The organism is Portibacter lacus, from assembly GCF_021533215.1.
Lineage (GTDB): Bacteria > Bacteroidota > Bacteroidia > Chitinophagales > Saprospiraceae > Portibacter > Portibacter lacus.
Map to the genome: position 1 here is coordinate 346,029 of NZ_JAJNKA010000003.1, position 115,343 is coordinate 461,371.

The 115,343-nt window shown below is 36.1% G+C and carries 89 protein-coding genes (1 of these 89 only partly in view); 44 read left to right on the forward strand and 45 right to left on the reverse strand.

Annotated features, from left to right (window positions below; all coding sequences use genetic code 11):
- Nucleotides 1-19 precede the first annotated feature (19 nt).
- From L2586_RS06600 to L2586_RS06610, 3 genes are read left to right on the forward strand one after another with little or no spacing between them, the layout of a single operon-like run.
- Nucleotides 20-1,000 (forward strand): chorismate synthase, encoded by a 981-nt coding sequence (locus L2586_RS06600; protein WP_235292008.1) that lies wholly within the window; start codon nucleotides 20-22, stop codon nucleotides 998-1,000.
- A gap of 3 nt (nucleotides 1,001-1,003) precedes the next feature.
- On the forward strand, nucleotides 1,004-1,420 hold the full coding sequence (locus tag L2586_RS06605; protein ID WP_235292009.1) for a hypothetical protein: 417 nt from the start codon (nucleotides 1,004-1,006) through the stop codon (nucleotides 1,418-1,420).
- A complete protein-coding gene (locus L2586_RS06610; RefSeq protein ID WP_235292010.1) occupies nucleotides 1,417-1,971 on the forward strand; it encodes an NADPH-dependent FMN reductase in 555 nt (184 codons plus the stop codon). Before L2586_RS06605 ends, L2586_RS06610 begins: the two co-directional genes overlap by 4 nt.
- Before the next feature lie 17 nt (nucleotides 1,972-1,988).
- Here the strand turns inward: L2586_RS06610 and L2586_RS06615 are convergent, their stop codons facing one another.
- Together L2586_RS06615 and L2586_RS06620 are read right to left on the reverse strand one after the other, a co-directional pair.
- Entirely contained in the window at nucleotides 1,989-3,596 is a 1,608-nt protein-coding gene (locus tag L2586_RS06615) for a CotH kinase family protein (RefSeq protein WP_235292011.1), read from the reverse strand.
- 95 nt (nucleotides 3,597-3,691) lie between these two features.
- On the reverse strand, nucleotides 3,692-4,255 hold the full coding sequence (locus L2586_RS06620) for an RNA polymerase sigma factor (RefSeq protein ID WP_235292012.1): 564 nt from the start codon (nucleotides 4,253-4,255) through the stop codon (nucleotides 3,692-3,694).
- Between the two features lie 203 nt (nucleotides 4,256-4,458).
- Between L2586_RS06620 and L2586_RS06625 the strand changes: the two genes are divergently transcribed.
- The 5 genes from L2586_RS06625 (at nucleotide 4,459) to L2586_RS06645 (ending at nucleotide 13,734) form a co-directional block, all read left to right on the forward strand.
- On the forward strand, nucleotides 4,459-5,334 hold the full coding sequence (locus tag L2586_RS06625; RefSeq protein WP_235292013.1) for a FecR family protein: 876 nt from the start codon (nucleotides 4,459-4,461) through the stop codon (nucleotides 5,332-5,334).
- A gap of 107 nt (nucleotides 5,335-5,441) precedes the next feature.
- Nucleotides 5,442-9,005 carry a SusC/RagA family TonB-linked outer membrane protein gene (locus tag L2586_RS06630; RefSeq protein ID WP_235292014.1) on the forward strand — a complete coding sequence of 1,188 codons (3,564 nt, stop codon included), beginning with the start codon at nucleotides 5,442-5,444 and terminating at the stop codon, nucleotides 9,003-9,005.
- Between the two features lie 43 nt (nucleotides 9,006-9,048).
- Nucleotides 9,049-10,926, forward strand: a complete 1,878-nt coding sequence (locus L2586_RS06635; protein WP_235292015.1) for a RagB/SusD family nutrient uptake outer membrane protein — start codon at nucleotides 9,049-9,051, stop codon at nucleotides 10,924-10,926.
- 25 nt (nucleotides 10,927-10,951) lie between these two features.
- Nucleotides 10,952-12,097, forward strand: coding sequence for a DUF5000 domain-containing lipoprotein (locus L2586_RS06640; RefSeq protein ID WP_235292016.1), 1,146 nt, complete (start codon nucleotides 10,952-10,954; stop codon nucleotides 12,095-12,097).
- Between the two features lie 41 nt (nucleotides 12,098-12,138).
- Nucleotides 12,139-13,734: a DUF4998 domain-containing protein gene (locus tag L2586_RS06645; RefSeq protein WP_235292017.1), complete on the forward strand. Its 1,596-nt coding sequence runs from the start codon at nucleotides 12,139-12,141 to the stop codon at nucleotides 13,732-13,734.
- Between the two features lie 61 nt (nucleotides 13,735-13,795).
- On the opposite strand, the gene L2586_RS06650 is transcribed toward L2586_RS06645, so the two are convergent.
- Nucleotides 13,796-15,706 (reverse strand): tetratricopeptide repeat-containing sensor histidine kinase, encoded by a 1,911-nt coding sequence (locus L2586_RS06650; protein WP_235292018.1) that lies wholly within the window; start codon nucleotides 15,704-15,706, stop codon nucleotides 13,796-13,798.
- 399 nt (nucleotides 15,707-16,105) lie between these two features.
- On the opposite strand from L2586_RS06650, the gene L2586_RS06655 reads away from it, so the two are divergent.
- The 3 genes from L2586_RS06655 to L2586_RS06665 all read left to right on the forward strand — a co-directional run bounded on the left by L2586_RS06655 (nucleotide 16,106) and on the right by L2586_RS06665 (nucleotide 18,760).
- Complete coding sequence (locus L2586_RS06655) at nucleotides 16,106-16,582, forward strand: RNA polymerase sigma factor (protein WP_235292019.1); 477 nt, start codon at nucleotides 16,106-16,108, stop codon at nucleotides 16,580-16,582.
- A 34-nt stretch (nucleotides 16,583-16,616) separates the two neighbouring features.
- A complete protein-coding gene (locus tag L2586_RS06660) occupies nucleotides 16,617-17,930 on the forward strand; it encodes an outer membrane beta-barrel protein (RefSeq protein ID WP_235292020.1) in 1,314 nt (437 codons plus the stop codon).
- 86 nt (nucleotides 17,931-18,016) lie between these two features.
- Nucleotides 18,017-18,760, forward strand: coding sequence for a head GIN domain-containing protein (locus L2586_RS06665; RefSeq protein ID WP_235292021.1), 744 nt, complete (start codon nucleotides 18,017-18,019; stop codon nucleotides 18,758-18,760).
- A 348-nt stretch (nucleotides 18,761-19,108) separates the two neighbouring features.
- Here L2586_RS06665 and L2586_RS06670 read toward each other — a convergent pair whose 3' ends face one another.
- The 3 genes from L2586_RS06670 to L2586_RS06680 all read right to left on the reverse strand — a co-directional run bounded on the left by L2586_RS06670 (nucleotide 19,109) and on the right by L2586_RS06680 (nucleotide 23,683).
- Nucleotides 19,109-20,425 carry an MFS transporter gene (locus L2586_RS06670; protein WP_235292022.1) on the reverse strand — a complete coding sequence of 439 codons (1,317 nt, stop codon included), beginning with the start codon at nucleotides 20,423-20,425 and terminating at the stop codon, nucleotides 19,109-19,111.
- Between the two features lie 105 nt (nucleotides 20,426-20,530).
- Nucleotides 20,531-21,934 (reverse strand): AAA family ATPase, encoded by a 1,404-nt coding sequence (locus L2586_RS06675; protein WP_235292023.1) that lies wholly within the window; start codon nucleotides 21,932-21,934, stop codon nucleotides 20,531-20,533.
- 438 nt (nucleotides 21,935-22,372) lie between these two features.
- The gene (locus L2586_RS06680; protein ID WP_235292024.1) at nucleotides 22,373-23,683 is read right to left on the reverse strand and encodes an NAD(P)H-hydrate epimerase; all 1,311 of its coding nucleotides are present in this window, start codon (nucleotides 23,681-23,683) and stop codon (nucleotides 22,373-22,375) included.
- Nucleotides 23,684-23,744: 61 nt separating this feature from the next.
- On the opposite strand from L2586_RS06680, the gene L2586_RS06685 reads away from it, so the two are divergent.
- Nucleotides 23,745-24,221, forward strand: a complete 477-nt coding sequence (locus L2586_RS06685; protein WP_235292025.1) for a hypothetical protein — start codon at nucleotides 23,745-23,747, stop codon at nucleotides 24,219-24,221.
- Here L2586_RS06685 and L2586_RS06690 read toward each other — a convergent pair.
- Nucleotides 24,218-25,654: an aldehyde dehydrogenase family protein gene (locus L2586_RS06690; RefSeq protein ID WP_235292026.1), complete on the reverse strand. Its 1,437-nt coding sequence runs from the start codon at nucleotides 25,652-25,654 to the stop codon at nucleotides 24,218-24,220. The genes L2586_RS06685 and L2586_RS06690 overlap by 4 nt on opposite strands.
- A 409-nt stretch (nucleotides 25,655-26,063) precedes the next feature.
- Between L2586_RS06690 and L2586_RS06695 the strand changes: the two genes are divergently transcribed.
- The 9 genes from L2586_RS06695 (at nucleotide 26,064) to L2586_RS06735 (ending at nucleotide 36,827) form a co-directional block, all read left to right on the forward strand.
- Nucleotides 26,064-26,918, forward strand: coding sequence for a prephenate dehydratase (locus L2586_RS06695; protein WP_235292027.1), 855 nt, complete (start codon nucleotides 26,064-26,066; stop codon nucleotides 26,916-26,918).
- Nucleotides 26,890-28,077: a pyridoxal phosphate-dependent aminotransferase gene (locus tag L2586_RS06700; protein WP_348535585.1), complete on the forward strand. Its 1,188-nt coding sequence runs from the start codon at nucleotides 26,890-26,892 to the stop codon at nucleotides 28,075-28,077. Before L2586_RS06695 ends, L2586_RS06700 begins: the two co-directional genes overlap by 29 nt.
- Nucleotides 28,074-28,913 (forward strand): prephenate dehydrogenase, encoded by an 840-nt coding sequence (locus L2586_RS06705; RefSeq protein WP_235292029.1) that lies wholly within the window; start codon nucleotides 28,074-28,076, stop codon nucleotides 28,911-28,913. The genes L2586_RS06700 and L2586_RS06705 overlap by 4 nt, the downstream gene beginning before the upstream one ends.
- Before the next feature lie 8 nt (nucleotides 28,914-28,921).
- Nucleotides 28,922-29,989, forward strand: a complete 1,068-nt coding sequence (locus L2586_RS06710) for a bifunctional 3-deoxy-7-phosphoheptulonate synthase/chorismate mutase type II (protein ID WP_235292030.1) — start codon at nucleotides 28,922-28,924, stop codon at nucleotides 29,987-29,989.
- Between the two features lie 438 nt (nucleotides 29,990-30,427).
- Nucleotides 30,428-30,961, forward strand: coding sequence for a Crp/Fnr family transcriptional regulator (locus tag L2586_RS06715; RefSeq protein WP_284284628.1), 534 nt, complete (start codon nucleotides 30,428-30,430; stop codon nucleotides 30,959-30,961).
- A 445-nt stretch (nucleotides 30,962-31,406) separates the two neighbouring features.
- Nucleotides 31,407-31,793, forward strand: a complete 387-nt coding sequence (locus L2586_RS06720; protein WP_235292032.1) for a hypothetical protein — start codon at nucleotides 31,407-31,409, stop codon at nucleotides 31,791-31,793.
- A 3-nt stretch (nucleotides 31,794-31,796) separates the two neighbouring features.
- The gene (locus L2586_RS06725; RefSeq protein ID WP_235292033.1) at nucleotides 31,797-34,847 is read left to right on the forward strand and encodes a M4 family metallopeptidase; all 3,051 of its coding nucleotides are present in this window, start codon (nucleotides 31,797-31,799) and stop codon (nucleotides 34,845-34,847) included.
- 12 nt (nucleotides 34,848-34,859) lie between these two features.
- Complete coding sequence (locus L2586_RS06730) at nucleotides 34,860-35,795, forward strand: glycosyltransferase family 9 protein (RefSeq protein WP_235292034.1); 936 nt, start codon at nucleotides 34,860-34,862, stop codon at nucleotides 35,793-35,795.
- 183 nt (nucleotides 35,796-35,978) lie between these two features.
- Nucleotides 35,979-36,827 (forward strand): prohibitin family protein, encoded by an 849-nt coding sequence (locus L2586_RS06735; RefSeq protein WP_235292035.1) that lies wholly within the window; start codon nucleotides 35,979-35,981, stop codon nucleotides 36,825-36,827.
- Between the two features lie 488 nt (nucleotides 36,828-37,315).
- On the opposite strand, the gene L2586_RS06740 is transcribed toward L2586_RS06735, so the two are convergent.
- On the reverse strand, nucleotides 37,316-37,747 hold the full coding sequence (locus L2586_RS06740) for a hypothetical protein (RefSeq protein WP_235292036.1): 432 nt from the start codon (nucleotides 37,745-37,747) through the stop codon (nucleotides 37,316-37,318).
- 220 nt (nucleotides 37,748-37,967) lie between these two features.
- Between L2586_RS06740 and L2586_RS06745 the strand changes: the two genes are divergently transcribed.
- Together L2586_RS06745 and L2586_RS06750 are read left to right on the forward strand one after the other, a co-directional pair.
- Entirely contained in the window at nucleotides 37,968-39,206 is a 1,239-nt protein-coding gene (locus L2586_RS06745) for a M16 family metallopeptidase (RefSeq protein ID WP_235292037.1), read from the forward strand.
- Entirely contained in the window at nucleotides 39,203-40,795 is a 1,593-nt protein-coding gene (locus L2586_RS06750) for an ArnT family glycosyltransferase (RefSeq protein WP_235292038.1), read from the forward strand. The genes L2586_RS06745 and L2586_RS06750 overlap by 4 nt, the downstream gene beginning before the upstream one ends.
- A 182-nt stretch (nucleotides 40,796-40,977) precedes the next feature.
- Here the strand turns inward: L2586_RS06750 and L2586_RS06755 are convergent, their stop codons facing one another.
- The 6 genes from L2586_RS06755 to L2586_RS06780 all read right to left on the reverse strand — a co-directional run bounded on the left by L2586_RS06755 (nucleotide 40,978) and on the right by L2586_RS06780 (nucleotide 47,718).
- Nucleotides 40,978-41,442 (reverse strand): CBS domain-containing protein, encoded by a 465-nt coding sequence (locus tag L2586_RS06755; protein ID WP_235292039.1) that lies wholly within the window; start codon nucleotides 41,440-41,442, stop codon nucleotides 40,978-40,980.
- Nucleotides 41,443-41,823: 381 nt separating this feature from the next.
- Nucleotides 41,824-42,369, reverse strand: coding sequence for a dihydrofolate reductase family protein (locus L2586_RS06760; protein WP_235292040.1), 546 nt, complete (start codon nucleotides 42,367-42,369; stop codon nucleotides 41,824-41,826).
- Nucleotides 42,370-42,435: 66 nt separating this feature from the next.
- Entirely contained in the window at nucleotides 42,436-42,897 is a 462-nt protein-coding gene (locus L2586_RS06765; protein ID WP_235292041.1) for a hemerythrin domain-containing protein, read from the reverse strand.
- A 35-nt stretch (nucleotides 42,898-42,932) separates the two neighbouring features.
- Nucleotides 42,933-43,259 (reverse strand): DMT family transporter, encoded by a 327-nt coding sequence (locus L2586_RS06770; protein WP_235292042.1) that lies wholly within the window; start codon nucleotides 43,257-43,259, stop codon nucleotides 42,933-42,935.
- 23 nt (nucleotides 43,260-43,282) lie between these two features.
- Nucleotides 43,283-44,518, reverse strand: coding sequence for a pyridoxal phosphate-dependent decarboxylase family protein (locus tag L2586_RS06775; RefSeq protein ID WP_235292043.1), 1,236 nt, complete (start codon nucleotides 44,516-44,518; stop codon nucleotides 43,283-43,285).
- Nucleotides 44,519-44,688: 170 nt separating this feature from the next.
- Nucleotides 44,689-47,718 (reverse strand): M1 family metallopeptidase, encoded by a 3,030-nt coding sequence (locus tag L2586_RS06780; RefSeq protein ID WP_235292044.1) that lies wholly within the window; start codon nucleotides 47,716-47,718, stop codon nucleotides 44,689-44,691.
- A gap of 19 nt (nucleotides 47,719-47,737) precedes the next feature.
- Between L2586_RS06780 and L2586_RS06785 the strand changes: the two genes are divergently transcribed.
- A complete protein-coding gene (locus L2586_RS06785; RefSeq protein ID WP_235292045.1) occupies nucleotides 47,738-48,367 on the forward strand; it encodes a hypothetical protein in 630 nt (209 codons plus the stop codon).
- Nucleotides 48,368-48,376: 9 nt separating this feature from the next.
- Here L2586_RS06785 and L2586_RS24640 read toward each other — a convergent pair whose 3' ends face one another.
- Both L2586_RS24640 and galE read right to left on the reverse strand, forming a co-directional pair.
- Nucleotides 48,377-53,296: a gliding motility-associated C-terminal domain-containing protein gene (locus L2586_RS24640; RefSeq protein WP_235292046.1), complete on the reverse strand. Its 4,920-nt coding sequence runs from the start codon at nucleotides 53,294-53,296 to the stop codon at nucleotides 48,377-48,379.
- A 132-nt stretch (nucleotides 53,297-53,428) separates the two neighbouring features.
- The gene (gene galE, locus L2586_RS06795) at nucleotides 53,429-54,436 is read right to left on the reverse strand and encodes a UDP-glucose 4-epimerase GalE (RefSeq protein WP_235292047.1); all 1,008 of its coding nucleotides are present in this window, start codon (nucleotides 54,434-54,436) and stop codon (nucleotides 53,429-53,431) included.
- Between the two features lie 46 nt (nucleotides 54,437-54,482).
- Between galE and cysQ the strand changes: the two genes are divergently transcribed.
- The 3 genes from cysQ to L2586_RS06810 all read left to right on the forward strand — a co-directional run bounded on the left by cysQ (nucleotide 54,483) and on the right by L2586_RS06810 (nucleotide 56,546).
- The gene (gene cysQ, locus L2586_RS06800; protein ID WP_235292048.1) at nucleotides 54,483-55,262 is read left to right on the forward strand and encodes a 3'(2'),5'-bisphosphate nucleotidase CysQ; all 780 of its coding nucleotides are present in this window, start codon (nucleotides 54,483-54,485) and stop codon (nucleotides 55,260-55,262) included.
- Nucleotides 55,243-56,004: a glycosyltransferase family 2 protein gene (locus tag L2586_RS06805; protein WP_235292049.1), complete on the forward strand. Its 762-nt coding sequence runs from the start codon at nucleotides 55,243-55,245 to the stop codon at nucleotides 56,002-56,004. Before cysQ ends, L2586_RS06805 begins: the two co-directional genes overlap by 20 nt.
- Before the next feature lie 65 nt (nucleotides 56,005-56,069).
- Nucleotides 56,070-56,546: a thioredoxin family protein gene (locus L2586_RS06810; protein WP_235292050.1), complete on the forward strand. Its 477-nt coding sequence runs from the start codon at nucleotides 56,070-56,072 to the stop codon at nucleotides 56,544-56,546.
- Here the strand turns inward: L2586_RS06810 and L2586_RS06815 are convergent.
- Nucleotides 56,541-58,037 carry a hypothetical protein gene (locus L2586_RS06815; protein ID WP_235292051.1) on the reverse strand — a complete coding sequence of 499 codons (1,497 nt, stop codon included), beginning with the start codon at nucleotides 58,035-58,037 and terminating at the stop codon, nucleotides 56,541-56,543. The genes L2586_RS06810 and L2586_RS06815 overlap by 6 nt on opposite strands.
- 127 nt (nucleotides 58,038-58,164) lie before the next feature.
- On the opposite strand from L2586_RS06815, the gene L2586_RS06820 reads away from it, so the two are divergent.
- The 3 genes from L2586_RS06820 to L2586_RS06830 all read left to right on the forward strand — a co-directional run bounded on the left by L2586_RS06820 (nucleotide 58,165) and on the right by L2586_RS06830 (nucleotide 61,606).
- Complete coding sequence (locus L2586_RS06820; RefSeq protein ID WP_235292052.1) at nucleotides 58,165-58,860, forward strand: glycosyltransferase family 2 protein; 696 nt, start codon at nucleotides 58,165-58,167, stop codon at nucleotides 58,858-58,860.
- A gap of 77 nt (nucleotides 58,861-58,937) precedes the next feature.
- Nucleotides 58,938-60,347: a cellulose synthase family protein gene (locus L2586_RS06825; RefSeq protein ID WP_235292053.1), complete on the forward strand. Its 1,410-nt coding sequence runs from the start codon at nucleotides 58,938-58,940 to the stop codon at nucleotides 60,345-60,347.
- Complete coding sequence (locus tag L2586_RS06830; protein WP_235292054.1) at nucleotides 60,344-61,606, forward strand: hypothetical protein; 1,263 nt, start codon at nucleotides 60,344-60,346, stop codon at nucleotides 61,604-61,606. Before L2586_RS06825 ends, L2586_RS06830 begins: the two co-directional genes overlap by 4 nt.
- A gap of 378 nt (nucleotides 61,607-61,984) precedes the next feature.
- On the opposite strand, the gene porN is transcribed toward L2586_RS06830, so the two are convergent.
- The 7 genes from porN to L2586_RS06865 form a co-directional block, all read right to left on the reverse strand.
- The gene (gene porN, locus L2586_RS06835) at nucleotides 61,985-62,869 is read right to left on the reverse strand and encodes a type IX secretion system ring subunit PorN/GldN (protein WP_235292055.1); all 885 of its coding nucleotides are present in this window, start codon (nucleotides 62,867-62,869) and stop codon (nucleotides 61,985-61,987) included.
- Between the two features lie 65 nt (nucleotides 62,870-62,934).
- Nucleotides 62,935-64,503, reverse strand: coding sequence for a type IX secretion system motor protein PorM/GldM (gene porM, locus L2586_RS06840; RefSeq protein ID WP_235292056.1), 1,569 nt, complete (start codon nucleotides 64,501-64,503; stop codon nucleotides 62,935-62,937).
- 35 nt (nucleotides 64,504-64,538) lie between these two features.
- The gene (locus L2586_RS06845) at nucleotides 64,539-65,135 is read right to left on the reverse strand and encodes a GldL-related protein (RefSeq protein WP_235292057.1); all 597 of its coding nucleotides are present in this window, start codon (nucleotides 65,133-65,135) and stop codon (nucleotides 64,539-64,541) included.
- Between the two features lie 166 nt (nucleotides 65,136-65,301).
- Nucleotides 65,302-66,540: a T9SS ring complex lipoprotein PorK/GldK gene (gene porK / locus L2586_RS06850; RefSeq protein ID WP_235292058.1), complete on the reverse strand. Its 1,239-nt coding sequence runs from the start codon at nucleotides 66,538-66,540 to the stop codon at nucleotides 65,302-65,304.
- A gap of 177 nt (nucleotides 66,541-66,717) precedes the next feature.
- Nucleotides 66,718-67,674 carry a PorP/SprF family type IX secretion system membrane protein gene (locus L2586_RS06855; protein ID WP_235292060.1) on the reverse strand — a complete coding sequence of 319 codons (957 nt, stop codon included), beginning with the start codon at nucleotides 67,672-67,674 and terminating at the stop codon, nucleotides 66,718-66,720.
- Between the two features lie 247 nt (nucleotides 67,675-67,921).
- Nucleotides 67,922-68,686, reverse strand: a complete 765-nt coding sequence (locus L2586_RS06860; RefSeq protein ID WP_235292062.1) for an MBL fold metallo-hydrolase — start codon at nucleotides 68,684-68,686, stop codon at nucleotides 67,922-67,924.
- The gene (locus L2586_RS06865; protein WP_235292063.1) at nucleotides 68,683-68,880 is read right to left on the reverse strand and encodes a hypothetical protein; all 198 of its coding nucleotides are present in this window, start codon (nucleotides 68,878-68,880) and stop codon (nucleotides 68,683-68,685) included. Before L2586_RS06865 ends, L2586_RS06860 begins: the two co-directional genes overlap by 4 nt.
- Nucleotides 68,881-68,943: 63 nt before the next feature.
- Here L2586_RS06865 and L2586_RS06870 point away from each other — a divergent pair, with 63 nt between their 5' ends.
- The 6 genes from L2586_RS06870 to recG all read left to right on the forward strand — a co-directional run bounded on the left by L2586_RS06870 (nucleotide 68,944) and on the right by recG (nucleotide 75,521).
- Nucleotides 68,944-69,555 carry a porin family protein gene (locus L2586_RS06870; protein ID WP_235292064.1) on the forward strand — a complete coding sequence of 204 codons (612 nt, stop codon included), beginning with the start codon at nucleotides 68,944-68,946 and terminating at the stop codon, nucleotides 69,553-69,555.
- 9 nt (nucleotides 69,556-69,564) lie between these two features.
- Nucleotides 69,565-70,050: a hypothetical protein gene (locus L2586_RS06875; RefSeq protein WP_235292065.1), complete on the forward strand. Its 486-nt coding sequence runs from the start codon at nucleotides 69,565-69,567 to the stop codon at nucleotides 70,048-70,050.
- A complete protein-coding gene (locus L2586_RS06880; protein ID WP_235292066.1) occupies nucleotides 70,043-70,954 on the forward strand; it encodes a Ppx/GppA phosphatase family protein in 912 nt (303 codons plus the stop codon). Before L2586_RS06875 ends, L2586_RS06880 begins: the two co-directional genes overlap by 8 nt.
- A gap of 155 nt (nucleotides 70,955-71,109) precedes the next feature.
- Nucleotides 71,110-72,597, forward strand: a complete 1,488-nt coding sequence (locus L2586_RS06885; protein ID WP_235292067.1) for an iron chelate uptake ABC transporter family permease subunit — start codon at nucleotides 71,110-71,112, stop codon at nucleotides 72,595-72,597.
- Nucleotides 72,598-72,701: 104 nt separating this feature from the next.
- A complete protein-coding gene (rbfA, locus tag L2586_RS06890; RefSeq protein WP_235292069.1) occupies nucleotides 72,702-73,058 on the forward strand; it encodes a 30S ribosome-binding factor RbfA in 357 nt (118 codons plus the stop codon).
- Nucleotides 73,059-73,406: 348 nt separating this feature from the next.
- Nucleotides 73,407-75,521 carry an ATP-dependent DNA helicase RecG gene (gene recG / locus L2586_RS06895; protein WP_235292072.1) on the forward strand — a complete coding sequence of 705 codons (2,115 nt, stop codon included), beginning with the start codon at nucleotides 73,407-73,409 and terminating at the stop codon, nucleotides 75,519-75,521.
- 39 nt (nucleotides 75,522-75,560) lie between these two features.
- On the opposite strand, the gene L2586_RS06900 is transcribed toward recG, so the two are convergent.
- From L2586_RS06900 to L2586_RS06925, 6 genes are all read right to left on the reverse strand, one after another.
- Nucleotides 75,561-77,138 carry a sulfatase family protein gene (locus L2586_RS06900; protein WP_235292073.1) on the reverse strand — a complete coding sequence of 526 codons (1,578 nt, stop codon included), beginning with the start codon at nucleotides 77,136-77,138 and terminating at the stop codon, nucleotides 75,561-75,563.
- Between the two features lie 107 nt (nucleotides 77,139-77,245).
- Entirely contained in the window at nucleotides 77,246-77,962 is a 717-nt protein-coding gene (locus L2586_RS06905) for a hypothetical protein (protein WP_235292074.1), read from the reverse strand.
- 104 nt (nucleotides 77,963-78,066) lie between these two features.
- Nucleotides 78,067-78,909 (reverse strand): hypothetical protein, encoded by an 843-nt coding sequence (locus tag L2586_RS06910; protein ID WP_235292075.1) that lies wholly within the window; start codon nucleotides 78,907-78,909, stop codon nucleotides 78,067-78,069.
- Between the two features lie 22 nt (nucleotides 78,910-78,931).
- Nucleotides 78,932-80,362: a RagB/SusD family nutrient uptake outer membrane protein gene (locus L2586_RS06915; RefSeq protein WP_235292076.1), complete on the reverse strand. Its 1,431-nt coding sequence runs from the start codon at nucleotides 80,360-80,362 to the stop codon at nucleotides 78,932-78,934.
- A gap of 19 nt (nucleotides 80,363-80,381) precedes the next feature.
- Complete coding sequence (locus tag L2586_RS06920; RefSeq protein WP_235292078.1) at nucleotides 80,382-83,369, reverse strand: SusC/RagA family TonB-linked outer membrane protein; 2,988 nt, start codon at nucleotides 83,367-83,369, stop codon at nucleotides 80,382-80,384.
- 190 nt (nucleotides 83,370-83,559) lie between these two features.
- Nucleotides 83,560-84,930 (reverse strand): c-type cytochrome, encoded by a 1,371-nt coding sequence (locus L2586_RS06925; RefSeq protein ID WP_235292080.1) that lies wholly within the window; start codon nucleotides 84,928-84,930, stop codon nucleotides 83,560-83,562.
- A gap of 122 nt (nucleotides 84,931-85,052) precedes the next feature.
- Between L2586_RS06925 and L2586_RS06930 the strand changes: the two genes are divergently transcribed.
- Complete coding sequence (locus tag L2586_RS06930) at nucleotides 85,053-85,409, forward strand: hypothetical protein (RefSeq protein WP_235292082.1); 357 nt, start codon at nucleotides 85,053-85,055, stop codon at nucleotides 85,407-85,409.
- Nucleotides 85,410-85,475: 66 nt separating this feature from the next.
- A complete protein-coding gene (locus tag L2586_RS06935; RefSeq protein ID WP_235292084.1) occupies nucleotides 85,476-86,417 on the forward strand; it encodes a D-2-hydroxyacid dehydrogenase in 942 nt (313 codons plus the stop codon).
- 158 nt (nucleotides 86,418-86,575) lie between these two features.
- On the opposite strand, the gene lnt is transcribed toward L2586_RS06935, so the two are convergent.
- Entirely contained in the window at nucleotides 86,576-88,354 is a 1,779-nt protein-coding gene (lnt, locus tag L2586_RS06940; RefSeq protein WP_235292085.1) for an apolipoprotein N-acyltransferase, read from the reverse strand.
- Complete coding sequence (metG, locus tag L2586_RS06945) at nucleotides 88,335-90,470, reverse strand: methionine--tRNA ligase (RefSeq protein ID WP_235292087.1); 2,136 nt, start codon at nucleotides 90,468-90,470, stop codon at nucleotides 88,335-88,337. The genes lnt and metG overlap by 20 nt, the downstream gene beginning before the upstream one ends.
- Before the next feature lie 45 nt (nucleotides 90,471-90,515).
- On the opposite strand from metG, the gene L2586_RS06950 reads away from it, so the two are divergent.
- The 4 genes from L2586_RS06950 to L2586_RS06965 all read left to right on the forward strand — a co-directional run bounded on the left by L2586_RS06950 (nucleotide 90,516) and on the right by L2586_RS06965 (nucleotide 96,251).
- Nucleotides 90,516-91,061, forward strand: a complete 546-nt coding sequence (locus L2586_RS06950) for a hypothetical protein (RefSeq protein WP_235292089.1) — start codon at nucleotides 90,516-90,518, stop codon at nucleotides 91,059-91,061.
- 287 nt (nucleotides 91,062-91,348) lie between these two features.
- The gene (locus tag L2586_RS06955; RefSeq protein WP_235292091.1) at nucleotides 91,349-92,950 is read left to right on the forward strand and encodes a T9SS type A sorting domain-containing protein; all 1,602 of its coding nucleotides are present in this window, start codon (nucleotides 91,349-91,351) and stop codon (nucleotides 92,948-92,950) included.
- Between the two features lie 77 nt (nucleotides 92,951-93,027).
- Complete coding sequence (locus L2586_RS06960) at nucleotides 93,028-94,626, forward strand: T9SS type A sorting domain-containing protein (protein WP_235292092.1); 1,599 nt, start codon at nucleotides 93,028-93,030, stop codon at nucleotides 94,624-94,626.
- An 11-nt stretch (nucleotides 94,627-94,637) separates the two neighbouring features.
- Complete coding sequence (locus tag L2586_RS06965) at nucleotides 94,638-96,251, forward strand: T9SS type A sorting domain-containing protein (protein ID WP_235292093.1); 1,614 nt, start codon at nucleotides 94,638-94,640, stop codon at nucleotides 96,249-96,251.
- 465 nt (nucleotides 96,252-96,716) lie between these two features.
- On the opposite strand, the gene nqrF is transcribed toward L2586_RS06965, so the two are convergent.
- From nqrF to L2586_RS07010, 9 genes are all read right to left on the reverse strand, one after another.
- Nucleotides 96,717-98,036 carry an NADH:ubiquinone reductase (Na(+)-transporting) subunit F gene (gene nqrF, locus L2586_RS06970; protein WP_235292094.1) on the reverse strand — a complete coding sequence of 440 codons (1,320 nt, stop codon included), beginning with the start codon at nucleotides 98,034-98,036 and terminating at the stop codon, nucleotides 96,717-96,719.
- Between the two features lie 19 nt (nucleotides 98,037-98,055).
- Nucleotides 98,056-98,661, reverse strand: a complete 606-nt coding sequence (gene nqrE, locus L2586_RS06975; RefSeq protein WP_235292095.1) for an NADH:ubiquinone reductase (Na(+)-transporting) subunit E — start codon at nucleotides 98,659-98,661, stop codon at nucleotides 98,056-98,058.
- An 18-nt stretch (nucleotides 98,662-98,679) separates the two neighbouring features.
- Nucleotides 98,680-99,375 (reverse strand): NADH:ubiquinone reductase (Na(+)-transporting) subunit D, encoded by a 696-nt coding sequence (locus tag L2586_RS06980; protein ID WP_235292096.1) that lies wholly within the window; start codon nucleotides 99,373-99,375, stop codon nucleotides 98,680-98,682.
- Between the two features lie 5 nt (nucleotides 99,376-99,380).
- Entirely contained in the window at nucleotides 99,381-100,127 is a 747-nt protein-coding gene (gene nqrC, locus L2586_RS06985; protein WP_235292098.1) for an NADH:ubiquinone reductase (Na(+)-transporting) subunit C, read from the reverse strand.
- Nucleotides 100,120-101,373 (reverse strand): NADH:ubiquinone reductase (Na(+)-transporting) subunit B, encoded by a 1,254-nt coding sequence (locus L2586_RS06990; RefSeq protein WP_235292099.1) that lies wholly within the window; start codon nucleotides 101,371-101,373, stop codon nucleotides 100,120-100,122. Before L2586_RS06990 ends, nqrC begins: the two co-directional genes overlap by 8 nt.
- A 10-nt stretch (nucleotides 101,374-101,383) precedes the next feature.
- Nucleotides 101,384-103,009: a Na(+)-translocating NADH-quinone reductase subunit A gene (locus tag L2586_RS06995; RefSeq protein WP_235292101.1), complete on the reverse strand. Its 1,626-nt coding sequence runs from the start codon at nucleotides 103,007-103,009 to the stop codon at nucleotides 101,384-101,386.
- Between the two features lie 105 nt (nucleotides 103,010-103,114).
- Nucleotides 103,115-103,693 carry a nicotinamide riboside transporter PnuC gene (pnuC, locus tag L2586_RS07000; protein ID WP_235292102.1) on the reverse strand — a complete coding sequence of 193 codons (579 nt, stop codon included), beginning with the start codon at nucleotides 103,691-103,693 and terminating at the stop codon, nucleotides 103,115-103,117.
- Nucleotides 103,694-103,706: 13 nt separating this feature from the next.
- Nucleotides 103,707-106,073 carry a DUF1573 domain-containing protein gene (locus L2586_RS07005; protein ID WP_235292103.1) on the reverse strand — a complete coding sequence of 789 codons (2,367 nt, stop codon included), beginning with the start codon at nucleotides 106,071-106,073 and terminating at the stop codon, nucleotides 103,707-103,709.
- A gap of 19 nt (nucleotides 106,074-106,092) precedes the next feature.
- The gene (locus tag L2586_RS07010; RefSeq protein ID WP_235292104.1) at nucleotides 106,093-107,139 is read right to left on the reverse strand and encodes a PorP/SprF family type IX secretion system membrane protein; all 1,047 of its coding nucleotides are present in this window, start codon (nucleotides 107,137-107,139) and stop codon (nucleotides 106,093-106,095) included.
- Nucleotides 107,140-107,252: 113 nt separating this feature from the next.
- Between L2586_RS07010 and L2586_RS07015 the strand changes: the two genes are divergently transcribed.
- On the forward strand, nucleotides 107,253-108,245 hold the full coding sequence (locus L2586_RS07015) for a DUF2279 domain-containing protein (RefSeq protein ID WP_235292106.1): 993 nt from the start codon (nucleotides 107,253-107,255) through the stop codon (nucleotides 108,243-108,245).
- On the opposite strand, the gene L2586_RS07020 is transcribed toward L2586_RS07015, so the two are convergent.
- The 3 genes from L2586_RS07020 to L2586_RS07030 form a co-directional block, all read right to left on the reverse strand.
- Nucleotides 108,242-110,761 carry a M14 family metallopeptidase gene (locus L2586_RS07020; RefSeq protein WP_235292107.1) on the reverse strand — a complete coding sequence of 840 codons (2,520 nt, stop codon included), beginning with the start codon at nucleotides 110,759-110,761 and terminating at the stop codon, nucleotides 108,242-108,244. The two genes, L2586_RS07015 and L2586_RS07020, sit on opposite strands and share 4 nt — an antisense overlap.
- Nucleotides 110,762-110,840: 79 nt before the next feature.
- Nucleotides 110,841-111,794, reverse strand: coding sequence for a methylenetetrahydrofolate reductase [NAD(P)H] (metF, locus tag L2586_RS07025; RefSeq protein ID WP_235292109.1), 954 nt, complete (start codon nucleotides 111,792-111,794; stop codon nucleotides 110,841-110,843).
- A gap of 554 nt (nucleotides 111,795-112,348) precedes the next feature.
- A complete protein-coding gene (locus L2586_RS07030) occupies nucleotides 112,349-113,014 on the reverse strand; it encodes a carboxypeptidase-like regulatory domain-containing protein (RefSeq protein WP_235292111.1) in 666 nt (221 codons plus the stop codon).
- 444 nt (nucleotides 113,015-113,458) lie between these two features.
- On the opposite strand from L2586_RS07030, the gene L2586_RS07035 reads away from it, so the two are divergent.
- Nucleotides 113,459-114,442: a hypothetical protein gene (locus tag L2586_RS07035; protein ID WP_235292113.1), complete on the forward strand. Its 984-nt coding sequence runs from the start codon at nucleotides 113,459-113,461 to the stop codon at nucleotides 114,440-114,442.
- Between the two features lie 87 nt (nucleotides 114,443-114,529).
- On the opposite strand, the gene lon is transcribed toward L2586_RS07035, so the two are convergent.
- On the reverse strand, nucleotides 114,530-115,343 hold the final stretch of the coding sequence (gene lon, locus L2586_RS07040) for an endopeptidase La (RefSeq protein WP_235292115.1). Its footprint extends 1,595 nt past the window's final position; 814 of the gene's 2,409 nt are visible here — the last part of the coding sequence; the start codon falls outside the window, past its right edge; it ends in the stop codon at nucleotides 114,530-114,532.

Consider the following 115,343-nt stretch of genomic DNA (forward strand, 5'->3'; position numbering starts at 1 on the left):
AACTATAAACATTTTTTGAATGAACAGTTTCGGAAGAATATTTAGAATGGAAATTTTTGGAGAATCACATGGCGAAGGTTGTGGGGTTTTATTAGATGGTGTACCTCCTGGAATTCCAATAACCGTAGAAGATTTTCTGCCTGATTTAAAAAGAAGACAAGCAGGCGCTAAGGGAACTACACCACGTGTAGAGAAGGATATCCCACACCTCAAAAGTGGTGTTTTCAATGGTTTCACAACTGGGGCTCCATTGTTGATCTTCTTCGAAAACAACAATACGCGATCGAAAGACTATTCTAACTTAGTAAGACAACCTAGACCAGGCCATTCAGACTTTGTCGCTCATAAAAAATATAAAGGCTTCCAAGATTATAGAGGAGGTGGCCATTTTTCGGGTAGATTAACCCTTGCACTCGTTGCAGCTGGTGTAATCGCTAAGAAAATCACTCCTGAAATCACCTATGGTGCTCAGCTTATAGAAGCTGGTGGAAATTCGAATATTGAAGAAGCCATTAACGGAGCCATCGAAAGTAAAAATTCTATCGGAGGTATCATTGAAAGTCGTGCGAGTAACATTCCTATTGGGATCGGTGAGCCATTTTTTGATTCTGTAGAATCTATTGTTGCACATTTGGTTTTCGCTATACCAGCAACTAAAGGAGTAGAATTCGGTTCTGGATTTCAGGCAGCAAAGATGACTGGAATCGAACACAACGATAATTTTATCGATGAAAAAGGGACGACTGAAACTAATAATGCAGCTGGAATAAATGGCGGAATAACCAATGGGAACGATTTCTTCTTCAGGGTCGCGATTAAGCCTACAAGCAGTGTCCACCAGACACAAAAAACGATGAATCTCGCTTCAGGTGAAGTGGAAGATCTTATGATCGTAGGTCGACATGATGTTTGTATTGCTTTAAGAGCGCCTGTTGTTGTAGAAGCTATTACCGCAATTGCTTTCGCAGAATTGAGTTTGATTAGAGAAATTAACAAGTAAACCATGAAGTACTTAGGTCTATTTTTAATATGCACATTTTTTCTAATTGCCGCATGTAAGAATACGGCTTCTGAGCCAAAGCTCGTGCAGCCTGATCACACAATAATCAATCCCGCAAATTCTGAAACGCTAGCGTTGCTACAAGGTAGGTGGAAGAACGTTTCTGATCCGAAAAACACAATGGTGATCGAAGGTAATTCTAAGAAAGAAGAATATGAAGGAATGGAAGTGACGAATCTGAGCTACTTTGAATTAGATAATCGCTGTATTAATCTTAACATGCCTGACCAGACACCGGAAACTGATCGATACATCATTATAGAAAACGTGTGTCTGTATATTAAGGAAATAAGCGAAGAAAACTTGGTAATAGCGAATGCGGAGAGCGGTAATTTCTTGGTTTATCAACGCGTAAAATGAAACCACTAGTTTTTGCGATTTCTGGGAGTACGAAGACTAATTCTACCAGCCAACGGCTAATCAATTATATCCAAGTGAAATATGCAGGAGTATTCGACTTGCGGATATTTGATGGAATTGCAAAATTACCGCATTTTAATCCAGAATTAGAAGCAGAACTACCAAATCAAGTCGCGGAATTCAGAGCTCTTATCGAAAGTGCTGATGGTTTACTTTTCGTTTCTCCAGAATATGTCTTTAGTCTTCCTGGAAGTCTCAAGAATGCAATAGAGTGGCTTGTATCTACTGTGCTATTATCTAGAAAGCCGACCGCAACCATTATCGCCGCCGCATCGGGACTTAAAGCGCAGGAATCTCTGAATTTAATTCTAAGAACGCTCGAAACCATTCTCCCTGAAAACTCCACAGGTTTAATCCAAGGCGCAAAAGGTAAAATTCCATCAGATGGAAATATTTCTGATCAGGAGAGTATCGAAACGATTGATACTTTGATCAAATCGCTACTAGAATGTATTTCGAATGATCATAAGACACCAAGTAAATACCAGTAGCAACAGCTTCGCTTAACCTATTTACAAATAATCTTAGCACTCATTATTTCTCCATTTTCTAGTTCTGTTCTCACGAAAAATATTCCTTGTAATCCACGGATATCTACACTCAATTCCGATCGACCCACATCAGAAATATTCCTAACGAGTTTGCCACTTAGATCGTAAATACTGACATTCTTTATTTCCACGCTCGCAGAAAGACTAATATCATCAGCCGCTGGAGATGGAAATACGTTCACACTTATAGGTTGCTTTTCCTCCGCCCATAAACCTGAAGTTACTGAAGGCATATTTCCATCTAACCACTCTAATCTAGTCTTAAGCCATGACTTGAAATTAGCCACTTCCCCTTCATAAGTATCCGGTGGATTACCATACTCAGGAGTTCCAACTTTTATACCCAAGATCGGCCATCTTGTATAATGCCTTTCCTGCGCTCCTTCTACTTGAACAGCCATCGAATCTATGAAGGAATTAAGATAGGCTTCAGATAGTATATTCTCACGCAATTCGAAATACCTCGCTCTGAATTGTTCTACGAATGCATTGTCTTTCATCATCCGTATATACCAACCAGGAGGCGAAACATCCACTCCTCCCTCAAATTTATACATCCATCCCGCGCCATTCGAATAATAGTGATTCTTGAAAGCCCAATCAAAATCCCATATCGGCCCAGCCTTGATCAATGGATCTTTGCTATCCTTGTCTTTATGAAAAAACCTACTTTTCTTAAATCCATCTACATTTCTAGCAACCTCATTAACAATGAGATAATCTATAAAAGAATTTAGGTCAATGTATTTTTTATAGCCTTGTACCGAATCCGCAAATTCTTGGCTCCATAAAACATCTTCATATGCTGAAACATGATCCATCAAATAAGCTTTCTGCGGATCTGTAATTTCGTCATAGTCAGGTGTATCATAAACATAATGAACCGACTTATTCGGATACAATGGATTAGTATAGTCCGACTGCCAGCTATCTTCATTATTCCAATAGTCAATTTTGAAAATATATCCGCCTGTTAGATCATCACCCTCATTCTCATCTTCCTTTAGATTATTAATATCTACTCGTCCTTTGTCTCTTTTTATTTTCTCTGTAAAAACATAAATGCCTTCGTATTTATCATTTAAGATGACCTCACACAATTGTGTTCTCGGTGCATAATGCCCCATTTTATTGAAAATATGAAAGGCTAGAATATTTCGAAAAAATACTTTGTCATTATAATTAGCTAGTAGAATCCAATCATTCTCCTCCGGAAATCCGAAAAGGGAAACATCATTATTTTCACCGTCTTCTAATCTAGTTTCCAGTCCGTAAGGTTTCTGAGGCAGTGTTGCAGAGTAATTCCCTCTGTATTCAATCCCACCGATTCCATCATATTCATTTCCTTCATCCGTAATCTCATTTAATTTATCACCATAGTGATGAATGATCTTCAGTTTACAATTGATTTTGGGTTCATCTTGAATTTCTTGCCCTTCTGTATCGATAATGATAATTGGCAATTTGCTAGACGCTAGATTTACTTGAGCAAATGCAGAAAAATTAAATATAAAAATAGAAAAGCCTCCTAGAAGCAATACATTTCGAATATTCTTTAAAGTCATTTCGTGGATTTGATTGATAGTTAAATTTCTGAGGCAGTTAATCAAAAATTTAATAACATATGATGCGAATATATTATGGTCTCTAGCTGGTTAGACTATTTCTCGATTAAAAATTCCTTGTCATTATAAATCTTATTTCTGACAAATTTATTAGCGCGAGACAGATGCACTCTTACAGTGGATTCTGTTATTTCTAATTCTTTAGCTATTTCATTAATCTCAAGATGCGCGTCATGGCGAAGCATGAAGATCGACTGTTGCTGTTGTGGCAGATTTAATACAAACCTATCTACTATCTTTTTATAATCTTGAAAAATCAATTCTGCTAGTGGACTTGGAGCTTCTAGTTGGGTAGTTTGTGAGTATTCCGAACTTTTCAAAATTGAATTAGCTACTTTTTTTTTGTAGTTGATACTTAGGTCTCTACTTATTTTAAATAACAACGACCCTACAGATTTATCAAGGTCAATTTTATTTCTTTTCTGCCATAATTTCAAAAACACATCTGAAGTAACTTCTTCCGCATTCTCTTTACTTCCTAAAATTTTCAAACAGAAATAATAAACCTGCGAATTGTACTTATCAAATAGCAATTCAAAAGCTTCATGACTCCCATCAATCAGCATTTTCAGTAAATTATTTTCGTTCAAATCATTCATGACTTGACTATTTAAAAGTTGTTTCCATGTGATAATGATACCCTTTTTTATTCATCCATTTTACCAAAGTAAAAAAAAAAAAGTTACTTGAGTAAATAAATTCGAAACTAGTTTTGGATTATAGGTATAAAGACAATTAATTATATTGAAATCAATTAAAGCAAAAATGTCAGGTAATTTTTTTCAGAGCGTAAATACGGAAAATGGATAATAATGACTCTTCAGAGTTTGAGAAAATGTGGGAAGAAGCTGGTGAAAGAAAATTACCTCAGCGAAAATCAGATGAGATTTTTGCACAAGTTAAGAAGAGTATAAATCAAGAAAAAACGAAAAACAATAGAAGGATTCTGTTCAAAAGATCTACGCTGGGAATTGCTGCGTCGATTATTTTAATGGTTAGCGCATTCTTCGTTATAGACTACTATAAAGCATGTGAAGTTGAAAAACATTCCACTGCTTATGGCGAACAGAAAGTACTAGATTTACCAGATGGCTCGAAGGTGAAATTGAATGCTAATTCAGATATCGTTTATAGTGTTGATTGGAATAAAAAAGATATTCGGAAAATATGGCTAAAGGGTGAAGCCTTTTTCGAGGTGGAAAAGAAGCTTGAAACAAAGCAAAAATTCCAAGTAGTCGTTGATGAACTCGTTGTTGAAGTTCTAGGAACTTCATTCAACATTAACAATTTAGTAGAGAACACTGAAATATATTTAGAAGAAGGAAGTATCAAGCTATTATTTGGAGGAGAGTTCTTAAGAATGGATCCTGGTGATTTAGTGATATGGTCTCCTTCTAAACAAGCCATTATAAGCCATGAAAAAGTTCGAAATCAAAGTGTATACACCTCTTGGAAAGATGGCGTTTTACAATTTGACAATTTAAAAGTTGCTGAAGTCTTAGAAAAGATACAAACCATTTATGGTCTGACTTTTCATGTAGAAGATCAGGAACAATTAAATAGGAAGATTTCGGCAGGATTACCCATGAAGAAAATTGAAATACTTATTCCAATTTTAAAAGACGTCCTAAAACTTGAAATTATTAAGTTGGATGAAGAGAATTATAAGGTCATTTAATTAAAGAGATTAGTGCCATTTTTCTTCATAAATTTTTATTGAATAAATAAGGATAACATAATCCTTTGTGCTATATAATTTAAGGAAATACACAAATTAACATACGTATGGGAATTATTACTAAATTGTCAAGACATTGTCTTTTACTGACTTTCTGTTGCCTACTTGTTTCTGTAAATACATCTACAGCCGAGAAGGAATTAAACATTGACTATGACATAGAAAAAGAAATTGTAAAAGTTCTTAAAGAGATCGAAGAGCGATACGAAGTTTTCTTTACTTATGAAGAATCACTGCTCAGTGGTTTAAAAGTAGACTTTGAATTTAAGGAAAACGAAACAGTCGAAAGTGCCATCTCTAGATTATTAGCTAAGACTGGATTTCAGTTCAATACATATGGCGAGCGATTCATGGTCATCTATGACAACACGAAAAAAAGTAAGCGCACCGCACGTAAGATTGGCAGAAAAATCAGACAAATAGAAAAGTTAGAAGAGGAAGGTGGTATTAAGATGGAATTAACCTCTAGCAATCCCAATAGGAAGTTTGAAAAAGTTTCCAAATCTATTAAATCCTTAACAGAGCATAAAATCAAACAAATATACAGTGACACCCTAATTAAAATTTCTGGAATCGTAGTAGATGAAGGAGGTGAAGGGTTACCTGGGGTTGTAATCCAGGAGAAAAATTCAGTAGGTGGAATCATTTCCTCTTTTGATGGGACTTTTGAAATAGGAGTAAAAGAAAATACAATCGTCACTTTCGATTTTCTTGGAAAACAAATGAAGGAAATATTGGTCGATGGTTCGACCACACAGTTTACCATTACTCTTATTGATCAAGCAGAATTATTAGAAGGAGTAACAGTCGTAGCCTACGGAAAACAAAAGAAGGAAAGTGTTATTGCTTCAGTTACCACCGTAAGACCTGACGAACTTAGAACGCCAACTAGTAATCTTACATCCGCGCTCGCTGGAAGACTTTCAGGAGTAATTTCCTATCAGAGGAGTGGAGAACCTGGACAAGATAATGCACAGTTTTTCATACGTGGAGCGACTACTTTTGGTTTTAATACCCAACCATTAATATTAATCGATGGAATAGAATTATCAACTTCAGATTTATCGAGGTTACATCCCGATGATATAGCAAGTTTTTCTGTAATGAAAGATGCAACCGCAACCGCACTATATGGAGCAAGAGGGGCCAATGGTGTTATATTAGTTACCACTAAAGAAGGTGTGGAAGGAGAAGTTAGAGTCAGCGCTAGATATGAAACATCTGTTTCAAGTGCTACTCAAAACATTAATTTTGCCGACCCATTAACATACATGAGATTACACAATGAAGCGGTCAGAACTAGAGATCCTCTAGGATTTCTTCCTTATTCAAAGCAGAAAATTGCCGGTACTGAAGCTGGTCTCAATGGTGACGTTTATCCTGCGACTGATTGGCAACAGAGTTTATTAAAAGACCAGACCATCAATCAAAGGATAAATGTCAACCTTAATGGTGGAGGAAAAATCGCACAGTATTACCTATCAGGTGGTTACGTAAGAGACAATGGGATTCTTAATGTCGACCCAAGAAGTGACTTCAATTCTAATATTAAGCTGAACCGAGCACTTATTAGATCCAATGTTAATATCAATTTATCTAAAACGACGAAGGCAGTAATCAGAATGCACGGTACTTTCGATGATTATCGAGGTCCTATCAATGGAGGTGCGGCGATGTATCAGGCCATAGTCAGATCGAATCCAGTTCTTTTCCCAGCATCTTATACTCCAGACGAAGCAAACAAGCACGCTCAGCATATTCTTTTCGGAAATGCTGAAAGCGGAAATTATATCAATCCTTATGCTGAACTGCTAAGAGGTTACAAAGAGTACAGCGAAGCTTTGTTCTTAACACAAATTGAAATACAACAAGATCTAGCGGCTATTACTAAAGGGCTATCCTTTAGAATGCTAGGAAATACTACTAGAAAATCTTACTTTGATTTGATAAGAGGTTATACTCCATTTTATTACAATGTAGAAAATTTCAATGCAAGAGAAGGCATCTATACACTGGGAGCAATTAACCCTAACGAAGGAGAAACGACTCTCGATTTCCAGTCAGGAAACAAGTTTGTTTCTTCTACGTTCTATACAGAAGCAGCGCTGCAATACAACAGAACAATTAGCTCGAATCATACCGTTAACGGACTTGTCGTCGGTATTTTACGACAGTTTCTTGATGGAAATACGACTACATTACAGTCTTCATTACCTACCAGAAACCTAGGTGTGTCTGGACGATTCACTTATTCCTATTCTAATAAGTATTTCGGAGAATTCAACTTTGGCTATAATGGTTCAGAGCGTTTCTCACAAAAAGAAAGATTCGGTTTCTTTCCATCTGCAGGAATTGGTTGGTACGTATCTAATGAAAGGTTTTGGAAACCAATCAGCAAAATTGTTAACAAGCTTAAATTCAAATTCACCTATGGTTTAGTAGGAAACGATAACATCGGATCTAGCGATGATCGATTCTTCTACTTGTCTAATGTCAATCTAAATGGAGAAGGATATAGATTCGGAAGTGACGGAACTTACTTCGTGCCAGGTGTTAATATCACTAGGTATGCCAATGATAAAATCACTTGGGAGACGGCAACTAAAACCAACTTTGGAATTGAACTTGGATTATTTGAATCTTTAGATTTCCAGATAGATTTCTTTAAAGAGTACCGATCTAGAATTCTAATGAATAGAGTGGAGTTTGCCACTTTCGGTTTGCAATCACAGACAAAGGCAAATCTAGGTGAAGCTTCGAGTGGTGGTGTTGATCTATCAGTAGACTACCAACTAAACAGACAGAATTTCTGGATGCTTTTCAGAGGTAACTTCACTTATGCAAGAGGTGTGTTTGAAAAAATAGAAGAACCTAATTATACCGATTATCCATGGCTTTCTAGAGTGGGCAAGCCTCTGACACAAGAATGGGGATATGTAGCAGAAAGGCTATTCGTAGATGACGCAGAAGTTTTAAACTCTCCAGAACAACAGATAGGTGGACAAGTCCTAGGTGGAGATATTAAGTATAAAGACATCAATAAAGACGGCAAAATCAATGACTTAGATCGAGTTCCAATCGGCTACCCTACTGTCCCAGAAATCATATACGGTTTCGGAGCCTCTATCGGAATTAACAGATTCGATGTTTCTATTTTCTTCCAAGGCTCTGCAAGATCATCTTTCTGGATTGACTCTAGAGCTACAGCACCATTTATTGATTATCATTTTGACAATGATCCATTTGCTGGGAAAATTGCAAACAATGCATTGCTAGAAGCTTACGCACAGGATCATTGGTCGGAAGATCAAGGAAATGTTTACGCTTTATGGCCGAGACTTTCACCATATGAAGTACCTAATAATACAACTAGAAGTACATGGTTTATGCAGAATGGAATGTTTCTAAGACTTAAGTCTGTAGAAATCGGTTATAATCTACCACTAAAAGTCTTAAGTAAAATCAATTCAGACGAGGTAAGATTCTACTTGAGTGGAACGAACTTAATGCATTTCAGCAAATTCAAAATATGGGACCCAGAGATGGGTGGGAATGGACTTGGATATCCAGTTCAGAGAGTGATCAATATTGGGACAAAGGTTTCTTTTTAGACCTTTTCATCTGTAGTTTTTTAAAAAAATGAATACAATTTTTATGAAGAAATCATTATATATAAAATCAATATGGATTCTTTCTATCCTAATGCTGAGCAATTGCAGTTACCTAGATGTTGTGCCAGATGATGTTGCCACATTAGATGATGCATTTGCTAACAGATCTGCAGCGGAAGGATTCCTTGCTTCTTGTTACGCATATCTACCTCAATATGGTGATCCTTGGATTAATCCTGGATTACTAGCCGGTGATGAAGTTTGGTTAAATGAAGAACAGACAAATGTGGAAGGCCAACTCATCGCAAAAGGATTTCAGAGTTCTAACGCTCCTTACCTTAGTTTCTGGGATGGACATTTCCGAGGGAAGAACATGTATGTGGGCATTAGAAATTGTAATATTTTTCTTGAAAGAATCGATCAAGTGCAAGATATAGGCAACACTGAAAAGCAACGATGGATTTCCGAAGTACTCTTTTTAAAAGCATACTACCATTTCTGGTTGTTCAAGTCTTATGGCCCGATACCTGTGATAAAGGAAAACTTAGACATTTACGCAGATACGAAAGAAGCACAAGTTTTCAGAGAACCAGTAGATGATGTTGTTAACTATATCGTAGAATTAATTGATGAAGCAGTCGATAATCTACCTTTAATACTAAATTCTGAAATTATAGAACTAGGCCATATTACAAAACCTATAGCGCTGGCCATAAAAGCCAGAGTTCTTGCTACAGCCGCTAGTCCATTGTTTAATGGTAACACCAATTATGCTAATATCGTAGATGCTAGAGGAGTGAGTTTATTCCCAGCAACTGAAGACCCAAGCAAGTGGGTTAAAGCTGCGGAAGCGGCTAAAGAAGCTATCGAAGTGGCGGAAATGGCTAACATCAGTTTAATTAATAAATATGAAAGTAAATCAGACATTGACAGTATTCAAGAATTTGAATTAATAACAAGATCTGTTTGCACTGAAAGAAACAACCAAGAAGTGATATGGGCTTCTACGCACTTCACTTTTAGTCAAACATACCAAAGAATGCTGGTTCCCTTATTGATTCCAGTAACTGCTTCTAATCCTACTTCACAATTTTATGCACCATCTATGAGGATGGCAGAATTATTCTATTCAGCGAACGGAGTGCCTATAGAAGAAGATCTAAGTTTCGATTTTAATAATCGATTCAAATTAAGAACCGCAGAAGGAAAGGATAGCAGATTTATTCAAGCGGGACAGCAAACGGCTGCCCTCCATTTCGATAGAGAACCTAGATTTTATGGAAACATTGCATTCGATAGAGGCACGTACTTTTTAGATCCTAACAATTATACGGTACAGATAAGAGCCGGGGAATTAGCTTCGAAAAGAAACAGAGGAGAATTTTCAGCAACTGGATACTTAGTGAAAAAATTAATCCATCCGAAGAGTGCACTGAACGAGTCCTCATTTAACGTGTATTATAATTTTCCATTTCCGATCATGAGACTTGCCGACTTGTACCTATTGTATGCGGAAGCACTTAATGAATCCAAAGGGGCACCAGATGATGAAGTGTACGAATATATAGACCGTATAAGAGAACGATCAGGGCTAGAAGGTGTCGTTACCAGCTGGGAAAACCACTCAACTTCTCCAGACAAGCCGAAAACCAAGGAAGGAATGAGAGAGATTATTCACCAAGAACGACTAATAGAATTGGCTTTCGAGGGGCAAAGATTTTGGGATTTAAGAAGGTGGAAAAAATCTATCAAATATATGAATGAGCCTATAAGAGGGTGGAATATCGGTGGATCAGGCTTGTCATTTTACAATGTGAATACTTTGTTCACACCTACATTTACATCGAAAGATTACCTATGGCCAATTCCACTTCAAGAAATTATTAATAATCCTAACCTAGTTCAGAATGTTGGTTGGTAGTACTATTAAAGAAATATCGAATATTATGAAAAAATTAATTTATTGGACGCTTGCAATCATTATCATATGCTCATGTTCTGAGGATATTAAAGGGCCGACATCTTCTGAAGGCACGCCGCCCGGAAAAGTTGTGTTGAATAATGTAGAAAATTCAGCTGGTAAATCGATTATAGACTTTACATCACCACAAGATGAGGACTTACTTTACGTGAAAGCTACTTATGTAGTCAAAGGAGTTACGAAACAAGTTCAGGTTTCCAAATTTGAAAGTAAAATAACCGTAGAAGGATTTCCGAGTGCTGGAGAATACGATGTCGAATTAATTGCTGTGGATTTAAGTGGAAATTCTTCAGAAACAACAGCAGTTAAGGTGAATCCTACAGAGCCCGAATTTTTATTGGTTGCGAAGACTATAACTATGATTCCTACTTTCGGGGGAATCATTATGAGATGGGAAAATCTGAATAATGCACCATTAGAATTCTTGATTTATAGCACTGGAGATGATGGTTTAGAATATATAGAATCACATTTCTCTGGAGTGACCAATGGGGAATTCGGATTGAGAGGTTTTGATAATACAGAAAAAGACTTTGGGGTTATTGTGAGAGATCGATGGAACAATGAGTCAGAGCTTGTAAGAAATACACTTACTCCTTTAAAAGAAGCGAGATTAGACAAAGCACTATTTGAAAAAATTATTCTTGATGATGATAATGACATGGATGCTTGGGAAGGTTTATATGAGTATGCTTATGATGACAACATCACTACTTTCAACCATACATGGGCAGGAAGTGGATGGCCTCAGAAGTTTACCATTGACCTAGGTGTAACCAAGAAATTAAGTCGATTTATCTTGACGCAACGACAATCATTTCCATACTCACATGGGAATCCAAGATTGTTTGAAATATGGGGAACCAATGAAACTCCAGCTCAAGATGGAAGCATGGACAACTGGGTAAAACTAAAAGACTGCGTCGCATCGAAACCATCATTAGAAGGTGGTACAGCAGATGAAGACCAACAACATCTCATAGATGGCGACGAATACAACTTCGCTTTAGATGTTCCAGCAGTTAAATATGTACGATTAATAGTCAATGAAACTTGGGGCCAAACAGGGTTCATTCACGTCGGTGAATTAACATTTTTCGGTCAAGAATAACCCTAGAATATTATTAGAAAAATCTCTAAATGAGTATAAAAATGAAATATATATTAAATCTGATTATCGTTTTCTTTGTTTTGATCTCATGTTCAAAAATGGATGATGTCTATTCCGAATATGTTACTGAAGGTGAAGATATCTATGCTTCTGTGCCATATGACATCATGGATTTTTCAGGAAATAAAAGAATCAAATTATCATATATACTTAGAAATGCAGGCAATGTAAATAAGTGCATGGTCGAATGGGATAATGGAAATGGAAAGCAAGTATTCGATGTTAGCCCCAAATTACCAATTGACACCATTTCAATGATCATAGACAATCTTGAAGAAAGGGACTACACTTTTATTCTAAAAATGGAAGATAGTTTTGGAAACGTTTCGGTAAAAAAAGAAATTGTTGCAACAGTATTCGGTGAAAAATTTCAAGCCTCCTTATCACCAAGAATAATCGGTTCTATGGTTGGTGGAAATACCGTTGATTCAATTGTAATCGACTGGATTCCAAGTAACGAGAAGCATGTCGGTGTATTGATAAACTACGAAAACACAGCAGGTGTACCGATGCAGAAGGAAGTAGGCCGATTCGATAGCAGAACGGTTATCCGTGACTGGAAGCCACTTTCTACATTAACATATACGTCTTATTACATTCCTAAACCTAGAGCAATAGATACTTTCGAAGTTGCAGCTGAATTAGAATTACCAGATAGAATAGATTTTACGGGTGAAATGCTCGATAATTCTGAATGGGAAATCGTAGACTTTTCATCGGAAGAAAATGCGGAAGCACAGTGGAGTGATTATGATTATCAAGGGAAAGCAGAAGCTGCAATCGATGGAATTCTAGAAACTTTCTGGCACACACAATGGGATGCTGCTCAGCCTGATTACCCACATTATTTTACGTTTGACCTGAAAAAAACCGCAGCAATTAATAAGATAGCGTGCTATAGAAGACAAGGTGACGATAGAGGACAGATCAGATTTAAAATATCTTCTAGTCTTAATGGAGTTGATTTTACGGAAATTGGAACCTATAACTACGATAACACCATTGACAATCAGAATTATGATATTCCAATCACTACCGCTCGATATATTAAATATGAAGCGCTAGAAGGTGGTGAGTTTTTTGCCTTCCTTGCTGAAATAGAACTCCAAGGAAATTACTTATCAAGTAACTTAGTCCCAACTTCTGACATCTCGATTCTTGATTTATCTTCAGAAGAAAATGCGGAAGCTCAATGGAGTGATTATGACTACCAAGGTAAAGTAGAAGCAGCATTCGACGGATTATTAGAAACATTCTGGCATACACAATGGGATGCTGACCAGCCTAACTATCCGCATTATTTCACCTTAGAGCTAGCGAATGAAATACAACTATCTGCAATCGAAAGCTTCCGTCGCCAAGGTGACGATAGAGGACAAACGAAGTTTAGAATTGAAACCAGCACAGATAATGTTACGTGGGAATCCCAAGGAGAGTTTGATTTAAATGCTTCTTCAGACGAAGGACAACTCTATTACTTCACATTCCAGCCAAGTGCAAAATATATCAGATACACCGCACTTGAAGGTCCTGAATTCTTTGCGTTCATGGCAGAAATGAATATCTATGGTGAATAAAAAAGAAGTAATAACGAGACTGTGAATTAATGGATCGATAAATAATATAAGAAATTGACCATTATAGAACTAATTCATGTTGTGGAATTTCTATTTCTATCATGGTTCCGTGCTCATTGCGAATACTGATTTTAGCCCCCAGTTTCTTAGTAAATGACTTAATCAATTCCATACCTAATGTCTTAGACTTCACGGGTATTACTGTAAATGGAATGCCGAGTCCATTATCTGAAACTTTCAAGTACAGTTTCTCATCTAGTTTTTTCAATGTTACCGCAATCTCTCCATCTTGCTTGTTTTCGAAAGCATATTTAAGTGCATTACTTATTAACTCATTCGTAATTAAACCTAATGGCATAACGGTATCCACGTCTAGTTCAAGATCTTCGATATCCATTAAGATCTTTATATTCTTATCATTAATGTGATAAGTTGTGATCAAGTTTTCTATTAAATCTTCAAAGTAATTCTTAACGCTAATATTCTTCAGGTTCTCTTTTTGATAAAGGCTTTTGTGCAATATAGACATCGACTCTACCCTAGTTTTTCCCGTGTGTATGGCCGCAAGCGCACTCTCATCAACGATGTACTTAGACTGTAATGTCAATAACGAAGAGACGACCTGAAGATTATTTTTTACTCGATGGTGAATTTCTTTAAGCAGAACATCTTTGTCTTTATTTGCCAATGAAATTTCTTCTTTCTGTTGCTTTGTTTTCTGGTACAACTTGAAAAGCCACAGTAATAAGCCACTGAATGCAAGCAACCCAATGCCTAATCCTATATTTCTATATCGTGCATTTTTCAGCTTAATTTCTGTCAGTTCATTCTGAGTATTAAGCAATGCAATTTCAGATTCCTTTTCTACCGTTAGGTATTTGGTTTCCATTTCTTGTCGATACATGGTCTTGTCCTCTTCCGCAATATGATCTTGCAATTCTTTCAGTTCGGACAGATTATCGAAAGCAGCCTCGAAATCGCCTTTTTCTTTGTTCATCTTCGCACTTAACTCATAGAATAGGATTTTTTGTTCCGCTAGATCTGATAGAAAAACATCCTCAGATATTTTATTAAGATACTTTTCTACCTGATTTAAATCACCTCTGCTAAAGGCCACTAATGCTAATCCATTGTAGAGATTGATATTAAATGGGCTCTCTAATTGTTCGTATGGAAATTCAGATGCTCTGAGATAATATTTACCTGCTTCTTCCATGTTATCTAATTCAGCATATGCATTACCCTTAGCAATGATAGTATGAATGAGATCTGTTTCACTATTAGCTTCTCTATAGATGGATTCTGCCTCATCCAATTTTTCTAAGGCCTTATCCAGTTCTGACATTTTGTAATAGGCCGTTGCCATATTAAAAGCAAGATTTCCCATTCCTAAGACATCACCAGACGCCTTTCTTAGCTCATAAGATTGTTCATAAATCTTTATAGACTCATCATACCTTCCTAAGTTTCTATAAAAAATGCCTAGGTTATTAAGTAATCTACTTCGCCGCTTATCTAATCCATTTTCACGACAGATATTAACTGCTTCGATATAAGGTTCGATGGCCTTCCCGATGAAACCCATCGTATAATGTGCGACCCCTATATTCGTCAGAAAATCAACTTTGTTTTCAAGAGGAAGCTGTAAGGAATCTATTAATATTAATCCCTTATCTAGCCAGAATAAACCCTCCTCGTATTTTCCTATTCTAGGAGCAATACCACCTATAGATCTATAGGTAACGAGTTTACCATTAGTATAATCTAATTGATCAGCAAGTAAAGCAGCCTGAACTAATACCAAGTAGGAAGTGTCCAAATTGATAGAAACCATTGCCTTCCCTAACTCATATCCCGCAAGAACAGCACTAGTATCTTGACGAGTATCGATAACTCTTTTTAGACTGTCAATGTTGGAAAAAGATGTGCAAGGAATAACACAAATTAGCAATAGTGTATAGATTAGTTTCATTTGTGAAATTTTCAAAAAAATACAACTCGTGAGTATAATTAGTGTAAAATCGCAATTTTGTCGGTATTCAAGTGTTAAAACCCAGGATAAAAGAGAAAATAATATCATTTATAGGTTTCCACAGTCATTGACAACACCTTTTCTGCAAGGGGCTCTCATAATCATATCCATTTGATTACTACTGATAAGACCTTACTTCACATTGACATAAAAAAAGGTAGCCATTAATCCTATATTCACAATAGTCTTCATAGGTCAATTTAATTTTCTATCAAAAAAATGACTGGTCATGCAACAAAAGTGATTAATTGCACACCATATAATTAAACAAGAGACAAATTGATAAAAAACCAAATCATAAACCAAAAGCTCATTAAGGCTTGCATTGCGCAAAATCGGATGGCGCAACGTAAGCTGTATGAAGCTTATAAGGTTTATTTATTTGGTGTTGCGATGCGATATGCTAAAAATAAATTGGAAGCAGAGGACATCTTACAAGAAGGTTTTTTGAAAATATTGAAAGATATTAAATCTTGGACGCAGGCTGGACCATTAGAAGCATGGATGAGGAAAATCATCGTCAATACGGCTTTGATGCATATCAGGAAATATCGAAAATTGGTTTTTCTCGATCTAGAAGAGCAACAATTTGATATACCTGATGTGACTTTCGAAGAAAATGAAAGAGCAGAAGTCATCATCAAAATGATTCAATCCCTGCCGGATCCATACCAGACCATTTTCAATTTAAAAGCCTTGGATGGATATTCCTATGCAGAGATTTCAGAAAAACTAAATATTAAGGAAGCAACATTGAGATCTCATTATTTAAGAGCAAGAAATAAGCTACAAGACGTACTTCAAAAAGAATTTTAAGAAAGAGAATGGAGGACTAAATAAATAAGTAAATATGAAGGACAACAATAATATAGAAGATTTTTTCAAGCATTCGTTAGAAGGATTTAACGATGTACCTTCTGATCAAGTTTGGAAAAATATCGATGGTGAACTTGGCAATTCTAGTAATATCTGGAAACGGAATTTACTCGGCTTCCTCTCAGTAAGTCTAGGTATAGCCTTGCTATGCTTAGCTTGTTATTCGTACAACTTGAAACAAGAATTAAATACTAAAATAGACCAACTAAATAGCTCGCAGCATACCATTAATACTTACCACTCTGAGAATTTATCTTTAAATAAGGAGGTCAAATTACTCAATCAGGAAATTAATGAAATCAAGGTATCTGACGAAAATGCCAATATCAAGAAAATAGTTCCTGCATCTACTGAACAGTATACTTCGTCACAAAATACTCGCAGTCATAACAAAACCATTTATGATATAAATCAGAGCCGTAACTTCAACGAAAATATAAATTTACATGCAATAAATGATTCCGTAGATTCTAATTTCACTGATGCTAGCATCCTCACGGATGAAGCCAATAGTAGACAAAATTATGCTGAATCTCTAGACAGAGAAAATTCAAAATTAGCAATCTCTGAATTAAGAAAAACTCGTACTCAAATTACAATTCCTGAAAAATCAGCTTCTCAGCTAACCAAAGATAAAAAATTGAAATTTCTCAATCCCAACCTTACATTTAATGGGATCGAAAGTGCTAATTACTCAACTGGAAATATCAAATATGGGTTGACTGGTTCCATTCTAGGAACTGGAACAGAAGTAACCTCAGGCCTAAATCCTGGCTTCAGCGCAGGACTAGAAATGGAAATGAAATTGTACAAGCAATTATGGTTTACGACGGATCTGAGGTTTAATCGCAATAATTATGTAATGGAATTTATGGGCGTTAATCCACAGCAAGAAAGCGACTTCCCTACCCCACGTACACTGAGTGCTACTTTTAACAATGTGGATGTCCAAAATAGTTACTTTGATTTTCCTGTTGGCTTAAGTTATAATATAGCACTTGGCAAAAACAACGTATTCTTTGTTAATCCAGGTTTTTCTTGGCAATTCTACTTACCTCAAAAATTCATCTACAATACGGTTGAAAACGATCGAGTGCTCTATTCAGAAGAGAGATATTTTGTGTACTTCGGATCAGCATTTTTAAATATTGGAGTAGAAAGAAAGATCTCGAAAAATAATATTTTCCAATTAGGGTTATGGGCTGAAAAAGGGCTCGAAGATTATGGAATAGAGAATAGAAATATAATGAATTATGGTTTAAAGGTGTCTTTGCTATTTACTAATTAATAGTAATTGCTCGAAGTACAAGAGCTTTTACACTCGTTTTGACAAAGTTGTCAAAGCATAATTATTTACACTAAAAAATAGAAAAAATGAAAAAAATAAATATCGCATTCATAGCAGCGATTATAGGTATAGTTTCCTTCACTAGCTGCGAAAAAGAATTATTCGGCTGTATTTCCGGGAAAGGTGAAAAAGAAACGCGGATTGTTTCTTTCGAAAAAATTGAAGGATTTGATGTCGATGGATCTAATAATGTAATCATCATGGAAGGTGATGAGCAGTTAATAGAAATTACATCTTATCCAAATATAATTGATCGATGGATAGAAGATTCTTCTGTAGAAGATGGAATTCTTAGGGCCGGAATAAGAAGGTGTGTAACGGGGTTCAAGAAAAATGATATTGAAATACGTGCAACCATTTCATCTTTGAAATTAGTCGCTATCTCTGGAAGTGGAGACGTAGAAACTGTTGGCACATTCGAAAATGTTGATGATCTAGAAATTGATATTTCGGGATCCGGAGAGATGGATTTAGATTTAGGTGACAATATGGACTTTATAGATATCAAAGTTTCAGGTTCTGGCAATATTAAAATTTCAGGGGCTAATAATGAAACTGAAATCCGAGTCAGTGGTAGTGGTAAAATCCGAAATTTTGATTTAGTATCTCAGTCATGTTCCGTAAGAGTATCTGGATCTGGTGATGCAGAAGTCAATGTAGTGAATGACTTAGAAGTCAAAATTACAGGATCTGGTGATGTATGCTATAAAGGTCAACCTATTGTTAATTCCAATATTACAGGCTCTGGAAATATAAAAAATTGCAACTAGAATCATTTTTCAAATAGTCTTAGTGAGAAAAAGAAAGGAGCTTTTGCTTCCTTTCTTTTCTTGCGCTATCTATTAATTTATAAAATTCTAATTAATCAATATTTGAGGAGAGATATACAAGATATTAATTTAAAAAAGAAGAGTTATTTAGTTAAAGTTCAAGTTTCTTAGCAAGGTTTTAATTTGTTAATTACTTCTAAGATCAAACTAAAGCCATTTTTTTATCAATCGAAATATTGCCACCAAGCTTATTAGCTTTCATTTTCAATTTATTAGTTCTTGGATGTCCATACATGTCGCCCTCTATCGGAAGAGCAATTAAACTCTTATCAGAATACACGCCTTAAATCATCCGCGATTTGGGTTATTAGCTTTAATAGAGCCTATAGCGATAAAAAGTAAATAACTTAATCCTAGATAGCCCAAAAAATGATACGATCCGAAACTTGTATAGCAAAGGCTAAAGATACTTGGTGCCAATGCACTTGCTAAAATCAAGAACGACATCACTCGACCAGAAATAGCTCCTAGATGTTCACGCCCAAAAAATCTAGGCCATGCAATGGTATTCAGCACACCATAAAACCCTGAAAGTATACCAAATCCAGTTATGAGTAATGGTATACCGTAAATCGTAGGTAGACTTAAAAACCCCACCGATGCAACAATTCCTCCTAAGATCATAAGATACAAGAATAGCTTCAGAGGCAGGTAATCACTTAGGTAATTGAAAATGATGGAAACAATCACTGCCACAACTGATGCCGGTAAAAAGATAGCGATCGCATCTGACTTCGGAAATCCTTGACTTTCGAATATACTGACGATATGAAAAGTTAGTCCTGTTACAAAGAAACTATTAAAGGCTAAAATTAAGGCATACATCCAGAAAGCCCGTTGAGACTTGGCTTCCTTAAGCGTGAACTGCTTAGAAACAGTATTTGAAGCTTTTGGGTTACGGTTTTGGATTATTTTTCCATCTGGAATTAAACCATAGTCTTCAGGTTTGTTTTTGTACAATAAAAAAATCAAAATGCTAAATAAGAGCAGGGCTGCACCTAACCACTTCCATGCACCTTGCCATCCATTGCTTTCAATCAATGCATCCACCCAAAGTGGCGAAGCTGAAAACCCAAAGGAAATAGCTATACTTGTAAAGGCATTCACCTTGCCCCGGTTCTTGTCGAACCAAATCATAATCATATTTCTAGAAGCCATGGTTAAGACGCCTTGTCCAGCGAATCGCAATAAAAAGAAAAGGAAAGTGATGATCACAAATGGGATCATCCAGCTATCTACTTCTAAAATACTTTTCACAAAGTTACTCATGTGCAGAGACCATGATGAAAGAAATAAGGCGATTCCTAGTGTGAGGGCAGCGAAGAAAGCAACCAGCCTAGCTCCGTATTTATCGAACCACACTCCTGCCCTACCAATAATTAACGCGCTTGCAATTGTTCCTATCAAATAAGCGTTGCTGAATTGGTTTCGACTTAGACCTAAAGCATCTTTTACCGGATCGGTAAATACTGAGACACCTATCGTTTGCCCAGGAATACTACAGAATACACCTATCGAACCGATAACGAGCACTATATATCCATAAAAAATTGGACTCTTGGCTGGATCGATAGATAGGAAGTGTTTTTTGTTCTTTTTCAACATAGCTGCTCGCAATAAGAGCACGAAAGTAAAAGATAAAGCTTATAAAATAGGAATTTCATACAAGTCTCGACATGAAAGCAGTAAGAAATGACATCTCAAGACATCTTATTCGTTAAACAAATCTTTCATTTCTATGACTCGCTGCACATTCCCAGAATACATATTATCCTTTAGGCCATAAGTGGTAAGCATCGTAGTCCATAGGGCTTTCCGAGTTTTAGTTGCCTGCTGAAACATGGAAACCTTATTTCTCAATTTTGCATCGTATTCTTTAGTGATAACATATTCATCAACTGAAAATTTGATCTCTATTAAATTGATAACTTGGTCTTTTCTATCGATAACAAGGTCGACTTGCGCTCCATCTCCCCACCAAGTAGAAGTAGAAGTCTGTACCCCTGAGATTCCCAGCGCTCTTTTAATAGGCCCGATGTGAAGAAGGCAGATCACTTCGAATGCATTTCCTTGCCAAGCATTGATCGCTGGCGTATTAATTTGATTAATCCAATAATTCGAGTCGTGTTGAAAGTTCCTCAAGAATCGGTGATGAAAAAGTGTGAATGGATCGGTCAACTGATAAATTGAATCTCTAGTCTTATTGCCAAACTTATTGTATTCACGAATAAAGTCACTTTGCTCAAGTTCTAAGAGAGCGCGTGTCAGGCCGCCACCATCTTTTATGTCAATGTTTTTAAGAATTTCCTTTCTGCTTAACCCTGTTTTCTTCAGTGTAAGTGCTTTGATAATTTGCTTATGGGTATCAGAATCATCGAATAAGGATCGAACTAATATATCATATTCAAGCTGGAGAGGTGCATCGGGCTGGAAAAATAGTTGCTGGATATTCTGTGCGATACTGAGTGTAGGATCTATTAAATCCAGGTAAAATGGAATTCCACCTAGTGCCATGTATAATTGAGCAATTTGATAATGGTCAATTTTATACTTTCTAGATAGAAGGAATTTTTCGGTTTCGAGTAAGCTAAAGGGTGACAACTTCATTCTTCTTGTTACTCTATTATAGAGTCCTCCTCTGTTTCTGATCAACTTATTAATCATCCAGGATGCTGCTGAGCCGCAGCCAATCAAGAGGATATCCTCACGAGCACTTGCCCAACTATTCCAAAAATACTCCAAACCCATCATGAATTTCGAACGAGGTGTGTCCATCCATGCTAGCTCGTCGATGAATACAACCTTCTTTTCGCAACTAGACTTTTCTAGAAGTTGAGTCAGCATTGTGAATGCTTCGTACCAACTCCCAGGAACTTTGGTTGATTCTTCTTGGCCAAAATTATGGAGTGCTTGGGAAAAGTTTATTAATTGAGAATGCATATCTCCATTTGCAAGGCCAGTCACATAAAAGTCAAAAGAATTCTGGAAGTGTTGCCTAATCAAATAGGTTTTTCCAACACGTCTTCTGCCATAGATTGCAATGAAATGAGAGCGGTGATCTGCTAGACATTGGTTTAAGATCTTCTTTTCTTCTACTCTACCTACAAGTTTCATAACATTTATATTTGGCGGTAAGTAATTATAATTTAATACTTAACGCCAAATATAAAGATTTCTTTAGAAAAAATCATAAAGCATTATGCAATTGTCGCGAAGTATAATTGGCGGTATCATTACATAAAAGATAACTTATCGCCAATTATAGGAAAAATCACCAGCATCTTATTATAGGAGGAACTTGGTAGAATGATCCAAGCCCTAGCATTGGAAAATCAAGAACTCAAAGTCCGCATTAAGCGTCCAGAAGTAGAACAAAGTAAACTTATTGCGCTCGAACAAAAGGTTCAAAGCTAGAATCGGAACAGCAATTAAAGTTAATTACGCTTCACTATAAAATTGACATATACCCCCTTTTCCCAAAATTCATACCTAAATATAATCTATAAGGAGTAACAATACACTTTCAGCTTCTAAGCTCTTTCTATTTCATAATTATAGATTACTTAGGTCAATGTCGAACGGAGCTTCGTGAGGATGCGCACTACTTTCATACAATGCCATGAAGTCAAACTGTCCTCCGTAAACAGGAATTTTCACTGTAGGATCTGCACCATAAGAAATTAATAAAGCAATTATATCTGATAAGTTTACTGGAACTACTTGTCTATAAATTTCTACGGCATTTGATGCACAATAATGAATCAATTGTCCTTTGTGACCAAATTGGGAATGCTGGTGAACTAGGTGCGGCGATTCTTCAAGCATCACTTTCAAATCATAATATTCTCCTGCCAATAATAAATCAACTGCCTTTTCAAATTTTATATCAATTAATTCAGTCGGAATCTTATCTGATGAATCATATCCATGAACATTCGCAGCGATTATTAGAAAGTCTGAATCTTCCAATGATTCCTTAAAAATTTCTTCCTGAGTTCTCCCCATTAATGGTTTGTAATAATTTAGGATATCAATAGCAACTGCCTTGTTTTTAGCCTCAAATCCCGCCTTCAGACGGTCAGCATATTCTTTAATAAATTCTAAAATTGTAACAGAAGATTCACCCTTCGATAGCATTCCTCGATGAAGTTCAATCACTGACGTAACTCCATCAGGCATATAAATTTCCTTCTTTAACTTGATAATGTTCCCATCTTGAAAAGGTAGAATCTTAGCATTGAACTTTTCATAAATTGCTCCTGGAATTCCGAGATCAGCAACATAGATGTCTGCACGAGAAAGGCCATAAAGAATCTTCTTTGGCGCTGCCAATGTTAGCACTTTATCTGCCTGAAAGTAATGCTCCGAATCCTCATTAGTGTAACCCGTAGGGAGATCCAAAGAAATCTTTAAACATTGACCATTATTAGCTTCTGAAATTCGCTCAGTTAATTCCGCTGGCAATGGTAATCTCTGAGAAAATCCTAAGTATGCATCTACCCATACATCTGGATCTTCTATCTTTTCCATTATAGCCCCAAATTTCAAAGCCCTCTCTAATTGTAACTTTGGTAAATCCTTATTGATCTCCTTGAAAAGATCTAAATAAACTCGATAGCCCCACGCCGATAATCTTCTTGCCGCTACTAATCCACCTCCACCATTATTTCCATTTCCTATTCCGATTAGAATTGATCTAGACTTATTCTCTACGCTTTGTGCAACAAGATTAGCCAATTGCAATCCTGCATTCTCCATCATCAATTCTATGGGAAGTCCATAGTTTTCGACTGCGTAGTAATCTATGTCCCTAAATTGTTCAACTTCCAAGGCATCTGATTTAGGAATAAATACTTCTTTCATCTGCTCTTTATTTAAAACCTAATATAAAAATTAATATCTTTCTAACCTCAAATGATCAACTATGGGAATTTTCGATAAACTTAAAAAGTTTAAAAACTACATCTCCGGTTCAGGTGCTGAATTGCATCTTTCTATAGACAATAGTCTTGTCCAAACAGAAGGTCGAGTACTCGTAACCGTTTTCTGTCAAGTAAAAGAACACGATATACTTGTAGACAAGCTTTATCTGAAATTAAAAGCTGAAGAAACCGTTCGTTACAGAGACGCTAACTATCATGGAACGAATACGAGAGCTCGAACAACAGGTGGAACTAATAGGACAGCTCATGCGACTACTTTCAAAAATGAACTCATCATCGATCAGAATTTCAGATTAGATCGGGACGGCGAATACGAATGGCAAGCGGAATTCATGATTCCACCTAATATTCCTGGAACCTATGTCGGAATTAATGCACAGCATGAATGGAAGGTACTAGCTGGTCTATCGAAAAAGGGAAATGATCCCGATAGTGGCTGGGTTCCATTCCAAGTCTAACTAAGATATTTCTCCGTAAAACTAACCAACCACTTTGAAAATCCGTTATACGGTGGAGTCAGCAAATCAGTAGCACTTATCGGCGTCACTTGCTTTAAGTAACCACGTTGATTCGTGAATTCTAGAAACCCAAAATATCCCATTCCCTTTCCTATTCCACTGTTGTTAGATCCTCCGAATGGGAGATTTGGGTTCATAATATGAACTAGGGAATGATTTACAGCCGTTCCACAAGCTCTTGTATTATTGACAACAAAATTAATGTTCTTCTTACTTCCACTGTATATATATAATGCAAGTGGCTTTTCTCTTGATTGTACAATCTTAGGTACCTCTTTGATATCATCAAATTCGATTATCGGTAGAACAGGTCCGAAAATCTCATCTTCCAATAGTTTCGCATCGTCATCCAAACCAGAAATTACCGTCGGTTCTATATAATTCTGATCAGCATCTACTTTTCCTCCGAATTCAAAATTCCCATTTTTATTAAGGGCATCTTTAAGATATCCATCTAATCTCTCGAAGTGCTTTCGATTCACAATTCTAGAATAAGAACCAGAATCTTTAGCTTGCTTAGTGAAGAAATCTTCTAATTGACTTCTCAAGGCAGCAATCAGCTTATCTTTAACCTTCGAATGCACGAGCAAGTAATCAGGAGCTATACATATCTGACCTGCATTAATAAACTTAGCCCAAGAAATTCTCTTGGCTGCATTTTTAATATTTGCAGATTCGTCCACGATCACAGGAGATTTCCCTCCAAGCTCGAGGGTCACAGACGCCAAATGCTCTGCAGCAGCTTTCATTACTATTTTTCCAATAGATGGTGCTCCTGTAAAATAAATATGATTAAATGGCAGACCGAGCAAATAAGTAGACGTTTCTGCATCTCCCTGAACAAGGGCGACTTCTTGCTCACCAAATGCTTCACTAATGATTTTTTGAAGTATTTCTGATGAATGTGGAGTATTTTCTGAGGGCTTCAAAATAACAGGACAACCTGCAGCAATCGCTCCCACTAATGGTGCGAGGGTCAGCATAATGGGGAAATTCCAAGGCGAAATAATTAATCCAACGCCCTTAGGTTCCATAATAATCTTAGAAGAAGAACCTAACATGGAAAGTGGTGTAGGCACACTATGTACACTTGTCCATCTTCCGATATTCCGTTTCGCATGCTTAATCTCAGCAATGACTGGTAATATTTCTGTTGCGTTAACTTCTACAGCAGGCTTTCGAAAATCATTAAATACTGCTTCTACAATACCTTCTCTGTTATTTTCTATTGATTTTTTCAGCTTATTCAACCTTTGCACCCGTTTTTCAATGGGCTGATTTCCATATTCGTATTGAAAACCGTTTTGGAGCTGAAACAATCGAGATAATTCTTTTTTATCCGTATTTACAATTTTTTTTTCAGAAATATTCATAGTCCTTTTTGTTGAAATTTTGACTTTAGGTCAAGATAATACTTTTTTGATCAGAAATTAAATTAAAGAACAAATCAAAATAAATAGGGTTCAAAAAATAACAATTAGAAAGATTATCTCTAATTATAAAAACATAAGTACAAGTTGCAAGTGCAATAATTGCACCTTTAAGTAATTGATTTTTAGATATTAAGACTAAATTTAAATGTTTTTTTGTTTCATAATTCGAAAATAAAGGATAAGTTTGAGCCGAAATGACAAATATACTTAACAATACATGTTTCTGTTTCTTCTTTTACTTTTATGCTAAAGTGAGATAAGAACTTCGTGTATATAATAATATAGAAAAGGAGTTCTCAAATGAGTGCTCCTTTTTATTTTATAATAATGGCTAAATGCCAAATTTGACATGAAAAGAAAAGAGCCTATAAAAGTTGTTATACAAGGAGTACCTGGTGCATTTCATGAAATTGCTGCCAGACATCACTTTGACAAAGAAGAGGTGGAAGTTGTTCCTGCTATGACTTTTTCAGATCTGATTGTAAAAGCAGAAGACCCAAGTGTGTCCGATTATGCAATAATGGCAATAGAAAATACTATCGCAGGTTCATTATTGCAAAACTACATTTTACTTAAAGATTCTAACTTAACAATCGTAGGAGAAGTACTACTTCGAATAAAACACAACTTACTAGCCATTAACGGGACCAAGATAGAAGACATCGAAGAAGTGCATTCTCATCCAATGGCTATTCTCCAGTGTGCAGATTTTTTCTTGGATTACGAACACATCCGTTTAGTAGAAGCTGATGACACCGCAGCAAGTGCGGTTAGAGTAAAGCAAAATAAAAACCCAAAGCGGGCAGCAATTGCAAGCAAATTAGCGGCGGAACAGATCGGCCTAGAAGTTATCGCAGAAGAGATCGAAACAAATCATAGAAACTATACCCGCTTTCTCGTTTTAGAAAGAAAAAACCAACAAGAATACAAGAAAAATCACGTAAAGGTTTCTGTTTCATTTGCTGTAGAACACCAAGTGGGAAGCTTAAGCACGGTACTACATAATCTAAGTAAGAATAATACCAATCTTACTAAAATACAGTCCATGCCCATCGTTGGGAAAGAATGGCAATATTACTTCTTTGTTGATTTCATCATTAATGGTAAAGGCGATTTCGAAACCATTATGGCAGATTTAAGAAACGATTCTTCAGAATTACAGATTTTAGGAACTTATGAAAAAGGAGAATACTATGATAGTTAAACAAGCTTCTCGCCTTAATCATGTTAAAGAATATTACTTCTCACATAAGCTCAGAGAGGTAGGACAGATGAATGCTGATGGCAAAGATGTCATAAATCTTGGTATTGGGAAACCTGATCTAGCTCCACCTGCTGAAGCGGTAACCGCCCTAAAGAACGCTGCTGAAAATGATAGCTATCATGGGTATCAGTCCTATTCTGGTTTGCCAGAACTTAGAAAAGCATTCGCAGATTGGTACTTGAAATATTTCGATACAACTCTGAATCCAGCTAGTGAAATTCTACCATTAATCGGTTCGAAGGAAGGTATAATGCACATTACCATGAGTTTTCTGGAAAAAGGAGACCAAGTGCTCATACCTAATCCTGGATATCCTGCTTATGAATCCGCAGCAAAATTAAGTGGTGCAGAAAGTGTGCTCTATAACTTGACAGCGGAAAATAATTGGCTTCCTAATTTCAAAGAGTTAGAAGCCATGGATTTATCTAAGGTGAAATTAATGTGGATTAATTATCCGAATATGCCCACAGGTGCTCGTGGAAACAAGGAAACATTTGAAAAACTAGTAGCCTTGTGCAAGGAGAACAGCATTCTTCTTTGCCATGATAATCCATATTCCTTCATCTTAAATAAGGAACAATTTAGCATCCTTAGTATAGAAGGTGCAATGGATTGTTGCTTAGAGCTTAACTCGTTAAGCAAGTCACATAACATGTCAGGGTGGAGAGTCGGAATGCTCGGAGGACGAAGTGATTATATTCAGACCATTCTTAAGTTCAAGAGCAATATGGATTCTGGAATGTTCAGAGCACTTCAAGAAGGAGCAATCGCAGCGTTATCGATGGATCAAGCATGGTTTGATTCATTGACAGAAACATATACTGAACGAAAAGTAGAGGCCGAAAAAATAATCGATCTACTAGGTTGTAGTTATAAAGGAGACCAAAGCGGTATGTTTTTATGGGCTAAAATTCAAGACCATTATAAAGATGCTATAGAATTAGCAGATGAAATCTTATATGGTGCCAATGTTTTTATAACACCTGGAAATATTTTTGGAAGTAACGGTAATCGATACATTCGAATTTCCCTTTGTCAACCAAGTAGTTTATTAGCTCAAGCGAGAGAAAGAATTGAAAAATTCAAACTAGAAAGATGAAAGTAGCAGTAATAGGATTGGGGTTAATAGGTGGGTCTCTTGTGAAAAGTTTGAGAACACTAGATATTGCGACGAATATAATAGGTGTAGATGCTTCACCTGAACATCAAGAAATAGCGCTTTCATTAGGCTTAGTGGATCAGTGTCTGCCACTAGAGGAAGCTGTGAATGCGAGTGACTTTGTAATTGTTGCTACACCAGTAAATACCATTCCTTCTATTATCAGAGACGTATTAGACCTTGTGGAAGAACAGACAGTGATCGATGTAGGATCTACTAAAGCCGAAATTATTCGTAAAGTAAAAGGACATCCGAAGAGAAGTAATTTTGTGGCTTGTCACCCGATGGCAGGAACAGAATATTCAGGTCCTGAAGCTGCGGTTTCTGGATTATTTACAAATAAGTACGTTGTGATATGCGATCATGGAGATAGCGATCTTGAAAAATTTGAGATGGTTAGGTCCATGTTTGAGAAAATGGAAATGAAAGTACTTTTGCAAGAAGCTGAGGCTCATGATACACATGTTGCCTATGTTTCTCATATTTCACATATCAGTTCTTTCGCATTGGCCATTACGGTATTAAAGAAAGAAGTGGATGAAGATCGAATATTTGAGTTAGCAAGTACAGGATTTAGTAGTACGGTAAGATTAGCAAAAAGTTCACCAGCCACTTGGGTGCCTATTTTTGAACAGAATAGAGACAATGTTTTAGAAGTCTTAGATGAGCACATCAGTGTGCTGTCAGATTTCAGAAGCTCATTAATAAAAAAGAATTACGAAAAGTTTCACGACTTAATCTGTGAAGCAAATAAAATTAAAAAAATACTAAAATAGATAGTAACATGGAAATGAAATTTGAAAATCCATTCGGAGCAGATAAAAAAAGACCTTACATCATTGCAGGTCCTTGTAGTGCTGAGACAGAAGAACAAGTACTAGGAATTGCACATGAATTAAAAGATCAAAACATAGACCTATATAGAGCGGGGATATGGAAGCCTAGAACGAAACCTGGTTCATTCGAAGGTGTAGGTGCACTAGGACTTAAGTGGTTAAGACGAGTTAAAGAAGAAACTGGTCTAAAAGTAACTACTGAAGTTGCGAATCGAGTGCACGTGGATGAATGCTTATACCATGACATCGATGTACTTTGGATAGGAGCAAGAACTACCGTGAATCCTTTTTCAGTTCAGGATATTGCAGATGCATTAGAAGGAGTAGACATTCCAGTGATGGTGAAAAATCCAATCAACGCCGATCTTAAATTATGGATAGGTGGAATCGAAAGATTATATAAAGCTGGGATTACTAAAATCGCCGCCATTCACAGAGGGTTTTCTTCATTCGGTGAAACGAACTATAGAAATGCTCCAACTTGGCAGATTCCTATCGAATTAAAAAGACAATTTCCAGATTTATTGATCATCAATGACAACAGTCACATATGTGGACGAAGAGATATCCTTAAGGATGTAGCTCAAGTAGCGATGGATTTAAATTTTGATGGATTAATGACGGAAGTGCACAACAATCCTGATAAAGCATGGAGTGATGCTGCTCAGCAGATTACACCAAAAGTTTTCGGACAGTTAGTAAGCGATCTTGTGATTAGAGAAAAAGGTGGAACAAGTGTAGATCAGTCAGATCTTGCTGTATTAAGATCTAAAATCGATGTTCTGGACGATGAATTATTAAGAATCCTTGATGATCGAATGAAATTGGCTGAGGAAATAGGAGTGTATAAAAAAGCAAATAACATTTCTATCCTACAACCAGAAAGATGGAATGCAATTTTAGAGAAATCTGAAAAGAAAGCTACTAATCTCGGACTAAGCGTTGAATTTATCAACAAATTATTCAGATCTGTACATCAGGAAAGCATCAATCACCAAGAGGAGATTATGAAATAAAATTTGATACTCCATAAATTCAACAAATAAGTTGAAATCTGGAGAATTGATATTATTAATTGGCCAGGTATATGAATAACAATTATACCTGGTCAATCATATAAATTCCACCGCTACCTAATGTGCTTGTTTCTTCTGCCTATCGATCTTTTACCAAAGTCCTATTCCAAGCACAAATTTCCGACAGACCACCCCTTCATATCATCTTTTATCTGCTAGTATTTCAGGCGAACTGGACGCCAAATTACTACGTGTATAAAACTCTAAAAGTTACTACAAATATTACTAAAAGTGTAAACTTTAAACAAATGAAATTAAAGTTTATTAAGGTGATTTAAAGATTGGTTTATAGATAAATAATCGCTTATTTTAGGCGAAAAACTAGTGAGTATTAACCATTCCCCATTAAAAAGCTTAATCCATATCTTACCACCTTCAGTGCTCGAGGAGTTTACAAACAGTTTCGCAGAAGTAAAGCTTTTGAAAGGTGAAAGTTTACTTAGAATCAACCAAGTTTGTCGACATATGTATATTGTCAAAAAAGGCGCCGTTCGGCATTTTAGAATTGCGAAAGACGGATCAGAATACAACACTTGGTTTTCATTCGAGGATGATATCATTGCGGTTTTAAAGAGTACTGTTAGAGAATCGCCTAGTAATACAGGTATTATTGCCATGGAAGACACTACCTTTTTATCGATATCACAATCTGAAATAGATAATTTGAGGATAAAACACCATTCCTTCGAGACCTTCTCCAGGAGATTGATCGAAGAGTATTTCATATTCATGGAACAAAGAGCTTTCAGTGCACAAGCAAATACAGCTCTTCAGAAATACGCAGAATTACTTTCTGCAAATCCGAAAGTCATGGACCGTGTAACTCAAACACAAATAGCATCCTATTTAGGAATCAAGAAGGAAACCTTTACAAGGATTAAGAAAAAAATGAAAAATTTATCTAGTAGTTGACAAATGTCAACAGCGTTATAAATCTTAAATATGATATTAGGGATAACATTTAAAAATAGAGCCACAATCTATTAGTAGATCATTAACTATGAGCAAAATTCTAAGTAGATTTCTCTTCATTAAATGTAAAATTGATCTATAGAACACCATTAGATTAGCACTTATGCTAATATCAAAATATTTCTATTCGAAAATTAAAATATGACGTTAGTTCATATTAAAATATAATATGTTCTTTGGCGTGTTATAGATGTTCAAATGAAGGTTAAATAGAATAAGTATTGTTAATTTTTGCAATACACTTGTATTCAAGCTTCAATTTTAGCATTTAAATACTACCATGAGGGTTTTTTAGGTGTGTGTTAGGTGTAAGAATGATAATCTTACACCTTTTTTATTTGTGTATTTTCTTATTTTTTTACGTCTAACAATAAAAGAAATAGAAATGATACAGCTTTTGATCCTTTTAATGTCCTTGATGAATCAATCTCAAATAGAAGAAATAGGCTTTGGGAATGGCGGTGGTTTCACTGGTGCTGTCACCTCGTACGTATTAACAAAAGACGGAAATCTGTTCAGTGAGAATGCTTTCACTGAGGAAAGAAGCCTCATTAAAAAAATTGATACTTCCGTAGTTGATGACCTCTTTCAGTTTGCTGAATCTTCAGATTTACTAAGTTTTCGAATTAACAAACCAGGAAACACTTATAAGTATGTTGATTTTAACATAGCTGGAACACATCTGAAATCAGTATGGACAGGAAAGTCTGAAAATAAAAGCCTAAATTTGTTGTATGCACAATTAAAGGATTTGTGCCAAATTAAAGAATAAATTATGAATCGAATACTACTTCTCCTATTGATTATCACCGGGAGTTTTCAGGTAAATGCTCAATTAAAAAGTATTTCTAAAACAGGAATTCCTGTGACTGAATTAAAACAACCTACATTCAATCCAACTCTTCCTCAATCTCAAAATTTGACTCATGTCGATTATACACAATTGGGAAAGTTGACCACTTTATCTATTAACAAAAAAATAAAGGCTTACCAATTCGATAAGAATAAAATGCCTATTCATATAAAAGGAAATTTAAAAGATTTCACGCCTGAACTTTCTAGACAGGCCTTCGATTATCTGGAAGAAATCGCTCCTTTATATCATATAAGCAATGCTGAGCAAGAGTGGGTAATTAAAGAGATTACAACTGATGAGATTGGTATGCAGCATATTAAAGTTCAGCAAGTAATAAATGAAATTCCCGTATTTGCTGGCGAGTTAACCATGCATGCTAAAAAAGGAAGAATAGAAACAGTAATGGGTCGAGGTTTTCCTACCCCAGAATTAGCATCATTTACACCTAAGATTAGTGCGAGGCAAGCTGAAAAGAACATGACAGCAATGCTGAGCAAGATGAAGCACTTTGTTGAAATTCCTAGCGAACATTTGAAAATGCTAGACATGAATCAAGTAACAGTAGAATTAGTCGTATATCATAAGGACGATTACGCACATCAAGAATTTCTAGCATATCATATAAAAGCATATGAAAACTTAGGCAGTTACAAGACCTACTTTATGGATGCGAATACTGGAGAAATTATTCACGACCATGATAATATATGCAATTTTCACGCAGACCATATGCCTCCACCAGATGGTCCGAAGACGGCTAATGCAACTGACCTGAACGGTATTAACAGAACAATAGATACTTATGAATCAGGAGGTAACTTCTTCCTAATCAATGCGACGAAGCCGAATTTCAGTAGTTCACAATCCACGATGCCTAATGAACCTAAAGGTGTAATATGGACTATGGATGCACAAAATTCAAGTCCGAGCACAGACGATTTTACCGCATTTCATGTAGCAACAAGTGACAATAATAGCTGGAATGATCGCTCTTCAGTCTCAGCTCATTACAACGCTGGAATCGCATATGACTATTTTAAAAATATTCATGCTAGAAACGCGATCGATGGTGGTGGAGGTAACATCATTTCGTTTGTAAATGTTACAGATGAAGACGATGCTGATATGGATAATGCATTCTGGAACGGAGTGGCGATGTTCTACGGTAATGGTAATACAGAATTCTCTGAATTAGCAGGATCACTAGATGTCGCTGGTCATGAAATGTCCCACGGTGTTGTACAGTCTTCTGCAAATTTGAAATATGAAGGAGAAAGTGGAGCTCTAAATGAAAGTTTCGCAGATATCTTCGGTGTCATGATGGATAGAGATGATTATAAAATTGGAGAAGATGTTGTCTCATCTGCTTACACTACAGGAGCATTAAGAGACATGGCGAATCCTAATAACGGAGGATCAAAACTAGGTGATAGAGGATATCAACCAGGTCATGTTAATCAACAATATTTCGGTTCCGCAGATAATGGCGGAGTTCATATTAATAGCGGAATTGTTAATCATGCTTTCTTCTTATTCGCAGAAGCAGTAGGAAAGGACAAAGCTGAAAAAGTATATTATAGAGCCTTAACTCAATATTTAACAAGATCATCTCAGTTCATTGACGCAAGAATAGCAGTCGTTCAAGCAGCTCAAGATCTTTACGGAGCGAATGAAGCCAATGCGGCTAAGGCTGCCTATGATCAAGTTGGCATCGGTGAAAGTGCTGGTGGTGATTATACGAATGATGCGACAACTAATGAAGGAGATGGATTTATAGTTTTTTCAGATGGGTCACAGACCAAATTACAACTTGCCAATGGTTCACTTGAGCTCGTTTTAGATCCTGCCTCTGCATCTCCACCTTACAGTAAACCAAGTGTAACAGATGATGGTAGCTTAATTTTTTATGTCAATGCAGATAATCAAATTGCTTATACTGCTATAAATTGGGATTCTGGAGAAGTCAATGTTGATATATGGCAAGATCAGGAAATATGGGCTAATGTAGCGATATCAAAGGATGGAAATAGAATAGCTGCAGTAGAACTAGCACAATCTAATCGAATTCATATCTATGATTTTAGTTTGCAAGAATGGTATACAGATGATTTTAACAATTTAGGATTTCAGCTATACAATCCGACTTTTTCAGAAGGAGTTTCTACGGGTGATGCAAAATTTGCAGATGCGATGGATTTTGACATTTCAGGAGAAGTCTTGATGTTTGATGTTTACAGTGAAATCGACGGAAGTTTCGGTGAGAAAATTGGATATTGGGATATTGGATTTCTAAATGTTTTTGATAATAGTACGAGCAACTGGTCGGATGGACAGATCGCTAAGTTGTTCAGTAATCTTGCTGACGGGTTAAGTGTTGGGAATCCAACATTCTCAAAAAACTCCCCTTATATTATTGCTTTTGACTACATAGAAGATAATGAAAGAGCTGTTATCGGTGCCAATATCGAAACAGGTGACATCGAGAATATTTTCGATAATTCTAGCTTAGGATATCCTGCCTATACTGCCACAGATGAACAAATGGTATTCACAAATGAGAGTACATTTAATACGGACATATTCATTGTAAATCTAGACGAAACTAAAATCACACCTATTCCAAGTACAGTTGGAAATCTAATATCCGATGCGAAGTGGGGCGTTCCGTTTAGGAATGGAACAAGAACATTATCAGATGTTGAGGAAACAGAATTGATAGTAGAGCACATAAATGTTTTCCCTAATCCAAGTAGTGATATGATCTACTTCGAATTAGAATTGGAAAATAAGGAAGATGCTAGCATAGAGATTCGTGCGATAGATGGAAGGTTAATTAACAAAGTGAATACAACCCTTATAGCTGGTAAGAATAGAAAGAATTATAATATTTCTGATCTACAAGCTGGTCAGTATTCGCTTAATGTGATTACTAGAAAGCATAATCGGACAGCAGTCTTCACTAAACTATAATCAACATTTTTAGTGAAGGTCTTAATCATTCGTTTTAGCAGTATTGGTGATATTGTATTGTGTACTCCTGTAATCAGAGCGTGCAAGAAACAACTATATGCAGAGGTTCACTTGCTAACCAAGGAGAAATTCAAGAATGTTCTAGGTAATAATCCACACCTTGATAAGATTATTCATTTCAAGGAGAAATTGACCGAAATAAAGAACGTTCTTCTAGACGAAGAATACGACTACATTATAGATCTTCACAAAAACATTCGATCTAGGCTCGTCAAAACTTGGTTACGTAAACCTTCGGGTACGTTCCCTAAATTGAATTTCAGAAAATGGTTACTTGTAAAATTTAAAATTGACAAACTACCCAACCTTCATATCGTAGATAGATATTTCAAAGCTTATGATAAGATAAGTGATGATGGTCTAGGTCTGGAATACCATGTTCGGGAGGAGAATAAAGTCGATTTAAATTTAGGTCAATATGTCGCTATTGTTTTGGGAGCTACCTATTATACCAAGCGGATTCCGAAAGAAAAGCTCATCGAAATCATTGAGAAGATTAATAATAACATTGTTTTGATAGGTGGTCCAGAAGAGCAAGCACTTGGCAAGGAATTAAGCGAACAATTTGAAAAGGTTAGCAATGCATGTGGACACTATAATCTGGATCAATCAGCGTCTATTGTTAATCAATCCAAAATAGTAATAACAAGTGATACAGGCATGATGCATATCGCGTCAGCATTAAAAAAGCATGTTATTATGGTCTGGGGAAATACCGTTCCAGAATTTGGTATGGGACCATACCAAACAGAAGTCGCCCACTTTCAAGTTCAAGGATTAAAATGCAGGCCATGTTCTAAATTAGGAAAGAATGAATGCCCGAAAGGCCATTTCAAATGTATGATGGAACAAGATTCCATGGAAATTAGCTCGATTGCCAACAGCTAAAGACTTATTTGCTAAAAGATCCCATTTCAATTTCATCAGGAGATCTTTCATCTTTAGCATTCTTTCATCCTACTTTGATCAACTTTAGACGAAGATTTATAAATAAAAATCATTTATAGAAACTTATTAGTAGGTATTCGTATTTTACATAATACGAGTATAGATTTAAATAAAAAAAAATATATGACGACGAGAAAAACAATTAACCTAGACCCTCAGAGGAAAGGAGGACTAGCTAAGCTGCTTATCCCAGGATTTATAATCCTTATCATTATTATGATATTATCAAATACTACTTTTGTGACCATCGATCCAGGAGAAAAAGGGATTGTATTTAAAAGATTTTCAGGTGGATTAGACAAGGAAGCTGCTCCTCTATCTCAGGGGTTCAGAGTAATTATGCCTTGGAATAAGGTTTACATTTATGATATTAGAATGCAGGAGCACTTTGAGAAAATGACTGTACTTTCTAAGAATGGTCTTAATATTGAAGTTGAATTATCATGTAGATATAGACCAATATCTGCTGAGATTGCTTATCTCCATGATGAAATCGGCAAAGATTACTTAGGAACGATTATCCTTCCTGAATTAAGATCTGCTACAAGAGAGATTATCGGAAAATACCTACCAGATGAATTGTACTCAACGAAGAGAGAGACGATACAGTTAGAGATTTTCGAAAGAACGAAAGATAAAGTTGAAAAGAATCACTTAATAATAGACGATATATTGATTCGGGGCGTTAAGTTACCACAGACACTTCAGGACGCGATAGAGCGAAAACTGAAAGAGGAACAATCGTCATTGGAATATGAATTTAGATTGACGAGTGAGCGAAAGGAAGCAGAGAGAAGATTAATCGAAGCACAAGCGAAAGCAGATGCAAATGAAATCCTTTCTAAGAGTTTAAATGAAAAAATATTAAGAGATAAGGGCATAGAAGCTACGCTAAAATTAGCAGAATCTCCAAATAGCAAGGTTGTTATTGTAGGTGGTTCAGATGGCTTACCGTTAATCCTAAATAACTAAGAAAAAAGTTAGCCCGAATAAGGTGCCGCCCAACAAAAGCAGAAGGGGGGCATCTTTTTTTTTGTCTAAAATGAAAAGTTCAGCTTTCTGTTATAGAGCTAAATAGCTTCGAAAAAATTTCATCGACTGATACTAGAAAGTAAGTATTTAATTATGGTATCCATATGATTTGAAAATATAAAGAGATTCGAAACTTAAAAATGAAATAGTAACAAAACATCTCCCCTTTCTGATCCCTCAGATTAACAAATCACACCTATTCACATATCATTGAGTATCCTTTCAGAATGTCTTTCTTAATCAAAAAGAGTCCCCCTCAAGTGTGAAATGTTTCTAAGTAAAATTAATGGAGTTAAGGAGTAAGGTAGAATAGAGATTAACTCCAATAGGTCATAAAAAGATTAAGCCGAAATACTTGACTGCTGTATTCCGGCTTAATTAAATTAGGTATAAGCTTAGTTACTGCTTACATAAGTATTAGTTTATCTTTATTTCAGGGTTGAAAAACCATGGAAATCTAAATGTTTATAGTTTCCATTGCCTAAATCTATTGTCTCTTCGAAGACGATAGATGTTTCCTCAAACTTTCCCGTGCGCTCTCCAGCTCCACGATATGTCGAGAAAAATGAGCCATCACTTTTCACAATGTACTCATAAACACAATTCACTTTTGGAGCTGCAAAGTCAAAGAGAACCTTGATCATATGATCGTTTTCTCTTGTTACATATCCTATGGATTGATGCTCCGTAATTGTCTTTACTCCGTCTCGAAGCGTTTCCAGTTCGATGTTGAAATCGTATCTACCAGTATGTGATTCCAAATCAAACGCTTCTACAACGTCTAAATTTTCTTTTTGGCATGATGTCATTCCTGCAGTGATTAGGATTACAAGAATGAGCAAGCTGCTTAATTGTTTCATAGTATACCAAGTTTTAAAAAGTAAAACAGGTATCATTCTCTCTTAGGGTAATTTTTATACAATATAGACTTTATTAACGAAAGAAATGTCCCAACCCCTATGCAGAAAATGCGTTTTTATGTCAGCTATTTTACATTTTAACATAAACGCATAATATCTGGAAATTTAACTAGGGGTAGAAAATATCCATGTATATTTGTGCCTAACAATCTAATATTAAGTGATTTCTTACGAAAGAAGAGTATTAAGCAATGGACTTCGGGTTATTGTTCATGAAGATAAAAGTACGCCACTTGTAGCGATAAACATACTTTATAATGTTGGTTCTAAAAACGAAGAACCTAATAAAACTGGCTTTGCACACCTTTTCGAGCATCTGATGTTTTCAGGTTCAGAAAACGTATCTGACTTTGATGATCCTATCCAAAAGGCAGGTGGCGAATCCAATGCTTTCACCAATAACGACATCACTAATTTTTACGAAATTCTTCCAGCAGAGAATTTCGAAACAGCACTTTGGCTAGAATCTGATCGCATGCGTTCACTAGTATGTGGAAAAAAAGAATTTGAAATTCAGCAAAAAGTAGTGATTGAAGAGTTCAAGGAAACCACTTTAAATCAACCTTACGGCCAAGTGTGGCATGATGTATCGGCAGCAGCCTATAAAAAACATCCATATCGGTGGCCAACTATTGGCTTAATTCCAGAGCATATCGAAAAAGCACAATTAAAAGATGTGCAGAAATTCTATAAAAAATACTATCTACCGAACAATGCCATTTTATCTATCTCAGGTAATATTGAAATAGAAAAGGCCTTCGAAAGTGCTGAAAAATGGTTCGGTGACATCGAAGCTGGTGAAGTAATTACGAAGACATGGGAAGCTGAAGAGCCACAAACGGAATTTCAGCAGATTATAAAAGAAGCTAATGTTCCTTTAAAATCTATTTATTTGAACTTTCACATGGGAGATCGATCGAGTTTCGATTTTTATGTATGTGATGTAATTTCAGATATTTTAAGCGGAGGCAGATCTTCCCGGTTCTACCAGCGATTACTAAAAGACCAAGAATTATTTAGCTATATCGATGCCTACATTACTGGAACTGTAGACCCTGGTTTATTTTTAATCGAAGCAAAACCACAAGACCAAATAGACACTTCTGAGGCAATCGACGCCATCTGGAACGAGCTTGAAATCTTGAAATCTGAGCCTCTTTCGGAAGAAGAGTTAGAAAAAGTTAAGAATAAAATAGAAAGTGCTCTCGTTTTTTCAGAAGTGAATAATTTAAACAAGGCTATTAATCTAGGATATTATGAGATGATCGGTGATATTTCACTCATCAATAAACAATCTGATCTTTATCGTTCTGTCACAGCTGCCGATATTCAACGAGTAGCTAGTAACATGTTCATTAAGTCTAATTGTACAGAATTAATATATTTGCCTAAAGTATGAAAGCAGTAAAACTACCTGATTATTTTTGGTATGGTTTAGCAATATTGCTTTGTATTCCAGCATTTCTGATCCACTTAGATTTAATTACGCTTAACGAGGACGAATCAATAAGAGCGTTAGTCGCCTTAGAAATGAAACTATCGGGTGATTTTTTTACCCCTACTTTAAATGGTACATTATACTACTCGAAACCTCCACTATATAATTGGATCCTAAATATTTCCTATCTCATTTTCGGAACGAAAACAGAATGGGCGTTTCGAATTCCAACCTTAATTTTCCTAGGTGTATATGCCGGAACTATTTACTTTTACTCAAAAAAGTACTACGATAAGAACTTTGCATTTATTAATGCGATGTTATTTGTTACCTGTGGAAGAATTTTGTTTTGGGATTCCATGCTAGGCTATATAGATATGTGCTATTCTTGGGTAACCTATATGCAGCTGATGGTTATTTTCCATTGCTACCAGAAAGGACAATACAGAAAATTATTTTTGTTATCCTTTTTTCTAGCAGCAGTTGGATTCATGCTTAAGGGTTTTCCTACCATACTGTTTCAAGGGCTAAGTTTGGCTGTATTCTTTGGATACAAAAAAGATTTGAAGCGCTTATTTTCTAAGGATCTCTTCTTTGGAATTTTAGTTTTTGTTGCGATCGTAGGTTCGTATTATTTATATTATTTCAATGCTAATCCAGATAACAATGCCATAACTGGTCTGCTTGATCAGTCAACCAGAAGAACGTTAATGCATGACAAACACGATATCTGGGATTTCTTCAGGCATTTAATTACATATCCTTTTCAGAATACATATGACTTCTTTCCTTGGTCAATTATGATTATCTATTTATTTAGGAAAGATCTGGTAAAAATTCTATTCGAGAATGAGTTCATAAAGTACTGTGCCATCATTTTCGCGGTCAATATTTTAGTGTATTGGGCATCGATAGAAGTCTATCCGAGATATATCTTAATGCTTATACCTTTATTATTTTCGGTATTTCTCTACTTTCATAAAAACCACTACGAGCAAGAAACGCTATTATATAAGGTGTTTATCTATTTCTCGATATTTACCATTTGTGTAGGTGCCTTGCTAAGTATAGCATTCCCGTTCATAGAAAGACTTAATGACGTTCCTTTTCCTTTTGTGAAATCTATGGTCGTTGCTATACCTTTGTTATTCCTTGCATATTATTTCTACCAACATAAATCTCAGCGACTGATCACTTTCATTTGTGCATTAATCATAGTCAGAATTGGATTTAACTTTTTTATTATTCCAGATCGTTATGAACATGATGTGGCAACAAAATATAAAGCCGAAGCAATAGCAATAGGGGAAAAATACAAAGACTTAGATTTCAGATTATTCGAAGGAAGCAAGATTGACTATACCAGTTCGTATTACATTAGTTCTCGACGTGAAAAAATAACACATCGAGATTATGAACATACTGAAACTGGCGTATTTTATGTCATTGACAAACTAAAATTTGATGTTCCTGCAGATTTCATAGAAGTTGAGGAATTTCAAGTTCGAGAAGGAGATCGAATATTGACAATTATACAAAAAGCAGAGTAGTAATTCGTTTTTTATTTATTAGAATTCTCAATGGGCCTTGGAATTTAATCCTAGACACAACAACCAAACTTAATCCTAAAGTATCTTGGACTTCAGGTCGAGATATAGAATAGTCTATAACTTTGAAACTAGTAATACCATAGGACCTTGAAATTTAGTCTGAAACACCACAATCCAACCACTTACCAAGTCGTATGATTTAATTCATTAATCGCCCGAAGTACATCCCTTCTACTGATCTGACCAACCAACTTACCTTTATCATCCAGAACAATTAATCTCTTATATGGTGTGGAAGTAAAAATCGTCGCTGCATCCAAAATATCAGAATCAACAGAAATACTCTTCATTACATTAGACATGTAATCACTCACGGTATCTCTATCAACAGGATGGTTATTATACGCACTACTCATTAACACGTGGAGACAATCCTTATCATCTATAAGCCCCACAACTTCACCCGAATGATTTAATACTGGAGCCCCAGTAATTCTATTCTTAAGTAATGTTTCTATTGCCTCAATTATTCTTGTATCAGGGTTAAAGGTTATCAATTCTCTTACCATATACTTTGTAATAGACGGAGCCACAAAGGCAAGGTCTTTCTTATCTTTCTGAATTACGTTTTGCTTGAAATTCTTCATAATTGTAGGATTTTAGTGATCTAATGATTGATATTTATAAAAAGATGAGTACACTAAACCATTCAAAAAAGTAGAATCTTAACTCCCTTTCACGATGTCTTTAATGCCAATTCACTCAAAAGATACATCAAAATTTTAAATAATCAACCTATTGAATATTAAATTATTCTTCTTTCTTTTCATTCTAATTCAAAATGACATTAGCCAAACAAACTCATAGGACCCATTTTTATCAACAACAATAAATAGAAATCTAATACGCTTAAGTCCGATTTATCATTACAACGAAGCATCGAAATGATACATCTCGAGTAGAGAAAATATGAACTCTAGTTTTTCTTCCAACTAATGAAATTATTCGTTTCCTCGTTTATCCAGAAACTAGAAGGCTAAATAATAAAACAAATCATACGTTTCAAGCTTAAGACCATTTTCGTAATCCTTTTTCTCGATTAATTTACATCGAGGAGACGATTCAGACAACCCGAATAGTCTCACTCCCCCACCCAAAATAATAGGATTAACTTTCAATTTCAATTGGTCAATTCTACCGTGATCCAATAACCATCCAGCTAATTCTCCACCGCCACATAAATAAACATCCGTCCAGGAAGCTTCTTTAATCGCATCAACTCTAGCGATATCTAAAGGTTCTACATGCACCTGAGGTGACTGCTCTTCGAAGGTTAGGTTATTCGAAAAAATAAAATGTTCCATATGAGGATAAGCAGGCATTCCTGGTGGCAAACCAAAATCATACCCGAACTCATAAGTATTCCTTCCCATGATCGTGGTCTTAAAGGAGAGTAAATCCTCTTGATATTGGTCTACTAATTTTGATTGAAAGCTAAATTTGGATACATCATTAGAGGGGCCGCAAATATATCCATCCAGAGAAACCGCGACATAGTAAATGATTTTTTTCATGAAGTGTATATTTATATTTCATTAAATAGTGTTCATGCATTCGTCCAAAATGACCTAGAGATTCTTCTATTTTTTATTCCAAAACTCGTCCGGCCATTCTTCCGGTGCAATGAGCTCATGCATTTCTTTGATATGAGCAAGTTGTTCTTCATTGGCTACTTTCTCTACCTCTTGAAACAAAACTCTTTCTTCAAATCTAATATGTGCCACAATTCCAGCTTCTATTTCAGATAAAACCTCTTCTAAAGGATCATCTGAAGCAAAAAGTTGTTTCAGATGCTTATGGTCCGCTAAAGCCTTTTCTACTAATTCATTTCCTACCGGAAGAATCGGAAAAATGTACTGCTCTTCAAATTCAAAGTGCTGCTCTAAATGATTCGCCCAAAACCAATCGACATATTTCTTAACTCTCTTAGGATCAATATCATACTTGATTCCTTGCCTGATTTTAAAAGATAATAACAACCCGTGATGATGTTCACGGCTCACTGGTTGCAGATCTGGATGTCTTTTGATTGGGCTAGGCATTTCTACGTTTACTTAAAATTACAAAATATCTGCTTTTAATGTGCAACAAATTTTAATCCGACAATAGAACAAATTAATGTCGTTAGAAAAAACATACGCCAAAAAGTTGCAGGCTCCTTAAATATAATGATCCCAACCAATACCGTTCCCACAGCTCCTATCCCAGTCCACACCGCATATGCTGTACCGATAGGTAATTCTTGCGTCACCTTAATAAGTAAAGCCATGCTTATTGCCAAGCATACCGCAAAGCCTCCATACCAATAGAGCATCTCTGTTCCAGTCGCATGTTTTGCCTTTCCTAAGCAAGCAGCAAATCCAACTTCAAACAATCCTGCAATGATTAATAATATCCAATTCATTTCTATTTCACCATTTAATTTATCTAAGACAAAGACACCTCAAGATCTTCTACAAGCAAGGTTAACTTCTCAATTGTAACATGGTCCATGATCACTACTTTGAACCAGCTTGGTGATGAATGACTATCAGGTACAAGACTAAACTTTGATGCCACTTTCTCCATTCCTGGAGTCGCCCTAATAGCCACAATATTTGATTTTGGATTTCTGAAATATCCTATTCCCAATGCGGTAAGTTTCTCACATAACCACTCCGTCCGTTTCTGCAAGATGAGGGTCTTTTCAAACCACCCATGCGGACCATTTTTCACAAGTATCATCCAGACAGCAATGGCATTAGCACCAGATCTACTTCCTATTAAGGTCAAGTCTTCTCCTTCGACGTAACTTGCTTCCTTCGTATTCACATAATGAATAAAATTCTTCCTGATTAAGAAAATCCCTGTTCCATATGGAGATTGCGCCATCTTATGGGCATCAAGCGTGAAAGAAGTAATTGCTGGATTTCTAAAAGTCAATTTACTTTGCTTATCTGTAAATGGATAATAGAAACCGCCATATGCACCATCTACATGTATCATAAAATGACAGCCTGAGGTCTCAAGCACTCCGGTCATCACATCTATATCGTCCACAGAACCAAACATCGTCGTCATCATATTACAAACCACAATTAAATGCTTAACTCCATCTCCCTTTGCTTGTTCAATAACACTTCCAATGGACTCCGAACTCATCTTTCTACTAAACTCATCCACCGGTATTTTGTAAATCGGAATGGATAATAAATTAGCCGCTTTATCCATCGAATAATGACTATCCGCACTACATATGATCGCAATTTCACTAGCTTCAGCTGAAAACTTTCTTTTGTAATAATTTCTATAAATCCAGATTGCTTGAATATTAGCCTCTGTCCCTCCGGATGCCACATAACCATCTTGCTCTCCTTCGCCTCCTTTCAGTATATCCGTAGCACAGATTTCAATCAATTTCTTCTCTATCTCATGAGTCCCTTTGAAAAAAGGTTCAGACGTTCCTGTGGTATGGCAACCGATATGATTCGGGTTCTGAGTCAAGGCAAACATGAAAGGTGCTTCCTTTAAAAAATAAGCATCTTGATTAAAGACTTTTTCATCTAAGTAGGATGCAGGAACACCGAGAATATTCTGCTTGTTGTAGTTTATATTTTGCTCTAGCGCACCATAGATAATATTCTTAATCTCTTCTTGTGATTTTTTCTTCCACTTTCTAGACATGTTAACTGTGTTTTCTCTTCCTTAAAATTTTTCGAAATAACGACTCCTTGAAATGATATGGCTTTAGCATTTGCGAGTAATTAAACGAAAAGGTACGAAATCTATGAGTCGAACCAATAAAGTGAACCTGATAATCAGCAATAATCTTCCCTTTTAAAACAAACAGATCCTTATCTCAGGAACCAATGCTTAAGACCATGTGGATTCAACTTATTAATGTCAATGGTAAAACTGATTCGTTGCCAATAATTCGCAGCCGTTTGTTCATAAATATTAGTAATCCTCTCAGAATTAAACAAAGGAAAATGTATCATGATTGTCTTCTGAAAATCAATCATCAAGCCTCCACTGTATAAAACCTCTTGTTGGAATGGTTCCGAAGTGGTTGCCTTATAACTATACACCCCTGCATCGAAATACGGCTTTATAGGAAGCATTTTGGACCACCCGAAAGGTAAGTCAATTGCTAAATTAATAGAAGCCAAATATTTATTCGAAAGTCCGATAGGCATCGAATTCGTGATTCCATTTTTAAATCCACCATCAGCAATGGCTACTTGTCTAGTAAAGAATCCTTCTTGACCATTACGGTCGATAAAATGCTGATCATATCGATAATCATTAAATCCTCGAGAGAACATGGAGAAATTCCCAATTGCTGCAGAAGTAGAAATATCTCCTTCAGTATGCAACGGAAAAAAACCTGCAAATCCTCTAATTTCGAAAAACTTCCCTTTCTTATAAGCGTATTTCGCATCAGCACTTGCATATAATTTCAAATACCTCTTCGTTGCATCTCCTCTTTTATACTGTTGAAATTCGGTATTCACCTTAACATCAAGCGGTGCAATAGGTGAACGACGTAAATAATTATACTCCGCATTATGAATAATTGCTAAATTTCTATCTTTCCCTTCGAATCCAGTCTCTCGACCAATTCTAGCATTTTCTGTGACAATACCTATGGGCCTATATCTTACATAATGTGCAATCGGACTCACTAACTTATCTTTCCATTCAAACTCTATCGATGGCTGAATTCTTGTAAATCGTAATGAATAATCGAAGCGTTCATTATAGGATTCATGGAATGATTTTCCACCTAGCGCTATAGATACATTTCTCAGTTTTCCTGTCCGCTGAGGAAAATCACGTCTGAATTCGAACGAACCGATAAGTGAACCGTCTCGCGATCCCACCCCAGGCTGGATATAATACTGGAAATTGCTAAGTGGAATCCCGTAATTATGAAAAGCTATTCCAACTTGCAATTGATCTGCAGAATTAAAGCCAATGATTGGCAGCATAAATATCTTCTCTGTTTTACTCGTTGTCAGACCACTTAACCACCGTAACTTTAATTTACTACCGACTGCACCGCCTTTTATTTTGTAATCATTATTCGAAGGCTTTATATCGAGACTAATTCTTTCCTTGTCTAACTCGACTATTTTCACTTCCTTATTGACCAAGGGCAATTTCTTCGAGCCTAGAAATCCATCATACCACACGGTTTCACCTACTGCCGTATCTGTATAATAAGTTAGATTAATCGGGGCCGCTACCATTCCATTATTTTCTATTTCAATGGTCCCCTCATTTAAATTGATAGACTTTACCTTATAATCATACACTTGATTTGAAAACAACATCCCATCAAACAACCAATCTAGGTCTAATCCTGTAGAATGCTCAAAGCTCGCCTTCGTATCTTCCGGTTGAGGATGCCTAAATTTCCACTCATCATAGTACTTTCGCATAGCAGTTACTAATTGCTCCTCACCGATATAATTTTCTAGCAGCTTGAACGCCATCGCCGGTTTTTCGTAAGCTCCTAGAAAGTAATTCAGCGTTGTTAGATCATTCGAAGTAGTATTCGGCGCCTGATCCTTTCCGATTCGCGCCCATACTTGGTAGGCTAAAGACAAAGTAGAATACTCCATCTGCCTTTCTATTTTCTTTGGCATAATACCACCTGCCTCATCATAATCATCGTAATATATAGAGGTGTACTTGTGATCATGGTAAGAGTTCATGCCTTCATCCATCCATGGAAAATCTCGCTCATTACTGGCGAGAATTCCGTAAAACCAATTGTGTCCGACTTCATGCGTTATAACCTGATCTAAAGCAGGTGCTGTCACAGATCTTCCGATAACGGTGATCATTGGGTATTCCATCCCCGCTCCAGCACTTAGTGCACTTTGAACCGCCGTTGCATGTGGATAGGGATAATCCCCCACTCTTTCAGAATAAAACTCAACTGCCCGCTTCACATAGAAAGCACCATCCTTCCATAAGTCTTTTTCTAGGTCGGTAAAAAACACCCAACAATCGACATCTTTACCAGAAGATAAAGTGGCCACATCTTTCTGAACTAAGAATCGCTTATCAGCGAACCAAGCGAAATCATGAACGCGCTCCGCGGTATACTTAAGCGTCTTCATTTTCATCGAAGATGCAGGATAAGCCGAATGATCTCTTAATGTATCTAATAAGTATTGATCTGTATATTTAATTCTTTCCTTTAGAAAAGCCTTCTCCGATTCGTTTTGTAATAAACCAGTAGCTCCTACATAGTAATTTTCAGGCAGCGTTATTTCGACATTAAAATCTCCGAACTCCGAATAAAATTCCCCCATATCTAAGTAAGGCATCTGATGCCATCCATTTCGATCGTACACTGCAGGTTTTGGGAACCATTGAGTCATCTGATAGGATGTTTCGACATGACCTAATCTAGAATATGAATTAGGAATTCTTAGTGAAAATGGTGTGCTAATCGTTATCGTTTCCCCAGGACCTAATGGTTGAGAAAGGGTAATTTTTCCTATGTCAATGTTTTCCTCATCTAACTTCCAAGTCACCGAATTTCCATTGACTTTAAAATCTAAATTGGAATAAAATCCTAATTCTTCCTCTTCAGCATAGTAGAAATCGGTATTGAACGATCTTACTTTTTGCTTTGCAAATGCAGTTGTTCTATTTTTGAATGCATTCCCCCAAAGGTGCATATATATTTCAGATAAAGCATCTGGTGAATTATTTTTATAAGTAATTTTAATATCACCTTCTAAAGTATGGATACTATCTATTAACTTGACTTTTATATCATAGTCAACTTCCTGTTGGAAATAGTCTTGTCCGAAAGAGGATAAGCTAATCAATATCGATGTTACTGTTAGTATGTATTTAATCATGGTCAAATTTATCATTTTTATGAAATCCTTTCTCATTTACTTAGCGATAATGTTAATTAGTATACCTGCTTTAATGGCTACTAATCAGGGTAATTACGAATCAACCAATAGAATTCATTCACTTCTATGGCAAGACGACCATTTGGAGTCGACATTTATAACAGTAAGCGATTCTTCCAAGCTATCCCACTGGATGGGAAAATGGGAGGGAACATTAATGATTTATTCTGCTACAAAGCCAATTAAAGAAGTACCGATGAAGATATGGAATTTCGAGACCGATACCATCGGAACTTATGGTTGGTATCTTATTTATGGAGAGGATGAAGAAAAAGGAACTAGGCCTTACTTTCTAAAGACTATTTCCACTGAAACTGGCCATTATCAGGTAGATGAAAAAAATGGGATTATCTTGGATAGCTATTTAATCGGGGATAAAATGATCAGTACATTTGATGTGCAAGGAAGTTTAATTTCTTCAATTTATACTCTTGAAACAGATGGTAGGATGACCTTTGAAATATTATTTGGCAAGTCCGATGATCCTAATATAACGGGAGGAAAGGATGACATTCCTTCTGTCGAGTCCTATAAAATGGGCGGATATCAAAAAGCAGTTTTACAGAGAGTTGACGAAGAGGACAAGTAAGTGAAATTCCTATCTTACAATTCCAATATCTCCAGAAATAAACTCACTTCCAGGACCATTCTCATCGATGTAATCCAAATCAATAAAATAGATGTATACACCTGCAGATAAAGTCTCCGTATTCAATTTCCCATCCCAAGAATCATTGATATTCAAACTTGAAAAAACCCTATTCCCCCACCGATCAAAAATTTGAATCGAAAAGGATTCTACAATTAAATTCTCTGGTAAATGAATATCGAAAAAGTCATTATATCCATCTTCATTCGGCGAAAAGACATTTGGTATATAGATATCAAAAAATGTGCAATCTTTGAAATCTACCATAATACTATCTGTATTACTGCATTCACCATCAAAAATACTAGCAGTTATCAATCCTGGGGAAACAACTTCGAATGTTTCCTCTGTACTTCCATCCTGCCATCGAATATCGCCATTAGAAAGCGAAACTGGATCTACTATAAAAATTTCATATTCACAAACTACCGTATCCAATCCTAAGTCTATTACAGGCAAACTTAACAATTCAACAATAATCGTGTCCCGACCTGCACATCCGTCTTCTTCTACTTCTAACCAGTATTCGCCTGAAACCTCGATAGCTCTATCCATATCGTTACTTCCATCTTCCCACACAAAATCAACATTGGGATCTGGCACACTTAGAAAAACATCTTCTGAAATACAGCTTCGGATATCATTCCCTATATCCACAATTGGCGAAGGTAGCAAGCTCACTTGAATAGAGTCTTTATTAATGCATCCATTGTTTTCAGCTTCTACGATGTATTTACCTGAAGTATTAATTTCATATTCATTAGATGTACTTCCATCATTCCACAAATAAGTATTCGCCGAAGAAAGCGAAATCGTCAAAGTGGCGCTTTCACATATCGCGGTATCACTTTCCATATCTATCTCAGGAATTGCAAGCGCTCTTAATATAATGGAATCTCGAAATACACATCCCTCCATTTCCAAATCTAACCAGAGAGAGTCTCCAGTTGCCGAAGCATAGTCATCTCCTACACTTCCATCCTTCCAAGTATAAGATTCGCCTGTGATTAATGGAACAACAATTACAACTTCTCCTTCGCAAAAAGCCCTATCCTCAGGAAGGAACGGCCCTGGATCTTCGATAATTTCCACAACAGTAGAATCCTCAGTTATACAGCCTAATGCTTCTATTGCTACTTTATATTTTCCTGCTTCCGTAACTTCGATCATTGATGTCGTACTTCCATCTTCCCATAAATAAGTCGCCTCATCAAGTGCTACAGCAGCATCAAGTTGGACGAATCCATCACTGCAAATATTTACTTGATCAGGAAGATCAGCTTCGTACAACTGCGCATCTGTAATCACTACCGTATCACGTAATATACAATTAGACTCGAATTGAACTTCTACAAAATATGTCCCAGCTGTCGTAGTTATAAAAACACTATCTGTAGACCCATCACTCCATAAATACTCCTCATTTGGGCTGTAGCTAAAAGCTGTTAATTCGACTGGTTCACCTTCACATATCGTTCTATCCGTTCCTAGAAATCCTGTGTCAATAAAGTCAGGAGCATCTTGAAAAATCCAACCAATATTTGTATTTCCAACATTCACACTCCTTGCTCCTGCATTAAATTCAGCTCCTCCCACACCGGTAATATCCTTCATCTGGACAAAATCCATCACAATTTCAGCGGTCGGAGGCATAGAGATCGTAGCGTTTATTGCATTAATCGATGACCTTAATTCTATCGGAGTACAATTATTTCCTCTTAATTGCAGATATTCAGAAACAAAAACTTCTCTATCACTATCTAATTCATAGATCTTTCCAGCCACACCGATAATAGTATCGGATGTTAAGTTTCCAATGATTCTTCCATTTCCATTAAAAGTTATACTCCTTGCACCAATTGTACTTGTATAATCAGTTGCCTGCCAATTATATCGAGATCCTAGATTTCCAGTTCCTTCTGTATTAGAAAACGTAACTTTATTTAATTCAATAGCCGACCTTGAAAAAGCACCTGCTGATTCTCCCGTAAAAATTAACTCCGACGTTCCCGCATCCAACATCAAATTATTACCTCTATCGTAAAAGCCATAATCACCTGTATCATAAAGTGTAATTTTACTATCTCTCAGCTCAAGGCTTTTTTCATTATCATTCTGAAACTGCATATAATTACCCACAACATTGACATCATCAAAAATCACATGTCCAGCGTCATGTTCATAATGGTTAAATTCATGATCATCTCTGAAAGTATAGATGCCTTCAGACCTAAATCTAACATTATTCATATTTTGACCTCCTGTAATGACATCTTCTGCATTAGCACCTATGAAAATGAACTCATCTATATTATTTCTAAACGTTTGATCAAATTCTAAAGACCCATTGACCATTAAAAAATTAAGATCAATCCTAGGATCTCCAAAAAGATTCAAACTGTATATATTGCTACAAAAAGCCGTTTGAGAAGGTGTTCCGGTTACATTTTGATTGTCTAATGAAAAAGATAATTCATCAAAAACCACTGTATCTAAGGCGGTTGGAATACACTCTCCTCCAGGGCCGCCACTCGTTAATGACCAATGAGCTGTTTCCTGCCAGATGCCTTCATCACCTACCCAATACAACCTCCTGCCAGACAATTCCGTAAAAACTACATTAAGATTATTACCACCGTCTATAGATGAGTTACTTGTCAAATTATTAGATAGAACTTCAAGATCTCTTATATACATTCTTTCAAGTAAATGTGGCTGGGTAAGCTCAATACTTGCTAAATTCGCGGAAGCACTCCCAAACAGTTGGGTCAATCCCGCAGCACAACTTCCTTGTGTCCTTAGATCATCAATTGACTGTTTCCTCCCAAAACCTGAGTCAAAAGAATAAGCAAAACCATCCGCCAGCTCTACAATACCAAATTCATTCGAGCCTAGCATATTTCCTCTCCCAGTAAAGGTTAAGTGGTTAACATGAATAGTTGCTCTTTCTTCCGGAGTAGCACCGTTTATACTATACACACTCCCAATCAGCGCATTAAATACTAATTCATTATATGAAGGGATATAATTACTTCCTGTACCTTCGTGGTTGAAAACACCGTTATCATTGAAAGTGATATTAGATAGATCTGCAGAAACAGTATAATTTTCAAGGTTTACCCTCCATTCCGGCCCTTGATTCGCAGACTGTCTCAGAATGATGTTGCTGTTTTCAATAATTAACATTCTTTCTAAGGTAGAATTAGCATTAAATCGAGTTACGGTAACTTGGTTTCCGTTCGTATTAAGCGTACCGGAACGGAAGTACAAAATTCGATAGACCTCCACATCATCCAGAAAAGTCCAATCTGCACCTATCCCACTAAATGTAATAGATTCATTAAATATATTCCCATTCATTCGAATAGTATTCCCTACCTCTGGAGATTCGAAATTATAAAATCCCATGATGTCATGCTCCATACCGACAGCTAGTTCGAGAGAACCCGTTACAATCATTGTTTGCAATGCCTCACCAGTAAACTCTGGATTTCCAACTACTCCATTCCATATCATATCATGGATAAATGTTCCATCATTATTCAAACTGACGCTTTGATTAGGTCCCGTAAATGAATTCACATCGAAAAAGGCATTATCCTTTCCTGATGGAACACATCCTGAAGGTGGTCCTCCACTAGTAAAAGACCAATGCATCGGATCATCCCATGAACCGCTGCCCCCTATCCAATAAAAATCGACCGGGGTAGAGTTTGTAAAAATCCATCCCGTATTATTTCCTAAGTCTACACCATTATTCGCATTTAGCGTAGCGCCACCTTCACCATGAATATCTCTTAGTGTAATATAATTTAGGTCAATACTTCCCGATGCAATGGTAAATACAGATTCGAAACCTGGATTATCTGAAATAAGGACAACACCTTCCACACAATCTCCCATCGCTGTGATGCTTCCAAATTTATAATTCCTTTCTGCTCCGAAGCGATATCTCCCACCAGCTCCGAAAGTTATATTCTCAGCATGTATGGTTCCTTCTATCAATCCACTGGACGCGAAACTAATATTTCTCAAAATTAATGGTTCTGTGTGCCAATTCGAAGTCATGTAAACGGAACCGGTAGTTGCAGTAAAAAGCACATCATTCAGAGCAACTGAATTTCCTCCCGTATGATGAAAGGTGGCATTTTCCGCAGTGAGTTGAATCGTAGAACCTGATGCTTCCATATTTAAGTTAGAATTGTCCATAATAAAACTAACTGAGCCGTCACCGTTATATCCATATTCATCAAGATATGCACCACTGATTATGATCTCAGAATTACTAAAATCAATGGATTTAGCACCAGTTGTATTAATATGTAGAAATCTACAGTTGATAGGCATGCCATTAAAATTGACATTTCCCCTACTAATTTCCAATAACGAATCTACATTGGTCATGGAGAAAATATTCCAATTACTCTCTCCAGCAAAAGTCACGACACCTGGAATCGTGAGACCACTAAAGTCTATATCCTTATCTTCTACTACACCAGTAAATATTAATTCTCCTTCAAAATCCAGTTGCATCCCAGGGCTAAAGCTTAGATTTCCGAATACATTAATAGTTACTGATCGAGGACCTGCAAGTGTCGGATTATTCGTAACTCCAGACCAATCCATATTTTTGCAAAAAATGATATTATTAACGAAAGTAATCGTCTGATTAGGCCCAGTAAATGAATTAGCATCAAAGATGACGTTGTCTTCGGATGTAGGTGCTGTGGGATAGGTTACGGTTCCACCAGAAACTGCCGCCCAATGTGAAATATCAGACCAGTTTCCACTTCCACCTACCCAGTAATAATCCAAAGCAGAACTTTGCATATAGCAAGTAAGAAGAAGTATAGTTATTAATACTCTCACAAAATCAATTATTAGGTTAGAAATGAATAAATCACTTCATAACAAAGATATGCTCTTCTGTATTTCTATGCTGTCTCCATCAGCACTTTAACAGCTATTATAGAAATGTAAATGTTAAATAGTAAGCGATGACTACCTATTAGCCCATTTCCAAGAGGTCTCCATAATATCCTCAATATTTTTCTCTGGATTCCATCCTAATTCTTCTCTAGCTTTGCTATAGTCTGCATAAATTGCAATAACATCACCAGGTCGAGGAGGGCCAATTTCGTAGTTAAGTTTCTGACCACTTACTTTTTCGAAAGCATGAATTGCTTCTAATACGGTAACGCCTTGGCCTATTCCTAGATTAAACACATCTAACGCTTTAGCTTTAGGCGACGTTTCTAAAAATTGAAGTGCTTTGGTATGTGCATCTGCAAGGTCCATCACATGGATAAAGTCCCGAATACATGATCCATCTCTGGTATCATATTGATCTCCGAATACAACGGTCTTATCTCTCAGACCAAGTGCTGTTTCTGTGATTACTGGCACTAAATTTAATGCAACTTTCTTAGGATCTTCTCCGAGTTTATTAGATATGTGCGCTCCAGCTGGATTAAAATATCTAAGATTAATCGCCTTTACATCTGTTGGTCTGAACGAATCTTCTATGATCATTTCACTGATCTGCTTTGTTCTACCATATGGAGATTCTGCTTCTCTGATCGGTGATTTCTCAGTACATGGTAAGTGTTCTACATTCCCATAAACCGTGCAGGAGGATGAGAAAATAAAATGTTTCACATTAGAATTCACACAACAGTCCACTAGGCTAATTAAACCATTTATATTATTTCTAAAATACAAAACTGGTTGCTCAACTGACTCTCCTACTGCTTTCAACGCAGCAAAATGAATAACACCTGTGATATCAGGATTTTCGGCAAAGACGGTCTTCAGCGCTTCATCATCACAAAGATCTACCTCATAATTTTTGATTTCCACACCAGTTATAGATTTGATATTATCAATAACACCCTCTTTCGAGTTAATTAAATTATCAACTGAAATGATATCATAACCATGTTCTATTAAATCTACGACCGTATGTGAACCGATATATCCACATCCACCAGTAACCAAAATTTTACCCATTGCTTTAAATTTTTACCTTTGCGAGTGACAAATTTAAAAATAAGATATGAACTGGGACGATAATTTAGAAAAACTACAAGAAATAGCCATTAATGCTGGCCATGCTATTCTGAAGATTTATGAGAGTGACGATTTCGGAGTGGAAGTAAAAGGTGATGACTCCCCGTTAACAAAGGCTGATCAAGCAGCCAACACCATTATATGTGATGGTCTCGTTACGTTGTTTCCTGAGATCCCAATTATTTCAGAAGAGAATAAGGAAGTACCATATGAAGTTCGAAAAGACTACGACTATTTCTGGTTAGTCGATCCATTAGATGGTACTAAAGAATTTATAAAGAGAAATGGAGAGTTTACGGTTAATATTGCATTAATTAAGAAGGATAAAGTGGTCGGAGGTATTGTTTATACGCCTGTTACAGATGATCTATACTATGCTTTCAGCAATAAAGGCGCATTCCACAAAAAAGGAACCGAAATTCTGGAACTGAAGGCGAATGCGTTCAAAATGGATGATCCGAATCTAGGTGTAGTCTGTTCTAGATCTCACTTAAATGAAGGCACTCAGAAATTTATTGACCAATTAAATCAGCCTAACTTAGTATCAAAAGGAAGTTCACTGAAGTTTTTAATATTAGCATCTGGAGGTGCTGAATTATATCCCCGAATTGCGCCAACGATGGAATGGGACACCGCAGCTGCACAAATCATTTTAGAAGAAGCCGGCGGAAGTGTCGTAAATGAAGAAACAGGCAAGGGATTAACTTATAATAAAGAAGTCTTACGAAATCCCTATTTTGTTGCCTATGCTCGACTCGAAAAATAATATTTCAGTTGTTATTATAACTGGCAATGAGGAATCTCAAATTACAGATTGCCTTAATTCCTGCCTTCAGGTCTCGCAAGATTTAGTTGTTGTGGATAGTCTGAGCGATGATGGAACCTTGCTTCGAGCAGAAGCCGCGGGTGCTCGAGTATTTTCTAAAAAATGGGAAGGCTATGGTAAAGCCAAAAATTTCGGTGCCGAGAAAGCAAAGCATGATTGGATCTTATCCATAGACGCAGATGAACGATTAGATCCACAAATGGTCGGTTCCATTCTAAACCAGGAACTCGACAAGCAAGTTTTATATGGATTTAGGCGATTAAATTATATCGGAACCACAGCTATCAAATATGGCGAATGGAATCCAGATATTAAATTCCGATTCTATCATAGAGCAACAGCAAAATGGAACCATGCTAAAGTTCATGAACAACTCATAGGCGCACCCTGTCATACTAAAAGTGTCCTGCCAGGTTATATTAATCATTATTCCTATCGAGATATCCAAGAACTAACACTAAAACTGGACCACTACGCTCGATTAGGTGCCATTAAAATGGCAGAGGGAAACGAAAGCCCGAATCTTTTTTCATTTTTAAAACCTTCATTTCGATTTATAAAATCGTACTACTTAAAAGGTGGATTTCTCGATGGAAAACTTGGCTATCAAATCGCCAAGGAAAATGCAAGAGCTTCTAAGAAAAAATTGAATTATCTTAAAGAATCATTAAAAAATGATTGAAGCGATCAAAAATTAAAATTTCTTAAGTTAAGGGGACGTTTAAGTTTTTAATGTCTATTTATTATATGAAAACTATACTTTACTTATTTCTAATCACGCTCATTTCTTTCGGTTGCACATCTTCCAAAGATACGGCTCAGAAAAGATCTCCAAAACCTAAGGTTCAGAAGATAGATAAAATGGATTTCCACCACAATGAGAAAACGACCTTAACTCAGGTAGTCGATCATGCTATTGCAGGAAATAAATTAGTTTTTGTGGATATCTACACAGACTGGTGTACACCATGCAAGTTAATGGACCAGGATGTTTTCTCCGATGATGAGATGACAAAGTATATGAAGGCTAATTTTGTCAATTATAAAGTAGATGGCGAAAAGCACAATGGCCCTAATCTGGGCGTAATGTATGGTGTTGCGGGTTTTCCTACACTTCTTATTCTTGACCAAAAAGGACGAGTACTAGAAAGACATGATGGCGCATTATACCAATCTGGCTTAAGGGATATGGCTGCAAGAGCATTATCTAAGGCAAGTCTATAAGAACTGATATTCATAGCAGCCAACATCTGGCGTCAATGCGTCTCTCATATTTCCTTCTATATCTTCTTGAATTCCTAGAATAGGAATGGCTCGATTTTCTAATTGAGATAATGTATCCAAATGAAAATCTGATTCATCTAAGTCTGCAAAAAGATTTTCACCTAAAGAAATGGTAAAACAACCTGGACAACTATCGAAGAAATTAGGGTAGTTGTTATTGTTCAGCAAGGAATCAATGGTTAGAGCACAATTCTCCATTGCGAAGTTCATCGTACCAGGAACTTCTCCAAAAGTACCATCTACAAGCGCAAGTTCATCTGTTCCATTTCCACTGATAACTGTATTTCTAACTTTTAAATTGACTGGATTAACTAAGATAGGACCACAAAAGACCTCTTCAGTGCATCTGAAATTATCTACATACAAGGCTGCATTCATATCTCCATACCCGGCAATCGTAGAATAATCTATGTTGATATTCCCTCCATATTTCAATAGCACCGTTTCCGTCTGTGCACTATGAAAAAGCGAATTCTTAATATTAAGCTCATTCACATGAAAGGAAACAAGCGCTCTTGAGGCATGATTGTATATCTGTACGCCATCTAGATTAGCATTGGCAAAGGAATCAATCGATAAGCCAGTGATTCCATCTTTTATAATCGTATGCTTGAAATCATTTCCTCTACTTTCTGGAAAAATCTGAATACCAGTCCATTGAGCTTGGTCTTCTCGATAATACTCTTCTAATCGATCACCTTGGATAATAACTGGTTGTTCTGGACTTCCTTTCGTAACTAAGCTACCATCCTTTAGAACAATAATTCTTCCATCATTATAAGAAGCAAAATCTTCTGTAAATGCAATTCCTCCGTGAACGTAAACTTTACAATCGGCCGGTAGTTCTAGTGTGCAACTATCGATTAAAAGGATTCCATAGATTACATAAGGTTTCGGGTCATCCCATATTTCAGTTCCTAGGTCACATGAAAGCAATGCGAACTTTCCTTTAGCAGTGTTATTTGGTATATAATTAGCATTCTGTCCCCAAGCTTCTAGCACAACCACTTGTTTGCTGCCATTAACCTCGATATTCACCTTTTCATCTATAATAAAAGGACTTACCGAAAGATCCATGTCTGGATCAATGGTAACTTCAGCAAAAACATAGATACTGTCCTTTGCTGGAATCTCGATATTTTCCACATCTAACCCACCTACACCATTCACATTTAGCCTAAAAAAACTACTAGATCCTTTTTCTAAGGAAACCCTAGAAAGATTTAAAACATCATTATAAGGATTGCGGATTTTGAAACTTCGTGTTGCGGATCCTACTGTAGTAAAAACAGTATCGAACCTCAGTGTATCCTTAGAAAACGTTACCATCGCATCATCTTTGTCATAGTAGCTTTCCTGATATCTACAAGAACCTAGAACAAAAAGCATTGCTGCTAAAGTACCTATTACATAAACACTGATTTCCTTCATGACGCAAAACTAAAAATTAAATCTGAAAAGCAATTACACTTTAATAAACGTAGAAACATCGTTTGTCTTATGTGGAACAAAAAAATAACTAATTAATACCGTACCTTTGCACTTCAATTTCAAAATATTGAGTAGTAAACAACTTATTGATGTTATTATTCCTGCTTACAATGAGGAGGAGTCAATCGGTCGCGTGATCAACGATATCCCTAAAGATTTAGTAAGAGATATTATTGTTTGTGAAAATAACTGTACAGATAGTACTGCTCAAGTTGCATTAGCTGCTGGTGCAATCGTAGTTTCCCAACCGATCAAAGGTTATGGTAACGCCTGTTTAAAAGGGATGGAATACATTGCTAACAATCCTATCAAACCAGACATTGTTGTTTTTCTAGATGGTGACTATTCTGATCATCCAGAACAAATGCCCGACTTAGTAAGACCGATTATCGAAGATGATTTAGATTTCGTTATTGCATCAAGAGCAATGGGAAATTTAGAAAAAGGCGCGATGATGCCACAACAGGTTTTCGGAAATTGGCTTGCTACAACTTTAATAAAACTCTTCTACAAAGTAACCTTCACTGATCTCGGTCCATTTAGAGCGATAAAGTATGGAAAGTTATTAGAAATTGAAATGGAAGATAAGACCTTCGGATGGACTGTGGAAATGCAAGTCAAGGCTGCTAAGCATCGGTTTAAGTTTGTAGAGATCCCTGCAATCTATAGAAAGAGAATAGGTGTATCAAAAGTTTCGGGAACAGTCAAAGGAACCATATTAGCTGGCCATAAAATTTTATGGACAATATTTAAACTATTATAATTAGAATGATCATTTTAGGCTACATCGTGCTAGTAATCTACTGTCTTGCATTAATTTATATATTAGCTTTCTGTTTAATGCAATTTCATCTTTTGTTTCTTTATCAGAAACACTTGAAAGGTGGTAACGAGATTGAATCCTCTGAAATTTCAGAAGAAAACTGGCCATTTGTCACTATTCAGCTGCCTATTTATAATGAAATGTATGTTGTTCAGCGCTTAGTGGACAATATCACAAAATTTGACTACCCGAAAGACAAATTTGAAATTCATATTCTGGATGATTCAGATGATGAAACGGTTGCAATTGCTGAAGCTAAAGTTGCAGAGTACAAAGCGAAAGGATTCAACATAGAACGAATAACAAGAGAAAAGAGAACAGGATATAAAGCCGGTGCACTTAAAGCAGGAATGAGCTCTGCGAAAGGTGAGTTTATCGCTATTTTCGATGCAGACTTCTTACCTAATCCTGACTTTCTAAAAAATACAATTCCATACTTCGAGGATGAGAAAATAGGTGTTGTGCAGACCAGGTGGGAACACATAAATCAAGATTATTCGCTAATCACAAGGCTTCAGGCTTTCCAACTGAACGTTCACTTTACCATAGAACAAGTAGGTCGTGAAACTGCGGATTATATGCTCCAGTTCAATGGGACCGCTGGTGTGTGGCGAAGAGAGACGATCGAAAGTGCTGGAGGTTGGGAAGCAGATACATTGACAGAAGATTTAGACTTGAGCTATAGAGCTCAGCTGAAAGGATGGAAAATTCATTATCTAGAAGAAGTGGGTTCTCCCGCGGAGTTGCCAGCAGAAATGAACGGTTTGAAATCTCAGCAATTCAGATGGATGAAAGGTGGTGCAGAAACAGCGAAAAAGATGCTTCCTTCCGTGTGGAGATCTGATCTGCCATTCAAGAAGAAGCTTCATGCAAGTGTCCATTTATTAAGCAGTTCTGTATTTCTCTGTGTATTTATTATAGGCGTATTTAGCGTGCCCGTGTTATTCTTATTAGAACCTCTTGGTTTTAATGCGAAGTATTTCGCTGTCTTCTTACTGAGTATGCTTTCTATCGTTGGTGTATACTTCGTTGCGAATGTTCGAACGACATGGAAGGGCGAAAATTACTTTAAGATATTCTTTAAGTTTCTTTTCATTTTCCCTGTGTTTCTTGCTTTATCTATGGGACTATCGCTTCATAATTCCATTGCTATAATTCAAGGGTATATTGGTAAAAAATCACCATTTGTTCGAACTCCAAAATTTGACATCAAGAGTATAAAGGATAAGTTGAACAAGGAAAAGTACATGGCTACCAAGATTCCGTTCACCACAATTATGGAAGGCTTATTAAGTTTGTACTTTATCTATGCAATCTATGCAGGTATACAAATGAATAATAAATCCTTTATCTTGCTTCACGCATTACTTGCACTTGGATATGGTGCAATATGCTTTTATTCTGTGAAGCATTTAAAATTAAAGTGAAATATTTAATAGCCTTATTATTTATCATTTCTATTCTCTTTCTTGGATTCGTTCCACAGCAAAGTGATTTTGCATTAATTGTTTCTGGATTTGCTCTTGCTTTCGGATCTTACTTTCTTTTGATTCGCAAGACAGATTTCAATACGCGTGACTTACTAATTTTTGCTGTTGCTCTTAAGATTGTGATGATTTTCGCTTTTCCGAATCTGAGCGACGATATCTATCGATTTATCTGGGATGGGAAGCTTTTGCATCTAGGGGAAAGTCCATTTACTTATTTGCCATCTGCATATATAGAAACTGCTACAGATCCTAGTTTCACAACGCTGTTTCCATTATTAAACTCACCCGATTATTACAGCATATATCCACCATTTGCTCAGGTAATCTTCTATATTTCTACCTTTCCAGGGCTTAATTCTTCAGTTATCATTAAGCTGTTATTATTGGCCGCAGAGTTATTCACCATCTTTTTTAGCATCAAATTGTTAGATGAGATGAAGCGACCGAGACGTAATGTATTATGGTATGCGCTTAATCCGTTGATCATTATAGAGATCATGGTAAATATTCATTTCGAGGGATTCATGGTTTGTTTTTTTGTGATGTCTCTTTATTTCCTTAAGGTCAATAAATTAAACAAGGCAGCAATAATGATTTCGCTTTCTATATCTGCGAAGCTAGTTCCTTTGCTTTTTCTTCCTTATTTTTTAGGTCAATGGGTATTCAAGAAGTCAAGCATTTTCTATATCAAGAATGGAGCTATTTTGCTTTTATTATTTCTACCGCTATTACTCCAATTAGGAGGTTTTGGTGATAGTTTAGATTTGTATTTCCGAAAATTTGAATTCAATGCGAGTATCTACTATGTTTTAAGAGCGTTAGGGACTTTATGGAAAGGTTATAACATGATTGGGATGATCGGTCCTTCTATGGCCCTAGCAGTATTCTCCATTGTAATGCTCCTAGCTTTCAGAACAAAAGATTTTGTGCAATTTTGTATGCTATCGCTCTTAACTTTTCTATTACTAAGCACAACAATACATCCGTGGTACTTAGCATTGGGTATCCTATTAAGCGTTTTCTCTGATCGAAAATATTGGATCGTCTGGTCCTTTCTAATTGTATTGAGTTATTCGAAATATGGAGCAAATGAAGCAGCATATTATTGCTTTGTTGCAATTGAATACATTACGCTCATCACTTTCATACTCTTTGAAATATACACGACTCGAAAATCGCTTCCGGCTTCCATCTGATTATCATAAAACATTTAGTTTGGTTTAGACAATCAAATATCTATTCGTGTACACTCATCCGGGAATTTGCAAGGTTTAATCCTACAGCCCCATTGAATTCGAATCTAAGAATTGCTAAATGTTAGTCATCGAATAGCCAAGCCAGTAATCTTGAGACTTAAGCTATTCTCATGCACAACTTGTGATATAAAAAAAGTGGTCAAGGGACTACAAAAGTAGACCGCATAATTAGCAACTACGACCTTGTTCTGCGCTTTTGCTGTTCTGAGGAGGCAAAGGAGCGCATCGAATGATAGAACTTATAAAACAAAAAAGCGTCACTCAGAAATCTGAATGACGCTTTTATATTTTTATTGCTCTTTTAAATTACACTTACTATTAGTATTCCCAAAGATCGTGTTCGAAATTGAATAGATCGTTTTTAATCTTTTCACTTTCCAGAAGAATATCAATTCCTCTTTCATCACTTTCTTCAAAGTAATCTTGAAGTCTTAAGTCAAGAACATTAGATTGCTTGTAGATATAACTAGCGAAGATTCTTGCTTCGAATAAATCGTACCAAGTCATCGGCGCACTATCATTAGAATCGTTGAATACTTGGAACTTAGATAAAGACTCTCTTATTTGTGGGTAGTAAACCCAGAATAAAGGAGCTTCATACTTGAACATTCCAGTTTCTTCATCATACTCTTCTTTAATCGGAGCGATTCCTAAGATTCTAACTCTTAATCTTGAAGTTTCTTCATCAAAGAACCAAAGTTCCTTAACTCTGTACCTTTTAATATCTTCCCAGTTGATCTCCTCTGTTGTAATTTTAATCTGCTCCTCGTAAGTTTCAGGATCAAAAACAACTGAAGTATCTACTCTATTAAGAATTTGAATTAACTCATCACTTTCGATGATTTCTGTAAAACGATCATCTCTGAAAACGTTAATATCACCATCATTTGCTAATTCTTGAATAATAGAAAAGAAAGACTTTTCTGGGTAACGAAATACTAGATTTCTTTTTTCTCTTGTATCAATGATTCTCCAGATTCTTTTTTCCCAAGCAATATCAGCTTCTCTGATCGGCTCATAAGGAAGAACTCTGTTTTCTACCATTAGTCGTTTTTCAACAACTCCATCAAGGAATACTTCACTTGCTGGTTCACTTGACTCTGTAATAATTTCCTCTGCACGTTGTGCTTGAGAAACGTTCACAGATCCCACAACCAATAGAAGTAGTAAGATAGAATTTAATAATTTAAGAGCAATTTTCATCTTTTTCAAATTTGGATTATAAAGTGGATGTTCTTATTAGAGTAAGAACATCCAAAATCTATATTTTATTTTATATTAAACACCATTGTATTCAACTCTCTAGGAGCTGGATCACCAGGACATGTACATTTTACATTCTCGAAGTAGTAAGTATCACCAGGCTTAGCCTTAGCAATTATACTTGCTGTCTGTCCACTGTACTTAGTTCCAGGATTAACTGCGAATTCAGGATCTTGTCTTTTCGCAACTCTAACCACTCTGTAACCTTTAATAGTACATCGTGCATCAAAATCGAAATTTTGAAGATCAGCAAAAACACCTTGTTGAGCCTTGAACTCACCTGCTCCCATAGAACCACCTGCTTGCTTACTTAGCTTAGCAATCGGATCAGGAATTCTTTTCACTCTAAAATCTTTAGAAGCATTAAGTCCTGGAGCAGTTACATTGATTTTTGCGAATTCTCCTTTTTTAGTTGGAGAACTTACATTCACTGTATATGTTCCGTCGCCATTCTTCTTGATTTTAGCTCCACCTGCTCCACCAGCACTAACTTTGATTTGTCCAGAAGCAACACCTGCAGCTGAAACTTCAACTGGGTTATCAACTCCGATGTAAAAAACATTCATTTTAGCAGCCGAAACAGAAACTGATCTTTCACCTACTTCATATTCGAAAGTTTTTCTAAATGTCTGAACTTCATCAGTAACTGGATTCTTGATACTTGCAACAGCGTCAAACTTCTTGATTCCTACAGAACTTGCAGTTTGTTCGAAAGTTGCAATTCCTTCAGAGTTAACAGGTAAAGATCTACCATCTACACTAATACTAATTCCTGTTTTAGAATCGGCACCAGCGAAAGCTGATAAAAATACATCTGTTTTAAATTTCTCTCCTTTAATCACGTATGATTTTTCAGGAGCAGAAACTACTGTGAATTTATCAAGTACTACATCAGTAGTCGTTCCTACTTTACCAGCAAGGTAATTTAAGAATGAAGATTCCGTAGACTTCACATCATTTTGAAATTTTCTAAAGATAGGAAGAGTTGCTTGAAGCGGCATATGATCAAAATTCATATGAGACCAAGAAGCTTTTCCTTTGTCTTGCCAAGTTTTATCATCGATATTAACAGCTATATTTTGTTCAAAAGTAGCTCTATCAGTAGAATCAACTAACAATAAAATTTCATTTTTGTAATCAAGCAATGCTTGCTTTAATTTTGCTCCATTTCCTTCTTCTACAAGATATCTAGTTGTGATATCCATATTTTTCTTACCCATAAGATCATCTGTCTGAGCGCCTGTTTCTTCATCCATTACCCACCCTTTAGTGGCTTCAACCATGTCGTCCATGATTTTCTGGATATCAGCATTCATTTGAGTAGACAGCTGTCTTGCTGGATCTATACGCTCAGCATAAGTTGCTAAGGATTCTTTCTTTTTAGCACCATCTATGATCGCTGGTATGATGGCAGCATTAGATTGCTCTAGAGCAGTATTCGACTTAATTAAACCTTTATCTACAATTTTAAATGCGTTAAAGATCTCAGCGGATACATTTAGAGCCAACATTGCCGTCAGTACCAGATACATGATGTTAATCATCAACTGGCGCGGTTCCTTTGGTATTGACATTTTATAATATTTTTTTTGTTAGCGAATGGTGTGAATTACGATCTTGCAGCTGGTGCACTAAAAGCACTTAATACATTACCGTAAACTGAATTCAAAGAAGTTAAATTTCTGTTCAATGAAACCATTTGCTCTTTATACATTTTCGTATCTTCCACTGTATCATTAAGGGTTGCCATTGCTTCATTCATTCTTGAATAGAAGTTGTGCATAGATTTAAGTTGCTCTGAAGTTTCAGAAAAATCTACTTCTTGAAGAGATTTAAGAGCACCTAAACTTTTAGACATAGATTGTAATTCATCAAGCATTCCGCCTAATTTGTTATCTACTGATTCTCCATCTAGAGGTTTGAAAGATTCTACAGAACTTCCACCGCCTGCTGCAAGAGGAGATAAATTTGCGTTATAATTGTCTAATCCTGGGTATAATTTTTCCCAATAGTAATCTTTCTCAGGGCCAATAATTCCAAGAAAAGCGAATAAAATTGCTTCAGTTACTAGACCTACGGTAATCATAGTTCCACCCCAAGGCTCACTATTAATTTTTCCTAATGCACCCATCATTACTGCTGCTGCACCTAAACCGATTATAAGGTTTTTAAAATACTTGAAACCCTTTGATTTTAAGAAACTCATTTTTATAAAATTTAAAAGTTAGTTGAATAAATAATGTTAATAAATGATCAATAATATATTGACTTTGAGCTTTGTACCGATAAACGGTACTAATAATGAGTTGGCATTTTTTATACTCAACAAAGCGCTACAGCTGAACGAAACGCCCTGTTATATTAGTATGTTTTTATTTGAAATCATTGATAGAACGTCCTAGGTACGTAAGCGCACATCTAAAACCTATGTATGATTTAGTAGTATCTTGAAATTCCCAATGTCTTGTTCCAGTCTGGATGAAATATGAAATATCTTTCCATGATCCACCTCTAAGAACTTTTCTTTTTAAAACATCTGGGTCGTCTTCTTTAGCATCGTACTTCATGTCTGGGTTCAAATCATGTACAAAGCTATAAGCGTTTGGCTCGTATGCAGTTTCTGTCCATTCAGCAACGTTTCCAGCCATACAGAATAATCCATAATCGTTAGGAAAGTAAGCATCAGCAGGAACTGTTGTCATTCCACCATCTTCTGGATAGTTTCCTCTTCCTGGTTTGAAGTTTGCTAATAAACAACCTTTCGCGTTTCTTACATAAGGTCCACCCCATGGGTATGGTGAAAGGTCTTTACCACCTCTAGCAGCGTATTCCCACTCACTTTCAGTTGGTAATCTGTATGCTTCAGTATTTACACCGCTATCATTATACTTATTGTATAATTCTGATCTCCAGTGACAAAATGCTTTAGCCATTTTCCAGTTCACACCTACTACAGGATAATCATCAAATGCCGGGTGCCAGAAATAATTTCTTGCAAATGGCTCATTGTATGAATATGTGAAATCTCGAATCCATGCTAAAGTATCAGGATATATATTTACTTCATCTCTGTTGATAAGAGAAGCTCTATTAATATTTTCTCTGCTTGCAGCTTTCTGCCAATCAACCCACTCGTAAGCATAATTCATCTGACGAGTATCTAATTCTCTTTTACCACCAAAAGCCATATCGCCTTGGAAGTACATTTCATCTAATGTTTCATCGGTCCAATCTATCTCATAGTCCCAATCTAATTTTTCATTTCCATAATCATCTTCTGTGAAATCACCTAAGATTGTATGTGCGATAGAATCTTTTACCCAGTGAACGAATTGTCTGTATTCGTTATTAGTAATTTCTGTATCATCCATAAAAAATCCGGAAATAGAGATGGCTTTTGGCCTTTGTGTGTATGTTGAAAACACATCTTGATCACTTTGTCCTATGTGAAGGGTTCCCGATGGTATGTAAACCATACCGTAAGGGTTAATGCCGCTCCAAGAGGGTCTGTCAAGTACACCTGTTAATTCACCGTAATTGCTGCTTCCACATGAAGACATAATTAAGACAACTGAGGCGAATAAAACTAGAGAATTTACAATCTTTTTCATTTTTCAAACTTAGTTTCTACTGCAAGTTTATGGACCGTCTTAAAGGTCCGAAATACAATCTTTTAATTAACTACCTAATTAGTAGACGCTTTTTAAAGTAAAAGCCACTAACCTAACGGCATAAAATTTTCTTTATTATTGATTTTAACTTTTTTTAAAAAAAAGTGGAGGAGAATTTTAGAGATACCTGGGATTATAAATAATCTTTGGTGGTAATCCTGCTCCGATCAATTTATTCAGGTTATAGTTTAATAAAATTTCATGCGTTCCATCGTGACTGGACCTTAATGACGAAAGCCCGATATCATAAGCATATGATAGGGTGTAATGTTCATTAAATTGCCATCCGGCCATGATTATTAATGCATCCAATGATCTTGAATTATAACCTCGTAATCCTAGACCTCCAAAAACATTGCCAGATAATTTCGCCATTGCCGCCACGTCGATTTGAGTTTGGACCATATCGGACCGAACAAGAAGGGAGGGTGCAATCACAATATTATCGGTAATATCAATATTGGATTCTGCATAAAAATTTATATAAGGTACCAGTTCTACCTTTGTATCACTGATAGTAATATTCGTTTTGGGGAATCTTGAAATTGATGCTCCTACTTCAAATAAATTCCCAATAAAATAGACACCCACTCCATAGAGCACCCCTACACCACTTTCATTTAATTCAGAAAGGATCGGATCTTCATGTGAAATGGTTGTTCCTTCATAGATGCCTTGTGGAGTTTTTAACAAAGAACCATTCAATGTACTTTGTATAATTCCAGTTTTAATTCCGCCGGAAAACAAACCTATGGAAGTTTCTAATACATAGTTATAGGACACCGTCCCCAAAGTATTATTAAAATAACCTATTTGCTCGTTCGCGACATTAACACCAATTGCTCCATTTAAATAGTACAAGGGTAGATGCGCATTTACATTTTGAGTTCGTGGTTGAGTAGGTAATTCATTCCACTGAGAACGATATATACCTGTAATATTGAGTGAGTAATCGAACCCTGCATATGCGGGATTCATTTGGTATTTATTTAACATGAATTGGCTAAACTGCATAGGCTGCTGGGCGGCAGCAACAGTTGAAAAAAATAAAAAAATAATGAGAAATCTACTCATATATTCTAATTCAGGTTTAAATAGCCAATATACTCTTTAACGCTTAGTTGCATTAAAAGTTATTATGATTTATAAAAATGAGGATTTTTTATTGATTTATAAAACTTTTAATTTTAAATATTCCCAATCTTATTAGAATTTCAAGCTAGACTTCAGGCTTTTCTGCCAGTTTATCTCTACAATAATTTCCTAATAATATGTTCTACATGTAGACTCTAACATTGACCATTATAAAAAAAATCACTTCTTAAATCTCAAGAATCAAACCATCCCATGCTGGAAAAACGCCTTCCGGTAAATCTTGCTCCCATTCTGCAACAGGGCCAAGATCATGTGAAAAATGGGTCAAATAGGTTTTTTCCGCTCCTATTTTCTTTGCCATATCTAAAGCTTCACTTAAGGTCAAGTGAGAATGATGCGGCCCTCTTCTCAGCGCATTAAGTACCAACACTTTCAGCCCCTTCAACTTTGTAAATTCTTCCTCAGGAATAGTCTTCACATCTGTTAAATAACAAAAATCCTCTATTCTATACCCAAGAATAGGTAACGTCCCGTGGTGTAATCTAACTGGCTGAATATTGACTCCTCCAATCTTAAATACTTCAGAATCGTTAATTGTTGTCAATAAAAATTGTGGAATTCCTGGATAAGGATGTGGAATAAATGCGTACTGAAACCGAGCCTTCACTTCATCAAGCACACGTTGCTCTCCAAAGATCGGCATATCTTGCTTTTGAAAAAAATTAAACGGTCTCAAATCATCAGCTCCTATCATGTGGTCATTGTGCTCATGTGTTAGCACTACCGCATCAAGCCTACTAACCTTTTCCCTAAGCATTTGTTGTCTGAAATCAGGTCCTATATCTATACATATGTTCATGCCATTCACCTCCACAAAAGCAGAAGTCCTTAATCGCTTATCTTTCGGGTTTTCTGAAACACAAGCCGAACATGTACATGCAATAACAGGAATACCTTGTGATGTCCCTGTGCCAAGAAAGGTTATTTTCATTTTTGTTTTTCAAATATTCCTTCACCAATATTTAGCTGCGGAATGATTTCCTGAAGTGCGTTAATTCTTCCTTCAGTATCAAAGAATTTATTGACCACAATAATGTTTGACTTATTGACAATACAATACCCAGACTTAAATTGCCCCTTTTCGTAAATTAACTTAAAATCGTGATCAGCAAGATACTGTTCCATTTTTTTAAGATTATTCTTAGTATATTTTATCATAATTAAGCTTATCTCTTAATTTTGTGGCTCATGAATATTGCAAAAATAATATTTTTAAGTTTATCCTTATCTACTTTTGCTTCTGGACAGTCCTTTTTTAAAGGAAGCGTTGTCTTCGGAGCTAATGCGTCTCAAATAGATGGCGACTTATTAGCAGGTTATCATAAAATCGGATTGACAGGTGGAGTAAAAGTTGAATTTCCTGTAAGCTCTGTTTTGGACTTAGGAATTGAGTTTTTATATAGCCAGCGTGGTTCCAGATCACAAATCATCAGGAATCAATTCTCGCCAGTCTCTAAAATCAATATTAACTATATAGAACTGCCTTTAATTCTGAAATGGAGTGACTGGTGGATAGAAGATGAAGCGTATTACAAGTTCAATATTCATGGTGGAATTTCAAATGGTTACTTAATTTCCTCTGATTTTGAAGATAGTCCCGTATCTTCGAACGGGAAAATAAATAGTTACGATATTGGATTTCTATTAGGCACAGGTTTCGCATTTACTAAAAACTGGACCCTGACCTTGAGATATAATAGATCTATTAATACTTTATATACTATCGATACTGCAACAACAGGAACAGTTAAAGGACTTATCGGTTACTTTATTACCTTAAGGGCAGAATATTCATTTTAAATCTACTTGATGAAAAAATTTATTGCATTACTTCTATTTGTTTCTTTCCTTGCTTGCAAAGAGAACAAAACGCAAGTTGTAGCTGAAAATGCACCTAGCCAGCCAGCAACGACGACGGCAAATATTCCGCCAGCTATTCCCTCAGACATCCTAATTAATCTGTATGAAAATTGTGATTTTATAGATTTTATCTTTCCGAATCTTCCATTCAGTATTTCACAAGAAGACAAAGCCTCTATCCAGCAGACACTGAGACACATTAATAATGTTCAGCCTACTGAATTTGATCCGCAGTGTCCATATTTTGCTCAGCAAATCTTCCAAGAAAACGGTGAGATCGTTCTGGATGCTAAAATATTCTTCCAGAAAGGCTGTACTTATTATCTGTTTTATGAAGATGGAGTCGTGAAGTATAGTGGTAGTTTCACCAATGAAGGTATTTTATTTTACAACAATATTTTACAAGAAGCAGAGAAGATCAGAGCGAATGGATAAATACGCGGCATTGGACTTAGGTACCAATACCTTTCACCTTCTGATTGCTTCTTTTAATAGCGACAATCAGCTTATAGAGCACTTTCGAAAACGCGAATATATTCATCTCGCCCAAGACGGAATAGAAGAAATTGGACAAGAACCTTATGATAAGGCGATTGCATGTATTAAGGATTTCACAGAAATTCTATCGTTTTATGATATAAAAGAAGTCGCTTGCTCAGGGACTGCAGCATTAAGAACTGCGAAAAATGGACCAGATCTCGTTCATGCTATTAAGGAAATTTCTGGAATAAAAGTCAATGTTATAGACGGAATTACCGAAGCAAAGTATATCTACGAAGGAGTTTCTTTAGCTATTCCTGAAACGAAGGAAGGAAATCACCTTATCATGGATATCGGTGGTGGTAGTGTTGAATTCATTGTTATCAAAAATGGACATTTCTACTGGAGTAATAGTTACCCAATAGGCATTGCTGTTCTGAAACGTCACTTTCACAAAACCGAACCAATCAGTCGTGATGAAATCATGCTAATCAACCAATATATTAGGGATGAAATAGGGAAACTACTCTATATCTGCCGCAGGATTAATTTCACGAGCTTAATAGGCGCTTCAGGTTCTTTCGAAGTATTATCAGAAATGGTGCATTCCGATAAAAACAAACTTTATGTAGACATCAGCATCGATCATTTCACTGATTTTTATGAAGAGGTTATTCACCAAAATCTAGAAGAACGTCTCGCAAGACCAGATATCCCTGCTGACAGAGCTGCACTTATTATTGTTGCTTTCCAACTTATCCAATTTATCCTTTCTCATACAAAATGTGATCATATCACGGTGAGCAAATATGCGATGAAGGAAGGTATGCTTGGATCGCTACGGAACTTGGAGGAATAAGTAACCTGAAAATATCAAAAAATAAGTTGAAATTCTAGCACTTCGGGCTCCATAAAATAGCTCTTTTTCGCTTTGCAATCAAGCAAATTTCAAATATTTTAAGCTAATCTAAAAATTTGTTTTGATTAATCTCAAAAATGAATTAACTTCACACTATGGAATTACTTTTAGATGCACTAAGTTCAGGATGGGCCATAAGAGCAATGATTGCTTCTTCGATGGTCGGTGTGATGTGTGGTGTCATAGGTTGTTTTATTGTATTAAGGAATATGTCACTGATAGGTGATGCTTTAGCTCATGCAATATTGCCTGGAATATTCATCTCTTTCATTCTAGTGGGCTATAGTACTATTGGCTTTTTCTTAGGCTCAGTGGTTGCTGGATTATTTACAGCATTTGGTATCACATGGATACAGCATAATGTGAAGACTAAAAATGATGCTGCCATAGGAATTGTATTTACAACTATGTTCGCAATAGGCGTTATGGGTATTTCCTATATTAGCCAAGGAGAAGGGGTTCACCTAGATTTGTCTGATTTCTTATTTGGAACAACGTTGAGTATTTCTCCAGAGGATATTTACATCACAGGAACTGTTCTTGTTTTCGTATTAGCAAGTGTAATTATTTTTTACAGATATCTATTCATCACCACATTTCAGGAGACGATTGCCCAGACCATGGGGATATCTGTTAAAATGATCCATTACTTTCTTATGCTACTGTTATCATTTGCAGTAGTATCTGCGTTAAGGAGTGTGGGTGTCATTTTGGTTGTAGCCATGCTAATTACTCCAGCTTCTACAGCACTACTTCTTTCTAATAAGTTAAAAACGGTCATATTTATTTCTGCCATCATAGGATTAATTTCTGCGAATTTAGGTCTTATATTTTCCATATTATTTAACACCACACCTGGCCCCGCGATGACGGTTGTGGTTACTGGATTCTATATTTTAGCAGTTATCTTTTCTCCTAAGAAAGGATTAGCGGTAAAGTATATTCGTCAATGGAAACAGAAGAAAAAAATAGAACAAGAAGACATCCTACGTCAAGCTATTAAATCTAAAGATGAAACTGGAACTGCTTTTAGTTTTTTCAGCAAGAAACTTGATTTCAGTATAGATAAGGTTAAAAAAATTAGCCAGTCCTTGGTTAAGGACGGGCTTGCTACCATAAAAGACCAGAATTTAATCCTCAATGCTAAAGGCAGATCTATGGCAGAAGACTTGGTTCGTGCACACAGACTTTGGGAAACATACTTAGTTGACAAAGTAGGATTAACGGAAGGACAGATTCACGATGATGCCGATGAGATGGAACACCACTTAAGCCCAGAATTTTTAGATGAAGTAGATCATTTATTAGGCTACCCAGCAACAGATCCACATGGAAGTCCTATTCCGCAGAAATACAAAAGACCGCTGCTATCATTGCTTGATTTGAAACCTAAAAGCAAAGCTAAAATTGCAAAAAGTCAGATTAGCGATGCGGTGGAAAGCGAATTATGGGAACTTGGCATTCTTCCAAACCAGAGTTTCACATTGACCAAAATAGAAGCTGAGAATGTTGAAATCCAATTCAAGTCTAAAAAGCAACTGATTTCAGCAAACCTTGCTCAATTAATAAGTGTAGAACGATAAGATATACTAGCTCTATATAGTTTTATTAGATTCAACTGACCTGAAAAATATAAACCCTTCATTCCTAAAATTTAAAACATTATCTTTGTACAAAGAATTATATTATGGCATCTAAAAGAAACCTACAGGTAGCGGAGATCATCAAGAGGAACATGGGAATGGTATTTTTTGAAGAAGGATCATACATTTATAATGATGCATTAGTTACCGTGACCAATGTTAAGTTAACGCCTGATATGGGCCAGTCTAATATTTACTTGTCCGTTTATAACACGGAGGATAAAAATGCAGTGCTCGAATTGGTTCAGCAACATACTCACAGATTACGGCAGCAACTAGCTCACCGCATCAAGCGACATGTTCGAAGAATTCCTACAGTTCACTTTTACATTGATGAAACACTAGATGAGATGTATAGGCTAAATGCACTTTTTGATGGGCTCAAAAATGAAGAGGAGTAGGAGTTAGTCGTGGAAAATCATGGAATATGAAGTCTAATTAACCTAAACGAAATTCAAAAGGAAATTCGTTATTTTTGTATTAAAGAATTAAACAGAAATCACGATCCTTACAGTTTTTGATACAAGACAAGATCCTAAAAAAGTTGGGCGACACATTAAACCCGAACGAGGCATAAAAGGTCATGAAAACTGAAGAGTCCTTCGTCATTCCTCAGCTTATGGTAGAACCGCTTTTTATGCCAAGTATTTTCATATTATTCCCATTTTGCATATCCTCATCTGGCAAAAATGCCAAAACCGAAGCTATTCATTTCCTAAAAAAGTCCTAAATTCACTCAAAATTTCAACTTGAGCAACACCTTACTCGATACGCCTATTGAATTCCTAAAGGGAGTAGGTACAGCTCGTGCAGATTTGCTTAAAACCGAATTATCCGTATTCAAGTTCGGTGATCTCCTATATAAATTTCCATTTCGCTATGTAGATAAATCTACCTTCCAAACCATTAAGGATCTTTCTTATGATGGTGTTTCTGCTCAGTTAAAAGGAACACTAGTTTCTTTAGAACTTGTGAAAGGCGCCAACAATAGAAGAAGACTCGTCGGACTCTTTAAAGATTCCTCAGGATTCGTAGAGCTCATCTGGTTTCAGCGAGCGAAAGTGCTTTCTGAAATCTTGGTTGCTGGAGCCAAGTATGTCTTATATGGCCAACTAAAGATTTACAAAGGAAAGAAGTCCTTTGCACATCCAGAATTGGAATTACTAGAGAAGGCAGAAAAGAGTATCAAGGGAGCCTTCGACCCTGTGTACTATACTACAGAGAAACTTTCGGGTCGCGGCTTAGATGCTAAAGGTATACGGAAGTGTATGGTTGCGTTGTTTGAGAAATTAAGTAAAAGAGACATCGTAGAAAACTTGCCCGAATATCTGCTCAGCAGCTTGAAATTGATGGGCAAGTATGATGCATTGAAAGAAGTCCACTTTCCAACAAGCCAGGCAACATTGGAAGCAGCACAAAAGCGGTTGAAATTTGAAGAGCTTTTCTATATGCAGATGCGACTTCTGCAAACCAAAGCCATTCGAAAAAGAGATATTAAAGGTTTTGTGTTTGAAATAGTAGGCGAGAAATTTAATCGCTTCTTTGCCGAGAAACTCCCTTTCACATTGACAGGAGCTCAGAAGCGAGTGATCAAAGAAATAAGGGCTGACTTAGGATCTGGAATTCACATGAATCGCCTAGTTCAAGGTGATGTAGGAAGTGGAAAAACAATGGTCGCTTTAATGTGTATGTTGATCGCCATAGATAATGGCTTCCAGAATTGCATGATGGCACCCACTGAAATTCTAGCAAGACAGCATTATCAGTCTGTGATGGAATATGTCTCTGGGCTAGGTATTCGGGTAGCTTTTCTTTCCGGAACTGTCAAAGGAAAAAAAAGAGCAGAGTTGCTTAAAATGTTGGCTGCGGGAGACATTGACATCTTAATAGGAACACATGCTTTAATAGAAGATCCAGTGATTTTTAAGAATTTAGGATTAGCAATTATAGATGAGCAGCACCGATTCGGCGTAGAACAGAGAGCAAAACTATGGCGTAAAAATCCCGCAGGACCGCCGCATGTACTCGTCATGACCGCAACGCCGATTCCTAGGACACTTGCTATGACTCTTTATGGAGATCTGGATGTGTCTGTAATAGATGAATTACCACCAGGCCGAAAAGACGTTACCACTAAGCATTTTACAGAAACTCGAAGACCACATGTTTTAAACTTTATGCATCATGAAATAAAGAAAGGCAGGCAAATCTATGTTGTATATCCATTAATCGAGGAATCAGAAAAACTAGACTTACAAAATCTAAATTCTGGATATGAAATGCTCTTGCAGTATTTCCCGCCTGAAAACTTTAACATTTCGGTCCTTCATGGAAAGATGAAGCCCAAGGATAAAGACTTTGAAATGGAGCGTTTTGTTTCGGGAAAAACCCACATTATGGTAGCCACTACGGTCATAGAAGTAGGTGTAAATGTTCCAAATGCATCCGTTATGATTATTGAAAATTCGGAACGTTTCGGCCTTTCTCAATTACACCAGCTAAGAGGAAGAGTTGGGCGTGGAGCAGAGCAATCATATTGCATATTAATGACTTCCTATAAAGTTTCTAAAGAAGGTCGGGAGCGAATAGATACCATGGTACGGACCAATAATGGATTCGAAATTGCTGAAGCCGATATGCAGCTAAGAGGAGCAGGAAATATAGAAGGTGTACAGCAAAGTGGATACATGGATTTCGCTATTGCTAATTTAGCTACGGATACGCCCATCCTTACAGCGGCTAGACATATTGCAGAAAAAATACTACACGCTGATTCCGCACTAGAAGATCCGAAAAATGCTATCATAAGAAGAGAAATCGTCAAAATGCATAAGAAGCATAAGAACTATGGACGAATTTCTTAGACTCATTCTTTAGCAACCATCATAATAATGAACGATTACTTACTTTAAAATCAGTCGAGTCTCTTTCAGGTCGGCTCCTTTTGTTATTTCAGCAAATTCCATTTTTAAACCTTCAAGGATTTCAGGTTTTTCACTTGCTATATTATTCTGCTGACCAAGATCTGTACTAAGATCATACAACTGAAATTCAGGATCATTACCTATTTCTATATTGACTGATTTAATTTTAGCGGCACCATTATGAGGCGGAATCATCACGTAGTTTCCTTTTCTGAATGCTACCCTTGAGGTTGCTTCTAGTACCAAATTCTTCCTGCTTTTATTAGATTTCCCGAGGAATACATCCATAAAATCCTGGCTATCTGGAGTTGTTATATCACTTCCCACCAGTTTCGCTAGAGAAGTTAAAAGATCTATTTGTGAAACCAATGCATTAGAAACCCCGGGTTTTATAGTCCCTTCAAAGTAGGTGATGAATGGTAACCTCGTTCCAGCTTCAAATAAACTGTACTTTCCGCCCCTCAACTTGCCTGAAGGTGTGTGCTCCCCATTCTTTTCTACAGCATCATCATAGTAACCATCATTTAATACTGGCCCATTGTCACTCGAAAGTATTACAAGTGTGTTTTCTAATAAACCTTCTTCTTTCAATGTTTTAATAAACTCTCCGATACACCAGTCCGCTTCTACGATGACATCTCCTCTAGGTCCCAAGCCCGACTTCCCTACGAATCTTGGATGTGGAGTTCTAGGCACATGCGGTTGTTGTAAGGCATAGTATAGGAAAAAAGGCTCGTCCTTATGAGCTTTCACATAATTCTGAGAGCGCACTAGAAAAGTATCTGCCATATTTTCATCTACCCACTTTGCTTTCTCTCCACCTTTCATGAAACCTATCCTAGGAATCCCATTGACTACGCTATTATTGTGACCATGGTGCCAGTCCATTTTTAATTGATCTCGATCTTCTTTTCCTGTTCGTTCACCTGGAAAATTTTCTTTATATGAAATTTCTATAGGATCATTCGGATCTAGTCGCACGACGTCACCATTTTCAATGTATACAGTCGGAACTCGATCTTGAGTTGCAGCCATGATATAAGAATAGTCAAATCCGACTTCTTTCGGACCAGGACTGATATGGCTATTCCAGTCTACTTTGCCATCTCCTAACCCAATGTGCCATTTACCCACGATTCCAGTATGGTAACCTTGAGTTTTTAGCATTTTCGGAATAGTCATTTGATCTGTGCTAATTAACAGTGGAGCTGTTCCTGGTAATATCTTAGCATTTTTGTTTCTCCATGGATAAGATCCAGTCAATAATGCATACCTACTTGGCGAACAGGTTGCGGAAGAGGCATATCCGTTCGTAAAGCGCATACCACCATTTGCTAGCATATCCATATTCGGTGTCTTTAATACCGTAGAACCATAAGCGCCGACATCTCCATATCCTAAATCATCCGCATATATAATTACAATGTTCGGTTTTCGATTTTCTTTTTTCGCGGTCGATGCATTCTTATCATTACATCCAGCAGAACAAAGTAGAATGGCTATTAAACCCAAGAAATAGGACGTCCGAAAATTAAGGATAGCGGCGAAATTGATCATTATAAATATTTGTTACGTGCTTATGAGTGTGCGCATATTCACTAAATACATATGCATCTAGAAACGCATCAAAATAAATTCAAGCTAAAAATAGTACAATCTACCTCTTAATATGCGAATGGACTTGGTTTTTTTGTAGTCTTAATAACCGTTTTCTTTCTGGACTTTGATCCTGGACGAGATTTAAACTTATCATTTTTTGTAGCAAAGATCTCATATGAAAATACCAATTCAATAGAATAAGGAACTAAGCTTTTTATTTGATGAAAGTTTGATTTCATTAAGTTCGTAGTGGAAATCTGAGTTGCAAAATATAGACTAGCTCTATCAAAGAGCTCATAACCATAATACGCTTTGATGCTATTAAATGAACCTCTTAATTGATCTGAGCTCAAATTCCTATCAAATTCCCTAGCCTTTTCTTCAACGATACCATATTCGAAGCTAATGATCTGATGGTGTACGGCCCCTATTCCTAGATAATACTTTTTACTGTAAGGCTGAAATTTATAAGAAACCTCTAAACCTACGGTACTAAAGTCGAGTGCCAGTTGAAATCCTTCTACAGGCTTGGGTTCGTATTTATTTTTAACCCTGCTACCTTGATCGTAATATGCTGTTTTTACTGAAAGAAAATTTTCAGCATTAAAAGCATAATTCGTCCCTATTCCAGCAGTGTATCCATTATAATAGAATCCTTGTATCTTATCTCCATCAACTTGAGTTTTCAGGCCTCCTATCTCCGTGATTAGGCTAAATCTTTGAGCCTTGATAGAAGTTAAGAACCCAAGAACTAAGAGCAGTATGATGACATGCTTATACATAACTTTAATATAATAAAAAAAGGGCTTATCCCGATGGATAAGCCCTATATATTTTATAAAAAATAACTTACAGTTTTACTATAAATTATATTTCAGATCATCATTTACTGTGGCGTTAAAACAACAGTTGCTTTATCATCATATCCAGTAATCCAAGAATAAGTAATTACTCCAGTTGCTGGATCATAACTACCAGTCAAACTACTAGCTGTTCCAAAAGGCTCAGTAAAAGTACCTGAAAGGTTATTACAAATATCTCCGAAATCAGCTGACAGTCTTCCATCTGTTTGGAAGTCAGGAGTAATTCCATAAACATCATACCACTCAAGGTATATTCCTGCGCTGAAATCACTAATCGAATAATTACCCTCTGAAACGGCAGTTATGGTTACTGTTGATTCTACGGTAGTTACATCAGGGCAACATCCATCTGTAGAAGTTCCTGTAGCAGTAGAAGTATAAGTTCCAGTTGCAATATTAGATGGACATATTACTGTCAATGTATATGTTACTGGAGCAAAATTAGTGAAATCACCATCACTTGAAACCAACTTAAGAGACATCTTCTGTGGAGTAGCTTCTGCTAATTTATCTAATTCAACTGTTACTGGAACATTTGCAATTAGTTTCCCAGCTTCTATAGTTCCAGTAGTAGAATAACTTATTGCGTCAAGCGGCAAATCGTCTGATTCCGCTGAAGATAAAGTAAAATTAACTGGAGTTGTTCTAGGTTTTCCAGCTAAGCCAACAATAACATTAAATGTTTTTGTTTGACCAGTTTCTTCCTTAACAAAACTCACATTTGTTCCAGTTTTACCTAAAACTACAGTCTCGTTTTCAGTTTCAACATCAGTGTATGCTTCTACTGGATAGACATCTACATCCTCCAGCTCACAACTGACAATAAAAAGTGAAAATAAAAGACCTATATATAAAAAATTCTTCATTTTAATTATTTTTTACTGTTTATTAATAACCAGCATTCTGCTGAATATTTTCATTAGCATTGATTTCAGATAAACCGATCGCCATATTAAACCTATGGTCTCCAGCATCTAAAACTTTAAATTCTGCAGGCTCACCAGAACCATCCGCTTGGTCACCGAAGTCACTTCTAGTTACTGGTAATCCTTTTCTCTTAAGATCAAAGAATCTGTTACCTTCGAATGCTAATTCTAGTCTTCTTTCAAGAGCAATTGCATCTTTTAATGCATCTCCTGTTTCACCACCTGAAGTAAATCCTTCATATCTAGCAGCTCTTAGAATATCTAACGTAGCAAGAGCACCTGAATCATCTCCAGTTTCAGATTGAGCTTCTGCTTTATTCAATAATACCTCAGCAAGTCTGATTGCTTTAGCATCTACAACGTTCGCATTACCAGTTGCTCTTCCTCTGTACTTAACAATATGGTTATAGTCGATTCCAGCAAAAGCACTTGTTTCGAAGTAAACATCTTTTCTGATGTCATTATCTTGATACAATTGGAATAACGAGTAATCAACATTGTATTCTGATCTAATTCCATCTGGAGATTCTTGTAACCAAGCAACTCCGATATTAATATTATCAGCATCCACGATTTTAATTTTCCAAATTACAGGAGACTCAATTTCATCTCTCCATAAATCATCAAATTCGTCTCTACTTGCTAATGAGTAACCAGCAGTAGCATCATTCGCAGCAGTTATAACATTTCCGTTATCTCCCATGAATAAGTAAATTCTACTAAGAATTGCAGAAACAGCAGCTTTGTTTAATCTACCTACACCATTATCCGCATTAATTACACCTTTAGCTGTATTTAGATCATTTAAGATCATAGAATAAGTCTCCCCTAAAGTATTTCTACTAGGACGAGCATCTGATGCTGTAGATGTTACATATGGAATTCCTAATTCAGAATTTCCTGCTTGCGCTGGAGAAGGAGCATAAAATTTCGCTAAGTCAAAGTGCGCAATGCCTCTTGCTGCAAGAGCTTCACCTCTTACGTTATCCTTATCAGGACCATCTTCTAATTTGTCAATATTTTCTAGAATCAAGTTCGATCTTTGGATCACTTTATATGCAGACAACCAGAATGTTTCTGTACTGTTATCTTCATCATGTCTCCAGTCATAGATACTTTCTCTAGATCTTCTACCATTAGAGTTAATGATTACATCGTCCGACATCAAGTCTGGACCATAGTAGATCGTAGCAGCTGCAGAAGTAGCTCCATAATATCCGCTTCTTCTAAAGCCAGAATAAATCCCTTTAACCGCATCGGTGAAGTCCTTAATATTGTTAAATCCTAATTCTGTTGCAGTTGCATCTTGTGGAAATAATTCCAACTCTTTGTCACAACTGTAAAAAGTAAACATGCCCACAATAGCAAAAAGGGCTATAATTATTTTTTTCATAATCGTTTTTTATTTTAAATTAAAATCTGACAGTTAACCCTCCAGTATAACTAACTGTATTTGGGTAACTAAATCCAGCGAACTCTCCAGGAAGTTGTCCTCCTACATCAGATGCTGATTCCTCTACGAAAACTCCTACTTCAGGATCTCCTTTGAAATTTGTAAATGTTGCTAAGTTAGAACCTGAAACGAAAAACGAAACATCTTTCATTCTCATAGCATTAGCAACTTTCGATGGAAGACTATAAGATAATCTTACATTTCTTAATCTGATATAATCTCCTTTTTCTAGGAATCTAGTAGATGAAGAAGGCTCAACTGGTACATCAGGTCTTGGGATATCAGTAATATCTCCTGGTTGCTTCCAGTAATCTAAAGCTTCAACATCTTGTTGGCTTCTTGCTCCATCTAATCCAGAAGCTAAATCTAATCTTCTCTGATTATAGATGTAATTTCCTCCTTTATAAGAGAAGGTTGTCATTAATTGTAACCCTTTGTATCCAGCGTTGATATCAAACCCTCCCCAGAACTTAGGTAAAGCTGATTTTCCTTCTAATATTTTAGCATCAGAAGCTGCAGGATTAGCAGTTTCATTTCCTTCTGCATCAAAGTATAATAAATCTCCTGTTTCAGGATCTACTCTACTAAATTCAACTAATTTAAATACGTAAGCAATTTCTCCTTCTTTTAATACAGATGAAAATGCATTACCTGGAGCAATCTCCTCACGAGAATTTAACTTGTCAATAACCGTTTTGTTATGTGAGAATCTGATTCCGAATTCTAAGTTGAAATCTTTCTGTCTAATCGGTGTATAATATAATTCTGCTTCATAACCTGCATTAGTCAAGTCACCAATGTTATCTTCTGTATCAGAAAATCCAGTTGTTCTTGATAATTGATTAGGGAATAATAATCCTTGAGAAGTTTTGTTATATAATTCAAATGAACCCGTTAATTTATTTTTGAAAATACCGAAATCTAATCCTACAGAGTAAGACTGTTGATTTTCCCATCTCAAACCTGGATTAGAAACATTTCCTTGGAAAGAAGCTGTTTGGTCATTATAACTAGAAAATTGTAACACACCAATTGCTGAGTATAAACCTGTAGGCTCATTTCCAGTTGTTCCGTAAGATGCTCTTAATTTCAATTGGTCAAAGAAAGTGTTCTGAGGCATAAGTCCTCTTGCAAGGTCATATCCAGCACCTACAGAATAGAATACTCCATATCTGTTATCTGCACCGAATCTAGAAGAACCATCTCTTCTTACAGTCCCCTTTACACTTAAGTTATTATCGAAAGTATATGATAATTGGCCGAAAGTAGAGAATAAAGCAAAATCAGTTCTTGTTGTAGACCCTCCAGTAATTTCTGCAGCAACACTCTGAATAGACAAGCCAATTGGGAAACCTTTTCCACTTACACTGTAAGTTTCATATTGATCTCTTAAAAACTCAGTTCCAGCAAGGAATCCAATGTTATGCTTATCAGCAACATTTAAATCATAAGTTGCAACATTCGACCAGTTATATCTGTCTGTATCATTTCCACCATCAGTCTTAATACCAGGAGCATTAGAATCACCTACGTATCCATCTAAGATAGAATTTGGCTTAATGAAATATTCTCTTTTGAAAGAGTTATAAGTATAACCAACAGTAGAAGTAAAGCTGAAATTCTTAATAGGAGTCATTCTTATCGAAAGATTTCCATAAGCATCAGTCCACTCATTTGATTCTGGGTTATTTCTTTGTGCTTCTACGATGTTAAATCCTTGATGTGTGAAGTTATATATTGGATCACCAAAGTCATCGTACTGAATTTCACCATTATCATCAAGATTATAAACTGTTTCATAATCATTATATAGGTACATTCCTACGAAAGGAGACTGAGCATTGTATCTATCTCTTAACTCATTATCATTTCTTCTGCCAATACTTAATGAATTCGAAACTTTAATCCAATCATTTACTTGAAGAGATCCATTAAATTTAGCTGTTGTTCTGTCAAAATCAGAACCTACAGAAATCCCTTGTTGATCAAATCTTGAAACAGATAAGTAGTAAGAACTCTTTTCAGTTCCTCCAGAAAATGCAAGGTTATGGTTTTGTAATTGACCTCTTCTAAGAAGCACATCTTCCCAATTTGTACCGTATTCAAGGAAGTCAGCTCTTTGCTCTGCAGTCATTGGTTGTCTGATTCCTAATGCAGTTTCATAGTTTAACTTCTGTGAAGCATTCATTAATGTGAAACCGTCATCTACAGCTTCCATTGTACCAAACTGTCCAGAGTATTCAACATAAGAATTATTTGCTCCTCCAGTTTTAGTTGAAACTAAAACAACACCTGCACTTGCTCTCGCACCATAGATAGAAGTTGCTGCAGCATCTTTTAATACTGAAAATTCTTCTACATCATTAGGGTTGATTGCCGCATATACCGACTTAGGAACTGGCACTCCATCCACGATAAATAATGGATCGTTATTACCATTGATTGACGTTAGACCTCTAATTCTAATGTAACCGTTTTGTCCTGGCTTACCGTTAATTGCTGTAACTTCTACACCTGTAGATCTACCTTGCAATAAGTTATCTACACTTGCAATAGGAATACCAACGATATCGCTTCCCTTTACTGTAGAAATAGACTCCACTAAATCAGATTTTTTCGTTGTTCCATAACCTGTTACAACAATCTCATCTAGTAAAGTACCTTCCGCCATTACGATATTTACAACTGAAATACCTGTAATGTCAACTTCTTTCGTTTCATAGCCTGTGTATGTTGCTACTAATGTAGTAGCGTCTTCAGATGCTTCAAATGAAAAAGCTCCATCAAAATCTGAAATGGTACCAATAGTTGTACCTTTGATTAATACGTTTGCACCAATTAGAGGGATGCCCTCATTATCGGTAATTGTTCCAGAAATGGTTCTCTGCGCATAGGTGGAAACCACCGCACAAACAAACATCGCTAAAAAAAGTAATCCTCTTTTCATCATAATGTTTTTGTTAATAATATTTAAGATTTTACGTTAACAATTCTATAACGGATAATTAACACTTTTGTGATAAATCAGTGTTAATTTTTCCATCGAGGCGCGAATCTATATAATATATTCCTTTAAAAGGCGAGATTTAATGAGTTTTTGTTCTTAATATTTTATTGCACCTAATATTAATTTAACACTATAGTGTTTTGAGGTATTCAATTATTTGAGAACGTTCTGTAGCATTAAATACGTCTCCATAACTATGGCCTTTATTGCTATATCCTTTCTTTTTAGTATCGTAAATGGTTGTACCAGCAGTTGCAGAATATACGATGTAATCCCATCCAACCTTTTCCATATTGTAAGTTTCTCTACGTTTCCAATATTCTGGCCGAGTAGCACTGTTTAAAAGACTTTCGAGATCTGGAACAGAACCATTATGCAAGTAAGGTGCTGTAGCCCAAATTCCATCTAGAGGCGGTGCAACATAACCTTCCGTTTTTTCAAAATACGCTTTATTGATTCCCTGATTATACCATGAGCCATTGTACCAATTTAAAAAATCTACATATGCAAAATTGGCTTTTGCTAATTCTGGATCTGTTCCTACATAATCTACATCAACTAAATAATTAGGGTAAATATCCGCTCCATGACATTTCGCACAATGGTCATTATACAACATTTCTCCCTTAGAAGCTTTTTCAGAATCTATGGATTCCGGAAATAAAGGTGGTTCTATAGATTCAAGGAAAGCATATACATCGGTAAAATCATGGTCTACTTCTCGAGCTTTTGCGGTATCTGGCATCGTTAAGATTTCAGCTAGTGTTATCAATCTGGCGTGATCACCCCTACCCGATCCGGTATAATACAAGGCATTTTTCTTTTTCATTAACCATAATGCTGGAACGTCTGTGGGAATTAATCCTGCGGGTATATCATAAAGTGCTTCCTCCACCCATTCTAGATTCTCGGGATTCCTATGTGCTCCTAATACTGCAGTAAGTTTATCAGCTGGATTCACACCTTTTACTTCTGTAACTAAATAGGGTGCAACGACTTTACTAGCCTTGCTGAATGGTTCATATGCGCTCCATTCTAGAGAAGGATTGCCATATTCACTCGCAATGGCCTGATCACTAAAAGTTAAAGTAAGGGATTGGTCAAAGGTATAATCGGAATCATAATTACCCAAACCTAGCATAAATTCACCGTTCAGATATTGAGCATGACATTGAAAACAATTAGGCGCTACGATATCTATACCATTTCTGGCTTTCACAGCGTTAAATGAGAATGGAATAACAGCACTATTTCCAGATCTATTTAGAGCATTTTCTGTTGTAGATGGAAAGTTACTCAGAAAGAAATCATATGGAAAGCCACTTGATATGTAATCACCATACAATAGATAATTTTTTCCTTTCACTGGATCACCGGATTCCCGTTGAGCATATTCGGGAATAGAACTGATAGATTCGATAAAATGATCGTTATTATCAATTACCGTGTCTTGGCAAGAATAATTTAAAGAAACAGTGATAAGTAGAATTATTCTTTTCATCTGATATATAGTGACTTTCGTATAGTGTTAAGAATTATTTTTATTAAAAACGCATTAAGTAGAATAAGGTTGGTATTTAATGCCAAAGCTTTTTATTTTTGTAACAATTTATAAATCTTCTTATGAGACGTAAATATAAAATGACTGGGTGCGCAAGATTTTTCATTTTCTTGTTAATCTTCACACCTCTAGTATTAATAGGCGTTAGCTACTACAACGGTAACAATCCTATTAATCAAATCAAGGAATTACTGAATATAGAATCGGATTCAAATAATAACACAACGACTAAAACAATCGAAACCAAGGATAGAGATAATACTAGTTCTGGCGTTTCAAGTGAAGGAATTCTTAAAAGTACGATCGAAACACAACGAAATACTATAGAAGAATTAAAAAAAGAGGTGAAAGACCTGGAACAGAAGTTAAAAGATAGAGACAGAGAGATTCAATTTTTGAAGCAATCTGGCAACGAATAAAACTTAAAACCCGACACCGCGAAATGTTGGGTTTTAAAATTTAATATTAATACTTAACAAATTTAAATGAAAATTTTAATCAACGACGGAATTCATCCTACAGGGAAGAAATTGTTAGAAAACGCTGGTTACGAAGTAAGCACGGACAAAATTGCACAGGAGGATCTTCCTGGAAAACTTAATGACTTTGATGCAATCTGTGTAAGAAGTGCTACGAAAGTTAGAGCTGATCTAATTGACCAATCACCTAACCTTAAAGCAATATGTAGAGGTGGTGTAGGCTTGGACAACATAGATGTAGACCATGCGAAATCAAAAGGGATCCATGTAATTAATACTCCAGCTGCGTCTTCGAGATCAGTTGCTGAATTAGTTTTCGGACACTTGTATTCTTTAGCTCGTTTCCTTCACATCTCTAACAGAGAGATGCCATCTCAGGGTAATACTAATTTCAAAGTTTTGAAAAAGAATTATGCTGCAGGAATTGAATTAACTGGTCGTACTTTAGGTATTATTGGTTTCGGAAGAATCGGTCAAGAAACAGCAAGCATCGCATTAGGTGCTGGTATGGATGTAATTGCAGTAGATCCATTTTTAGAAAGTGCTGATATTAGTTTCGGTCCAGCTTCTCACAAAGCTACGGTTACGATTAAGACATCTTCTATGGAAGATATGTTAGCGAATGCAGATGCGATCAGTCTTCACGTTCCATTTTTAGGAGAACCAGCATTAGGAGAAAAAGAATTTGCTCAGATGAAGGATGGTGTTATCATCGTCAATGCTTCTAGAGGAGGTACAGTAGATGAAGATGCTTTACTTGCAGCAATTGCTTCTGGAAAAGTTGCTTCTGCAGGACTAGATGTTTTCATCGGAGAACCGACACCAAGAGAAGACTTATTAACCAACAGTAAGATTTCATTGACTCCTCACATCGGTGCTGCTACAGCAGAGGCTCAAGAAAAAATTGGTATCGAATTAGCAGAGAAATTGATAGCTGCATTAAGCTAGAAAAACATACAATAACGATTAAGAAAGGATATGGGAAACTGTATCCTTTTTTTTGTGCCTAATTCTAAAGGTGGATCGTTGAGTCCGATTGAGACTTTGTTCTGAGATTAGCTCGGCGATCTTTCCGCTTTGATCCAAGCTCAACGATCTGAATTTTCCTACTCTTTTCGGAATCGCTTCATCGTTCCAGAAACCAACAGCAGCAAGGATCCAAGAATTCCCATTCTTGCAATAATATCGCCCCATCGACTGTAGAAAGTCAATTCCTTATTAAATCTAATGCTACCTTGAAGCGTAGCTTCTTTACCGTACTTCGTCCGTTCCAGAATATTTCCTCTTTGATCTATAAAGGCTGAGATACCCGTGTTTGCCGATCTAGCAACTGCTCTCCGATGCTCGATAGCCCTTATTTGCGCAAATTTCAAATGTTGTACATGCCCTGGTGTTCTATCCCACCATCCATCATTCGTCATGATAAATATGGCATTAGCACCTTTACGCATATATTGACCTACATATTCTCCATAGACCGATTCATAGCATATCACAGGAGCTATATTCTCTTCATATTGATTGCTGAATACAGTTCTTTCTTTCTGTCGTCCATGCCCATCTACTGATCCACCTGACATTTTAATGATCGGGGTTAAGAAGAATAAGAGTTTATTGTATGGGAAGATTTCAGCTCCAGGAACCAACTTAGATTTCACATGTACATCATAATCTGTATCGCTTCCAGCTGGAAATTGCACAGCAGAATTTTGCAATTCTAACCATGTTTCTTTTCCGCCCCAAGTAACTTTTCGAGCTGCATCTGACCGTTCTTCATTATCTCCGAAAACTTCATAGGTCACAAGTCCAGTGACTAAGTTTGTCCTCGGAAATCGCTCCAACATTGACCTAAAAACCTTAATCGGTTCTTCCTCGTTCAACTTATCTACATCAAAAGCACCAAAAATGGTTTCTGGATATAAAAGATAGTCTGTGCTATCCGTTAAGCATAGCTCACTTAATCGGACGAATGTTCTTAATTGCTCGGCATCTGAAACAGTAAATTTCTCATAGTGCGGTTCATAATTCGGCTGGACGATACTTATATTTCTTAACTCACCCTTTTCCTGATAAGTCACATAGATCATTGCGGACAACATTAACGGTCCGAACAACGTAAAAACAGGATACATTAAGTCCTCCACTTTCAATTCTACTTTCGCACGTAACTTTACAATAAAAATGTATAGCAGGATATTCATCACTAAGATCCACAACGAACCTCCTAAATGGCCTGTGTATTCATACCATTGAACCACGAAAGGATACTGTGCGAACGCATTACCAAGGGTCAACCAAGGCCATGAGATTTCCCACTGTAGGTGAATCCATTCGAAACACAACCAGAAACAAACCAACGCCATATACTTATATCGGTCGCCTAATCTTTTCCGAACCCAATGATAACCCATCCATGGAATCGTCATGAAGGCTGCATTCAATGTAAAAGCAAAGATGCTTGGAACAAAAGCGGTGTTCGCAACCCAGAAAGTCGACAGTATATTCCAGATTAAGAAAGCATTAAAAGTATACTTGAAAATCTCCCATCTGGAGATTTCAGGCCTCCATTTGAAAATCTTATCCTCGATATAGAGTAATGGGATCATCCCCACAAACATAAATGGTGTAACAGGTTTCGTCGGAAAACCAAGAAATAATATAAAACCTGCCAACGACGATAGCGCTAGAAGTTTAACCTTTTGGGGATGCTTAGAATAAACTGGTAAAAGTAATGCGACAATGAGCACCCAGCAACTGATAAAAAAGTAAAGTGGTGTGTAGCCCCAGAATTTTTCGGCGCGCATTTCGAGTCCTGTAAAGACAATTACGATTGCTGCCCCTAATACTAATGCCCACCTTATAACTTTACCTAACGACTGACCCATTCTCCCATTTTTCTTTAGGGCTAACGAAACTTAACGTGCCTTCCTTGTCTTCAGCCATTAATATCATCCCGTTAGATTCGATTCCCTTAATTTTTCTTGGTGCAAGATTAACCAATACACTTACTTCCTTTCCAGGTAGCTCTTCCGGCTTATAAAACTGAGCTATTCCTGAAACTACTGTTCTTTCTTCGAAGCCTAGATCTATTGTCAATTTCAAAAGCTTGTCCGCTTTCTTCACCTTCTCGGCTGTTTTTATTGTAGCCGTACGAATATCTAATTTCGTAAAATCATCAAAACTGATCGTTTCTTTCACTGGAGTTGCGATTTCCACCTTTTCTTCCACTTTTTCTGAAGCTTTCAATTTTTCTATCTGAGCATCGATTACATCATCTGGCATTCTCGAAAAGATATGACTAGCTTCTCCAATTTTGTGTCCTGCTTCGATCAAACTTTCATCTTCGCAAAGTTTATTAAGCATATCCAAATATCCTGACGCAGGATCTATTGCTGGAACGTTAAGCAACTCAGTAATTCTTGCTGAAGTAAACGGCATAAATGGCAGCGTTATCACTGATAATGCAGAAACATATTGTAGTGCCAAGTTCATCACCACTTTAACAGTTTCTTCATCCTCTTTAATCAACTTCCATGGTTCGTTAAACTGCAGAATCTGATTTCCTCTTGATGAAATTTCCATTACTGTTTTCAAAGCTGAACGGAAATCAAATGTTCTGATGTATTCTGCGCAATCTTGGCACTTGTCATGAAGTTCTAGTAATTCAGAATCATGAAATCCCGGTTCGTCATCTTCACCTGATACCTCGATCATCAGATCCGCATCAAATTCAGGAACTACACCGTCGTAATATTTATTTGTAAGGACTACTACCCTATTTACAAAATTTGCTAAGTTATTGACCAATTCATTGTTCACAGCATCTTGATACCCTTTCCAAGTAAACTCACTATCCTTGGTTTCAGGCATGTTCTTGATCATATAATATCTTAATTCATCTTCTTTACCAGGCAGGTCATCCAAGTATTCATTCACCCAAACTGCCCAATTCTTAGAAGTAGAAATCTTTCTTCCTTCTAGATTAACGAATTGATTCGCTGGTACATTTACAGGGAGTATGTATTCTCCATGAGCCTTAAGAATTGCAGGGAAAATTAAGCAATGGAAAACGATATTATCCTTTCCGATGAAATGTATTAATGCAGTATCCTCATCCTTCCAATAAGGCTCCCAATCTTTATTATTATCCAGCGCCCATTGTTTAGTAGCGGAAATGTAGCCTATAGGCGCATCCATCCAAACATATAATTTCTTGCCTTCAGATCCTTCAATTTCTTGTGGCACATCTACTCCCCAGTCTAAATCTCTGGTCATCGATCTCTTCTGCAAGCCACCATCTAACCAAGATTTACATTGACCTATAACGTGATTCTTCCAGTCTTCAGGATTATGCAATTCTACACCATCTACCTTTCCTGTCTCTATCCACTCCTTCAACCACGCTTCATATTTGTCTAATTGCAAATACCAGTGAGACGTCTTTTTCAAAATAGGAGTCGCATTGCTCAATGTAGAAATGGGATTAATTAACTCTGTAGGACTCAAGGAAGATCCACAATTTTCACATTGATCTCCATAAGCTTCCTCATATCCACATTTAGGGCAAGTTCCCTTGATATATCGGTCTGCTAAAAATTGCTCTGCTTTAGGATCATAGTATTGCTCAGATTCTTCTTTTACAAATTCGCCTTTGTTATTCAGTGTTCTAAAAAAGTCTTGGGAAGTTTCATGATGGATAGGTGCTGAGGTTCGATGATACTTATCGAAAGACAATCCTATTCTCGTAAATGCTTCTTTAAACTCTTCATGATAACGATCTACAACTTCTTGTGGCGTAATTCCATCCTTCTGTGCTCTAATGGTAATTGCTGCTCCATGTTCATCACTACCACATACAAAAACTACATCTTTGTCCATCATTCTAAGAAACCGAACATAAATATCTGCAGAGAGATACGCACCTGCCAAGTGTCCAATATGTAAGGGGCCATTCGCGTAAGGTAGTGCCGAAGTGACCAGAAATCGTTTTTTCGTGTTCATAATTTGCAAAAAAAATATCTGCGAAGATAGTGATTTCATAAAGATATGGATGTTTTATATATATTTATTTCTGATATGGATATGGAAGAGCATATAAAGTCTGGACATAATAAGAATCTGAATCAAGAATTAAACATCTATGTGGGTCATTCGCAAGAGAGATTTGATGAATTAATGCAGTATGTTCTGCATGATGAATATCGGCTGTGTCAGCGTGCTTCATGGACCTTAGGAAAAGTATGTGAAACGAGGCCATGGCTAATGGAGAAGTGGCTTCCTGAGATATTGAAAGCACTAGAAAAACCTAAGCATGATGCGCTGATAAGGAATGTAGTTCGAGCTTTTCAAGGCATGGATGAGCTACCGGAAGAATACGAGGGTGAGATTTTCGAAAAGTGTTTTAATTATTTATTAGATCCTTCTTACGCGGTAGCGATTAAGGCTTTTTCCATGACCGTATGTCGCAAAGTTGCCATGAAATATCCCGATCTGAAACCGGAACTTATAGAAGTGATAAATGATGTGCTTGTCAATGGATCTTCGGGAATATTAAGCAGAGGTCGGAAAGAAATATATTTGCTAAGTAAGTAGCCACGACATTTCGAGAACTGGCGTGAGTATTACTAATTTTCATAAAAAATATATAAGTATTTTAAATCCTTGAAAAACTGTACCAAATTTTGATACTAAATATTTGCTTAGATGCTGAAGGATAAATTGGAATGGCCTTTAATCTGAAGGAGATGATAAAAGATTTTTTTCAATCAACATCTAAGAATATGATAATTTATAAAAACATCATTATCAATACATATGAATATAAATTCTTAATTTTAAAAGAGATATTTTTATTTTGAACAGCCAAACTTTTTACACACATGAGATCTATATTTTTATTCTTCGTACTAGCCCTAAGCATAAATAGCATCCAAGGTCAACAAATTACACTCAATGATGAGTTTGCCTCCACAATTATAAAGGATGTACATTTCCTTGGCGCAGATAGATATGTGCAAGCGCTAATCATCGAAGACTATGCAACGAAAGGGGTAATTCAATGGATCGAAAATAATCAAATTACAAAGCAAGTGATTATCGATAATGAAATTGAAAACATGAGATTTAGAATAGAACCTGAAGGAATTAAATTAGATGTTCAAACTCATTTTTTCGAATGCGACTTGAATATTCCTACTTTTGAATCCATTCTGCTAGATACGATTGCTAGTGATAAAATAAACTTCGCATACGACAATTTTCTGACCTTCGATTATATAGATGCTTACAATTTCGGTGACAGTGTTTCCTATTTTTTGACGAATGATAAAACGATTATAAAAAAGGATATAAAAGTTGAGAACGATTTAGTCTTCAATGTAGATTTCTTTGATAATTTGTTGGATTTCAAATTTAAAAACGACAAAGTATTTATATACGGCGAAGATAGTCTCCTATCAATTAATATATATTCGGCGGATACCTCACTTTATGTGACTGGAGGTAATTATATTAATGATATGGCTGAAAAGGGAGAACTCTTATATGTTGTAGGTTCCGAATCGTTAGATATTTTCGATGAGAACGGAAGTAAAATAAATACATTAGATTTCCCTGAAGATTTGAAATTTGCAGTTCAAATTTTGATAGAAAATGATCAAGTATTTTTGCTTGGAAATAATCTGGTAGATCATAAAGTAATCTATGAATTGTTAAATGATGATTCATTCCTCCTTATATATGAAGAGAAAAATGAAACCATTGAAGTAAAAAATATGCATTGGAATCCATACGCAGGTTTAGTACTGGTAGGCAATACGAAATATCAAGCTGATACATATAGTCAAAGTAGCAATGCGGTAATTATTGATCTAGAGAAGGAAGAAATAAATGCGCCAGACCTTGAATTAAGTATTGAAAATATAGAAGCGATAAAAAATGAAAATGCTGATGGCTATTATTTACAAGCAACCTTGCTAGTGACTAATCATAGTCAGGATACCGCTAGGAATATGAATATCTATTCAACTGTAGCAGATGTGGTGTGGTGTATGACAAGTAGGTTTATACATAATGAACAAGTTTTGTCTCCAGGAGAAAGCAGGCAAATTACTGAGAAGATTAATTTCTTTTACCCAACAGATCATATCAATGAGAATTTATGTTTCTGGGTCAATGGTTCTAACAGGTTGTTCGATCCGGAAATTGAGAATCATTATGCGTGCCAGCAAGTTGTGGGAACCGAAGAGTTAAGTAAAATAAATCAAATTACTATTTCGCCGAATCCGGTGCAAGACGTTTTAAATATTAATGGAGATTTCATAGGAAATACATACACCATATTTACAATGCATGGGCAGAAAATAGAGCAAGGATCATTTACAAATGAGATCAATACAGAAAGCCTTTTACCTGGTATATATTTCTTACAGGTAAGCAAAGAGGATAAGATGCAGACTTTAAAATTTGTTAAAGCAGAATAGTATTTAAATAATACAAGAGAAGTAGCGGAAAGCAGAACCCAACTTCTTGATTTTTTTATACCCAAATTATAATCAACATGAAAAATCTTTTAATCACATTAGTCCTACTCTTTGTGGGACATTATTTTATATTCGCTCAAAACCCGATGGTTTTTGATCAGTATAATTCTTCTTATGTATCTGATTTAGAATACGTTAATGATAGTACCTATGTGGTTGCGTTAAGAGTTGGGAATGAAAAAAATCATTCAACTTTACAATGGTACAAAGATTCAGAATTTTTATATGACTTAGAATACTTTGACAGGGTAGCATCGCTTGATATTCGCAAAGAAAATGATCATACATATCTGGATTATATTTTCGACCATAGCTGTGATTACATATGGAATGGATTTTCGACCATTTCAGCAGATACTAATTGGGTAAGAAGTGAATTCGTTTTATTTGGAAATTATGGGGAATCACTTCAGGCAGTAAGAATTTCTGAATCATTAATTTTTGTCCTAAATAAAAATAAACAGCTTATTCGCCCAGATACAAATGGCACTTCCCTTAAAACTGAACAAATAAATTTAAGTGGAGATGTAATTTTACAAAAACTGGATAATAAAATTGCTTTATTAGGAGAGAATGAAAGCATCATTAAACAGGTGAAGGAAGCAGATTCCTCTGATATTATTTTAACACATTCAAATAATGCAGGTTTAAAGATTTTAAATTATCAGAGTCAATATTATCTATTGGGTAAAGGAAACATAGGTGTTTTTGATATGGATGGTCAATTCATAAAATCTATAGAATTCCCAGATAATTTACGAGCCATTGATGTGATTATTGATCATGATGAGCAATTAATTATGCTAGGTAGTAAGGAAGAAAACAATACAACAACAAATTACCTATATCAATTATTAAGTGATGGTGAATGGACAGAAATATATTCAATAGCTGAACCGCATTTGAATCTTAGAGAAATAAAACTGAAACCAAATAATGAGATTCTATTATTAGGGAGTATTTATGAAACTGAATATCGCGAAAGAGGATTTATATTAGATATTGCTGCCCCATTATCGTATTCACCCGATCTATCTATCGATTATTTAGGTGCTTCTATTACTCAAAATGAAAATGGACATGACATCCTCGAAACATCTATTAGGGTTAACAATCTTGGTTCGACAGATGCATACAACGTTAATGTTTTTTCAACCGAATATGGCTGTCATAATCCATCAGAATCCAGCTGTGAATGTCCAAAAATAGAGACGAGTTTTTCCTTTATTCCTGCTAACAGCAGTGTTGAAGTAAATATTGAAACTTCAATTGAGACTACATTTACACTTAAACCTGAGCTTTGCTTTTATCTAAGTGGTGCAAAACAACATTACGATAAAAGTTTTGAAGATAATTTATCTTGTGACCTATTACTAGATACTGACGAGGTCGTTATCAAAGAATCCACATTCGATTTGTATCCGAATCCAGCAGGGCATGTACTCAGAAGTAAGTCAGCTCAATTTACAGATGCTTTTGAAATTATTGATTTGCAAGGCAGGGTGGTTATGAATGATCAATATAGAACTGGTTTAAATATCAAAAATCTTATCTCAGGAATTTACTATGTAAGGAATATGGAGAGTAATGAAGTTTCTAAATTTATAAAAATATAAAAACCACTCCTATGAAATACTTAATATATTATACATTTTTACTTTGTCTGGGAACGAATATTTTAGAAGCCCAGAACCCGATGGTTTTTGATCAGTATAATTCTTCTTATGTATCTGATTTAGAATACGTTAATGATAGTACCTATGTGGTTGCGTTAAGAGTTGGGAATGAAAAAAATCATTCGACTTTACAATGGTACAAAGATTCTGAATTTTTATATGATCTAAAATATGTAGACCAGGTTACAAAGCAAAATCTTCGCAAAGTAAATGATCAATTATATCTAGATTACATCTATAGATATTACTGTGATGTTTTATCCAGTGGATTTATAACAATCCCAGCTGATACCAGCTGGGTTAGAAGTGAATATGCGCATCCATATTTATATTTCGGAGATACGCTTCAAGCGGTAAGAATTTCTGATTCTCTAAGTATTATATTAAATGAAAGGAATCAACTATTCTACAAGGATTCTAGTAGGCTTTCCTTCCAAACTGAACAATTATCTTTAAATGGAAATATCCTTCTACAAAAATTGGAAACTAATATCGCTTTATTAGGAGACAATTCCAGCATTATTAGAGATGTAGCAAAACTAGATTCTTCAGATTTAGTATTGTCTCATGCGAATAATCGAGGTTTGGAAATCATTGTTTATAATGACAAATACTACCTTCTTGGATCTAAAAAGATAAGTATTTTTGAGAAGAATGGTCAACTTTTAGAAACGATAGAATACCCAGATAGTCTCCAGGTATTAGATATGATAGTTGATCATGAAGATAAATTACTGATTTTAGGAACAAAAGAAGATCAGAATATTCAATCTCATCATATATTTCAACTTATGGATCTCTTTTCTTGGGAAGAGACATATACAAATAGTGATCTAAATTTTAGTTTTAGAGAGATGCGTCTAAGCCCGAAAAATGAAGTTATTTTATTAGGGAGTACCAAAATAAATGCAAATGAAAAAGAATATCCTGAGATGGGTGTAATTCTTAATACAAGCAATACTATTCAATATTCACCTGATTTTTCAATTGAATACTCGGGCACATCAATTGAAATCGAATCTGATGCGTACTATAGAATTAAAGCTTCAGTTACGGTCAATAATCAATCTGATAAAGATGCATATAATGTCCATGTTTATTCAACTGAATTTGGTTGTAGCTATGATTTCTACTTTTATTGCGGTTGCTTCAGTTTAAGGAATACCATTCCATATATTCCTGCAAATAGCAGTGTTGATATTTATTTAGAAACTTTTATAGATACAATAATTGAATTAGTCCCAGAAGTTTGCTTCTATGTGAGTGGTGCAGACCAACTTTACGATGTGAATCAAAATGATAATACTACATGTGGCTTACTTTTGGATGTTGAAGATCTAGATCTCAAAGAATCCGTATTGGACTTATTTCCGAATCCTGCCAGTCATGTACTTAGAAGTAAATCAGCTGAATATGAAGATCAATTTGAAATTATAGACCTGCAAGGAAAAGTACTAAAACGTACAACTTACCAAGAGGGAATAAATATTTACGATCTAAATCCTGGTTTCTATTTTGCGAGAGACCTAACAAACAGTACAATAGGGAAATTTCTAAAATTTTAAACAAGATTGTGCTCTTTCATTTTACTAGAGAAAAACTTCATAGTCTCAAAAGTTATGCAATGTGACACTTTAAAAAAGATATTGACCTCGTGGGGAAAAAGTCATATTTATATTTTCCGATCCGGCAATCTATGATATTAAAAGGCTGACGGGAGATCAGTCTATTAAATCATCCTTTATTTAAAGTGACATTTTTGGACGCGCAATCAAGGTAAAGACTTCATAAAAAAGGCAGCTGAATTATCAACTGCCTTTATTTATCTTCATTTATCAGGATCTGATCCCTTTAAACTCTAAACTTTAATCTTGAAACTAATAAACATTCATAGGCTCACCGAAAGTGGTACTATGAAGTTTTCATAAAAAAAAGACAGCTGATAATTCAACTGTCTTTATATTTCTTAGTTCCTCAGAATCTGAGCTCTTTAAACTCTCAACTTTAAACTTCAATCTCTAAACTAATCCCTATCCTCCGAAATCATCGAAGCTTATATTCTCTTCTGGAACTCCTAATTCATCTAGTGACTTAAGCACTGATGCATTCATCGCTGGAGGTCCACAGAAATAATATTCTATTTCTTCTGGCTCAGGGTGATTAGCTAGATATTGCTGATGCAATACAGGCATAATATAACCTTTGAAACCATCTCCCGGTGCGTCTATATTTTCTTTTTCCTGCCAATTATCTTCCGGTAAAGGATTATCCAATGCCACATAGAATTTAAAATTAGGAAAGTCTCTTTCTATTTGTCTGAATTCTTCGATATAAAACAACTCTCTCTTCGTTCTTCCTCCATACCAGAAAGATACTTTACGGTCTGTTGTTTTTAACGTGTGGAACAAATGGAATAAATGAGATCTTAAAGGTGCCATTCCAGCTCCTCCACCAATGTATACCATCTCTTTCTTTGTCTTTTTGATAAAAAACTCACCATAAGGACCTGAAATTGTACATTTATCTCCTGGTTTCAATCCGAATACATAAGAAGAACATACTCCTGGATTAACTGCCATCCAATCATTCTTAGCTCTATCCCAAGGTGGCGTTGCAATCCTAATGTTCAACTTAACAATATTTCCTTCAGCAGGGTGATTCGCCATAGAGTAAGCTCTAAATTGAGGCTCTTCGTTCACCATTTTTAATGGCCAAAGATTAAATTTATCCCACTCTGAACGGAATTTTTCAGGATCATCATGATATGTTGGATGAGCCGTAATATCCATATCTTTGAATTCTGTAACGATAGTCGGTACATCAATCTGAATATATCCACCTGCTTGGAAATCTAATTCTTCACCTTCTGGTAACTTCACAACGAACTCCTTAATGAAAGATGCAACGTTATAGTTTTCTACTACTTCACATTCCCATTTTTTAATTCCAAAAATTTCTTCTGGAATTCGAATTTCCATGTCTTCTCGTACCTTAACTTGACAAGCTAACCTTTTATTCTCAGCCGCTTCTTTTCTAGTTAAGTGGTTCATTTCTGTAGGTAAAGTCTCTCCACCTCCTGCATCAACATGACATTCACACATAGCACAAGTACCACCTCCTCCACATGCTGAAGGAAGAAAAACATTGTGGTCAGAAAGTGCTGATAATAAAGTATTCCCAGGCTGTGCCATAATAGGATTTTCTTCATCACCATTTACTACAATCTTAACAGCGCCTTGTGCTACAAGTTGCTTTCTTGCATAGATCAACATAAAAGAAAGCCCTAAGATTACTCCGCAGAACACAACTAATGCCCATACAAAAGGTAATATTTCTATTAAAAGAATCATATGATTTATTTCTTAATTGTTAATTTGAAATTGATCCTGGATCGATACCCATTAAACTCATAAATGCAAGTCCCATTAATCCAGTTAATAAAAACGCCATACCTAATCCACGAAGGGCAGGAGGAACATTAGAATACTTGATTTTTTCCCTGATTGCGGCTATCGCTATGATGGCAAGAAACCATCCGAATCCACCACCAAGTCCAAATGCAACTGATTCAGAAAAATTATATTCCTTAGATACCATAAATAACGATCCACCAAGAATCGCACAGTTTACAGTAATTAAGGGTAAGAAAATTCCTAGTGAGTTATATAAAGAAGGAGAAAATTTCTCCACAACCATTTCCACTAATTGCACCATAGAAGCAATTACAGCAATGAATAAAATAAACCTTAAGAAAGTAAGATCTGTTTTAAAGATTCCTGATTCTCCCAATAAGTGAGTATTGATAATCCAGTTAATTGGCATTGTAATTCCCAATACGAAAATTACAGCAAGTCCGAGCCCGAAAGCTGTTTTAACCGTCTTAGATACAGCAAGGTAAGAACACATCCCTAGGAAGTAAGCCAAGGCAAGATTCTCAATAAATGCTGATTTTATAAATATATTTACTAATTCCATTTTCTGTACTTACTGTAATTATGAAATATCAACTAATTTCTTGTTCCAAGATCTTTGAATCCAGATTAAAACTCCGATAACAAACATCGCAGATGGGAATAAAACCATTAAAACATTAGGCTCGTACCACCCGAATAGCATACTTGTATTCGTGTCTATTAAATATTCTGAACCAGAACCAATAATTTTAAAATTCAACAACGATCCTTTTCCGAAGAACTCACGAATCGCAGCAATCATTATTAGAATTATTCCATATCCAAATCCATTTCCTAATCCATCTAGGAATGATTTATATGCATTGTTAGCCATTGCAAAGGCTTCTAACCTACCCATTACAATACAGTTCGTAATAATTAAACCGATAAAAACAGATAACTCCTTATAGATAGGATAACTAACTGCTTTCAATGTTAATTCTACTACGGTAACTAAAAATGCAATAATAACTAACTGAACAATCATCCTAACTTGCTTAGGAATATATGTTCTTAGTAATGAAGTAATTAAATTAGCAAATGCAGTCACGAAAACAACTGCTATAGCCATTACGATTGCCTTGTTTAGTAATGTTGTTACAGCTAATGCCGAACATATTCCTAAAACCTGAACGGTTATTGGGTTATTATCATTTAGAGGATCCGTCAGTAATTTTCGCTCTGCTTTACCAAAGCTCAATCCCGATTTTTTCTCTTTTACTGTTGTTTCAGCCATAACTTTTAATTATTCTTTTTTAAAAAAGGCTCATAAAATTCAAGTCCATCTTCTAACATTGCATCGACACCATCTGCTGTAATGGTAGCTCCAGTAATTCCGTCTACTGCGTGAGGTAGATTTTTCGTTCCACCTGCTTTCTTTACATCTACAGAAACAAAATTACCTTGTTCATCATATATGGATTTCCCTTTAAACTGATCAACCCATGCTTGATTATCCTTTATCTCTGCTCCTAGTCCAGGAGTTTCTCCAGCGTGGTCGAATGCCACACCAGCTATCGTATTCTTGTCACTCTTAAGTGCAATGTTTCCCCATATAGCATCCCATAGTCCGTTTCCTACTACACTTAATATATATAGTTTCTCTCCATCAGCCTTTGTATAAGTATAGATTGGAAAAATTCTATCTTCATCAGACTTCTTTTTTTCCTTTCTCATGTCTATATCCTCAGCTCTTCCACCAGGATATCCAGCAGCAATCACATCTTCAGATCCTAATACGGTTCCTTCCATATTAATCACTTCTTGCGTAATATTTTTATCAAAAATACCTTGTACTTCGTCATCAGTCATTTTAGTGTAATCACCTTCTAACTGATCAGCTATTGCAGAAAGTATCGCTTTCTTGTTGTATACAGCTTCATTCTTTTTGTGGATCGGTTTCAGACCGAACGAAAGAAAAGCTAAGACCATGGCAACTATCGTCGTCATAATCAATACGAATCGAGTTATATATGCTGTACTATGCACGTTTTAGTCTTTTAGTAATGTTAGATTGAATAATATAGTGATCCATTAGCGGAGCAAATGTATTCATGAATAAAATCGCTAACATCCAGCCTTCTGGATATGCTGGGTTAAGAACCCTAACGATCATTCCTACAAATCCAATTAAAAATCCATATATCCACTTGCCGGTATTAGTAGAAGCAGCTGTAACAGGATCTGTCGCCATAAATGCCATAGCAAAAAAGAAACTACCCATCCAGAACTGATAATACCAAGGTACTGACATAAATGGTGTCGCATCCCAAGCATTAAGGATCAGTGCCATAAGTGATGCTCCGATAAACATACTTAGCATAATTCTCCAACTTGCAATTCTTGTTAATAATAATATTAAAACACCAATTAAGATAAACGGTTTAGAAGTTTCACCTATAGATCCTGGAATTGTTCCCCACCACATTGCTTGTGTAGAATATACATCGGTAACAGCTTCCCATCCTCCTTGATAAGCTAGCGCTAGCGGTGTAGCTCCAGTAAATCCATCAACAATGACGGAGGAGGAGGCGGCCTTAAAGGTATCGAGCCCACCCCAACTAAATAAGGAGTCGAATAGATTATGCGCCCATCCATAGTATGGTGCTGCACCTGCTGCAACTTCTTCGAATCCTGAAACCCAAACCTGATCTCCTGCCATCGTAGTAGGATAAGCAAAGAATACGAATACTCTCGCTAATAAGGCTACATTCCAAATATTCATTCCAGTTCCACCAAATGCTTCTTTACCTATGATTACTGCAAATGCGACTGCAACAGCTAAGATCCATAAAGGTAAATCCGGAGGCATAATTAATGGAATAAGTGCTCCTGAAACCAAGAACCCTTCTTCTATTCCATGACCTTTTTTCGCTGCAAACCAAAATTCTATACCCAGACCAACTACGTTAGCGACAATAAATAGTGGTAGTAACTTAATAAGACCGTGTGCCAATTTTAGATTAAAACCCTCTAGAAACCCAGGATACATTCCTAAGGCATTAAAGTGTTGATGACCTATATTGTAGGTTCCAAAAACATAACACAGTTGCATTGCAATCACAACCGTAATCATCGTTCTCTTAAGGTCCATACCATCCTTAACGTGGACACCACCTTTGGTTACCTCATTCGGAGCATATGCAAATGTGAAAAAGCCATCATACAATGTGTGAAGAAATGGTGATTTCTTCTTGTCTGGCTCAATTTTCTTTATAAAGTCTAATAGTCCCATTAGTATTTTTTTAACTCTGTTCTTGCATCATATCTAAGCCATCTCTCAATATCGCTTGGAGTGGTTGCTTAGAAGTACATACAAATTCACAAATTGCAATATCTTCTTCTGTAAGTTCATTAATACCTAACCCTTCCATTTTCTCAATATCTCCAGTTAGGATTGCTTTCATTAAATGTTGTGGATAGATATCCATCGGCAATGTTTTCTCATACTGACCTGTCATCACGAATGCTCTTCGCTCACCATGTGTATTCGTAGTAGGCTCAAATTCGAAATTTGAGAACAATGCATTCGGGAATGTTCCTGACATACTCGGTCTTGGTGACACTGGTAGTAACCATCCGAATAATTCATACTCATCTCCTTCTTCTATAATGGTCACTTGATCATCTCTGTAATCCATGAAACCTTCTGAAGACTTTTTACTTCCAGAAAGTGGATCTCCTGATATGATTCTGTTGTTGTCTCCTTCTACATTCCCAGCTATTAACTCTCCTATATTTGCTCCAACATATGTTTTCACATACTTAGGATTAGCACAAGATGTACCTGTTATAGCGACGGTTCTTTCAGCATCGTACTTTCCTGTCAAGAATAATTTTCCAAGAGAAATTAATTCCTGAACTCCGATTGTCCAAACTTTACTAGTCGTTGTAATCGGTGCAATATGGTGGATTTGAATTCCAACATTTCCGGCTGGGTGCTTACCATTGAAGTAATGCACTTCTGCATTGGTTACATTCTTAAAGGTATCTGAAACAACCTTTCCAGGTCTTCCATCAAGCCCTACATATACTTTTCCATCTGTCAATAAATTCAACACATTGATTCCTTCTTGAAAAGCAACCGCATTATCTTCAGCTATAAAACTATAGTCTGGCGCTAATGGTGCTGTATCGAAAGTCGAAACGAATATATTCGCAGGAACAACATCATCATCTGGAATGACATCAAATGGTCTTTGATTCAATAAAGTAAGACCTCCACTGATTTTCAAAAATGCGATTAAGTCATCTCTTGTTACAGAAGACAAATCAGGTGTAGCGAATTGTTTGTGTTTGATCACCTTATCTGCAAGGATAACCACTGAAGCAATAGAACGTTTTGCACCTCTATTTACTGCAATAACCTCACCTGACACAGGAGCTACATAGTTGATACCTTCTCTCTTTTTGTCATAGAAAAGAACATCTCCTGCAGCAACTTCATCACCTACATTTACCTCAACTTTCGGTATCGGAGACATGCCATTAAAATTAGGTGGAAGTATAGCAAATGTTTTAGCATTTCCCATAGCAATTTCCTTAGAAGCTTTTCCAGCTATCTTCACATCAAATCCTTTAGTAAGATTATGATATGGTGCATCTTTTATCGAAGCAGGTTTTTTTGCTCCAAACCATTTACTGAGGCTTGGAAACAATGTAAATTGTCCCTTCGATATATCAAGATTATTCTTTTTCGCCTCTATCTGCATTAAATTGTCCGCTAACGATACAATTAGGCCAATCACTAGAACTATTCCCACAACTATAATAGATGTAGACAGCATGTTACTACCACTGGAAGATTGTGCTGAAACCGGAAGAGAAAAAATGACTAGTGCAAGAAGGAAGGTGAGTTTATAAACTCTCATTTGCAATACTTATAATTATTAAATTCAAAGCTTTTTCGTAATTCACCGCAAAGATAAAAAGCTTTTCATTTTTTAGGCTAATGCCTATATCCAATTTACCAGTATTTAGCTATTTAGATTAGTTCTAAATAACCTGGTCCAATTCCATACTGCATATATTGCTACTAAAGTGAATATTAGATACAATAAAGCATAGAGCTCCCAGCCTCTTACGTAAAATAAATAAGTCATCACCGCATCTATAATGACAAAATATATCCAAGCGGATAATTGACGATTAACTAAATAAATCGTTGCGATAATGCTAAAAACAGTGGTGAATGCGTCTATCATTGGAAAACTAGCGTCTGAAAACTTCCCCATAAGATAACCATAGAGAACTGAAAGGATACTCCCGCCTACTATTGAAATCAGATGTGATTTCCAATCAGCTTTGAAATCAATACTTACCTCTCTCCACTTTAGCAGTCCAACTACACCCATCACAATGTAAAACAACTGCAATACTCCATCCGAGTACAATTTTATACCTCCGAAGAAATCATGATAAGCAATACATGCACAACTAACAATTCCGAAATACCAGCATGATACTTTATTTTGTGCGGAGAGCACAACATAAATAACACCTGTAATTAGGCCTATCCACTCTATCCAAGAAAAAGAAGATAATGTTTCAATCATATTTTAAGTCGAATCACTCTACAACTTTCACCTTGAATATTGCTTCATCTACAATATGCTCGACATTTGAAATAATATTGATCACTTCTCTATATTCTCTAAGCTCTTCTTTTAATCCAGAATTATACTTAGCTTTTATTACTGCCATTTGTCCAGGTGCAAGTGGTTCTTTAGAATACTCCAATTCTGTACAGTGACATGTTGTAATGATTTCAATTTCTAAATCTGCATTTCCAACATTCTCTATGGTAAATTCTAATTCCTTTACCTCACCTTTCTTTACTTCTCCTAAATCAATATTATTATTGTAAATTTTGATCTCTGGAACAGAATCTCCAAAGGATTGCTGACCACTTACTGGCTCCGTCTTTTTGACTTCTTTTTTGATCTCGATAGACTGAGGACCTTCTATAATTTTAAATTCCGTTCTTCTATTTTCTCTATGTTCTTCGTCAGAACATCTAACGCCATTCACACATCTATTTAAAATTTGATCCTCTCCATATCCGACTGTCTGAATTCTCTCTTCCGCAATGCCCTGCCCCACTAGGTATCTTTTAGCAGATTCAGCTCTTCTTAAAGATAATTTTCTGTTATAAGTAGAAACTCCTTGCGCATCTGTGTGTGAAGCTAGTTCTATAACCATGTCTGGGTATTGAATTAACAAACCATATAATACATCTAGATCCTTCTCAGCATCCGGAAGTATTTTATCATCATCTAAGTCATAGTATATATTATCTAACCTAATGGCCTGATTAATAGTTACAATTTCTGTGACTTCATTCGTTGTATCCACTGGAATAACAGGTATCGGTTTCAGTAACTTCTTTTTATTAATCGTGAAATCATCTAAAATACCAACTGTGTTAAATTCTAAAGAATCTGGATAGTAACCTTCTTTCTTAAAGATCAATTTGTACGGTTTATCTGAATCCAGTAAAAATGTATATTGATCTAGAGTTTCATTCGTCTTCGTTATCGGATCAATTGCTTCTCCTGATAAATCCACCAAAGTAACTTCAGCTCCTTTCATCGGTCCTTCCTCATTTTCTGCCTGAGCAATTAAGTCAATGATTAACTGTCTAATTCCGAAAGAATATATGTCATCACAACAAGTCTTACTTTTCAGATTACGTTTCTTTTCATTAGGTCTATTAGAAATCAAGTACCCTTTATTCCCTTGGTTATATGTTGTAAAATACTTATCATCCAAAGGAGAATTATACCCTAATCCCAAACTCTTTACCTCACTCCAATTAGATCCATTCCATGAAGTCGAATAAATATCAAAACCTCCTAAACTTGGATAGCCATCAGAACTGAAGTAAAGCACTCCATCTGAATAGAATGGTGTTTCTTCATTTTCTTTCGTATTAATTGTTTCTCCCAAATTAACTGGGCTTGCTAAATCGTCACCTTTCATGGTTGAATAATAAAGGTCAAACCCACCATTTCCGCCTTCCATGTCAGCAGAAAAAAACAAAACATCATTTCCATAAAGCTCACCAGTTGCAGGATGCTTTATTATAAAATCACCATTTAACGACGTTACTTCTAGAGGTGGCGACCACCCTGAATCACTTTTGTTACTGACAAATAGCTTTGAGGTAACTACTTCCTCTCCTAGCAGTGTAGCTCTTGTGAAAAACATCTTTCTACCATCTGAGGTAAACGTCACATTTCCAGTATGGTAGCCTTCCCTATTAATAGCTGCTGGCAACGCCTTAGGTTTATCATATCCTTTATCCGTTTCTGTTGTGGTGTATATTTTAGCAAATGGAACGTCCTCCTTCCCATCCATCACGACGACTTTATTAGTCTGAAACGATGAAAAATAGAGCGTACCATCTTGATACTCGGCTGCTCCAAACTCTGGACCACCTGAATTCACTTTCTTATCAATCAGTCTAACAACTACATCATTATTCTCTTCTAGCTCTTTAGCCGTTAACATCCCTTCCATTTCTAACTGGGCCCTAGGCTTCAGATCTTCCATAGTCGAAGAATCAATGAAATACTTGAACTCTGCATACGCATCATTATATTTCCCTAGTGATTTCAAGGCTATTCCATAATAAAATCGCTCATCAATATACAGCTGATCTTTATCTCTTTTCAGCACTCTTCCGTACCAACTTTCAGCTTTCTTATAATCTCTTAACTGAAGGTGGAGGTCAGCAATTAAAATAGCAAGATCATTATTCCGCTCTTCTTTATATGCTTTCTCATACCAATCTAAAGCGTTATAATAATCATTATTGTCTAACGCTTCATCTGCTGCATCCAACATAAATCTTAATGGCACCTCTTTTAAAGGTTGTGCAAATAAGAAAACGGGAAATAATAGTATTGCAATTATCTTAAGATAACTTTTCATATTCATGCTTTATCTTAGACTAAAATCTTGGGCAAAATACTGCCGGATCGACTTTAGGTCTTTTGTAAATTTTCATAATGTAATTCGCACTTAACTCTAACGCTCCGAAGCCTCTATTTGTATAAGATTTTCCAGAAATGGTCGTATCAAATGCCAGCCTTACTTGTAAGTCTTTCATATCGAAACCTAAGTAAATAGGAATAGCGTCCAGAGGATTAAGGGTGTTTGATCTAACACCTAAACCTCCATAAACTGTAATATCTTTCTTAGGGTCTAAATAATATCCAGTTAACGCTTGGAATGCTACTTCTACGTTACTCCCAAAATTTTGAAAGATAACAGCTGGAATTATTCTAGTTCTTGGATTCAATAGTCTATCATATTCGAAAAATCCAGTTAGTCTTACAGGTGTACGCTGTCCACCTCCACTTCCTAACTTCTTAAGTGGGCTATTCACGTGTGCCGCTGACAAGCCTAATCTATATGCAGATACTTTATCTATTATAGACTTAAAGGCAATTCCACCACCAAAATCACCTTTCGTGCTCTGATTTTCTGGATCTTGATATTCTGCTAACTTAGGATCTGACCCAATTCCTAATAGATCTGTTTCAAATAAGAAATTGTCTGCCTTTTTTACACTGAATGAAGTTGTCCCAGAATTAATAGCAAAAGAAAGCGTGCTTTTCCCTCCTCTACCTAAAGGCATATGGTAAGATATAGCTTGTGCCGTTCCAGTTTGCTTTACATTTCCGATTCCAGCAACATCCGATGTCAAGGCCAATCCGATTCCTACCCAATCCTGCTCTCTAATCCCACGAATCACTGGCGCATCTAAATATGCTGTGTATGTTTCATAACCTCTCGATGATGCAACAGCATTCGAACTTCCTATCAAATCTTGGATTCTATAAACACCTCCTACTCTTGCTGTACCACTGAATGAGCCCGCGAGTGCTGGATTCAAACCTATAGGCGCCATCTGGAACATCGAAAAATGAATATCCTGTGCTTGTAGACCTATTGAAAGAAAAAGAAATGATATTATGGTAATTCTAATTTTCATATGTTTTCATTAGTGATCGAAAGATAATCTTTTTTTTGGAATCCGACTGCAATTGACTTATTATGCGTACTTAAGGTGTAAAAATATTAATTTATCCATAATCCTTAGTAAAATTGAACATTAAATCAAAAGCGATCAGAAACAGTGTCATCGTTGTTTTTATTTGTTTTTCAGGTCAATGGCTATTTGGGCAATCCTCTTTTATCGTTCCATCTGATACTTTAAATCATAAACGATTTAATACAGCAACTATTTTTGCAGCAAGTACATATTCTGCTTTTTCCGTTGGTCTATATAACGTATGGTATCGCCAATACGACCAAACCTCATTTCATTTTTTCAATGACTGGAATGAATGGAATAACATGGATAAGATGGGGCACTTCTATACTGCCTACTTCCAAGGTGTCCTCTGCTACCAAGGCGCTAAGTGGACAGGATTAAGTGAAAAAAAATCAATTTTAACAGGTGCAATCCTCGGTACACTTTTCCAAAGTACCATAGAAGTGATGGATGGATTCTCAGGTAAATGGGGATTTTCTGTGCCCGACATTGCGTATAATACTGCAGGAATTAGTGCATTCGTCGCCCAGCAATGGTATTGGAAAGAACAGCGAATTCACTTTAAAGTGTCTTCCTATAATCGTCCCTATTCAACTCAGCCGATTCTTTCAACGGATGGAGAAATTACAAACAGTCTAGAACAAAGAGCAGATAATTTATTTGGATCGTCTTTCGCAGCAAGGTTCTTAAAAGATTATAATGCGCAGACCATCTGGGCCAGTGTCAATATTCATTCTTTTCTTCCAGAGGAAAGCCGATTTCCAAAATGGCTAAATCTTGCCTTGGGAACTGGAAGTGAAAACATGTTCGGAGGATATGAAAACAAATGGGAAATAGACCAGCATACATTCGAACTTCACCTAGATGAGTTCCCAAGATACCGACAATTCTTCATTGGCTTAGATGTAGATCTTACCCGATTACCCATTGACAATTATTACTGGAACTCACTTCTTTCTATTCTTAACATCTTCAAAATACCAGGACCTGCGATAGAGATTAACACCTTAGGGCAAATCAAATTTCACATCATCCATTTTTAGTCAACTAGGAATAAAGCATTGGCAAAAAGTAATTGCCCTTCCTTCCAAAATCCTCTAAACAATGGATTATCGATCATATATACTATCGATCCACGTCCCATACTTTCTACGGCATAATCCACACTGCCAATTAATTTCTTTTTAGCCTCTGAGCCAGTGAAACCAATCGTCAATGCATCATTAGCAATAACACCCACATTATATGCACCTTTCAATGGTCTATAATTCAAACTACTCGTTTTAAGAGAATAGTATTTAGCCCCAATCCCATAAGAAAGTGGATGCGTTTTGTCCATATTAACTTGGAAAATAGCACCAGGCACATTATTTACAATACGCCTTCTTTCCGCTCCTTCATAAGAGTGGAATCGATCTACTAATTCCGCTTGCTCCTTTTCTTCGTCCACTTCTTTTTTCTCTTCATCTGTGGCAAATTCCTTGAGTGCGAAGCCATCTTTATCTGCAAAACTACGATTCGCACTACCTAAACTTAATAATTTGCCTCCATCTCTTACCCAATCCTTTATTTCATCTAACTCATTGCTAGAAAACCCATACCAACCATCAGTCATTACGAGCACGTTATATTTGCTCATATCGACCCTAGATAGTCGATCTGAATCTACTATCGTTAATGGATAATCAAGCACTTGTTCAAAATAATGCCACACTTGTCCGAAAGAGTTAGGAGAAGTTTTCTCTCCCGAAAGCACTAATACTTTTGGCTCTTTTAACAAGCTCATTTTACTAGATCCTAAGTCAGCGCCTGAATCTGCAAACCCAGTTTTTACAATTTTATAATCATCTGCTTCAGCTCCTGCGTCTTTCACCAGTTTTAATAAACTGTTCGCATAGGATTTATTGTCAGCTTTAGTTATGATTACACTATTTCTATCAAATTTCTTTCCCTCTATGGAGAAAGGAATAGAAGATAACCTCATGGTCACTTCTTTCTTATGCAGCTGAGCAATAAGCTTTGCATCTTCTAGTGATTCCCACCCAATAACAATCGCATAATAATCATCTTCCTTAGCAGACATTTCCGATTTCATCTTCAGCGAATCTGCTCGAATAATAGAAGTACTAGCATATGCTTGGAGACCATAAGCATAAGGTAGTGCCCATGCTGTAATATCATACGTTAGTGAATCTTGCAATACAGATTCTGGATCGAGAAGTACCTGAATAAGCGTTTTCTTAGGCTGATCCGTCGAAATTACTAAATCACGCTCCTCTATATTAAATGTACCTTCTCGACCACTCTGAAAGTTGAATCCTTTGCCAGATCCACCAGCAGATGTCCACATATATTTTATTCCTTGTCTATCTAAAAGACTTGCAAGTTCATTTGCTTTTTCTCTATTCTCTCCTTTAATAATGTAAGATTTAAATCGACCAGGTGCTGGCTGAGCATAGAAGTTTTTAAACTCTTTAATGAGTTCATCAGCATTATTCGAAGCAGCCTCTATAGTAGAAAGCGCCGTTGTATAATGATGTTGAACTCTGTCTTGAAGTGTTAATACTTCTCCATTCGCCATATCAATTGCACGACCACCTCTAGGTCCGCCTCCCTGCTCATAAGTCATTCCTATTGCACCATTAAAGATAGGATAGGTATCACCGTAACTTGGGTAAAACAAATCAAAAACTTCCTTCGTAAAATACAACCATCCTTTTTTATCGAAGTATTTCGCATGATTCTTCCCTATTGTTGTCTGGAAATCATTTTGCCACTTGGTAATGTAGTTATGGAATGGAGCAGCTGCAGGAGCAAAGTAATATGGACTTTCGGAGCCCATTTCATGAAAATCAACATGAACCTGAGGCATCCACATGTTATACACTTTCATCCTTTGTTGAGATTCTATCTGTGTCTGCCATGCCCAGTCTCTATTTAAGTCAAACAAGTAATGATTTACTCTTCCTCCAGGCCATGGTTCGCTGTGTTCTCTATCTTCCGCGCTTGTGTTTTTATTTTTCTCGGCTACATTTCTGTGCCAATGTGTGTATCGAGAGTAACCATCTGGATTAATGGAAGGATCATAGATTACAACTGTATTTTCAAGCCACTTTTTAACTTCAGGATTTGCGCCAGTGACTAATTCATAAATTACAGGCATCGAACTTTCAGAACCTGCCGCTTCATTTCCATGCACACTAAAACTTAACCAGACAACTGTGATGTGATCAACTTCAGGGAAAGACTTTCCTTCTGGCAACCCAGCACGATGTAAGTTATTCAATCTTATTTTATCAATATTGTCTATATTCTCTTGAGAAGATATCACTAAATTCAGTAATGGTCTTTTTTGATTCGTACGACCATACTCTGTAATTAATACGTTATCATTTTCCTCCGCAACATGATACATGTAATCCACTAATAAGTGGTGTGGTGTAAATTCATCACCTATAATATGAGGAAGAAAATCATTAGGAGGCAAAGTCTGTGCATGAGCAGTACAAGCCAATACGAACAAACCTGTTATCAACACTGCGAATTTGTGAAAATTCATAAGATCATTTTACAATATGACAAAAACTAAAGTTAACAAAAATTAGTAATTGCGATTGTAAAATTACTTGAAAGCAAATCTATGTTTTCTCTATAATTTTCACGATCGTATCTGAATCTCCCATGGTATAATAATGCAAACATGGAACTCCGGCAGCTTTTAATTCTTTAGACTGTTGGATGGCCCATTCTATACCGATTTCTTTGACATGACTTGTATCTTTTGCTTTTAACAATTCCTTGGAAAGTGCTTCAGGAAGGTTAATATAAAAATTACGAGGGATAGCGTTTATCTGATATTTTTTTGTCAATGGTTTTAACCCTGGAACGATCGGAACATTAATACCTGCAGCGCGACATCTCTTCACGTAATCGAAATATTTCTCATTGTCGTAAAACATCTGAGTTACAATATATGAAGCACCAGCATCAATTTTAGCCTTCGTATACTTTAGATCTGTTTCGATGTTCGGTGACTCATACTGCTTTTCAGGATATCCAGCTACACCTATGCAGAAGTTAGTCTTATTCCCATTTTCAATGTTAGAATCAAGGTAGATTCCTTTATTCATATTTGATATTTGTTCTACTAGATCAACGGCATAGGAATGGCCTCCTTCTTCTGGAATAAACTTGCTATCAAACTTTCTTGCATCTCCTCTTAACGCTAACACATTATTGATATTCAAGAAATTTAGATCGATCAAGGCATCTTCCGTATTCTCCTTAGTAAATCCACCACATATTAAGTGCGGAACTGCATCTACGCCATACCGGTGCATTAATGCAGCACAAATCCCTACAGTTCCTGGACGTTTCCGAATGGCAACTTTTTCAAAGAAGCCTGATTTACGTTCTGTATATATGAACTCCTCTCTGTGATAAGTTACATCTACAAAAGGAGGCTTGAACTCCATTAATGGATCCAGCGTATCAAAAATTGACTTCATACTACCCCCTTTAAGTGGCGGTAAAACTTCAAATGAGGTCAATGTTTCTCCTTTCGCTTTCTCGAAATATTCGGTAACTTTCATTTTATTATTTTGTTTAGAGCTGCAACTCTGAGCATCCAATTTCGGCAATGTAAACGTTGGATATACATTAAGCCAAGTTTTAAAATTTAATTTCTGGATGGCAAATTTAAAAATTTAGTGGTATAAGTTGCAGTTTAGTCTGTATCGGTTTCATACTTAATTTATTTCTTTCCAAAATTCTTCCCGTAACAAGCCTATATTTCCTTCGCATTGATTACTAATTAATAACAATGGATTTAATACATATTTAAGATTACCTCCTATGTATAAACAAGAAGAATACGACGTCATCCACCATAATATAAAGATCGTGCAATAAATATACCGTTTGAGGTAAATGAGTTTATATCATGTGATTCAATCTTTATTCGATCCGAATCAGTTAGATTTAAATTTTGCGGGAAAGAAATAATAGAATCCTACAACGGCCGTGATCCGATCATTGAGAAAGGTAGCGAAAGGAAAAGTTTGGTCGGCTATTTCTTCACTAAGGATCTGCTTTGCTTTAATGACATATCAAAAGCCAGCATTACTAGATTTACAAAAAGTTACAATTAATTATCGTCTGACTTCTTCCGCTTAAAATCTCCCCGCTTCCATGCCTTTATAAACTTAGACCAAGCGACTAAGTCAAATATTTTCTGAGGTTTAAACTGTCCGGCAGAGTATGTAGCTGCTGCCTGTTCCTTTAAGTAGAAATTTCCTGCTTCCGTCCCATCTACTGGAACCGTTTCTCTTAACTTCGACAAAGCGTTAGACGCTAAGTTTCTTTTTGCACGTTCTTGCATTTCATCTGAAACGTCGATGGCAAGAAATTCAATATCAAAGTATTCTCTACTCGGCCATGGATAGATTACAGCGGTTGGTAAAAGAATTGAATCCTGGGACATAATCTGAATAAACGAATACATATTATTCCGAATGGTATCCGGTATTAAAAATTCTACAGTTTGATACCCTAGATGTGAAAAGACAACTGTCTCTCCTACTTTCCCTACCAATGAGAAGAATCCATTGATTTCAGATACCGTACCTCTACTTGTTCCTTTCACACCAATATTAGTATATGGTAATGGAACAACATCACCTCCTTGTTCTGTTACGACAAGCCCTGAAAACTGAACCACTTTAATGGTGTCTTGATTTTTTTGTCCAAATACGATCACTGTGCTAAACACGCACAATACTAAAACCGCAAATTTTAAGATAAACTTCTTCATTAATTAAATGTAACCATTAAATAGTGATCAACAAAAGTAATATTTATTCATAACATATCATGTAACGCTCTAAAACAGGCTTCGATGGAAGTTCTACTTTCTTTAACAAAGTTTTAACGAACCGGTTTAAATGAGCTATATTCTGAATATAAGCCTCAAATATCAATGACCCGAAAAATTAATTTAAATTATTTTCATTTTTTTTTGTGGCCTAATAAATACAGCAAATCCCATCACCTCCATGTACCTAATACACTGACTGTCAATATTATTATACTGGCCCGATATATCATAATTATGTACGTACAATCTGTCGCCTACTTATCAAACACATGAAAGTTTTTTAAATATTTAAAATAAATGTAGGGTATAGGGAAAAAATGTAGTCATACATAGTGAGACCCTAAACGGCTCAAATTTTTATAACAACTAAATTGCAAAATAATGAAGTGGAGTTACACCCTCGCTTTAAGTGTCCTTTTTATAGTGTTTACCTATGCACAATCTGACTCACCAGTCATCAAAAGATATGCTAAAGTACACCAAGATAAAAAATATATCATTACAGAATATGTATATCCTGATGGACATTTAGAAAATTATATTACATCTGTACCAGTTTCTCAATTACGAAAGCTAAATGCTCAAGACCCTTTATTAAAGGCTAGTAAGAATATCTACTGGGATGAAAACACAGATAAAGAGGGCTTTCAAGTAAAAATGAATAGCACTGTAGGAATTCAAAAAGCATTCAATAATGCACTTGCTGAAACGGAGGCGCAGTTGAATTTAGATAAAGGAACTTTAGGTTCAATCCATCTAGACGCTGACTTTCTATCTTACTCTACTGAGAAGCAATCATTCGTATTAATTAATGAAGTTATTAATGCGATTTCAAAGTCGAAAGAATTCAGTTCATTAATTCCACTGGAAGCAGTTGATAAGAACATAAGTAAAGATTCTAAGAAATTAGCTCAAAACTTAATGACTACTGGTACTTCTAACAAGAATACATCAGCAGAAAAAATAGGATATAGAAATATAGAATTCTCTGAACACGTTAAGAATGATGGTGTTTTTCTTTCTAACGGAGAAGATGAAATAGCAATTCCACACATACAAGCAATCTATAACTGGATGTTTGCCGATGAATATACTGGATGGTATAACAGAAAGTTATTAATCAACAGGAATAGCAAAAACGGTTCTAATGGTTTAAAAGATGACTTCCAATTAAAAGGAATAGAAGGATTCATGGGAATCGGAATCGCAACTGGACAATTCATGGATGTTATTATAGACAATCCTACTTTCGAAAAAGCTACAAGTGTTGTTTTCCAATTAGTAGACCCGATCGAAGGATCTAGATATGGATACCAAATAATCGAAACAGAAGATACAAGATCTGCAATTATTGTTGCAGAGTAATAATAAACTTAAAATGAGAATATAAAAAAGGGGTTCGAAAATTTTCGAACCCTTTTTTTTTGCTTTAATTTTTATTTTAATACTTTCTTAGAAGGTCTCTATTCCCAATGCATAATGCAAAACCTCATGCATTCTTTCTACATAGATAAACTCAACACCTCCTATATATCTCGGATCGATTTCTTCTACATGTCTTCTATTATCAGCACAAAGGATAATCGTATCTACACCTGATCGTTTTGCAGCAAGCACTTTCTCCTTGATTCCACCTACGGGTAGAACTTTTCCTCTAAGTGTAATCTCTCCGGTCATCGCAAGGTTTTTCTTCATTGCTTTACCTTTGAATGCAGAAACTAATGCAGTTAGCATTGTTATCCCCGCACTAGGTCCATCTTTCGGAATAGCACCTTCTGGAACGTGAATATGAACATCGAACTTCTCTAGATTCTCCTTACTGATGTTCAGCTTATCTGCATTTGCTTTGATATAACTCAAAGCCGTTGTAGCAGATTCTTTCATCACATCACCTAAATTACCTGTCAGAATCAATTTACCTTTACCTTCGCTAAGACTAGACTCTATATATAGAATATCTCCACCGACTCTTGTCCATGCTAAACCAATAGCAAGCCCAGGAACCATATCTTCCGCTATTCTTTCTTTCGGGAATTTCTCTACACCCAACATGCCCTTTAAGTCCGATATCTTCACATTCTTATTATACTTCTCATCCATCGCAATACTTTTCGCGACTCCTCTCATCACACCTGCTATATTCCTATTCAGACTTCTAACTCCGGATTCTCTAGTGTACTTTCGGATGATGTAGTCTATCACTTCATCTTTTAACTTTACATCACCGGACTTTAATCCATGTTCAGCTTTTTGCTCTGGAATTAAA

Coding starts and splice junctions, on each gene's coding strand:
- L2586_RS06600 (WP_235292008.1), top strand. CDS start 20: ATGAACAGTTTCGGAAGAATATTTAGAATGGAAATTTTTGGAGAATCA.
- L2586_RS06605 (WP_235292009.1), top strand. CDS start 1,004: ATGAAGTACTTAGGTCTATTTTTAATATGCACATTTTTTCTAATTGCC.
- L2586_RS06610 (WP_235292010.1), top strand. CDS start 1,417: ATGAAACCACTAGTTTTTGCGATTTCTGGGAGTACGAAGACTAATTCT.
- L2586_RS06615 (WP_235292011.1), bottom strand. CDS start 3,596: ATGACTTTAAAGAATATTCGAAATGTATTGCTTCTAGGAGGCTTTTCT.
- L2586_RS06620 (WP_235292012.1), bottom strand. CDS start 4,255: ATGAATGATTTGAACGAAAATAATTTACTGAAAATGCTGATTGATGGG.
- L2586_RS06625 (WP_235292013.1), top strand. CDS start 4,459: ATGGATAATAATGACTCTTCAGAGTTTGAGAAAATGTGGGAAGAAGCT.
- L2586_RS06630 (WP_235292014.1), top strand. CDS start 5,442: ATGGGAATTATTACTAAATTGTCAAGACATTGTCTTTTACTGACTTTC.
- L2586_RS06635 (WP_235292015.1), top strand. CDS start 9,049: ATGAAGAAATCATTATATATAAAATCAATATGGATTCTTTCTATCCTA.
- L2586_RS06640 (WP_235292016.1), top strand. CDS start 10,952: ATGAAAAAATTAATTTATTGGACGCTTGCAATCATTATCATATGCTCA.
- L2586_RS06645 (WP_235292017.1), top strand. CDS start 12,139: ATGAAATATATATTAAATCTGATTATCGTTTTCTTTGTTTTGATCTCA.
- L2586_RS06650 (WP_235292018.1), bottom strand. CDS start 15,706: ATGAAACTAATCTATACACTATTGCTAATTTGTGTTATTCCTTGCACA.
- L2586_RS06655 (WP_235292019.1), top strand. CDS start 16,106: ATGGCGCAACGTAAGCTGTATGAAGCTTATAAGGTTTATTTATTTGGT.
- L2586_RS06660 (WP_235292020.1), top strand. CDS start 16,617: ATGAAGGACAACAATAATATAGAAGATTTTTTCAAGCATTCGTTAGAA.
- L2586_RS06665 (WP_235292021.1), top strand. CDS start 18,017: ATGAAAAAAATAAATATCGCATTCATAGCAGCGATTATAGGTATAGTT.
- L2586_RS06670 (WP_235292022.1), bottom strand. CDS start 20,425: ATGTTGAAAAAGAACAAAAAACACTTCCTATCTATCGATCCAGCCAAG.
- L2586_RS06675 (WP_235292023.1), bottom strand. CDS start 21,934: ATGAAACTTGTAGGTAGAGTAGAAGAAAAGAAGATCTTAAACCAATGT.
- L2586_RS06680 (WP_235292024.1), bottom strand. CDS start 23,683: ATGAAAGAAGTATTTATTCCTAAATCAGATGCCTTGGAAGTTGAACAA.
- L2586_RS06685 (WP_235292025.1), top strand. CDS start 23,745: ATGGGAATTTTCGATAAACTTAAAAAGTTTAAAAACTACATCTCCGGT.
- L2586_RS06690 (WP_235292026.1), bottom strand. CDS start 25,654: ATGAATATTTCTGAAAAAAAAATTGTAAATACGGATAAAAAAGAATTA.
- L2586_RS06695 (WP_235292027.1), top strand. CDS start 26,064: ATGAAAAGAAAAGAGCCTATAAAAGTTGTTATACAAGGAGTACCTGGT.
- L2586_RS06700 (WP_348535585.1), top strand. CDS start 26,890: ATGAAAAAGGAGAATACTATGATAGTTAAACAAGCTTCTCGCCTTAAT.
- L2586_RS06705 (WP_235292029.1), top strand. CDS start 28,074: ATGAAAGTAGCAGTAATAGGATTGGGGTTAATAGGTGGGTCTCTTGTG.
- L2586_RS06710 (WP_235292030.1), top strand. CDS start 28,922: ATGGAAATGAAATTTGAAAATCCATTCGGAGCAGATAAAAAAAGACCT.
- L2586_RS06720 (WP_235292032.1), top strand. CDS start 31,407: ATGATACAGCTTTTGATCCTTTTAATGTCCTTGATGAATCAATCTCAA.
- L2586_RS06725 (WP_235292033.1), top strand. CDS start 31,797: ATGAATCGAATACTACTTCTCCTATTGATTATCACCGGGAGTTTTCAG.
- L2586_RS06735 (WP_235292035.1), top strand. CDS start 35,979: ATGACGACGAGAAAAACAATTAACCTAGACCCTCAGAGGAAAGGAGGA.
- L2586_RS06740 (WP_235292036.1), bottom strand. CDS start 37,747: ATGAAACAATTAAGCAGCTTGCTCATTCTTGTAATCCTAATCACTGCA.
- L2586_RS06750 (WP_235292038.1), top strand. CDS start 39,203: ATGAAAGCAGTAAAACTACCTGATTATTTTTGGTATGGTTTAGCAATA.
- L2586_RS06755 (WP_235292039.1), bottom strand. CDS start 41,442: ATGAAGAATTTCAAGCAAAACGTAATTCAGAAAGATAAGAAAGACCTT.
- L2586_RS06760 (WP_235292040.1), bottom strand. CDS start 42,369: ATGAAAAAAATCATTTACTATGTCGCGGTTTCTCTGGATGGATATATT.
- L2586_RS06765 (WP_235292041.1), bottom strand. CDS start 42,897: ATGCCTAGCCCAATCAAAAGACATCCAGATCTGCAACCAGTGAGCCGT.
- L2586_RS06770 (WP_235292042.1), bottom strand. CDS start 43,259: ATGAATTGGATATTATTAATCATTGCAGGATTGTTTGAAGTTGGATTT.
- L2586_RS06775 (WP_235292043.1), bottom strand. CDS start 44,518: ATGTCTAGAAAGTGGAAGAAAAAATCACAAGAAGAGATTAAGAATATT.
- L2586_RS06780 (WP_235292044.1), bottom strand. CDS start 47,718: ATGATTAAATACATACTAACAGTAACATCGATATTGATTAGCTTATCC.
- L2586_RS06785 (WP_235292045.1), top strand. CDS start 47,738: ATGAAATCCTTTCTCATTTACTTAGCGATAATGTTAATTAGTATACCT.
- galE (WP_235292047.1), bottom strand. CDS start 54,436: ATGGGTAAAATTTTGGTTACTGGTGGATGTGGATATATCGGTTCACAT.
- cysQ (WP_235292048.1), top strand. CDS start 54,483: ATGAACTGGGACGATAATTTAGAAAAACTACAAGAAATAGCCATTAAT.
- L2586_RS06805 (WP_235292049.1), top strand. CDS start 55,243: ATGCTCGACTCGAAAAATAATATTTCAGTTGTTATTATAACTGGCAAT.
- L2586_RS06810 (WP_235292050.1), top strand. CDS start 56,070: ATGAAAACTATACTTTACTTATTTCTAATCACGCTCATTTCTTTCGGT.
- L2586_RS06815 (WP_235292051.1), bottom strand. CDS start 58,037: ATGAAGGAAATCAGTGTTTATGTAATAGGTACTTTAGCAGCAATGCTT.
- L2586_RS06825 (WP_235292053.1), top strand. CDS start 58,938: ATGCAATTTCATCTTTTGTTTCTTTATCAGAAACACTTGAAAGGTGGT.
- porN (WP_235292055.1), bottom strand. CDS start 62,869: ATGAAAATTGCTCTTAAATTATTAAATTCTATCTTACTACTTCTATTG.
- porM (WP_235292056.1), bottom strand. CDS start 64,503: ATGTCAATACCAAAGGAACCGCGCCAGTTGATGATTAACATCATGTAT.
- L2586_RS06845 (WP_235292057.1), bottom strand. CDS start 65,135: ATGAGTTTCTTAAAATCAAAGGGTTTCAAGTATTTTAAAAACCTTATA.
- porK (WP_235292058.1), bottom strand. CDS start 66,540: ATGAAAAAGATTGTAAATTCTCTAGTTTTATTCGCCTCAGTTGTCTTA.
- L2586_RS06855 (WP_235292060.1), bottom strand. CDS start 67,674: ATGAGTAGATTTCTCATTATTTTTTTATTTTTTTCAACTGTTGCTGCC.
- L2586_RS06860 (WP_235292062.1), bottom strand. CDS start 68,686: ATGAAAATAACCTTTCTTGGCACAGGGACATCACAAGGTATTCCTGTT.
- L2586_RS06865 (WP_235292063.1), bottom strand. CDS start 68,880: ATGGAACAGTATCTTGCTGATCACGATTTTAAGTTAATTTACGAAAAG.
- L2586_RS06870 (WP_235292064.1), top strand. CDS start 68,944: ATGAATATTGCAAAAATAATATTTTTAAGTTTATCCTTATCTACTTTT.
- L2586_RS06875 (WP_235292065.1), top strand. CDS start 69,565: ATGAAAAAATTTATTGCATTACTTCTATTTGTTTCTTTCCTTGCTTGC.
- L2586_RS06880 (WP_235292066.1), top strand. CDS start 70,043: ATGGATAAATACGCGGCATTGGACTTAGGTACCAATACCTTTCACCTT.
- L2586_RS06885 (WP_235292067.1), top strand. CDS start 71,110: ATGGAATTACTTTTAGATGCACTAAGTTCAGGATGGGCCATAAGAGCA.
- rbfA (WP_235292069.1), top strand. CDS start 72,702: ATGGCATCTAAAAGAAACCTACAGGTAGCGGAGATCATCAAGAGGAAC.
- L2586_RS06900 (WP_235292073.1), bottom strand. CDS start 77,138: ATGATCAATTTCGCCGCTATCCTTAATTTTCGGACGTCCTATTTCTTG.
- L2586_RS06905 (WP_235292074.1), bottom strand. CDS start 77,962: ATGTATAAGCATGTCATCATACTGCTCTTAGTTCTTGGGTTCTTAACT.
- L2586_RS06910 (WP_235292075.1), bottom strand. CDS start 78,909: ATGAAGAATTTTTTATATATAGGTCTTTTATTTTCACTTTTTATTGTC.
- L2586_RS06915 (WP_235292076.1), bottom strand. CDS start 80,362: ATGAAAAAAATAATTATAGCCCTTTTTGCTATTGTGGGCATGTTTACT.
- L2586_RS06920 (WP_235292078.1), bottom strand. CDS start 83,369: ATGAAAAGAGGATTACTTTTTTTAGCGATGTTTGTTTGTGCGGTGGTT.
- L2586_RS06925 (WP_235292080.1), bottom strand. CDS start 84,930: ATGAAAAGAATAATTCTACTTATCACTGTTTCTTTAAATTATTCTTGC.
- L2586_RS06930 (WP_235292082.1), top strand. CDS start 85,053: ATGAGACGTAAATATAAAATGACTGGGTGCGCAAGATTTTTCATTTTC.
- L2586_RS06935 (WP_235292084.1), top strand. CDS start 85,476: ATGAAAATTTTAATCAACGACGGAATTCATCCTACAGGGAAGAAATTG.
- lnt (WP_235292085.1), bottom strand. CDS start 88,354: ATGGGTCAGTCGTTAGGTAAAGTTATAAGGTGGGCATTAGTATTAGGG.
- metG (WP_235292087.1), bottom strand. CDS start 90,470: ATGAACACGAAAAAACGATTTCTGGTCACTTCGGCACTACCTTACGCG.
- L2586_RS06950 (WP_235292089.1), top strand. CDS start 90,516: ATGGATGTTTTATATATATTTATTTCTGATATGGATATGGAAGAGCAT.
- L2586_RS06955 (WP_235292091.1), top strand. CDS start 91,349: ATGAGATCTATATTTTTATTCTTCGTACTAGCCCTAAGCATAAATAGC.
- L2586_RS06960 (WP_235292092.1), top strand. CDS start 93,028: ATGAAAAATCTTTTAATCACATTAGTCCTACTCTTTGTGGGACATTAT.
- L2586_RS06965 (WP_235292093.1), top strand. CDS start 94,638: ATGAAATACTTAATATATTATACATTTTTACTTTGTCTGGGAACGAAT.
- nqrF (WP_235292094.1), bottom strand. CDS start 98,036: ATGATTCTTTTAATAGAAATATTACCTTTTGTATGGGCATTAGTTGTG.
- nqrE (WP_235292095.1), bottom strand. CDS start 98,661: ATGGAATTAGTAAATATATTTATAAAATCAGCATTTATTGAGAATCTT.
- L2586_RS06980 (WP_235292096.1), bottom strand. CDS start 99,375: ATGGCTGAAACAACAGTAAAAGAGAAAAAATCGGGATTGAGCTTTGGT.
- L2586_RS06990 (WP_235292099.1), bottom strand. CDS start 101,373: ATGGGACTATTAGACTTTATAAAGAAAATTGAGCCAGACAAGAAGAAA.
- L2586_RS06995 (WP_235292101.1), bottom strand. CDS start 103,009: ATGAGAGTTTATAAACTCACCTTCCTTCTTGCACTAGTCATTTTTTCT.
- pnuC (WP_235292102.1), bottom strand. CDS start 103,693: ATGATTGAAACATTATCTTCTTTTTCTTGGATAGAGTGGATAGGCCTA.
- L2586_RS07005 (WP_235292103.1), bottom strand. CDS start 106,073: ATGAAAAGTTATCTTAAGATAATTGCAATACTATTATTTCCCGTTTTC.
- L2586_RS07010 (WP_235292104.1), bottom strand. CDS start 107,139: ATGAAAATTAGAATTACCATAATATCATTTCTTTTTCTTTCAATAGGT.
- L2586_RS07020 (WP_235292107.1), bottom strand. CDS start 110,761: ATGAATTTTCACAAATTCGCAGTGTTGATAACAGGTTTGTTCGTATTG.
- metF (WP_235292109.1), bottom strand. CDS start 111,794: ATGAAAGTTACCGAATATTTCGAGAAAGCGAAAGGAGAAACATTGACC.
- L2586_RS07030 (WP_235292111.1), bottom strand. CDS start 113,014: ATGAAGAAGTTTATCTTAAAATTTGCGGTTTTAGTATTGTGCGTGTTT.
- L2586_RS07035 (WP_235292113.1), top strand. CDS start 113,459: ATGAAGTGGAGTTACACCCTCGCTTTAAGTGTCCTTTTTATAGTGTTT.